This window comes from Microbacterium sp. (assembly GCF_036566905.1).
Lineage (GTDB): Bacteria > Actinomycetota > Actinomycetes > Actinomycetales > Microbacteriaceae > Microbacterium.
Map to the genome: position 1 here is coordinate 1 of NZ_DATCVK010000178.1, position 93,413 is coordinate 93,413.

Below are 93,413 nucleotides of genomic sequence, written 5' to 3' on the forward strand. Positions count from 1 at the left end.
CGGGGCCGGTGCCGCCGGCCTCGCGCTCGGCGCGGGGGCGGGTGCGGCGGCGGGTGTCGCCGTCGGGCGTGCGCGGGAGCAGGATGCCGTGGCGTCCGTCTACGACTACTACGGCGCGCATCAGGCCGGCATCACGACACCCGTCCAGGATCATCTGCATTTCGCGTCGTTCGACATGATGGCGCGCACCGACCGCGACGACCTGGTGACGCTGCTGCAGGATTGGTCGTACGCGGCGGCCCGCATGACGCAAGGGCTCGACGTCAGTGCGACCGGGGCTGTGGGCGGGTCGCCCGAAGCCCCGCCGGACGACACCGGCGAGGCGCTGGGGCTCGCGGCGAGCGGCCTCACGATCACCTTCGGCTTCGGCCCGTCGCTGTTCGAGAACGACGAAGGCGATCGCTACGGGCTCGCGGCGCGACGGCCGGCGCAGCTCGAGAAGCTGCCGGCGTTCCTCGGCGACGACCTCGACCCGGCGCTGTCGGGCGGCGACCTGTGCATCCAGGCCTGCGCCGACGATCCGCAGGTCGCGGTGCACGCGATCCGCAACCTCAGTCGCATCGCCTTCGGGCGCGCGCGGCTGCGGTGGTCGCAGCTCGGTTTCGGGCGCACATCGCGCACGACGGCGGCACAGGCGACGCCGCGCAACCTCTTCGGGTTCAAGGACGGCACCGCGAACATCCTCGCGACCGACGACGCGGCGTTGGCCGACCACGTGTGGGTCGGCGCAGCGGACGAGCCGGCATGGATGGCGGGTGGTTCGTACCTCGTCGCGCGGAAGATCGCGATGCTGATCGAGACGTGGGACCGCGTGCGCCTCTCGGAGCAGGAGTCGATCATCGGCCGCGCCAAGGGCGTCGGGTCGCCGCTGTCGGGTGGCGACGAGTTCACCGAGCCCGACTTCGACGCCACCGGTGCGGGCGGCCAGCCGGCGATCGCGGCGACGAGCCACGTCCGGCTCGCGCATCCCGAGCTGAACGACGGCACCCGGATCCTGCGGCGCGGCTACAACTTCGTCGACGGCAACAACGAACTCGGCCGCCTCGACGCGGGGCTGTTCTTCCTGTCGTACCAGCGTTCGCCCGAGCAGTTCGTGCGGCTGCAGCGGTCGCTGTCGACCGACACGATGAACGAGTACATCCGCCACGTCGGCTCGGGACTCTGGGCGATTCCGGCGGGCGCGCAGCCCGGTTCCTTCGTCGGAGCGGCCCTTTTCGCCTGAGCACCGCCCGATTCCCGTCCGGAGCGATTGCCGGGCCGGCCGCCGTCGGCGCCGCGAACCTTCCGCTCAGCCGTTCTGGCGGGGATCGGGTCGGGGCCCCCGCGGTTGGTCGCGCGGCCTCCGAGAACCCGTGGGGTCGCTGCGGCGGCCCTCGCGTCGTGCCAGCGTGCGGTCGGCGAACAGCCACGCCGGGCGCGGCTCGATGAGCGGGCGGAAGACCCGGCGCACCGGGCGCGTCGCCAGCCCCAGCGCGATGAGCACCGAGCCGACGATGACCAGCGGCAGCCAGAGCCAGGTGGGCTCGGCGTTGCGCAGCAGCCCGTTCTCGCGGAACGGGTACAGCACGAACGAGTGCAGCAGGTAGACGTACATCGTGTACTGGCCGAAGTGCGTCCACCAGTGGGTGTCGCGCGGAAGCAGCGCGAAGAATGCCGTCGACAGCACCACCGCCACCATCATGAGCGCGAGGCGCACGCCGCCGGCCCACCACTGGGTGCCGCCGATGGAGGCGTAGTTCTCGTCGTAGAAGAGCCACTCCCGCAGGTTCATTGCGCGCCAGTCGTCGACGAAGAACCACGCCGCCCAGGCGGCGACGGCGAACAGGCCGATGCCTCCGGCGAACACCCACCACGGTCGGCGGTCCAGCAGCCGCAGCCGTGCGACGACATCGTGCTCGCGCAGCCACCAGCCCAGCGTGAAGAAGGGCAGCAGACCGAGGGTGCGCGACAGCGAGAACGTCGAGTCGATGTTGGGCAGGTATCCGGCGCCGATCGAGATCACGACCGTCCACAGCAGCGGCCAGCGCAGCAGCGCGAGATAGGGGAGCACGACCCGGAAGATGCCCAGGGCCAGCAGGAACCACAGCGTCCACGACGGCTCGGTGAGGTTGGGGTTCGCCTGCCCCTCGACGATCCACTTCGTCAGCGTCCAGAGTCCCTCGAACACGATGTACGGCACCAGGATGTCGGTGATGACGCGCGCCATCTGCGTCCGCGTGGGGGCATCCGACTTGGAGAAGTAGCCCGAGATCACGGCGAACGCCGGCATGTGGAACGCATACACGACGAGGTAGAGGCTCAGCGCGATGTCGGAGTCGTACGTCAGGCGCTGCACGGCGTGGCCGAGCACGACCAGAACGATGCAGGCGAAGCGGGCGTTGTCCCAGAAGGGCGTGCGCCGTCGCGGGCGGGCGATCGACCCCGACGGGGTGGTCGTCGTGGGGGGAACGCTGCTGCCGGTCATCGTCACCTCTCGCCGGGGCGCAGACCAGACTAGCCGGGGATGATCCGCTTCGCGTTCGCTTGACACCGGGTCCCAGGCGGGCTGAGTCTGAGTACGGCTGCGCCGCCGACGTGCGCCAGGAGGAGACCACGATGACGGTGCCCATGCCCTCCGCGCCCGACGCCCGGGCGCTGCAAGACGCCCCCCGGCGCACCGACGCCGCGGCCACCGATCCCTTGGCCGGCGCGCCGGAGGACGTTCGTCCGGTCGTGCGGGTCGGCGGCGGTCTGGTGCGCGGCACCCGCGAGACAGCGCTCGATCGCTTCCTCGGCATCCCGTACGCCGCCGCGCCGGTCGGCGATCTCCGGTTCCGCGAGCCGCAGCCCGCACCGGCATGGGAGGGGGAGCGGGATGCCTCGGCCTTCGGTCCGACGGCTCCGCAGGCGCCCTATGGCGGCGGCCTCGAGAAGTATCTGCCGACCGTCGAGATCGCGGGCGACGACTTCCTCACCGTGAACGTGTGGACGCCGGCCGACCGGCCGGCCGATGCGGCGCTGCCGGTGCTGGTGTTCGTGCACGGCGGCGCACTCACCCGCGGCGCGGCGGCACTGCCGGCCTATGACGGGCAGACGTTCGCACGGCATGGCATCGTGTACGTCTCGATCCAGTACCGGCTCGGGCAGGAGGGCTTCGCGGTGCTCGACGACGTGCCGCAGAACCTCGGTGTGCTCGACCAGCAGGCGGCTCTGCGCTGGGTCCGCCGCGAGATCGCCCCGTTCGGCGGCGACCCCGCGAACGTGACGGTCATGGGCCACTCGGCGGGCGCCAACACCCTGACCGCCCTGCTCGCCCTGCCGCAGGCGAAAGCGCTGTTCGACCGCGCGATCCTCCAGTCCGGGCCGCTCGCCGCGCAGCCTCCGAAGAAGGCCGGACGCATGACGCGCGAGATCGCGAAGCGGCTGAAGATCTCCGCGACGCGCGTCGGTTTCGCCGCGGTGACCGCCGAAGAGCTGGTCGTGCAGCAGCGGGCGATCGCCGCAGGCGGCTCTCCGCTCGGCCGCGGCCCCAGCGTGGCGCTCGCCGCCGGAGGCGACGCCGTGCCCCAGAACCCGCTCGACGCCCTGCTCGCCGGCGCCGGCCGCGGCATCCCCGTGCTGATCGGCTCCACGAGCGAGGAGTACCGGCTCTGGTTCGTGCCCAGCGGAGTGCTCGACCGGATCACCGATCGCACGCTCGCCCTCGCCCGCCTCGCGTCGCGGGTGCCCTCGCGCATCGTGAAGGCGCACCGCGCCCGCCGGCCCGATGCGACACCGGGAGAGGTGCTCGGAGAAGTGGTGACCGACGTCCTCCTGCGCGGGCCGATCGCGCGGTTCGCCGACAGCCGGACAGACGACTCGGCTCGGCCTGATGGGCTCGATCCGACACCCGCGTCGCCGACATGGGTCTACGAGTTCCGGTGGCGCAGCCCCGTCGACCGTCTGGGCGCCGCCCACGGGATGGAGCTCGGCTTCGTCTTCGACCGCATCGACACGCCCGATGCCGCGGCCCTGGGCGGCCACGGCGGTCCGCAGGCGCTCGCCGACGCCATGCACCGCGCCTGGGTGTCGTTCGTCGTCGACGGCGATCCGGGATGGGAGGCCTGGTCGAGCCGCCGGCCGGTGCAGGCGTTCGATGCCGACGGCGGCCACATCGACTACGCGCCGCGTCAGGACGAGCTCGACGGTCTTCCCGAGGGGTAGTCTCACAGTCGCGATGACGACGATCGACGACGCGCTCGAGCGCGACCAGGCCCTCCCCGACCTCGACTGGCACGTGTTCCCCGCCGGCACCGAGCGCGATGTGTTCCGTGCTCCCAGCGGCGGCCTCGCACGCGCTCGCCTCGGCGACCCCGATGCGCCGCGGGTCGTGCTCGTCCCCGGCGTCGCGGGATCGAAGGAGGACTTCATCCTGCTGTTCCCGCTCCTCGTGGCAGCCGGTTACCGGGTCGAGGCATACGACATCGCCGGCCACTACGAGTCGGTGGACGCCGGGCCGCAGCACCTCGATCCGCCGCGCGAGTCCTACGACTACCCGCTGTTCGTCGACGATCTCATCGCGATCCTCGAGGCGGGCGGACCCGCGCACGTGCTCGGCTACAGCTTCGCGGGTCTGGTGACCGAGCTTGCCCTGGTCGCGCGCCCCGATCTCTTCCGCAGCCTCACTCTGATGGCGGCGCCGCCCGCGACCGGCCAGGTGTTCCGCGGCGTGAAGCACATCGGTCCCATCTCCGACATGTCGCCGCACCGCGCGGCGGGGCTCATTCTCTGGGGCATCCGCTACAACCTCAACCGGACGCCCCCCGGGCGCATCGCGTTCGTGCGCGAGCGGCTCGGCGTCACCGGCCGCGCGTGCATCGACGACGTCGTCGGCCTCATGATGACCACCCCCGACTTCGCGGACGACGTCGCCGCGGTCGACGTCCCGAAGCTCATCGCCGTCGGCGAGCAGGACCTGTGGCCGCAGGCGCAGCACGACGCCTACGGGCTGCGCATCGGCGCACGCGTGGCGACGTACCCGACGGGGCATGCGCCCTGCGAGACGGCGCCGCACCAGCTCGTGCGCGACATGCTGCGGCTGTTCGCCGACGCGCAGTGATGGGAGCGGATGCCGCCGCGTGCGGCATCCGCTCCCGACGTCACTTGATCGAGCCGCGCGTGACGCCCGAGATCACCCAGCGCTGGCTGAAGATGTAGACGATCAGCAGCGGTGCCATCGCCATGAGGTAGGACGCGAACGCCACGGTGTAGTCCGTGTTGAACTGCCCTTGGAACACGTACTGCGCAAGGGAGAGCGTCCGTGCGGACGGTTCGGTCAGCACGACGAGCGGCATGATGAAGTCGTTCCACGCCCAGACGCACGTGATGATGCCGACGGTCGCGTTCATCGGCATGAGCAGCGGGAAGATCACCGACCAGAAGATCCGCCAGGTCGAGGCGCCGTCGACGCGCGCCGCCTCCTCGAGTTCGATCGGGATCGAGCGGATGTATGCCGTGTAGATGAAGATGTTCAGCGACAGCCCGTAGATCGTGTACAGGATGATCATGCCGGCCTGGTTGTCGAGCCCGAGGATCGAGGTCTGCTTGACCAGCGGCAGCATGATGATCGGGAACGGGATGAACAGCGCGGCGAGCAGGTAGAAGAACACGCCCTTGAAGAACGGCCGGTGGATGTTCCGGGCCAGGGCGTACGCCACGATCGAGCTTGTCAGCAGCGTGAAGACCACCGAGCCGACGGTGATGATCGCCGTGTTCAGCAGCGCCTGCGGGAAGCTCGTGCGCGCCCACGCGTCGGCGAAGTTCTCCCACCGGATCGGGTTGGGAAGCTCGAACCCGGTGCCCTGCGTCAGCTGCTCCGGGGTCTTGAGGGCGACGACGACCGCCAGGTACAGCGGGATCAGCACGGTGAGCGAGCACACCGCGATCAGGGCGGTCGCCCACCAGTTGGTCTTGCGGGTGTCGTCGTCGGGCTCGCCGCGGCGCTTGCGGCCGGCGTTGGCCGTGACGGCATCCACATCCTGTTCGAGCTGCGATGCGGTGTTGGTCATGGTGGTCATCAGAAATCGGCCTCTCTGCGCTGAAGGACCCGGAATTGGAAGAGCGAGACGACCGTGATCACGATGAAGAAGATCACCGCGTTGGCCGTCTGGTAGGCGAACTCGCCGCCCGAGAAGCCGCCCCGGAAGATGAGCAGCGTCACCGATTCGGTCGATGTTCCCGGTCCGCCGTTGGTGAGCGCGACGATCGGGTCGAAGACCTGCAGGAATCCCTTCAGGCTCAGCACCACATTGATGGTGAAGAAGGCGCCGATGAGCGGGAACGTGATGGAGCGGAACTGCCGCCACGGCGACGCGCCGTCGAGAGACGACGCCTCGTAGAGCTCCGCCGGGATCGTCTGCAGCCCGGACAGATAGATGATGATCGCGAAGGCGCACGCCTGCCACACAGCCAGCGCGACGATGGCGGTCCAGGCCCACGTCTCGTTGGTCAGGATGTTGTCGCGGAAGAGCGGGATGCCCGACAGGATCTTCGGCAGCGAGTTCGAGAAGAAGAACTGGAACACGTAGCCGATCACCAGGATCGCCAGGATGTACGGCACGAAGTACACGCCGCGCCAGAAGTTGCGCGCCTTGATCTTGGCGTTGAGTCCGAGCGCGATGGCCAGCGAGAACGCGTTCGTGAGGATCGTGGCGACGATCGCGAACAGGAACGAGAACCCGTACGCCTGCAGGACGCGATCGTCGCGGAACAGATTGAGGTAGTTCGACAGGCCCACGAAGTTCCAGGCGCCGTAGCCGGCGTAGTTCGTGAAGCTGAAGAAGATGCCGACGACGACCGGGAGGGTGTGGAAGGCTGCGAACGCGATGACCGCCGGCCACACCATCCAGTAGTACGTCGAGGGCGCGCGAGACGAGTCCGTGCGCGTGCGGATGGCACGTCGGCGGGTCGTTCCCGCCGGAGTGGATCGGACGGCTTCGGTGAGGGTAGCCATGTCATTCTCCCGTCACGGGGATCGTGCGGGCGGCCACCTTGGCCCACTCGCTGTCGAGGGTCTGCAGCGCCTTCTCGGCGTCTCCGTCGAAGAGGAACTGCTGATCGGTGGGGATCAGCGGGACCGCCGGCGGGATCTGGTGGTCGATGAAGCCGGTGATCCGCTGGTCTTCGAAGAAGGGCCGCACGGACTGCAGTGCGGGATCGTCGCTGAGCTCGGCGCCCTCGACCGAGGGCACCATGTTCTGCGATTCTGCGAAGCGCTCGATCACGTCGGGCTGGAACACGTAGTCGATGAATCGCATCGCCGCATCGTGCTTGGGGTTGTCCTTGCCGAGCGTGAACACCACATCGACGCCCGAGACGAGCAGGCTCTCGCCAGCCTCGTCGGTGGGGTAGGGGAAGATCCCCATCCGGATGTCGGGGTTCACCTGCTTGATCGGGTTGGTGGCCCAGATGCCCTGCAGCAGCATCGCCGACTCGCCGCGCGCGAACGCCGCGTTGCCGTCGTCGTACGTCTTTCCGCGATAGCCCTCCTGCATGTACGAGTAGAGCTGGTACTGCTGCTCCATCGCCTCGGCGAAGTCCTTCTCGAACGACACCTCGGAATCCGGGCCCACGTCAGCGCCCTCCTCGCGCATCTTGTCGAAGAAGCCGTCCTGCGCGGGGTAGGCGCCGAGGGCGTTCCATGAGGGGATGCCGGTCCACGAGTCGGCCAGGGTTCCGTAGAACGGCTGGATGCCGGCATCCACGAGCGCATCGCAGACCGCGATGAGCTCGTCCCATGTCTGCGGGACCTCGAGACCCTGCTCGTCGAAGATGTCCTGGTTGTAGATGATCCCGTTGGCGTTGTTCACGTAGCCGAGACCGTTCACCTCGTCGCCGTAGGTGCCGAGGTCGGCGAGGATCGCCTGTACGGCCGGGTTGATCGTGTCGAGCACCGGTTCGTCCGAGAAGTCGTAGAAGACTCCGGCTTGGGCCAGCCGGCCGAAGTTGCCGTTGGCGTTGAGGGTGATGACGTCGGGGACGCGATCCTTCACCAGGAGCGTCCGGATCGCGGTGTCCGCGTCCGCCACCTGGTTCTGCACGACGCGGATGTCGGGGTTCTCCGCCTCGAAGTCAGCGATGATCTCGTTGAAGACCTCGAGCGCCTCGCCCTTGAACTGGAAGAAGTTCAGAGTCGTGACGCCGTCGGCCGGCTCTTGTGCGCAGCCGCCGACAGCGGCCGCCGTTGCGGCGATGGCCACGACCGCGAGCGGCCTGATCCATCGTCGGTGAGTTGTTCTCATCGTGCGCCTCCTTGCGCGTGGGGTCGGTGGGGGTGTTCAGTTCTCGGCGGTGAGTTCGACGACCATCGCCTGCTGCGGGCGCTGCACGGGCGCGCGGACGCCCGCCTCGGCGAGCTCGCGACCTGTCAGCAGGGGCGCCGTGTCGGCCCAGGCGAGCGGCGACTGCCCGGCGTCGGCGCCGTCGCGCATCAGCACGCGAAGGCGGTACCTGCGTGCCGGGTCGAGCCCGGGCATGCGGATCCGTCCCGGCGGGTAGGCGGCGCCGGTCGCCGTCTGCACGATCGTGAAGACGGCGGATGCCGCATCCGGCGCGACCATGCCCCGCACATCGATGCCCGGCTCGGTGCCGTCGACGTGGACGACGCGGCCCGATGCGATGAGCGGACGCAGGCGCTTCGCGAGCGCCACCCACTCCGCGATGTCGGCGCGCGTGGCGTCGTCGAGCGTCGTGAGATCCCACTCGATGCCGAAGTGGCCGAACAGTGCGACCGCTCCGCTCAGGCCGAGCGAGACCGTGCGCCCCGACGAGTGGACGACGGGGCTCGTCAGGTGCATGCCCAGCATCTCGGGCGGCACGACGATGCCGGTGTGCCTCTGGTTCTCGAGCCGCTCCAGCGGGTCGAGGCTGTCACTGGTCCAGACGCGGTCGGTGCGATCGAGGATGCCGAGATCCACGCGCGCACCGCCCGACGCGCAGCTCTCGATCTCGAGGCCGGGATGCGCGGCCTTCAGCTCGTCGAGCAGACGGTAGACCGCGAGGGTGTGCTCGTGCACGCGCGCGTTTCCGGCCGGTCCGCTGGCGGCATCCACCAGATCGCGGTTGTGGTCCCATTTGAGATACGCGATCGGGTACTCGTCGAGGAGGGCGTGAAGGCGTGCGGCGATGTGGGCGTAGGCCTCGGGGTGTGAGAGGTCGAGCACCTGCTGCTGCCGCGCGGACGGCGGCAGCGACATCCGTCCCCGCAGGATCCAGTCCGGATGCCGGCGGGCGAGGTCGCTGTCGGGGTTGACCATCTCGGGCTCGACCCAGAGCCCGAACTCCATGCCGAGGGTGCGGACGTGATCGACGAGCGGGTGCAGGCCGTCGGGCCAGACATCCCCGTCCACGGTCCAGTCGCCGAGGCCGGCGGTGTCGTCGCGGCGGCCTTCGAACCAGCCGTCGTCGAGCACGAACCGTTCGACGCCGACGGATGCCGCGGCGTCGGCGAGGGCCGTGAGCCGGGCGAGCGAGTGGTCGAAGTAGACGGCCTCCCACGTGTTGAGCGTGACGGGGCGCGGGCGTCGCGGGTGCTGCGGGCGCGCGCGCCACTCGTCGTGGAAGCGCTGGGAGAGGTCGGTCAGGCCATCGCCCCACGATCCGATGACCCAGGGCGAGCTGTACGCCGCCCCGCTCTGCAGGACGATCTCGCCGGGCAGGAGAAGTTCGCCGCCGGCGAGGAAGGCGTCGCCGCTCACGGTGCGTTCCGCGAGGACGCGGTGGTTTCCACTCCACGCGACGTGGATGCCGTGCACGCGCCCTCGCTCGAAGCCGAAGCCCGGGCGGCCTGCGGCGAGGAGGATCGCGGCGTCCGCACCAGTCCGGCCACGGCGGCTCTCTCGGACGTGGGAGCCGAAAGTGAGCGCTCGCCGCTGCGGCGAGCGCTCGCGCAGGTGATGCCCGGTCGTGTCGAGGATCTCGGTCGCGTCCCAGGGGAGGGGGAAGGTCGGCTGCGTCGTCTGCAGGACGTAGGGGGTGGCGCCGGTGTTGCGCACGGTGAGGCGCTGGTGGAAGAGGCCGCTCGGGCCGATGCGCAGCTCGGCCCGCACCGCGAGACCGGCCTCCGCGTCGGCGAGGGCGATGCTCGCCCGGTGCTCGCCTGCCTGCACGTCGGCGATCGTGAAGACAAGGCTGACCCCCGAGCCGTCGCGGTGCCCCTCGAGAGCGGGTGAGCCGAACCACCCCTCGGCGCCCGTGGGCAGGAGCGTCAGAGCGGGCGTGGCGTCGAGGCCGCCGGAGACGCGCTGGCCGCGCGCCGCGATCGCGAGCCCCGAGAGCGTGGCCGGTGTGGAATCCCCGAGCGCAGCGCCCCAGTGGACGATCGCGGGCGCGGGGGCAGCATCGAGGTCGATGACGACGCTCGTGCCGCCGCGCGTGAGGTGGAGCACGCGCGCGTCCGAGGGAGGAGCGGTGTGCTCGGCGTCGAGCAGCTGGTCGGTCCTGTGCATGGAGTTAGTTCTAGCATGGAAGTAATAACAGGGGCAAGAGTGGTAATCAGCGAGGATTGCGTGCTGAACTCGCCCTATTCGTGCCAAGATGAAACCATTGCCCGCCGGGAGGGGAGCCGCCGACGATGCTGACGGACAGCGAACGTGCGCTTGCGCGAGCGGTGCTCATCCACGGACCCATCGCGCGCAGCGCGCTCACGAACCGCCTGGGCCTGTCGCCGGCGAGCCTGACCCGGCTGGCCAAGCCGTTCCTCGACCGCGGCTACCTCGTCGAGCTCGACGATCTCGCGGACGGGTCGGTCGGGCGGCCCGTTCGGCCGCTCGACGTCGCACCGGGGCTCGGACGTTTCGCCGGCGTCAAGGTCACCGGCGACGCCCTCGAGGTGGTCGTGACCGACGTGCGCGCCGCACTGCTCGCCCACCGCACCGCCGCGCTCGGCACCCATGAGCCGACCGGGGTCGCCTCGCGGATCGCCGAGGTGATCCGGTCGCTCGAGGTCGAGGCGCTGGTCGGCGTCGGCGTCGCGTTGGGCGGTGCCGTCGATGACGGCACCGTGCGCTACGCGCCGTTCCTGGAGTGGGAGGACGTTCCCTTCGCTTCCCTTCTGGAGCAGGAACTGGGTGTTCCGGTCGCGCTCGAGAACGATCTCGTCGCGCTCGCCGAGGCGGAGCGGTGGTTCGGCCTCGGCCGCGGCATCCCCGGTTTCGTCGTCCTGACGATCGGCGCGGGCGTCGGCTACGGTCTCGTCGTGGGCGGCGAGGTCGTGCGCTCGGCCGAGGCGGGCCTCGGGCTGGGCGGACACATCCCGCTGAACGACAACGGTCCGCTGTGCCAAGCAGGGCACCGAGGCTGTTCGCAGGCCATGCTCACATCGGGCTCGATCGCGGCGCAGGTCTCGGCCGCGCTGCAGCGCCCCGTCACGTACGACGAGGCCCTCGAACGAGCCGTGGCCGGCGAGCCGGCGGCAGCCGCGGTCGTGGACTCCGCGGCTGATGCGCTCGGCCGCCTGATCGCGCTGGCGGCGAATCTGACCTTCCAGACCGCCGCGGTGCTCGCCGGCGAGGGCATCGGGCTCTTCGCGATCGCCGAGGACCGCGTGCGCGCGGCCATCGCCGCCGGCCGCGATCCCCGCGCCGAGCAGGTGCGCCTCTACGTCGACGACTCCGGATTCACGGCGTGGGCCCGTGGTGCCGCCGCCGTCTCCATCCAAGCCGCCGTCGATCGGCTTCGGCTCGACTGAATCCTCACCGACCAGGACGCCCTCATGAGCCTCGACCCCATGACCCCATCCGCAGACAGCGCTCCCGCCGACCCGCCCGCCTGGTGGACCGGCTCCGTCGTCTACCAGATCTACCCGCGGTCGTTCCAGGACTCCGACGGCGACGGCATCGGCGACCTGCGCGGTGTGCTGCGGCGCATCGACCACCTCGTGGAACTCGGCGTGGACGTGGTGTGGTTCTCGCCGATCTACCGGAGCCCGCAGGACGACAACGGCTACGACATCAGCGACTACCGCGACGTCGACCCGCTGTTCGGCACACTGGGCGACCTGGACGAGGTCATTGCCGCACTGCACGAGCGCGGCATCCGCGTCGTGATGGATCTGGTGGTCAATCACACGAGCGACGAGCATCCGTGGTTCGTCGAGTCCCGGTCCTCGCGGGACTCTCCCCGCCGCGATTGGTACTGGTGGCGACCCCCGCGCGAGGGCATGGAGGCCGGAACCCCCGGCGCCGAGCCGACGAACTGGGCCTCCGCCTTCTCGGGGCCTGCCTGGGAGCTCGACGAGTCGACGGCGGAGTACTACCTCCACCTGTTCAGCCGCAAGCAGCCCGACCTCAACTGGGAGAACCCGGCCGTCCGCGCGGCGGTCTACGACATGATGCGCTGGTGGCTCGACCGCGGCGTCGACGGCTTCCGCATGGACGTGATCAACCTCGTCTCGAAAGTGGTCGGCGCGGACGGATCGCTCGCCGACGGCGTGGTCGTCGACGGGCGGTTCGGCGACAGCCGCCTGCAGACGGTCAACGGCCCGCGCCTCCACGAGTTCCTGCAGGAGATGCACCGCGAGGTGTTCGAAGGCCGTCGGGAGGGCCTGCTGCTGGTGGGGGAGACGCCCGGCGCCACCGTCGAGGACGGCCGCCTGTTCACGGATCCTTCCCGCCAGGAGCTCGACATGGTGTTCACGTTCGAGCACGTCCACATCGATCACGGCCCCGGTGGGCGTTTCGACCTGCACCCGCTCGACCTGCGCGAGCTGAAGGCGACGATGGCGCGCTGGCAGCACGGGCTGTTCCACGCCGGCTGGAACTCGCTGTACTGGGAGAACCACGACCAGCCCCGCAGCGTCTCGCGGTTCGGCGACGACGGCGCGTATCGGCGGGAGTCCGCGACGATGCTCGCGACCGTGCTGCATCTGCACCGCGGCACGCCGTACGTGTACCAGGGCGAGGAGCTCGGGATGACGAACGCGCACTTCCGCGACCTGTCGGACTATCGCGACATCGAGTCGCTCCGGTTCGCCGCCGAAGCCCGTGCCCACGGGCGGCTCACCGACGAGCAGCTCGTGGCGGCGCTCGGATCGGGCAGCCGCGACAACTCTCGAACCCCGGTGCAGTGGGATGCGACAGCGTCAGCGGGCTTCACGACCGGCACGCCGTGGATCGGGGTGAACCCGAATCACGCGACGGTCAACGCGGAGGCTGAGCGTGCGGATCAGGCATCGGTGTTCCACCACTACCGCCGTCTCATCGCCCTCCGGCACGACGACCCGGTGGTGCGGCTCGGCGACTTCGCCCTGGTCGCGCCCGATCACCCCCGCGTCTACGCGTTCACGCGCTCGGGCGGCGGTCCGACCCTTTTCGTCGCCGGCAACTTCTCGGGGGATCCGCAGGACATCGACGTCGACGGGGTCGATCCGGCGTCCGCGGAACTCGTGATCGGCAACTACGACGACCGGCCGCCGGTGGCGTCGGGCGTGATGACGCTGCGGCCATGGGAGGCCGTCGTGCTGCGTGCAGCGCACGGGCCGATGCGCGGCGAGCCGTGAATCGAGCGGATGTCGGAGGTCACGGCATCCGTTCGGGAATAACCTTTGAGGGCACGCGTTACACGAGATACATTCATTTGCATAGATTCGTCCGCGACGGAGATCCCGCACGGCGAACGGAGCCCTGAGTCAGGGGAGCGGAGAAGCGATCGTGAGCGAGAGCACCACGTGGTCGGGAATGCAGTTCGGCATCTTCACGGTGAGCGACATCACCCAGGACCCGACCGACGGCACCACGCCCAGTGAGGCGGAGAGGATCCGGGCGACGCTCGAGATCGCCAAGCACGCCGAGGAGGTGGGCCTGGACGTCTTCGCCCTCGGCGAGCACCACAACCCGCCGTTCTGGTCCTCGTCACCCACCACGACGCTCGCGTACATCGCCGCGCAGACCGAGCGCCTCATCCTGTCGACCGCGACGACGCTCATCACCACGAACGACCCGGTGAAGATCGCCGAGGACTACGCGATGCTGCAGCACGTGTCGGGCGGACGCACCGACCTCATGATCGGACGCGGCAACACCGGCCCGGTGTACCCGTGGTTCGGCAAGGACATCCGACAGGGGCTGCCGCTCGCGATCGAGAACTACAACCTGCTGCACCGCCTGTGGCGTGAGGACGTTGTCGACTGGGAGGGCCAGTTCCGCACGCCCCTGCAGGGCTTCACGTCGACCCCCCGTCCGCTCGACGGCGTGGCCCCGTTCGTCTGGCACGGCTCGATCCGCACGCCCGAGATCGCGGAGCAGGCCGCCTACTACGGCGACGGATTCTTCGCCAACAACATCTTCTGGCCCAAGGAGCACTACCAGCGCCTGATCGCGCTGTACCGCCAGCGCTACGCGCACTACGGTCACGGCACGCCCGAGCAGGCGATCGTCGGCCTCGGCGGCCAGGTGTTCATGGCCGCGAAGTCGCAGGACGCGGTGACGCAGTTCCGCCCGTACTTCGACAACGCGCCCGTCTACGGCCACGGCCCGTCGCTCGAGGACTTCAGCGAGATGACGCCCCTCACCGTGGGCTCGCCCCAGCAGGTGATCGACCGCTACGCCGCCATGCGCGAGACGTACGGCGACTACCAGCGCCAGCTCTTCCTCATGGACCACGCCGGCCTGCCGCTGAAGACGGTGCTCGAGCAGCTCGACATCCTGGGCGGCGAGGTCGTCCCCGTGCTGCGCAAGGAGCTGCAGAAGAACCGCGCGCCGGAGGTCCCGGATGCCCCGACCCACGCCAACCTCGTGGCCGCGGCCTACGGCGACCAGGCGCCGCGCCAGGCGGTGCCCGGAGCGAACCGCGGTGACAACCTCGTGGGAACCAGCCCGTACCAGGACAGCCCGGCGCCCGCGGGCGCCGCATTCGGCCTCGGCCGGAAGGAGGCGTGACATGACCGCTCGCCGCATCGCCGTGATCTCGGCAGGTCTGTCGAACCCGTCCTCGACCCGCATGCTCGCCGACCGGCTGGCCGCCGCGACGGCGAAGCAGCTCTCCGAGCGCGGCATCGAGATCGAGGTCGACGTGTTCGAGCTGCGCGACTATGCGCACGACATCACGAACAACCTCCTGACGGGGTTCGCGCCGCCCGCCCTCGAGTCGGTCATCAACGCGGTCGTCTCGGCCGACGCGGTCATCGCGGTCACGCCGATCTTCTCCACGAGCTACTCGGGGCTGTTCAAGTCGTTCATCGACGTGCTCGACCCCGATGCCCTCACCGGCAAGCCCGTGCTGATCGGCGCGAACGCGGGCACCGCCCGCCACTCGCTCGCGATCGACTACGCGATCCGGCCGCTGTTCACGTACCTGCACGCCGAGCCGGTCTCGACGGGCGTCTTCGCGGCATCGAGCGACTGGGGCGCGTCGGCCGATAACATCGCGCCCCTCGGCGAGCGGATCGACCGCGGCGCGCGCGAGCTCGCCGACGCGATCGCCCGGCGCGAGCCGGCGACGGACTCCGATCCGTTCGACCCCGACAACTATCTCGGTGAGGGCCGCTCGTTCGGCCACCTGCTCGGCGGCCTCGCGGGGGAGTAGCCCCGCGAACCCTCAGCCGAGATAGACGTCCTCCGGTGCGCGGAGGGGGCGCCATGCGTCCTCTCCGCGCACCGTGGTGTCGCGGGGCCCGACAGGTGGCATGACGTCGGCGTCGACGAGCTCTCCGAGATCGACGGCGGACAGGGTCTCGATGTCGGCGATCGGGACCTGGAAGGTGCGGAAGGCGCCCAGGGAGGGTACCGCGAGAGCTCCCTGGGTCACGTCGATGAGCTCCGACTGGTCGAGCACGAAGCCGGCCGCCGCAAGGCGCGGCGAGGACCCTCCGTCCTCCGTCGCCCACGCGGCGACCTTGAAGAAGCGGCGCGGGATGCGGATGCCTCGATACGGCGGGTCGTCGTCGGCGAGGACCGGGGCAGTGAAGACGCTGAGCCGTTCGTCGGTCGTGTCGGCGAACCGCAGTACATGGTCCTCGAGCCCGAGCCACAGCTCCTTCGACTGGTTGAAGCCGCTGGCCTGCGGCGCCGCGTTGGGATAGACGAAGGTCGCCTCTGTCGCCTCCCGCGCCTGTGCGACCGTGCCCCAACCGGGATCCCTGCGGCGCACCAGATGCCCGCGGTCCAGGTCGTTCGATGCGTAGACGGCCGGGCCTGCCTGTTCCGCCGCGGGCGCCCGGGAGTCGAGCTCCCATTCGCCCGTGCGCGGCAGATCGTGCAGCGAGGAGCCGTCGATGTTCACCGCCGTCACCACCGCGAGGCGCCGCTGCGGCTCGAGCAGGATCGTGAAGCGCGGGTAAGTCAGAAGGCGCACCTCCCGCGCCGCGGAAGGCCGCGGGAGGGGGAGGGGGGTGCCGAGGAAGCGCTCATCGTATGCGTCAAAGGTCTCGTCTGCCACGGGTCCATCCTGGCGGGTCACGCCGACAGTCGCCGGGCGGGAGCTCGCCCACGGCGCGCGTGCCCCGGAGCCGGCGCGCCAGCACCGCATCGATGCCGACGCCGATGCCGACGGCCACGACGATCGACACGACGACGGCGACCACCGGACCGCCGGGCAGCAGCGCCGCCACGGCCGCACCGATGAGCGCCTGGTACAGCGCCCACAGGGACGCCGCCAGCGCATCGACGGCGAGATACCGCACCGCGCCGATCCGGGTCGCCCCCGCAGCGAGGTTGACCGCGAGGCGGGCGAACGGGATGAAGCGCGCGGTGAACAGCACGAGCGCCGTCCGCTGCTCGAGGCGCGCCTGCGCCCACGTCAGCGCGGCACGCACGCGCGGTGCCTGCATCCAGCGCCACCGGTCGAGTCCGATCGTGCGCCCGACCAGATAGCAGGCGGCGTCACCGGCGATCGCGGCGACGGTGGCGACGGCGATGACCGCGCCCAGCGGCGGCTCGCCGCCCGACACCGAGAGGGCACCGAACGCCGTCACCGCCGCCTCGCCCGGGATCACCACGAGGAAGGCGTCGCCCAGCACAAGCGCGAACAGCACGACGAGCGCCCACGGACTTCGCGCGACCTCGGTCAGCAGCTCCTCGACCACGTCTCCTTGGTAGTCCGGCGCGGTGAACGGCGACGGAACGGGGCACGTCCGGTGGCCTGCCGAGGTGCATCGGGTGAACACTTCCGTGCATCCGCCGGTTCGCGGCATGCGCCGCTCTCCGCGCCGTCACCCTGGAGGCGTGAGAGTCGCACTGCTCGCCGAATCGTTCCTGCCCCACATGAACGGGGTGACGGGGTCGGTGCTCCACGTCCTGCGTCATCTCGCCGCCGAAGGCCACGAGACCCTCGTCATCGCGCCGCGCGCCGGCGAGATCACCACCGATCTCCACGGCGCGCGCACCGAGCTGCTGCGGTCGACGCCGCTGCCGTCGTACCCCGAGGTGCGCATCGTCTTCGCGCGGGCCGCGCGCCTGACGGCGATCCTCCGCCAGTTCCGGCCCGACGTCGTGCACCTGGCGTCGCCGTTCGTGCTGGGCTGGCAAGGCCTCGCCGCCGCCGACGCGCTGCGCGTGCCGACGGTCGCGGTGTATCAGACCGACGTCGTCGCGTACGCCGAGAAGTACGGGATGCCGCAGGCCGCGGCGCTCGTCGGACGCCACGTCGCGCGTCTGCACCGGCGCGCCACCCTCACGCTGGCTCCGTCGACGGCGTCTCTGCAGCAGCTCGAGGCCCTCGGCGTCGACAGGCTGCGTCGATGGGGACGCGGCGTCGACACCGCCCGCTTCGGCCCGGAGCGGCGGAGCGAGGCATGGCGAACGCGCGTCGCCCCCGCCAGCACGATCGTGGGCTATGTCGGCCGCCTCGCCCCCGAGAAGCAGGTCGAGGACCTCGCCGCCCTCGCCGGCATCGACGGCACGCGCCTGGTGATCGTCGGCGACGGCCCGGCGCGCCCCGCGCTCGAGCGGGCGCTGCCCGGAGCGGCGTTCACCGGTCACCTCGCCGGCAGCGCGCTCGCCGAGGCGCTCGCGAGCTTCGACGTGTTCGTGCACCCGGGTGAGAGCGAGACGTTCGGCCAGACGATCCAGGAGGCGCTCGCCAGCGGCGTGCCGGTGGTGGCGACGGGCGTCGGCGGGCCCGTCGACCTGGTGCGATCGAGCGTCGACGGCTGGCTCTACCGCCCCGGCGATCTGCGCGACCTCCGCGCCCGCGTCGCCGACCTCACCGGCGACGCGGGCAAGCGCCGCGCTTTCGCAGCGGCTGCCCGCGATTCGGTGCGCGACCGTTCGTGGGATGCCGTGTGCCGCCAGCTCGTCGCCCACTACGAGGACGCACGTGTGCTGCGCCCCCTCGACGACGCGCAGCGCCGGCGTGCCGGCATCCGGCCCTCGTCGCCCTCTGGCGTGCCCGCGGGGCGGCCGCAATGGTCGCGGTACGTGGCGCTCGGCGACTCGCTCACCGAGGGACTCTGCGACACATCCCGGATGCCGGCGGGGCAGTACCGCGGCTGGGCGGATCGTCTGGCGCAGCTGCTCGCGCACGAGGCGACCGGCGCGGCGCCGTTCCACTACGCGAATCTGGCGGTGCGCAGTCGCCGGGTGCGCGACCTCACGACCGAGCAGCTTCCGCAGGCGCTGTCGCTGCGCCCGGACCTCGTGTCGATCCTGATGGGTGCCAACGATCTCGTCGGCCGGCGTGTCGACATCGCCCGGCTCGCGGCGGAGCTCGAGGCGTCCGTCCGCACGCTGCGGGATGCCGGCATCGACGTCCTCCTCGTCACGCCGTTCCTTCCGCATCGACGTGCGGCGGTGATGTTCGAGCGCAGGTTCGCCGCATTCGCCTCCGAGCTCCGGCGGATCGCCGCGGGCACCGGCGCCCTGCTGCTCGACCTCGACGCGATCCCCGCCATCGGAGACCTCGACCTCTGGGCATCCGACCGGGTGCACCTGCGCTCGCGAGGACACCGGTTCCTGGCCTATCGCGCGGCCGAGACCCTCGGTGTCCGCGACGCCGAGGCCCTCGGCGGACTCGACGCCGCGCTGCACGCCGACGACGACCCCATTGCCCAGGGCACGTGGCTGAGCCGCGACGTCCTGCCCTGGGCATGGCGCCGCCTGAGGGGACGCACGGCAGGCGACGGCGTCGCGCCGAAGCACAGCGGGTACGTCGTCATCCGCGGGGGCGGCGAGGTGCGTTCCCGCAGCCGGACCACGTGACGGCCCTCGCTGCAGCGTCAGCGCCGGCACCGCTCCGGCGTCAGGCGCCGTCGCGCCAGGCGTACTCCGACTCGGGCCGGCCCGGGGTGCCGTAGCGCGGCGAACGGCTCACGCGGCCGGCCTCGACCAGGTGCTCGAGGTAGCGGCGTGCGGCGACGCGCGACATCCCGAGCCGCGCGGCGGACTCCCCGGCCGACACCGGTCCGTGCTCCCGCACATCGGCCGTCACCCTCGCGAGGGTGTCTCCTGCCAGTCCCTTGGGGAGGGCCACCGGCAGCGCGGGACGGAACGCGCCGAGCAGTGCGTCGATCTCCGACTGCGTCGGCGAGCCCGCCGCGTCCGCCGCCCGCCGGCGATACTCGCGGTACTGCTCGAGGCGCTCGCGGAAGATCCCGAACGTGAACGGCTTGACCAGGTACTGCGAGACCCCCAGGCTGACCATCTGGCGCACCACCTCGGCGTCGCGGACGCCGGTGACCGCGATGACGTCGACATCGGACGCCCGCGCGCGGATCTGTCGCAGGACGTCGAGTCCGGTGCCGTCGGGCATCGTGATGTCCAGAAGCACGAGATCGATGTCCGCAGCCCGACCGAGGATGGCGGCGACGGCCGCCCGGGCGCCCGCGCACTCCGCAGTTACGCGGAACCCGTCGAGCCGCTCGACGTAGGTGCGATGCAGCTCGAGCGTCAGCGCGTCGTCGTCGACGAGCAGCACCCCGATCACGGCTGCCTCGCGGGGAGCACGGCCGTGAACGTCGTCGGAGCCGAGTCGACCGAGATGCTCCCGCCCGCGTCCTCGACGATCGACCGCACGAGAGCCAGGCCGACGCCGCGCCCGTCCGCGCCCGCCGGCTTGGTCGAGAACCCGTGCTCGAACACCCGCTCGCGCAGATCGTCCGGGATGCCGGACCCGCTGTCGGCCACCACGATCCGGAGCGCGCCGGGCGCGGCCGGCTCGAAGGCGATGCGCACCCAGCGCGGCGGCTCACCCGAGGCCGCGGCATCCAGCGCGTTGTCGATGAGGTTGCCGACCACCGAGACGGCGTCCACGGGCGAGAGCACGCTGCGCGGGGCCGCGGGGTCGATCTCGGCGCTCCACTCGACACCGTGCTCGCGTGCCTGCGCCGCCTTGCCCAGCAGCAGCGCGCCCACCGTCGGGTCGCCGTCGCGGCGCGCGGCGACCTGGTCGACCAGCGCCTGACTCTGGCGCGACGTCTCGGTGAGGATCTCGATCGCCTCCCGTGTGCGGCCGAGCTCGAGCAGCGACACGGCGGTGTGCATGCGGTTGCCGTGCTCGTGCGTCTGCGCCCGCAGCGCCTCGCCCAGGGTGCGCATCGACTCGTACGACGCGACGGCGTCGCGGATGCTGCCGGCCGGCAGGTCTCCCGCCAGCCGGCGTGTGGTGCGCCGGGCGAGGAGAGCGCCCGCGAGGCCGGCCACGAGCACCGCGAGCACGATCACGATGACGAACGGAAGCCGGGGGAGGAGGTCGGACGCGATGCTGCCCACGGTCCGGCCCACCGACACCCAGCCGACGACGACGCCGCCGGCTTCGATCGGCACGATGGTCCGCACCGACGGACCGAGCGTGCCCGCGAACTCCTCGGTCAGCGGCACGGGCTCCGTCGGGATCGTTCCGAGATACGCGCGTCCGATCTCGGCCGGATCGCGGTGGGTGACACGGATGCCGTCGGGCGTCATGATCGTGACGAAGTCCACGCCCGCGCCGGCCATGATGCCCTCGGCGAACGGCTGCAGGACGCCCGTCGCATCGTCAGCGGCGAGAGCGTCCGCCACGGACGGGGCGACGGCGATCGACGTCGCGACCCCGCGCGTCACCTCTTCAGCCTCCGCCCGCGCGGAGCGCTGGGCATCGAGGACGAGGAGCACCGCGAGCAGTGCGACGAGGACGACGACGGCGGCCGCCACGGCGACGAAGACCAGCGATGCCGCGCTGACACGGCGAGCGTCTGCGCGCATGCGACCTCCTCGTGGCTGTGCTCGCTCCATCCTCTCCCGCCGGCGTCCATCGCGGGCCCGCGATTCCGCGACCAATACGACCACAACTCACCGCTCGGACCGGTGGCGCGCACGCTGGGCACAACGACGGACCCGCACCCGGTTCCGGCGGCTCGGACAACGACTGTTCACACAGGAGGCGATGATGGCTCTTTCGACCCGGACGACTTCGTTCACCCTTCCCGGCTTCAACTGGCGCCGTGGCAAGCAGGCATGGGACAAGCACACGTGGCTCTACGTCGCGGTGATCGCCGCGGTGGTGCTGGGCGCGGCGGTCGGCCTTCTCTGGCCCGAGGTGGGACAGGCGATGCGCCCCCTCGGCGTCGCCTTCGTCAGCCTCATCAAGATGATGATCGCGCCGATCATCTTCTGCACGATCGTCGTGGGCGTCGGTTCGATCGCCAAGGCGGCGACAGTGGGCAAGATCGGGGGACTCGCGCTCCTCTACTTCATGGTGATGTCCACGTTCGCGCTCGCGATCGGCCTCGTCGTCGGCAACGTCCTGCATCCCGGCGAGGGCCTCAACATGGCGAACGCGACCTACGAGGCCACCGCCGAGGCCAAGACGACGGAGCAGTTCCTCCTCGGCATCATCCCCACGACCTTCTTCTCCGCGTTCACGGGCGAGAGCGTGCTCCAGGTGCTGTTCATCGCACTGCTCGTCGGCTTCGCGCTGCAGCAGATGGGCGCCAAGGGGCAGCCGATCATGAACGCGGTGAAGCACCTGCAGGCACTGGTGTTCCGCATCCTGGGCATGATCCTGTGGCTGGCGCCGATCGGCGCGTTCGGGGCGATCGCCGCGGTCGTCGGCGACACCGGCATCGCCGCGATCTGGAGCCTCGGCCTGCTCATGGTCGCGTTCTACATCACGTGCATCGTGTTCATCGTCGGGATCCTCGGCACGCTGCTGTACGCGGTGACCCGCGTGAGCATCTTCAGCCTCATCAAGTACCTCGCCCGCGAGTACCTCCTCATCGTGGGGACATCGTCTTCGGAGTCGGCGCTGCCGCGCCTGATCGCGAAGATGGAGCACCTGGGCGTGTCCAAGCCCGTCGTCGGCATCACCGTGCCCACCGGGTACTCGTTCAACCTCGACGGCACGGCGATCTACCTCACGATGGCGTCCCTGTTCATCGCGAGCGGCATGGGTGCGCCGATGTCGATCGGCGAGCAGATCGGCCTGCTGGTGTTCATGATCATCGCGTCGAAGGGCGCCGCCGGCGTCACCGGTGCCGGTCTCGCGACCCTGGCCGGGGGACTGCAGGCCTACCGCCCCGACCTCGTCAACGGCGTCGGCGTCATCGTCGGCATCGACCGCTTCATGTCGGAGGGCCGGGCGCTCACGAACTTCACCGGCAACGCGGTCGCGACGGTGCTGATCGGCTCGTGGACGAAGGAGTTCGACGCCTCGCGCGCCCGGCGGGTGCTCGCCGGCGAGCTGCCGTTCGACGAGACCACGCTGTCGGGCAGCGACCACGACGGGATGTCGGAGTCGCCGGATGCGGTGGGCGTCCAGGGCCTCGAGGAGGCCGCCGTCGTGGAGGCGGAGGCCAAGGAGCAGCGCGCACGGGACCGTGCCGCGCAGCTCACCCGCTGACCTGCACAGCTCCGCGTCCCCGTGCCACGGCATGGGGGCGCGGAGCTCTGCGTCGGCAGGGTCGGCAGCCCTGTGCCGGGTGCGACCGGTTCACACCGCCGGGCGACGCCGAAGGCGCTTGAGGATGTCGCCGTGGTGGATGGTGCGGCGTGACAGCACGGCAGCGGCGAAGAAGCAGAGGGCGCCGATCGCCGTGCCGAGGTTCGTCCACCTCAGGCTGACGAGATCGCCGGTGGCGGGCACCACATAGGCCGCAACGGCCGAGACGGCGAACGCGATCGACCCGAGCATGCCGAGGCCCGTGCCGTGCCAGGTACGGGCGTCTCGATCCCACAGGCGCTCCCGTCCCCGGGTGGCCTCGATCGCCAGGAAGCTCGACACCAGGAACGCGACCGATCCCCAGGCGTCGGGGCGCCATCCCACGCCGACCGCATCGGGGCGGGCGATCGCAGCGAGCAGCGCGACCAGCGTCGAGGCGTTGAACAGGAGCGTCCCGGCGAACTGGATGGCGGCTGACCACCAGTCCGCCCGGTCGGGCCGGTTGGTGTGCTCCCTCGGCGGACGCCGTCCGCTGAGCAGCAGCTGGATCAGCGCCGCCACGGTGAAGAACACGGAGCCGACGAAGAACGTGACGTTCGTCCAGACCGGGCCCGCCCAGTCCGCATACAACGGCAGCGCTCCTGCGAAGAAGCACAGGGAGCCGATCGCGAAGCCCCACGCCTCCCGGCGCAGCCGACGCACCCTGTCGGGCGGGACGCCCGCGGCGTCATCGGCCACGGCTGCGGCGTCCTCCTGATGCAGGGAGCCGCCGTCGCTCACGCGTCAGGATCGATCTCGCCGGACTCGACGGCCGACTCGCGCTCTTCCAGATCGAGCTCGTCGACCTGCTTCTCGACCGATTCCATCGGGTCGAGGGTCGCCGGTGGCAGCTCGAACTCGGCGTCGTCGTCGATCGGCACATCGCGCTCGTCGTCGGGGTTCCGCTCACGGAAGTCGCTCATGCCGGCCTTCGATCGTCAGCCGCTCTTGCGGCGGAACTCGCGCTTGGTCACAGCCCCGTGGGTTCCGTGGACGGCCGAGTCGCCATCGAGGTGGGACTCTCCTTCGCGGTGCTGCGCGTTCTTCTTGTCAAGTGCTTCCTTGAACTTGCGCTTCATCTCATCGGATGCCGCGCCCGCCGGCTTCTCGTCGGTGCTCATGACCCCCACCCTACGCACGCCCGGCGACGATGTCATTCGGTGTTTCCCGGCGGCCCCGCCGACGGTGAGGCCGGGGCGGGCACCACTGATAGGATCGGACAGGCTGCCCTCGGGCATCCGCTCAATTCAATATGAGCTCACGGAGCAGGCCGGCAGCTAGCTGGTCCCCTGTGGTGGTCTCCTCGTCGCGCCGGCGCCGGGTGGATTTCTACTGGTGGCCAGTGCTGGCGCGAATCGCGGCGATCGCCGCGCGCCGAGATCTGCCTGTTCCTGCTCCTTCGCACAAGCTCGTGCGCGAAACGCGCGTGCGAGCCTAAACAAAGAAGGAGAGACCTCTTGGAAGGTCCTGAAATCACCGCCGCGGAAGCCGTTCTCGACAACGGCCGCTTCGGCACCCGTACCGTCCGATTCGAGACCGGACGACTCGCGCAGCAGGCGCAGGGCGCGGTCGCCGCGTACCTCGACGAGGAGACGATGCTCCTCTCGGCCACGAGCGCGAGCAAGCAGCCCCGCGAGGGCTTCGACTTCTTCCCGCTGACCGTCGACGTCGAAGAGCGCTCGTACGCCGCGGGCAAGATCCCCGGTTCGTTCTTCCGTCGCGAGGGTCGCCCCTCGACCGAGGCGATCCTGGTGTGCCGCCTCATCGACCGCCCGCTGCGTCCGTCGTTCGTCGACGGTCTCCGCAACGAGGTGCAGATCGTCGTGACCGTGCTCTCGATCGCGCCGGGCGAGTTCTACGACGCGCTCGCGATCAACGCGGCCTCGCTGTCGACCCAGATCTCGGGTCTGCCGTTCTCGGGCCCGATCGCCGGTGTGCGCCTCGCGCTCGTCCCCGGCCACGGCGAGAACGCCGACCAGTGGATCGCGTTCCCGACCGTGACGCAGCTCGAGGACGCCGTCTTCGACCTCATCGTCGCCGGCCGTGTCATCACCGATGCCGATGGCAACGAGGACGTCGCGATCATGATGGTCGAGGCCGAAGCCACCGAGGGTTCGTGGAACCTCATCAAGGGCGGCGCCACCAAGCCCAACGAGCAGGTCGTGGCCGAGGGTCTCGAGGCCTCGAAGCCCTTCATCAAGCAGCTCGTCGCCGCGCAGAACGTCGTCGCCAACACGGCTGCCAAGGAGATCAAGGAATTCCCGGTCTTCCTGCCCTACAGCCAGGAGACGTACGACTTCGTCGCAGGTCGCGCCTATGACCGTCTCGTGCCGATCTACCAGATCGCCGAGAAGCAGGAGCGTCAGAACGCGGACGACGCGCTCAAGGACGAGGTCAGGGCTCAGCTGCTCGCCGCCGTCGAGGCCGGGGAGCTCCCCGCCGTCGCGACGCTCGAGTTCTCGGCCGCCTACAAGTCAGTGACCAAGAAGATCGTCCGTGGTCGCATCCTCGCAGAGGGCGTCCGCATGGACGGCCGCGGCCTGGCCGACATCCGTCCGCTCGACGCCGAGGTGCAGGTCATCCCGCGCGTCCACGGCTCGGCGATCTTCCAGCGCGGCGAGACCCAGATCCTGGGTGTCACCACGCTGAACATGCTCAAGATGGAGCAGCAGATCGACTCGCTGTCGCCCGTCACGCACAAGCGCTACATGCACCACTACAACTTCCCGCCCTACTCGACCGGTGAGACCGGCCGTGTCGGTTCGCCGAAGCGTCGCGAGATCGGGCACGGCTTCCTCGCCGAGCGCGCGCTCGTGCCGGTGCTGCCCAGCCGCGAGGAGTTCCCGTACGCGATCCGCCAGGTGTCCGAGGCTCTCGGCTCCAACGGCTCGACGTCGATGGGCTCGGTCTGCGCGTCCACGCTGTCGCTGCTGAACGCGGGTGTGCCGCTGCGCGCCCCCGTCGCCGGCATCGCGATGGGTCTCGTGTCGGACGAGGTCGACGGACAGACGCGCTATGCCGCGCTGACCGACATCCTCGGCGCCGAGGACGCCCTCGGCGACATGGACTTCAAGGTCGCCGGCACCAGCGAGTTCGTCACCGCGATCCAGCTCGACACGAAGCTCGACGGCATCCCGTCGTCGGTGCTCACCGCCGCGCTGCAGCAGGCCCGCGAGGCCCGCCTGACGATCCTCGGCGTGCTCAACGCCGCGATCGACGGTCCGGACGAGATGGCGCCCACCGCGCCGCGCGTCATCAGCGTGCAGATCCCGGTCGACAAGATCGGCGAGCTGATCGGCCCGAAGGGCAAGACGATCAACGCGATCCAGGACGAGACCGGCGCGCAGATCTCCATCGAGGAGGACGGCACCGTCTACATCGGCGCGACCGACGGCCCGTCGGCCGAGGCCGCCCGCGCCCAGGTCAACGCGATCGCCAACCCCACCAACCCGGAGGTCGGCGAGCAGTTCCTCGGAACGGTCGTGAAGATCGCGACGTTCGGCGCGTTCATCTCGCTCCTGCCCGGCAAGGACGGCCTGCTGCACGTCAGCGAGGTCCGCAAGCTCGCCGGCGGCAAGCGCGTGGAGAACGTCGAGGACGTGCTCAACGTCGGTCAGAAGCTCCTCGTGAAGATCACGAAGATCGACGACCGCGGCAAGCTCTCGCTCGAGCCGGTGCTCGAAGAGGCGGCCGACCAGGAGGGTCGCGCTGCGGCCAGCGAGGGCCCGGAGGGTCCCGCCGAAGGCTGAATGACAGCCCTGCAGGGCTGTCGCGCCCGCTGAACGCGTTCAGCGGACGTGAAAGCCGCAGTTTCACGGATGCCCGTCCCTCGTTCGAGAGGCGGGCATCCGTCGTCCGGTAGGCAGATCGCTCAATCTGTCCCCCGAAAGGGGGACAGATCCGCAAGGAACGGCGGTTCGTGATGAAAGCGTTATGTAATGTTTATCGACAGTTCGTCTCAGTGACCGGAGTACTGTCCGGACTGTCCTAGCCTGTGAGTACGCGCCGGGGGGCGCGCGCACAGTGATCACGAAGCTCCGAGGGGCATCGTGAGGGGGTGGGACATGGCTTACTTCGGCGTTGACTCGACGCTCCCACCGGCGAGCCCGGATCCGGCCACCGCGGCTGCCGCGCCGGAGAGCGGCAGCGCACGTGGTCCTCACCCGTCCGCGCCGATCCCCGTCCAGGGTCCCGCGGTGGGCAGCAACGTCCGCGTCGCGCTCGGTGAGAGCGGCGCCGATGTCTTCCCGCTGATCCTCGGTGCCGCCGAATTCGGGTGGAACGTCGACCTCGAGTCGAGCCACGCGATCCTCGACGCCTACGTCGAGCTGGGCGGCAATGCCGTGCACACCGCCGACAGCTACTCCAGCGGCCGCAGCGAGCACATCATCGGCCAGTGGCTGCAGTCGCGCGGCCTGCGCGACGACATCGTGCTCGCGGTCCGCGTCGGCGGTCACGCCGACAACCCCGGGCTCGGGCCCGTCAACCTGGTCCGCGCCGTGGAGGCGTCGCTGACGCGGCTGCGGACCGACCGGATCGACGTGCTCTACCTCGATGCGACGACCGACCCCGGATCCTCGCTCGAAGACACGCTCGCGACGGCGGAGTGGCTCGTCGAGGCCGGCAAGGTCCGGGCGCTCGGTGCCATCGGCTACAGCGCCGCGCAGCTCGTCGAGGCGCGCATCTTCGCCTCGGCCGGATATCCGCGCATCACGGTGCTGGACGTCCCCTTCAATGTGCTGCGTCGCCACGAGTTCGACGCCGACCTGCGACTCGTCGCCGGTGCGCAGGGCATGGCAGTGACGCCGTCTCACGCTCTCGAGCACGGGTTCCTCGCGGGCCGGCAGCGCTCGAAGCTGCGAGGGGCGCTGTCGGTGCGCGGTGCGCAGCTGGCAGCGAACCTCAATCGTCGCGGCAGCCGCACGCTCCGTGCGCTCGACGCCGTCGGTGCCGAGCTCGGCGTGCCCGACGCCGCGGTCGCCATGGCGTGGCTGCTCGCGCAGAGGCTCGTCGTCGCCCCGATCGTGAACGCATACGCGCCGCAGCACGTCGAAGAGCTCGTGCAGGGCGTCGGCGTGCGGCTCAGCCGGGCCCAGCTGTCCGACATCGCGCGCGCCTCGGAGTAGGGCCGGACGCGCCCGGAGCCGCGGTCGGCGCGCCCCTCCACAGCCTCGTGGGCACCGTCGACGGGGTGTCGTAGTGTGGAGGAAGTGCCTTCCCCCAGGCATGTGACCCCCGACGGAGTGAGCTGCGTGACGCACTACATCTACCTCGTGCGGCACGGCGAACACCAGGATGCCGAGCACGGACTGCACGACGGGCCACTGTCCCCTCGGGGGCGTCGCCAGGCGGCATTGCTCGCGGATCGACTCTCGGGGGTGCCGTTCGACGCGGTGTGGCATTCGCCGCTCGAGCGGGCGAGCCAGACCGCGCGGGCCGTCGCCGAGCGCATGCCGTCGTTGTCGCCCGAGCCGTCGGCGCTGCTGTTCGACTGCGTGCCCACGGGCATGACCGAGGAGACGCCGGCGGCCTTCGAGCCGTTCTTCGGCTCGGTGACCGAGGCCGAGGTCGAGGCCGGACGCGCCCAGATGTCCGACGCGACGAGCGAGTTCCTCGCCCGCAAGCGCGGCGAGGTGCACGAGCTGCTCATCACGCACAACTTCGTGATCGCGTGGTTCGTGCGCGAGGTGCTGCAGGCGCCGGACTGGCGCTGGATGACACTGAACCAGGCGCACTGCGGACTGACCGTCATCGCGCAGAAGCAGGGCCGTCCGTGGACGCTCCTGTCGCACAACGACATGGCGCATCTGCCGGTCGAGCTGCGCACCGGCCTTCCCGAGGTCTACCCGGTCTGATCCGCCCTGTGGCTCAGAGCGCCTTGCCGTACCAGCGCGAGGCGTTGGGGTTGTCGTTGTAGGGCTCGATCGCCTCGAAGCCGGTGCGCGCGTAGAGGGCGCCGGCCGCCTCGAGGGAGTGGTGCGTGTCGAGCACGAGCTCTGCCGCGCCGAACTCGCGGGCTCGCCGCTCCAGATCCTCGACCAGCAGGCGGCCCCACCCGCGGCCACGCGTGGAGGGGCGGAGGTAGAGGTGCTTGAGCTCGTAGCGGGTGCCGAGCGGTCCGTCCGGGATGAGACGGATGCCGCCGCAGCCCTGTGCGACGCCCTCGTCGTCGTCGTCGAGCACGACGAAGACGCCTGCGGGCGGCACGAACGCGGCCGGGTCGGGGAAGGTCGTGCGATACGAGACGCCTTGGACCGCGAATCCTTCGGTGCGGATCTGGAAGTACTCGGCCAGCAGCGCGTGAGCATCGGGTGCGTCGACGGGGGAGGAGCGCAGTTTCACCACCCCTCCAGGGTAGGCGTCCGCGCGGGCGCGGCCGGCCGGGAGTGGCCTCCGGCCGCCGCCTAGGATGGATCCATGACGACACGCGTGGCCATCGTGGGCGGCACCGGGAAGCTCGGCGCGATCATCCGCGACGCGGTCGACGCCGAGCCGGGTTTCGAGGTCGCCGGCGTCCTCTCTTCGCGGTCCGAGCTGTCAGAGCTCGACGGTGCCGATCTGGTGGTCGACGCGTCGACGCCGGCGGTGTCGATCGACGTCGTGCGTGCGGCGATCGAGCGCGGCATCAACGTGCTCGTGGGCACCTCCGGCTGGTCCGCGGAGCGCATCGCGCTCGTGCGCCCGCTCGTCGAGGCGGCGGGCACCGGCGCCGTCTTCATCCCCAACTTCTCGATCGGCTCGGTGCTGGGCTCCGCCCTCGCGGCGGCCGCGGCGCCCTTCTTTCCCTCGATCGAGATCGTCGAGGCGCATCGCGAGACCAAGATCGACTCGCCGAGCGGCACCGCGGTGCGCACCGCGGAGCTCATCGCGTCCGCCCGTCAGACGGTGGGCCCGGTCGAGTCGCCCCACGTCGACCAGCGCGCGCGCGGACAGCAGGTCGCGAGCGTCCCGATCCACTCGCTGCGTCGCCCCGGAGTCGTCGCCCGCCAGGAGACGATCCTCTCGGGAGCCGGAGAGTCCCTCACGATCGTCCACGACACCGTGGAGCCCGCGCAGGCGTACGGTCCTGGCATCCGTCTCGCCCTCACGGCCGCACGCGACGCGACCGGAGTCATCGTCGGACTCGACAGCCTGATCGACATCGGCATCGGCGGCCGCGTGGCGCCCGCCGATGCGCGACCCGTCGACGAGGGTGGAGTGCCCGGCCAGGTCGCCCGCGCGACCGGCGTATGAGCGCTCGCATCGGCGTCGTCGTCATGGCGGCGCTGCTCGCGCTGTACATCGTGCTCGTCGGGCAGCGTGCGTGGCTGCTGGTCGCGAGCGGCGATCCGATCGGCGTCGCGATGGGCATCGCGCTCGTCGTCCTCCCGGTCATCGCGGCCTGGGCGCTCGGCCGCGAGCTGTGGTTCGGCGTCCGGGCACAGCAGCTGGGTCGACGGTTGGAGGCCGAGGGCGGCCTGCCCTCCGACGAGGTGACGGTGCGTCCGAGCGGCCGCGTCCTGCGCGACGACGGGGATGCCGTGTTCCCCGCGTACCGGGCGGAGGCCGAGGCACATCCCGACGACTGGCGGGCCTGGTACCGGCTCGGCCTGGCCTATGACGCCGCCGGCGACCGGCGGCGTGCGCGTGAGGCGGTGCGCACCGCGATCCGCCTCGAGACCGCCGACCGCGCCCGCTGATCCCGGCTGCCGGCCGATCGCACCGAGCCGGCGCGCGGGATCAGGATGCGGCGGGTACGGCGGCCGCGACCGCGTCCTCGACGGTCGGGTGCGAGAACTCGAAGCCCGACTGCAGGAGCGCGGCAGGCACGACGTGCGCGTCGGAGGTGAGGAGCGCCTCAGTGGCGTCGGGGCCGAGCACGAGTCTCATGCCCCACACCGGCGCGCGCAGCAGGAATGGGCGGTTCATCCGCATGGCGAGGGCGAACCCGAGATCGTTGGCCGTGGCGCGGGTGGGGCCGGCGAGGTTCACCGGGCCGGTGAGCCGGGCGTCGATGACGTGGCGGAGGGCGCGCACCTCGTCGTCGAGCGAGATCCACGGCCACACCTGTGAGCCCCGCCCGATGGGTCCGGCGACGCCGAGCCGCGTGAGGAGCAGCAGCGGATTCAGCACACCGCGCGGATGCACGATCGGCGCCGTGCGGACGACCGTCACCGCGGCGGCGTCGCCGGCGCCGAAGGCCGCGGACTCCCACTCGCCGCAGAGGTCCGCGAGGAACGAGTCGCCGCGGGGCGCGTCCTCGGAGAGCCGCGCGCACGGCCGGGAGCCGTAGTAGCCGACGGCCGATCCCGACACGAAGTGGGGGGCATCCGGCCCGAGTTCCCGCACCGCGCGGGCGAGGGCACGGGTCGGCGCGATCCGCGACCACAGCAGCGTGTTCTTGTAGGTGCCGGTCCAGGGGAACCGGCCGATGCTCGCGCCGTTCAGGCCCACGACGGCGTCGGCGCCAGCGAGCACCTCGGGATCGAGCGGCTCCGCCGTCGTCAGCCATTCGACCTCGTCGGCGGCCTCGGCCGGCCGGCGCACGAGTGTCGTCACGGTGAAGCCGTCGGCGCGGAGGCTCTCGACGAGCGCCTCGCCGATGAGCCCCGACGCGCCGGCGACGACGATCCGCCGACCGCCGCCGGTAGGCGGACGGTCTTCAGGCAAGCGTCGCCTCGAGGGTGATCTCGATCCCGGCGAGCGCCTGCGACACGGGGCATCCGCTCTTCGCGCTCTGCGCGATGCGCTCGAAGTCCTCGGGCTCCAGGCCCGGCACGACGGCGTTGACGTTGAGGTGGCTGCCGGTGATGCCGGTGCCCGGCTTGAAGGTCACCGAGGCGGTGGTGTCGATCGACTCCGGGGGAGTGCCGTTCTCGGCGAGCGCGAGCGAGAGCGCCATGCTGAAGCACGACGAGTGCGCCGCGGCGATGAGCTCCTCGGGGGTCGTGACCGAGGTCGAGCCTTCGCTGCGCGCCTTCCAGGTGACGGGGTAGGTGCCCAGGCCCGACGACACGAGGCTGACCTCCCCGGACCCGTCGAACAGTGCGCCCTTCCAGGCGGTGGTGGCTTCGCTGGTGACGGTCATGTGGGGCCTCCTCGCTCGCTCGGCGCCCGTGCGGTGGGCGTCTCGCGTCAGCCTAACCGCGACGGATGCCGCGCCGCGACGGTTCGGCCGCGACGGGGTCTCGTCAGGCCGAGGCCGGGCGGGCGCGACCGACGATGCCCGCGCGCTGCAGCAGCAGGTACAGCTGGCAGCCCAGGCACAGTCCGAAGACGGCGTTGAGGAAGGCGGCGACGAAGGCGGCCGCGGCGGCGACGGTGAGCCCCCACGGCACGCCGAGCAGGTGCAGCGCGAGCCCGACGACAGAGACGAACAGGCCGACCCCCTGCGCGAAGCGCGGCGGGCGCGGGTCCTCGAGCTCCTTCGGGGGCGCGAGGCGCGGGGCGACGGCGGTGCGGTACAGCGCACCCCACGGCGCCGTGCGGGGCGACAGGACGCCCCAGAGGAACAGGAGCGCGATCACGAGCAGGAGCAGGAAAGCCGGGTCGAGCACCCGATCCGACAGCGAGGCGGACGTGATCGCCCAGTCGGCCGCGGTCTGCGCCGTCGACAGCCCGGTCAGTCCGAGGAAGACGTCGATCAGCAGCAGCACCGCGGTGATGCCCGCGACGAACCGCGGGCCGCGGGGGTCGATACCACGCTGCGGTGGCCGTCCCATCGGGGCATCCGCCCCCTCAGACATTCGCGTCCTCGGCGATCAGCCGGTTGAGCTCCAGCTCGAGCACGTCGCGGCTCGGGGCGCCGCCGAAGCGCGTCTGCACGATGCCATCGCGGTCGAGCACGAGCGTCGTCGGCGTCTGCAGCACGTGGAAGTGCTTGGCGATGTCGGGGCGGTGTGTCAGATCGACATCGAGGTGACGCACGCCCGGGTGGCCGTCCGCGATGTCGGCGAGCGTGCGATGCACGCCCGGGCAGCGCGCGCACATCTCGGTGCTGAACTGCAGCAGCGTCGCGACTTCGCCGAGCCCGTCGGCGCCCAGCCGGGCGGGCTCGATGACCTCGTGCTCGACGTTGTGACGTGCGCGGGGCTGGCGCCAGTTCACGAACACGCCGATCGCCACGGTCACCGCGAGAAGCGCGGCGAGGGCGATGAGGGCTCCGACCAGGGTCACAGCAGATCAGGCTAACCCTTTTCGCCTGCGTGGGGGCCGAAAGCGCCAATGTGTCGCGTTCGCCGTAACACGGACGGTCGCATGAGCGGGCAGCGGCGCGGCCCCGACCCGCGCGGCGCGGGCCGCGGGTATCGTGGCAGCCGTGACGACGCCGATCCCGACCCCGTACGAGGACCTGCTGCGAGACGTGCTCGAGAACGGCACGCACAAGGACGACCGCACCGGCACCGGCACCACCAGTGCCTTCGGGCGCCAGATCCGCTTCGACCTCTCGCAGGGCTTCCCTCTCATCACCACCAAGCGCGTGCACTTCAAGTCGATCGCGTACGAGCTGCTGTGGTTCCTGCGCGGCGAGTCCAACGTGGCCTGGCTGCAGGAGAACGGCGTCACGATCTGGGACGAGTGGGCGGATGCCGAGGGCGAGCTCGGCCCCGTCTACGGCGTGCAGTGGCGGTCGTGGCCGACGCCGTCGGGGGAGCAGATCGATCAGATCGCGCTCGTGCTCGACCAGATCCGCGCGAACCCGGATTCCCGGCGGCTGATCGTCTCGGCCTGGAATCCCGCCGACATCCCGGACATGGCTCTGGCGCCCTGCCACGCGCTGTTCCAGTTCTACGTGGCCGACGGCAAGCTGTCGTGTCAGCTCTACCAGCGCAGTGCCGACCTGTTCCTCGGCGTCCCCTTCAACATCGCCTCCTATGCGCTGCTGACCCTCATGGTTGCCCAGCAGGCGGGCCTCGAGCCCGGCGACTTCGTCTGGACCGGCGGCGACTGCCACATCTATGACAACCACCTCGAGCAGGTGCGCGAGCAGCTGACCCGCGAGCCGTTCCCGTACCCGGCGCTGCGCATCGCCCGCACTCCCGACTCGATCTTCGACTACCGCTACGACGACTTCGTGATCGAGGACTATCAGCACCACCCCGCGATCCGCGGCGCCGTCGCGGTATGACGGCTCCGATCGGCCTCATCTGGGCCGAGGCGCATCACGGCGTCATCGGCGCGCAGGGCGGCATGCCGTGGCACGTCCCCGAAGACCTGGCGCACTTCAAGGCCCTCACACTGGGTGCGCCGGTCGTGATGGGACGCCGCACGTGGGAGTCGTTCCCGGCGCGGTTCCGCCCGCTGCCGGGCCGACGGAACATCGTCATCACCCGCCAGGAGGAGTGGGCTGATGCCGGCGCCGAGCGTGCCGGCTCCCTCGACGCCGCCCTCGCCCTGGCCGCCGAAGGCGAACCGGAGCGGATCTGGGTGATCGGCGGCGGGCAGCTCTTCCGCGACGCGATCGACCTCGCCGATCTCCTGGAGGTCACCGAGCTCGATCTCGAGGTGGCCGGCGACACCCAGGCGCCGGATCGGAGCGGCTGGCGCACGACATCGGTCGACCCTTCCGAGGGGTGGCACACCTCGCGGTCCGGCATCCGCTATCGCTTCCTGCGGCTGGTGCCGGCGCATGAGCAGGCCGAGCGCTCGCGCCAATAGGCTGGCGCGCATGGCGAAGACGGCGCTCATCACCGGCGCGAGCTCTGGGCTCGGCGCGGAGTACGCGAGGCAGCTGGCGGCGAAGGGCGCCGATCTGGTGCTCGTGGCCCGCGACAAGCAGGCGCTCGAGCGGCTCGCGGTGGGGCTGCGCTCGACGTACGGCGTGGAGGTCGACGTCCTCGCCGCCGATCTGCTGAAGCGCCGCCAGCGCGAGAAGGTCGAGGCGCGCGTCGCCGACGAGACACGGCCCATCGAGATCCTCGTGAACAATGCCGGGTTCGGGCTGCCGCTGGCATTCGAGGCGAACGACATCGAGGACGAGGTCGGCCACCTGCACCTGCACGTCGAGGTGCCGATGCGCCTGACGCACGCCGCGCTGGGCGGGATGCTCGCCCGGGGCCACGGACGGATCGTGAACGTCGCGTCCGTCGCGGCGTTCATCCCGCGGTCTACGTACGGCGCCTGCAAGGGCTGGCTCGTGAGCTTCAGCCGCTGGGCGAACGGGCGCTACGGGCCGCGCGGGGTGACGGTGACAGCGGTGTGCCCGGGCTACACGCACACCAACTTCCACGAGCGCCTCGGCCTCGCTCCGGGCGAGGAGGGGGTCTCCGACCTGATGTGGCTGGACGCGCGGGATGTGGTCGCGGAGTCCCTGCGCGACGCCGCCCGCGGCAGAGCGGTGTCGATCCCTTCCCGCCGGTACAGGGTGCTCGTGGCCCTCGCACGCTTCGCCCCGCCGTCGCTGGCGGCCCGCATCGGCGAACGCGGGCGGTAGGGCGCCGGGCCCGGCCGCACGCGACGGGCGCGGCATCCGGATAATCTGAAGTCATGACGCATACGGGCAACCCTTTCGGACAGGTGCTCGTCGCGCTCGTCACTCCCATGACGGCCGACGGCGAAGTCGACTGGCCCGCTGTCGAGAAGCACATCGACGACGTCATCACCGCGGGCGCCGACGGCATCGTCGTCACCGGCACCACCGGTGAGACGTCGACCCTCACCGATGCGGAGAAGATCCGCCTCGTGGAGGTCGGAAAGGATGTCGCGGCCGGCCGGGCGAAGATCATCACGGGCGGTGGGTCGAACGAGACCGCGCACGCGATCGAGCTCTACAAGGCCAGTGAGAAGGTGGGCGCCGACGGCATCATGATCGTCACGCCGTACTACAACAAGCCCACGCAGGCCGGCATCCTCACGCACTTCCGCCTCGTCGCCGACGCGACCGATCTGCCGGTGATCCTGTACGACATCCCGGGCCGCACCGGCGTGCCGATCCGGTACGAGACGATCCTGCGCCTCGCCAAGCATCCGAACATCCTCGCCATCAAAGACGCCAAGGGCGACTTCAGCGAGGTGAGCCGCGTGCTCAACCAGACCGACCTGATGTACTTCTCCGGCGACGACGCCAACGTGCTGCCGCACCTCTCGATCGGCGCCACGGGCCTCATCGGCGTGACGGCGAACATCGCGCCCGCGCCGTACCGTGCCATCGTCGACGCCGTGAACGCCGGCGACCTGAAGACCGCGACGGCCGCGCACATGCAGCTCGAGCCGCTCGTGCGCGCGGTGATGACGCACGTTCCCGGCACCGTCTCGGCGAAGTACATCCTGCACGGCCTCGGCCGCATCGGCAGCCCGCGCGTGCGCCTGCCGCTCGTGGGGCCCGAGGAATGGGAGGCCGCCAAGATCGAGGACGAGCTCGCCCTCGTGACGGACGTGCCCGGCGCAGACTTCTCGAACTTCCGCCCCGACCGCAACGCCGCCGCCGGCGGTGCCCTGCCGAAGGTCTCAGGCACCACGAGATGACGACCGTGCCGTCGCCGATCGGGCGATGGCACGCTGATGAACGGATGCCGCGCATCCGGAGGAGGCTTCACAATGCCCACCACCCCGTACGACCCGCCCGAGCTCGCAGCGGGAACCCTCCGGATCGTCCCCCTCGGGGGCCTCGGCGAGGTCGGCCGCAACATGACCGTCTTCGAATACGGCGGCAAGCTGCTGGTCGTGGACTGCGGCGTCCTGTTCCCCGAGGAGCACCAGCCCGGCGTCGACCTGATCCTGCCGGACTTCGAACCGATCAAGGGGCGCCTCGACGACATCGTCGGCGTCGTGCTCACCCACGGCCACGAGGACCACATCGGTGCGGTGCCGTACCTGCTGAAGCTCAAGAGCGACATCCCGATCGTCGGCTCGGGCCTGACCCTCGCGCTCACCGAGGCGAAGCTCAAGGAGCACCGCATCCGGCCGTACAGCCTCACGGTGACCGAGGGGCAGCGAGAGAACCTCGGTCCGTTCGAGCTCGAGTTCATCGCGGTGAACCACTCGATCCCCGACGCGCTGGCCGTCGCCATCCGCACGCCTGCGGGCACCGTGCTGGCGACCGGCGACTTCAAGATGGACCAGCTCCCGCTCGACGGACGCCTCACCGACCTGCGCGCGTTCGCGCGGCTGGGGGAGGAGGGCGTGGATCTGTTCCTCGTCGACTCCACGAACGCGGACGTGCCGGGTTTCACCCCGCTCGAGCGCTCGATCGGGCCCGTGCTCGACCAGGTCATCGGCAAGGCTCCGCGGCGGGTGATCGTGGCGAGCTTCTCGAGCCACGTCCATCGCGTCCAGCAGGTGCTCGACGCCGCGGCCGCCCATGGCCGGCGCGTGGCGCTCCTCGGCCGCAGCATGCTGCGCAACATGACCATCGCCGAGGACCTCGGCTACCTCCACGTGCCCGAGGGCGTGCTGATCGACTACAAGAAGGCGCGCGACCTCCCCGAGGACCAGATCGTCTACATGTCGACCGGCTCGCAGGGCGAGCCGATGGCCGTGCTCAGCCGCATGGCGAACCTGGACCACGCGATCGAGCCCGGCCCCGGCGACACCGTGATCCTGGCGTCCAGCCTCATCCCGGGCAACGAGAACGCCGTGTACCGCGTCATCGACGGGCTCACCAAGCTCGGGGCGAATGTCGTGCACAAGGGCAACGCCAAGGTGCACGTCTCGGGTCACGCCGCCGCCGGCGAGCTCCTGTACTGCTACAACATCCTGAAGCCGAAGAACGTGCTGCCGGTGCACGGCGAGTACCGCCACCTGATGGCGAACGCGCGCCTCGCGCAGGACACCGGGATCGCGCCAGAGCGCACGCTCCTGGCGGAGAACGGCACCGTCATCGACCTCAAGGACGGTGACGCGCACATGGTCGGCCAGCTCGACCTGGGCTTCGTCTACGTGGACGGATCCACCGTGGGCGAGATCACGGATGCCGACCTCAAGGACCGCCGCATCCTCGGCGAAGAGGGCTTCATCTCAGTGATCGTCGTCGTCGACGCGTCGACCGGCAACGTGATCTCGGGACCGGAGGTGCACGCCCGCGGCTTCGCCGAGGACGACGCCGTCTTCGAGGACGTCAAGCCCAAGATCGCCGCCGCCCTCGCCGAGGCCGCCAAGTCGGGCGTCCGTGATCCGCACGCGCTGTCGCAGATCGTCCGCCGCACGATCGGCCGCTGGGTGAACCAGTCGCTGCGTCGCCGGCCGATGATCGTGCCGCTCGTGATCGAGGCGTAGCGAGATCCGTCTCGCCGAGACCGGGGATCATCGCCGATACGGAGGGCGTCGCCCACGGTCTCGGCGGGAGTCCCCGGTGTCGAGGGCGCAGCGGCGTCACGTAGCGTGTTCGTCCCGGTCGCAAAGCCGGTGCCGGCGAGGAGGGCAGCCGATCGGTCGCCGCTCGTTATCGCGTCGTAACGTGCGCGCCGTACCATCGGCCCCGTGGCCTCCTCATTCCGCGTCCGCCCCGCCGTGCCGGCCGACGGCGCGTTCCTGGGCGACATGGTCGTCGAGGCGGCGAACTGGCGGCAGGGCGGCGCACGGCCGCGGCATGAGGTCATGGACGGTGCGGATCACCGGCGCTACGTGTCCGGCTGGATGCGCCCGGGCGATGCCGGCTTCGTGGCGGAGGACCTGAACGGCGAGCCCGTGGGCGCCGCCTGGTATCGGATGCTTCCCCGCAGCGATCCGGGTTTCGGGTACGTCGGAACGGGCGTCCCGGAGTTGATCATCGGCGTGCGCCCGATCTGGCGGGCCCACGGCGTCGGGCGCGCCCTGCTGCAGCGGCTGTGCGAGCACGCGGGCGCCCAGGGCTTCGCGCGCATCAGCCTGAGCGTCGAGCGCGGCAACTTCGCGTCGACCCTGTACCGCAGCGAGGGCTTCGCCGTGACGCAGAGCAGCTCTGGTCGCGACACGATGGTGAAGCGGCTGCGCTGAGCTCGCGGGCCTCCTGCGGCTCGATCGGCAGCCGTCCACGACGCCGCGCGTCGCATGCCCGGGCGGCGTGGTTGCGCCCGAATGTCGGGCCGCCGCCGTAGCGTGGAGGGATGGCCAGGAGCTCAAGCCCGACCAAGGGTTCGCGCGCGTCTTCGAACGCGTCGACGAGTGCGCGTTCGAACGCGTCGTCGACGGCCCGTAAGCCCGCAGCCTCCAAGCCGGCCCCCGCGCCCAAGCGCTACGTCGATCAGCCGGAACGGCCCCCCGTCATCGTGCGGGCATGGCTGGGCCTCGCCCATGCGACCGGCGGCCTGTTCCGCGCCTTCGGACCCGAGACCCTCGAGAAGGATCAGCGCCGCGACGGCTTCCCGTTCCTGCTGGTGCTGCTGGCGATCGCCGGCGCCGTCAACGAATGGTTCTTCATCGGCAGCGAGGTCGCGAAGACGATCAGCGCCTACACGGTGGGCGCACTGATCGGCCGTGAGGCCTTCGTGCTGCCGGTGCTCCTGCTGATGCTCGCGGGCTGGATGTTCCGGCATCCCTCGTCCGTGCACGACAACGGCCGCGTCGGCATCGGCTTCGGACTGCTGCTGGTCACGATCGCCGGGTTCTGCCACGTCGCCGGGGGTCGTCCCCAGCCGAACGAGGGCCTTCCGGCGCTGAGCGAGGCGGGCGGGCTCTTCGGATGGATGCTGGGCGAGCCGCTTGCGATCGTGCTGACCGATGTCGGCGCGTACATCGTGCTGTCGCTACTGGCCGTGCTCAGCGTCCTGATCATCACCAAGACCCCGCCGAACCGCATCGGCCGCCGTCTCGGCGAGCTGTACGCGTGGATGTTCGGCGCCGAGCCGCGGGAGGAGAAGGCGACGGGTGCCGCCGACGCCGCCGCGGAAGACGACGGCGATCCGTCGATCCCGTTCTGGCGTCGCAACAAGACCGGCCGTGAGAAGGACCCCGAGGATGGGCTCGGATCCCAGGACCTCACCGAGCTGCTGACGGCAGGCTCGACCCAGGGCGGGTTCGAGCAGGCCATCGTGCCGCCCGTCACACCGCCGCCCGCGCCGGCTGCGGAGGCGCTCACCGAGGTCATCGATCCCGCCGTGCTGTCGGCGGCCAAGGCGGCCACCTCGTCGCGCACGTCGCTGCGAGACGACGCCCAGGTCATCGAGGACGACGGCACGCTTCCCGGCCTCGACGGCATCGGCTCGAGCACCGCGGTCGACTCGCCCTCGGCGCCCTACCGGCTGCCATCGGTCAACGCGCTGGCCGCCGGCTCGCCGCACGTGGCCCGCTCGCAGGCGAACGACGACACGGTCCGCGCGATCACCAGCGTGCTCGACCAGTTCTCGGTGGATGCGCGGGTGACGGGGTTCTCGCGTGGTCCGACAGTCACCCAGTACGAGATCGCGCTCGGCCCGGGTGTCAAGGTCGAGCGCATCACCGCCCTCACGAACAACATCGCGTACGCGGTCGCCTCGAACGAGGTGCGCATCCTCGCGCCGATCCCCGGCAAGAGCGCGATCGGCGTCGAGATCCCGAACATCGACCGCGAGATCGTGACGCTCGGCGACGTGCTCCGCTCGACCACCGCGACCAACCAGACGCATCCCATGACCATCGGCGTGGGCAAGGACGTCGGTGGCGGCTACGTGGTCGCCAACCTCGCCAAGATGCCGCACCTCCTCGTGGCCGGCTCGACCGGCTCGGGAAAGTCGAGCTTCGTCAACTCGATGATCACGAGCCTCCTGATGCGCGCCAAGCCCGCCGACGTGCGCATGGTGCTCATCGACCCCAAGCGTGTCGAGCTCACGTCGTACGCCGGCGTGCCGCACCTCATCACCCCCATCATCACGAATCCCAAGAAGGCCGCCGAGGCGCTGCAGTGGGTCGTGAAGGAGATGGACATGAGGTACGACGACCTCGCCTCCTTCGGCTTCCGCCACATCGACGACTTCAACAAGGCGGTCGTCGCCGGCGAGATCACCCTTCCGCCCGGCAGTGAGCGGGTTCTCAAGCCCTACCCGTACCTCCTCGTGGTCGTCGACGAGCTCGCCGACCTGATGATGGTGGCGCCGCGCGACGTCGAGGACTCGATCGTCCGCATCACCCAGCTGGCCCGGGCCAGCGGCATCCATCTCGTCCTCGCGACGCAGCGGCCCTCCGTCGACGTCGTCACGGGCCTCATCAAGGCCAACGTGCCCTCGCGGCTCGCGTTCGCGGTGACGAGCGTCACCGACTCCCGCGTGATCCTCGACCAGCCCGGCGCCGATCGCCTGATCGGCCAGGGCGACGGCCTGTTCCTGCCGATGGGCGCCTCCAAGGCCATCCGCGTGCAGGGCGCGTGGGTGAGCGAGAAGGAGATCGAGTCGGTCGTCAAGCACGTGACGAACCAGGCGCGTCCCGAGTATCGCGCCGACGTGGCTGCGGTGGCCGAGAAGAAGGAGATCGATGCCGACATCGGCGACGATCTCGAGCTCCTGCTGGCTGCCGCCGAGCTGGTGGTCTCGAGCCAGTTCGGGTCGACGTCGATGCTCCAGCGGAAGCTGCGCGTCGGCTTCGCCAAGGCCGGGCGTCTCATGGACCTCCTCGAGTCGCGCGAGGTCGTCGGCCCCTCCGAGGGATCCAAGGCCCGCGACGTGCTCGTGACCGTCGAGCAGCTGCCGTCGGTGCTCGCACGCATGCGCGGCGACGACGTGCCCGCCGCGGCGCCTGCCCCTTCCGCGGCTCCGCCCGCTGCGCCCGCTGACGATCGGTACGGAACGGATGCCGTGGGCTCTCAGTACGACGGCTACCCCGTGGTCGAGGGCGAAGACGGCTCCGAGGACGCGTGGGGACTGACCGGCCGCGACTGATCGGCCCCGCGCTCGGGCGGGCTCGCCCGCGCGGTGTGCGCCGATAGGCTCGGGCCATGGCGATCCCCCGGCAGCTGCCCAACGCGATCACGATCGTGCGCATACTCTGCGCGCCGGTCTTCCTGTGGATGCTCCTGGCCGACGGGGGAGCGGACGGGGCGCTGCGCTGGTGGGCCGCTGCGCTGTTCATCGTGGCGATCGCGACCGACGGGATCGACGGCTACCTCGCGCGCAAGCACGACATCGTGACCGATCTCGGCAAGCTCCTCGACCCGATCGCCGACAAGGTGCTCACGGGTTTCGCGTTCATCGGCCTGTCGATCCTCGGCGAGCTGCCGTGGTGGATCACGATCGTCGTCCTGATCCGCGAGATCGGCATCACGGTGTACCGCCTCATGGTCGTGAGCGACCACGTGCTCGCGGCGGCCTGGATGGGCAAGCTCAAGACCCTGGCGCAGAGCGTCGCCCTGTCGCTCGCGCTCCTTCCGCTGTGGACGCTCGTCGGCGACTGGATCTTCTGGGTCAACGGCGTGCTCATGACGATCGCGGTGATCCTCACGATCGCCAGCGGCATCGACTACATCGTCACCGAGCTGCGCGCCGCGCGCGCGAAGCGGAGGAGTGCGTGACAGACGCCCCCGCAGGCCGGGCAGCGAGTGCCCAAGGGCGCGAGGGGCCGCAGCCCAGCCCTGACGCCGTTGCGGTGCTGGGGCGGCTGAGCGTCCGCGGCTGGTCGATCGCGGCCGCCGAGTCGCTGACCGGCGGACGCGTGACGGCGACGCTCGTCGACGTGCCCGGCGCCTCCGCGCACGTGCGAGGAGGGATCGTCGCGTACGCCACGGAAGTCAAGGCGAGTCAGCTCGGCGTCGATGCTGCGCTGCTGGCCGAGCGCGGCCCCGTGGATCCCGAGGTGGCCGCACAGATGGCGGAGGGGGTGCGACGCGCGCTGCGCGCCGACGTCGGCCTCGCGACGACCGGCGTCGCCGGTCCCGATCCGCAGGACGGCAAGCCGGTCGGCACCGTCCACGTCGCCGTCGCGACGCCCGAGACGGTCGTCGTCTCGACCCTTTCGCTGTCCGGATCGCGCGACGCGATCCGCACGCAGGCCGTGCACGGCGTGCTGGAACTCGCGCTCACCGTTGTCTGAGGCATCCGGGATCCGTCGTTCCGGCTTCGGGAACAGACGGTGTTTCGTCTCGGTTACATTCGGTGATTCCCACCCATTGCCCAGTTGTCGGGATTAGATTGGCATCATCCGGTGCTGTACTGTTGGGCACCCGGAAGACGGTGGAATCAGAAGTGAGGAGGGGCCCTGATGATCCTGGTACGTCAAGAAATCGGTGAAGTGCTTCGTGATTTCCGCCAGCAGAAGGGGCGCACCCTCCGCCAGGTCGCCAGTCGCGCGAGTGTCGCGCTGGGCTATCTGAGCGAGGTCGAGCGCGGCCAGAAGGAGGCCTCGAGCGAGATCCTCGCCTCGGTGGCCGAGGCTTTGGACGTCCCCATCTCGACGATCATGCGCGAAGTCGGCGATCGCATCTCGGTGCTCGAGGGCATCCAGACGTTCCCCGACGTGGTCCCCGACGACCTGGTCGCCTCGGTCGACGCCGAGCTCTCGCTGCGCTGATCCGGCTCCCTCACCTGCAACCGACCTCAGGAACCGACGATCGCCATGCGCCGCAGTGAGTTCGACCGCGCGGTCGCGGACGAATTCGGCGCGCGTGCCAGCGCCGTCGTGAACGATCTCTTCCTGTCGAGGGTCGGCGGGCGCACCGCGGCGCAGGCGATCCCGGCGGGCGTCGACCCGCGCGAAGTCTGGCTTGCGCTGTGCGACGAGCTCGACGTTCCCGCCGAACGCCGCTACGGCGTCGGCCGGCTCGAACCGCGTCGCCGCTGACCCGCTCTGCGCCGTCTTCGGGCGGCCGCTCCGCGCCGTCTTCGGACGCACGCTTCGCGACGTCTTCTGACGCCCGCTTCGCGACGTCTTCTGACGGCGGCCTGCGGCGTGTCATCGCCCGTCGAACACGGCGTGTCATCGAATAAGTGTTCGAGAACGGCGTAGGCTCCTGCACAGCAGGTGTCGAGAGCTTGTTGTCCACGGACCGGTAAGGAGCGAAGACGGATGTCGGAGCCCCTCCCTAACGTGAACAGCGTCGAACGACACCTCACGCCTTGTCGCAGCATCCGTCCCACCGGGCCGGAGCGCGACAGCCTACAGGCGACGGAACGCGAGCATAGAGGAGCACGTCATGCCATCACCCGTTGACCGCGAGAAGGCCCTGGAATCGGCCCTCGCCCAGATCGACCGGCAGTTCGGGAAGGGTTCGGTGATGCGCCTCGGCAGCGACGAGCGCGCTCCTGTCGAGGTCGTGCCCACCGGCTCGATCGCCCTCGATGTCGCCCTCGGCATCGGCGGACTCCCGCGTGGCCGCATCATCGAGATCTACGGCCCGGAGTCGTCGGGTAAGACGACGCTCACCCTGCACGCGATCGCAAATGCGCAGCGCGCCGGCGGCATCGCGGCGTTCATCGACGCCGAGCACGCCCTCGACCCCGACTACGCGCAGAAGCTCGGCGTCGACATCGACGCGCTGCTCGTGTCGCAGCCCGACACCGGTGAGCAGGCGCTCGAGATCGCCGACATGCTGGTGCGTTCCGGCGCCATCGACCTCATCGTGATCGACTCGGTCGCGGCGCTCGTGCCCAAGGCCGAGATCGAGGGCGAGATGGGCGACTCGCACGTGGGTCTGCAGGCGCGCCTCATGTCGCAGGCGCTCCGCAAGCTCACTGGTGGTCTCAACCAGACCAACACCACGATGATCTTCATCAACCAGCTGCGCGAGAAGATCGGCGTGTTCTTCGGCTCGCCCGAGACCACCGCGGGCGGCAAGGCGCTGAAGTTCTACGCATCGGTGCGTCTCGATATCCGTCGCATCGAGACCCTGAAGGACGGCACAGAGGCGGTCGGAAACCGCACACGCGTCAAGGTGGTCAAGAACAAGATGGCGCCGCCGTTCAAGCAGGCCGAGTTCGACATCCTGTACGGCGTCGGCATCTCGCGCGAGGGCAGCCTCATCGACTTCGGTGTGGAGCACGGCATCGTCAAGAAGTCGGGCGCCTGGTACACCTACGAGGGCGAGCAGCTCGGTCAGGGCAAGGAGAACGCGCGCAACTTCCTCATCAAGAACGAAGACGTCGCGGCCGAGATCGAGTCGAAGATCAAGACGAAGCTCGGCATCGGTGTCCCCAAGGGTGCCGTCGAGGGCTCGGTCGAGGACGAGCTCGCAGCGCGCCGCCCGGCCTGATGGTCCGATTCGTCGACAGCGGGGACGAGTCCGACGTCCGGACCGACGACGGACTCGCCCCCGTGACCCCGCTCTTCGGCGGCGGGGGAGCACGTGCGTTCCCGACGACCGCGGCTGAGGTGCAGCAGGCACTCGAGCGTCGCCTTCACACCACCGTCGACGACTCGCCCTTCCCCGGGCCGGCAGCTGCGACGGGGAGCGATCCGATTTCGCAGGACGACCAGAAGCGATCCGAGCTCTGGAATGCGCCGCCGCCGCCGCCGTCGGACGACGTGCCGCCCATCGACCTGGCCGCGGAGCGTGCGGACAGGACACGCTCGCGTGGAAGCAGCAGGTCCCGTGAGGCGGTGGATGGCGACGCCGACCCGGCGGCGACTGCCGAGCGTGGCCTCGTGAAGAAGCTTCGCGGGAGGCAGCTGTCGGTGTCCGAGGCGAAGACGTACCTCGGCCAATACGATCTCGACGGCGAAGCCGTGGGTGCGATCCTCGACGCCTTCGTCGACCGCGGCTACCTCGACGACGCACGCCTGGCCGAGCAGGTCGTGCATGCCGGAGTCGACCGCAAGGGACAGGGACGCCAGGTCATCGCTCAGAGCCTCGCCAAACGAGGCGTGCCGCGCGACGTGGCGGACGCGGCGCTCGCGGAGCTCCCTGATGACGACGCCGAGCGCGCGCTCGAGTTCGCGCGGACGAAAGCCGGCTCGCTGCGCGGGCTCGAACGCGATGTCGCACTGCGTCGTCTGGCGGGCCAGCTCGCACGGCGCGGGTACGGCGGCTCCCTGGCGTTGAACGCCGCGCGTACGGCTCTGGAAGAGGCGACGCGTCCCTCCGGCCGCGTGAGGTTCGAAGAGAGCTGAGCCCGCCCAGTCACCTGCCCGGCGCTGCCACCGCTCGCTGATGCGGATGGCGTGGCATCCGTCCACAGACTCCGTGCCTGCGCACGGCTCGTAGAATGGCGGAATCATGTCTTCGCCTTCCGCTTCCCCGACTCTCATCGCGCCGTCCCCGGCCGCGAACGATGTCGATGGCCGTGCCCGCACCTACGAGGTGCGCACCTTCGGCTGCCAGATGAACGTGCACGACTCCGAGCGCCTCTCCGGTTCGCTCGAGAGCGCCGGCTACGTCCGCGCAGAGGCCGGCGAAGACGCCGACGTCGTCGTCATCAACACGTGCGCCGTGCGCGACAATGCCGCGGGCAAGCTCTACGGCACGCTCGGCCACCTCAAGTCGCGCAAGGACAAGCACGACGGCATGCAGATCGCCGTCGGCGGATGCCTGGCCCAGATGGACAAGGACGTCGTCCAGCAGAAGGCGCCGTGGGTCGATGTCGTCTTCGGCACGCACAACATGGGGTCGCTCCCGAGCCTGCTCGAGCGGGCGCGCCACAACGGCGAGGCCGAGCTCGAGATCCTCGAGTCGCTCGAGATCTTCCCGTCGACCCTGCCCACCAAGCGCGACAGCATCTACAGCGGGTGGGTGTCGATCTCGGTGGGCTGCAACAACACCTGCACGTTCTGCATCGTGCCCAGCCTGCGCGGCAAGGAGAAGGACCGTCGCCCCGGCGACATCCTGAACGAGATCCGCCTTCTCGTCGACGACGGTGCCATGGAGGTCACCCTCCTGGGCCAGAACGTCAACTCGTACGGCGTCGAGTTCGGCGACCGCCAGGCGTTCGGCAAGCTGCTGCGCGCCGCGGGTGAGATCGATGGTCTCGAGCGCATCCGGTTCACGAGTCCGCACCCGGCGGCCTTCACCGACGACGTCATCGACGCGATGGCCGAGACCGCCGCCGTCATGCCGCAGCTGCACATGCCGCTGCAGTCCGGCAGCGACCGCATCCTCAAGGCGATGCGCCGGTCGTATCGCAGCGAGCGGTTCCTCGGCATCCTCGACCGTGTGCGCGCCAAGATGCCGGACGCGGCGATCTCGACCGACATCATCGTCGGCTTCCCCGGCGAGACCGATGAGGACTTCGAAGACACGATGCGGGTGGTCGAACAGGCGCGGTTCGCGAGCGCGTTCACGTTCCAGTACTCGATCCGCGAAGGCACGCCGGCGGCCACGATGCCGGATCAGGTGCCGAAGGAGGTCGTGCAGGAGCGCTACGAGCGGCTGATCGCCCTGCAGGAGCGCATCTCGCTCGAAGAGAACCAGAAGCAGCTCGGTCGCGAGGTGCAGGTGCTGGTCTCGATGGGCGAGGGCAAAAAGGATGCCGAGACGCACCGGCTCACCGGTCGCGCCGAAGACAACCGCCTCGTGCACTTCGAGGTGCCCGCGGGCTCCGACATCCCGCGCCCCGGCGACGTCGTCTCGGTCGTCGTCACGCACGCCGCGCCGTTCCACCTGCTCGCCGACGCACCGGACGGAACCCCGCTGCGCATCCGCCGCACCCGCTCCGGCGACGCGTGGGACCGTTCGCAGGCCGAATCCTGCGCCGTGCCGACGCCGGCAGGGGAGTCTGGCGCTCCGCGCGCAGTGTCTCTCGGACTGCCGACGCTCCGCATCGGCGTCTGACCCGACCGTGAGCAACGGCCCCTCCGCAGACCACGCTGCGGCCTCGCAGCCGCGTCTGTGGGCGGTGGTCGGCGCGACGGGGACCGGCAAGACCGCGCTGTCGCTCGATCTCGCCGAGGCCCTCGCCGCGCGCGACCGAGCGGCGGAGGTCGTCAACGCCGATGCAATGCAGCTCTACCGCGGCATGGACATCGGCACGGCCAAGCTCCCCGAGGCCGAGCGACGCGGCATCCCGCACCACCTCTTCGACGTGCTCGACGTCACCGACGATGCGGCCGTCGCCTGGTACCAGGATGCTGCGCGCACCGCGATCCGCGAGATCCATCGCCGTGGCGCCGATGCGATCCTCGTCGGCGGCTCGGGGCTGTACGTGTCGAGCGTTCTCTTCGATTTCCGCTTCCCGCCCCGCGACGAGCAGCTGCGCGCGCGTCTGGAGCAGGAGCTGGACGATCAAGGCCCCGGTGCCCTCTACGCCCGCCTGCGCGCGATCGACCCTGCCACGGCGGCCAGGGTCGATCCCCGCAACGGGCGCCGCATCGTGCGCGCGCTCGAAGTGCTCGAGCTCGGGGAGCGCACGCACGGTGCGGCCCTGCCTGAAGAGCCGGTGCTGTGGCACGCGGCGACTCGTATCGTCGGCGTCGCGGTGCCCCGCGACGAGCTGGTCGCCCGCCTCGACGCCCGCGTCGAGGCGATGTGGCGCGGCGGGATCCTCGATGAGGTCCGGGCGCTGCGTGACAGGGGACTCGAGCGCGGTGTCACCGCGCGCCGCGCGATCGGCTACGCGCAGGCGCTCGCACAGCTGACGGGCGACATGACCGAAGCCGACGCGATCGCCGAGACCCAGGCCCTGACCCGCCGGTACGCCCGCCGGCAGGTCTCATGGTTCCGCCGCTTCGACGCGCTGCGCTGGGTGGAATCCGGAGCGGATGCCGCTGTCCTGGCAGACTCGTCGGCATGAGCATCGCGATCCGGCCCTTCGAACTGGCCGACACCGAGGCTGTGGTGTCGCTGTGGCAGGCCACGGGCCTCACCCGGCCATGGAACAACCCCTACCAGGACATCAACCGCAAGCTCTCGGTCCAGCCGGAGCTGTTCCTCGTCGCCGTCGGCGCCGGCGCGATCGTCGGGTCCGTCATGGCGGGCTACGACGGGCACCGCGGGTGGCTGTACTACCTCGCGAGCGATCCCGCCCGTCGAGGCGAGGGCATCGGACGCCGCCTCGTCGAGGTCGCCGAGGAGCGGCTGCTGGAGCTCGGCTGCCCCAAGGTGCAGCTGATGGTCCGGCCCGAGAACAACTCGGCGCACGGCTTCTACGGCGCGCTCGGCTACGAGACGTTCGAGACCTGGGCCACCGGAAAGCGTCTCATCGCCGACTGAGAGGCGGGGCGAGCGCCGGGGTGCCGTCGCGCGGCCCGTGCTCGGCGGGCTCGGTGTCGATGCGGCCCCCCTGGTAGTACCTGCGCATCCCCAGGCGCAGCCGATGCCTGAGCGCATCGGCCTCGCCTTCGATCGGGTCGAGAGCTCCTCCCGTCGTCTCGTCCGGCATCCCGAGGCGAGCCCGCTCGGTCTCATCGAGCGGCTGGTGGATCTCGACGTACTCGCCGCCCGGAAGGCGGACGATCCGCCCGGTCTCGTAGCCGTGCCGGAGCAGGTCTGCGTCTCTCCGCTGCAGGCCGAAGCAGATGCGGCGCGCGATCGTGAACGCCACGAACGGCCCCACGACGAGTGCCACCTGCAGCGTGATGATCACGTGCTCGATGCTCACCGAGAATGCGGTGGCGATGATGTCGGCACCGCCCGCCGCCCACAGGACCCCCACGAACACGAGTCCGGCGACGCCGAGGCCGGTGCGCGTCGGCGCGAGGCGCGGCCGATCGAGGAGATGCTGGTCCCGACGGTCGCCCGTGACCCACTCCTCGAGGAACGGGTATACGGCGACGATCGCGAAGAAAAGGCCGACGACGGCGAGAGGTGCCAGGATCGCCATCGTCCACGTGCGGCCGAGCCACACGATCTCCCAGCCCGGCGGCACCAGGCGCAAGGCGCCGTCGAGGAACCCGGTGTACCAGTCCGGCTGGCTTCCCGCACCGGCGTTGCCGGGGTCGGCGGGGCCGTAGAGCCAGATCGGGCTCACCGTGACGGTCGCCGAGATCAGCAGCAGCAGTCCGATCACGACGAGGAACAGCCCGCCCGCCCGGGTGGCCGCTGTCGGGACGAGAGCCACCCCCACCACGTTCTCGGACGTACGGCCGCGACCGGGGAACTGCAGCGGGCCGTGCCGCCACGCCGCGGCGGCGCGCAGTGCGACGAGCACGAGGAGCGCCCCGGGGAAGACCACGATGTGGAGTGGATACAGGTTCTCGATGATCCCACCCGGAAACGGCCCACCGAAGAGCGCGGACGCGAACCAGGTGCCGATGACCGGGATGCCGAGGAGGATGCCCTCGACGATGCGCAGCCCTGTGCCTGAGAGCATGTCGTCGGGCAGCGCGTAGCCGCTCCATCCGCTCGCCAGGGCGGCGATCAGGGCCAGGAGCAGCAGCACCCACATGGCACGGCGTGGCCGTCGGAAGGCGCCGGTGAAGTAGGTCGTCACCAGCTGCACGGTGATCGCCGCGGGCAGGATCAGCGCTGACCAGTGATGCGCCTGTCGCAGGATCACGCCGCCGGGAACGTCGAACGTGATCTGCATCGTGGAGGCGAACGCCTTCGACACCGTGGCGCCATGGAGCGGGGCGTACGACCCGGCGTACACCGTGCTCTCGCTCGACGGCGTGTACAAGAACATGAGCAGGACGCCCGTCACCGTCACGACGACGAGGGATGCCACGGTGACGACGCCGAACAGGCTGGTCCAGTGGGTGGGCGCGCGGCGACGTCGGAGGTCCGCCCAGGCGTCGTCGATGCGGTGGCCGAACACGGTGATGCTCCCGAGGCGCTGGGCGACGCGGTCCGTCACCGATCGGCGGCGCCCGTCCTCGCCGCGAGCCCGGTCGGTCTCGATCGCGATGCCGCGCATGCTGTCTCCTCCTGATGGTCCTACCCACAAGACACCGCGGTGCGCCGTGATGTGACAGCGACAGCGACAGCGACAGCGACAGCAGCCGCCGCCGCGGAGGAGCGAGCGCCGGCGACCGTAGACTGTGACGATGCCGCAGACGATCGCGTTCACCAAGGGCCACGGCACCGGCAACGACTTCGTGATCGTCCCCGACCCCGACGGCGCGCTGGATCTCACCGACGACCAGGTCGCCGTGCTGTGCGACCGGCGCTTCGGCATCGGCGGCGACGGCATCCTGCGGGTGGTCCGGGCGAGCGCGATCGCCGAGGGAGCCGACGCGGCCGCCTCCGGAGCCGAATGGTTCATGGACTATCGCAACGCCGACGGCTCGAAGGCCGAGATGTGCGGCAACGGCATCCGGGTGTTCGTGCGCTACCTCGCGGATGTCGGCTGGGCCGATGTCGACGCGGCACCCCTCGCCATCGGCACCAGGGCCGGCGTCAAGACCGTCACCCGCAGCGATCGCGGCTTCGAGGTCGACCTCGGCCGGTTCGCGGTCGACGAGTCGGGCGTGCTGGTCCGCACTCGCGGCGGAGGTGCGCCGCGTCCCGGCATCGGGATCGACGTCGGCAACCCGCATGTGGTCGTGGCGCTCCCCGACGACGCGGAGCTGGAGGGCCTCGACCTCGCGGCGCAGCCGCAGCTGCATCCGGAGCCCGCGCACGGCGCGAACGTCGAGTTCGTCGTGCCCAGCGACCCGCTCGTGCGCGACGGCGTCGGGGCGATCCGCATGCGCGTGTTCGAGCGCGGAGTCGGCGAGACGCTGAGCTGCGGCACGGGCGTCGCGGCGGCGGCGCTGGCAGTGCGCCACTGGGCGGGTCCGGCCGCGCCCGACCACTGGGTCGTGGACGTTCCCGGCGGCACTCTGGGCGTGCGGATGCCGGAGCTCGACGGCGAGCGGCACGTCCTGCTGTCGGGACCGGCGACCCTGGTCTACACCGGCGACGTCACGCTGGCGTAGCGGCCCTCAGAGCTCGGGCAGCACGATCGGCTCGCTCTGGGGCGAGCCATGGCGCCGCACCTTGAGCACCCGGAATCCGCGCGCCGTCGCGGCGCGGTACACACTGAAGCGACGATCGAGCGTGGACGCGAGCCATCGCTGCAGCGAGTCCGACCCGAGATTGCGCTGGACAACCAGCCAGGCGTCCGCGCGCTCGTCGAGACGGGGGATCCACCGCTCCAGCAGACCGTGCAGTTCGTTCTTGCCGACGCGGATGGGTGGATTCGAGCGGATGGTGCGGAACACGACGTCGTCGGGAACATCGTCGGGCAGTGCGGCGTTGACGTTCGTGAGCCCGAGATCCGCCGCATTGCGGCGCACGAGGTCCAGAGCTCGTTCGTTCACGTCGACGGCCCACACGGTCGCGTGCGGGGCGTCGAGTGCGAGGCTGAGCGCGATCGGTCCCCACCCGCAGCCGAGGTCGAGGAAGTTCCCTCCAGCCGGTGGCGGGGGAGTGTTCGACAGCAGCACCGCGGTTCCCGAGTCCACATGGTCGGGGCTGAAGACACCCCCGGCAGTGGTGACCTCGAGATCGCGTCCGGCAAGCGAGACGCGGATGCGGCGCAGATTCTCGGGGCTGGCGGGCGTCGCACTGAAATAGTGGTCGCTCCCCATGGCTGACGAGCCTAGCGGAGGTGCTCGCTGGGAGGGGAGCGTAGAATTCACGGATGCCGCGAACCGGCCGATGAACGTCGGAAAAGGCATCCCGAAAGGAACACATGACGGATACGACGACACCCCAAAGCACGGACGAGACACCGGTCGACCCGGTGGATCGCGTGCTGGCGCGCGCCGAAGCGCGCTCGGGGGTGCACGTCTTCGGAGCCGCCCAGGCGCTCCAGGACGAGACCACGATCGGGCGCGCAGACACCGACGGCGAGCAGTGGGACCGCGAGGAGCGTGCCGCGCTGCGCCGCGTTCCGGGGCTGTCCACCGAGCTCGAGGACGTCACCGAGGTCGAGTACCGCCAGCTGCGACTCGAGAACGTCGTGCTGGTCGGCGTGCACGCGCAGGGCGAGACGGAGGATGCCGAGAACTCGCTGCGCGAGCTGTCGGCGCTCGCCGAGACCGCCGGCGCCGTCGTGCTCGACGGCGTGCTGCAGCGGCGCCCGCACCCGGACCCCGCGACCTACGTGGGACGCGGCAAGGCGGAGGAGCTGCGCGACATCGTGGCCGCCGTCGGCGCGGACACCGTGATCGCCGACACCGAACTCGCACCGAGCCAGCGGCGCGCGCTCGAGGACGTGGTGAAGGTCAAAGTGATCGATCGCACCACGGTGATCCTCGACATCTTCAGCCAGCACGCCAAGAGCCGCGAGGGCAAGGCTCAGGTCGAGCTCGCACAGCTCGAGTATCTGCTTCCTCGCCTGCGCGGCTGGGGTGACTCGATGAGCCGTCAGGCCGGTGGCCAGGTGGGCGCGGGCGGCGCGGGCATGGGCTCGCGCGGACCCGGTGAGACGAAGATCGAGCTCGACCGTCGTCGCATCCGGACGCGCATGGCCATGCTGCGCCGGCAGATCCGCGAGTTCGCCCCGGCGCGCGACGCGAAGCGCGCCGAGCGCAAGCGGAACACGATCCCCTCGGTCGCGATCGCCGGCTATACGAACGCCGGCAAGTCGTCGCTGCTGAACCGACTGACGAGTGCGGGAGTGCTGGTCGAGAACGCCCTGTTCGCGACGCTGGACGCCACCGTCCGGCGCAGCGAGACGAGTGACGGCCGCGTCTATACGCTCACCGACACCGTCGGGTTCGTGCGCAACCTGCCGCACCAGCTGGTGGAGGCGTTCCGCTCGACCCTCGAGGAGGTCGGCGACGCCGACGTCATCGTGCACGTGGTCGACGGGTCGCACCCGGATCCCGCCGCGCAGCTCGCGACGGTACGCGACGTGATCGGCGACGTCGGGGCGCGAGACATCCCCGAGCTGATCGTGTTCAACAAGGCCGATCTCGTCGACGGCGACACCCGCCTGCTGCTGCGCGGTCTCGAGCCGAAGGCGATCTTCGCGTCGTCGCGCACCGGCGAGGGCATCGACGAGCTGCGGACCGCGATCGAGGAGGCCCTGCCGCTTCCCGCGGTCGAGGTGCGCGCGCTCGTGCCGTACGACCGCGGCGACCTGGTGTCGGCCATCCACGAGCAGGGCATGATCCTGTCGCAGGAGCACGAGGAGGGCGGTACGGCCGTCCACGCCCGCGTCGGCGAGCATCTCGCCGCGCGTCTCGCGCCGTTCGAGGTCTGACGCGCGTCGTCCCGCTCCTGCCGTGCGCAGGAGCGGGACGACACACGCGTGTTCAGGCGAGATCGAGCCGCGGCACGTCGGGCGTCTCGAAGCCGAGCACCTGGCCGAGGAACGACAGCTCGGCCTCCAGGGTGCGCACCAGCGTGTCGGCGCTGCGGAACCCGTGCCCTTCGCCCTCGAAGGCCAGGTAGGCGTGCGGGACGCCGTTCGCGGCAAGGGCATCGCGCACGGTCTCCGACTGCGAGGGCGGGACGACCCGGTCCTCGAGCCCCTGCTCGATCAGCAGCGGCGTCCGCATCCGGTCGAGGTGCGTCAGCGGCGACCGCTCGACGTAGAGCTTCTCGGCCTGGGGGAGCGGGCCGACCATACCGTCGAGATAGCGCGCCTCGAAATCGTGGGTGTCTTCGGCGAGGCGGCGCAGGTCTGCGACGCCGTAGCGGCTGATGCCGGCGGCGAAGGCGTCCGAGTTCGCGAGCGCGCACAGCACCGTCCACCCGCCGGCGGAGCCTCCTGCGATCGCGAGACGACTCCCGTCGGCATCCCCCGACGCGGCGAGGCCGCGCGCAGCAGCGACCACGTCGTCGACGTCGACGACGCCCCACTGTCCGAGCAGGCGCTCCCGGTAGGCGCGTCCGTAGCCGCTCGAGCCGCCGTAGTTGACGTCGAGCACGCCGATGCCGCGGCTCGTCAGGTAGGCGATCTTGCCGGATGCCGCGCCGCCGACGTGGTCGGTCGGCCCGCCGTGGACGAAGACCACATACGGCGGCTTCTCGTCGTCCGGCCCGACGACGCCCGGGTTGGTCGGCGGGTAGTCGAACGCGTGCACGGGTCCATGCGGTCCGGGCTCGGTGACGGCGCGGGGCTGCGGCATCCATTCCTCGCCCCAGGGTGAGGCGCCCCCGATGATCAGCCGTCCCGCTCCGGGGCCGTCGACGTCCAGTTCCCAGAGCCCGGCACCGCCGGAGCCGGCGCCGGACACGAGAACACGTCCGCCGCGGGTGTCCTCGATCGAGAGTCGCGTGACGGCGTCGAGCGGCAGCACGCGCTCCGTTCCGTGGGCGTCGATCAGCACGAGCGCGTCGGCCCCGTCCGTCCGCACCGCGATGACGCGGCCGTCGGCCAGGGCCGCGAACCAGCGGGTGCCGAGCACCCACAGCGGGCCGCCGGTGTCGGCGTCCGCCGGCGCGACCTGCTCGTGGTGAAGGTCGGCCGTGAGCCGAAGGCGCCACAGGTTCCACCTGCCGGTCGGATCGTCGGCGTAGAGCAGGTCGTCGTCGCCGATCCACACCGGCTGCAGCGGCGAGTGCGCCTCGCCGGGGGATGCCTCGCCGCCCGCCACGGTCGTCCACTCCACGACCTCGCCGCCGTCGAGTCGCCCGACGCGCAGCTCGGCGCGGTCCCAGGCCATGTTCGGGTGGTTCCAGGCGATCCACGCCAGATGCGTGCCGTCGGGCGACAGCGCGGGATGGGCGACGAAGTCGCTGCCGCGGGCGAGCGACGCGAGACGTGCAGGGTGCCGCACCGCGGAGCCGTCGACGGGGACGCCGACGATGTCGCGCACCGGGGCGGCACCCGCCGTGTGGTCCTCGCGCACGGCCAGCAGCCGACCGTGTTGCAGCGTCAATCCGCCGTACCGGACGTCGCCGGCATCGGGGGTGAGCGGGCCCGGCTCCTCGCCGGGGGCGAGTCGCCAGATGCGCTGGTCGGCCTTCTCCACGAAGTACAGCACGCCGTCGTCGTCGGCGGTCCACGATCCGCCGCCGTACTCGTGCACGCGCGAACGCGCGCTCCACGGCGCCGGGAGCACGTCGACGACGGCTCCGGATGCCGACCGCCGGCGCACGGCGGAACGGCCGCCCTCCCCGGCGACGGACTCGCCCCACCAGACCTCGGGCTGCCCGCTGGGGTCGCCGACGAAGCGGGCGCCCTCGAGACGGGGAGATGCGGCCGACACCTCCGCTGCGGCGATCGGAGAGGGCCAGCTGCCGTACGGGAGAACGTCGGGTGTCGTCACGCAGACCACGGTACGACCAACGATGCGCATCGCGCGATCGAAACAGAAGGTCACAGGAGGCCGGGCGCGGGACTGCTCCGCTACCGTGGACGCATCGACGCCCGGTCGTCCGTGAGGACGCCCCCCGAACCTGGGGGTTCCGGGTAGGAGCGACAGCCGAGCCCGGCACCCGCCCGCGATGACACCCCTTCCGCCGTACGGCGGAGGCGAGGTGCCGCGGCCGCCCGGGTCTTCCCGTTCGGCTGAGCCCGAGTCCGATCCCTGAGAAGCAGGCCCATGTCCATCGACCTGAGCACTCCTCCCGTGCCGATCTCGTTCGAGGTGTACCCGCCCCGATCCGATGCCGGCGTCGCCGCCCTCCACGAGACCATCCGCCATCTGGCGTCCGTCGACCCCCGGTTCATCTCGGTGACCTACGGCGCGGGCGGCTCCACCGGCGGCCGCTCCCTCGAGCTGCTGACCCACATCCTCCGCGAGACGCATGTCGAGCCCCTGGCGCATCTGACGTGCGTGGGAAACACCTACGCGGGCGCCAACACGCTGATCCGGGAATTCCTGGATGCCGGCATCACGAGCTTCCTCGCCCTGCGCGGCGACCCGCCGGCCGGCGCAACCGAGGACGACGCCTTCCTGGGCGACCTCGCAAGCGCCGCCGAGCTCGTGCAGCTGATCGACCGGGTGCAGGCCGAGCGCGAGCCGTACACCGAGGCGCTGATCCCGGGGGTGCCCGGAGCCGTGCGCGTCGAGAAGCGGGCCCGGGTCGACATCGCCGTCGCGGCGTTTCCGAACGGCCACCCCCGCTCTCGACACGCGTTCGAGGACATCGATGCGCTCCTCGCCAAGCAGGCGGCAGGCGCCACGCTCGCGATCACCCAGCTGTTCTTCCACGCCGACGACTACCTCGCGTTCGTGGCGCGTTCCCGCGAGGCCGGCGTCACGATCCCGATCCTCCCCGGCATCATGCCGATCACCTCGGGCTCCCGGCTGCGTCGCGTGCTCGAACTCACCGGAGAGGCGCTCCCCGCCGACCTGGCGATCGCGCTCGACGTCGAGCCCACCGTCGAAGGGCAGCGCGACATCGGCATCGCGCACGCCGCCCGTTTGGCCAGCGAGGTCGTCGACGGCGGCGCGCCCGGCATCCACCTGTACGCCTTCAACAACCACGACACGGTCCTCGCGGTGCTCCGCGAGGCCGGCGTGCTCGCCTCGGCGACGCGAATGCCCGACGCCGTCCACTGACCCGGACGCCGCGATCCGTCGGATGCCCCGACGGTCTCTTCGGCGACCCCGCAGACCCCCAATCCGAGATGAACGAAGCGAAAGAGAGAGCACGATGACCGAACCCCGTATCACCTTCCCCCACGGCACGATCCTGGGATATCCCCGGATCGGGCGCCGCCGCGAGCTGAAGCGCGCGGTCGAGGCGTACTGGTCCGGCAAGGCCGACGCCGAGGCACTCGAGCAGACGGCGGCCGGACTGCGCCGCGCGACGCGCGAGCGCCTCGCCTCGCTCGGCCTCGGCCGTGACGACTCATCGATCCCGGAGTCCTTCTCGTTCTACGACCAGGTGCACGACGCGGCGGTCACCGTCGGCGTGCTGCCTGATCGGTTCGCGGCGCTCCGCGGTGCGGACGGGTCCATCGGGCTCGACGCGTACTTCACCGCCGCGCGCGGTGCGGGCGAGGCTGCGCCCCTCGAGATGACCAAGTGGTTCGACACGAACTACCACTACCTCGTCCCCGAGATCGGCCCCGAGACGACCTTCGCGCTCTCGAGCGACCGGTTCGTGCGACAGGTCGCCGAGGCGAAGGCCGACGGCTTCACCGTGCGGCCCGTGGTCGTCGGCCCGGTCACGCTCCTCGCCCTCGCCAAGGGGACCGATGCCGCTCCTTCCGGGTTCGATCCGCTCGTGCGGCTCGAAGACCTGCTGCCGGTCTACGTCGAGCTGCTCGCGAGCCTTCGGGCCGCCGGCGCCGAGTGGGTGCAGCTGGACGAGCCTGCCCTGGTGAGCGAGAGCCTGTCGGCGAGTCCGGCTGCGCTGGCGGACGCCGCTGCTCGCGCCTACGCGGTGCTCGGAGGGGCGGCCGACCGGCCCGCGATCCTCGTCGCCGCCGGCTATGCGCAGCTGTCCGACGAGGCGTGGACGACGCTCGGGGCGGCGCCCATCGAGGCCATCGCCGTCGACCTCACGCGGGGCGCCGTCCCCGCCCCGGTCGGCGGGCTTGCGGGCAAGACCCTCGTGGGAGGTGCTGTCGACGGGCGCAACGTGTGGCGAGGTGATCTGGAGGCAGCGTGGGCGAAGCTCGAGGCGCTTGGGGCTCTGGGCTCCGCCGCCGTCAGCGCGGGCACCTCGACCTCGCTGCAGCATGTGCCGCACGACGTGGTGGACGAGGCGACCCTCGACCCGCGTCTGGCGTCGTGGCTGGCGTTCGCCGACCAGAAGGTCGCGCAGGTGGGGACCCTCGCGCGCGGACTGGTCGGCGGCCGTCCGGCCATCGCGGACGCGCTGGCCGAGGCATCCGCTGCCCTCGCGGATCGGCGCAGTGCGCCCGGCGTGCGCGACGGAGCGGTGCGGGAGCGGGCGTCGGCGCTCGGTGCGGACGACTTCGCCCGCGGCGACTACGACGACCGCGTCGCCGCGCAGGAGGTCGAGCTCGCGCTCCCGGTCCTGCCGACGACCACGATCGGATCGTTCCCCCAGACCGGCGACATCCGGCGCGCGCGTGCGCGGTACGGCCGCGGTGAGCTCAGCGCCGACGAGTACGAGAGCTTCCTGCGCGATGAGATCGCGCAGGTGGTGACGCTGCAGGAGGACATCGGGCTCGATGTGCTCGTGCACGGCGAGGCCGAGCGCAACGACATGGTGCAGTACTTCGCCGAGAACCTCGAGGGCTTCGCGGTCACCGAGAACGGCTGGGTGCAGTCCTACGGCTCGCGTGCGACCCGGCCGTCGATCCTGTGGGGCGACGTCGCGCGTCCCGAGGCGATCACGGTCGCGTGGTCGGCTTTCGCGCAGTCGCTCACGGACAAGCCCATGAAGGGGATGCTGACCGGTCCGGTGACGATCCTGGCGTGGTCGTTCGTCCGCGACGACCAGCCGCTGGGGGAGACGGCGAACCAGGTGGCGCTCGCCCTGCGCGACGAGATCGCCGATCTCGAGGGCGCGGGCATCCGCGTCATCCAGGTCGACGAGCCGGCGCTGCGTGAACTGCTGCCGCTCAAGCGCGCCGACCAGCCCGCCTACCTGGAGTGGTCGGTCGGCTCGTTCCGCCTCGCGACCGCCGGCGCCGCGCCGGCCACGCAGGTGCACACGCACCTCTGCTACTCGGAGTTCGACGTCGTGATCGACGCGATCGCGGCGTTGGATGCCGACGTGACCTCGATCGAGGCCGCGCGCAGCCGCGGCGAGGTCATCGGAGACATCGCGACGTCCGGCTTCGCCGCCGGCATCGGACCGGGCGTCTACGACATCCACTCGCCGCGCGTCCCGTCGGTGGACGAGATCACGGAGCTTCTCGACCGCACGGTCGCCGAGCTGCCGTTGCGCCGCGTCTGGGTCAACCCGGACTGCGGCCTGAAGACCCGTGGGTACGACGAGACCGTGGCGTCGCTGAAGAACCTCGTGGCGGCGACGCAGGCGGTGCGGGCGACCGTTCCGGCCTAGCGGCCCTTCTTCGATTCGGGTGCCGCGGCCGCGTTCGTCGCGGCATCCGTCTCGATCACGAGCGTGTCGGCGTCGGGGTCGGCCGGGTCGCCGTCGATGATCACGACGGTGTCGGCCTCGGTGTCGACAGCAGGCGCGGACTCGGCGACGGCTGCCGCCGCTGCGGCTTCCTCCGCGAGCAGGGCGGCGGCCGCGGCCTCTTCGGGGCGTCGCTGCAGCAGCTCGAACACCCACCAGACGACGAGCCACACGACGAGCACGAGGAACACCTCGCCGACCGAGAGCGGACGCAGGAGCATCAGCCACACGATGGCCAGGCCGCCGAGCACGATCCGCACGAGGATGCGCTGCGCGTAGAGCCACGCGCCGAAGCGCCCCGTGTCCACGCCGCGCTTGAGCAGGGCGCCCCGCACGCCGGCGTTGACGGATGCGACGCCCCCGCGCGCGGCGCGCGCGCCGCGCCAGCGGCCCGACATCCACGCGATGACGGCGATCACGATACCGAGCAGGGTGAGGACCACCGCGGTGTCGCGCATCGCGGCGGTGATCTGCTCGTACATCGATGCCAGGGCGCCCGCCGGAACACCGAGGTTCGGAGCGCTGAGGGCGAGGATCGACCCGCCGATGCCGAGGCCCACGGCCAGCACGCCGGCACCGAGCGCGATGCCGACGCCGGTGCCCAGCACGGCGGTGGACCGGCGCCGCGCGATGAGGATGCCGGCGAGGAAGAGCACCAGGGCGATGATCGGCGTCCACCAGCCTGCGGCGACCGCGAGGTTGTAGACGGTCCCCACGACGGTGAGCGCGTCGCTCTGCGCGACGACGATGGTCTTGTCGATGACGGGGATCGACTCGGCGAACCCGATCCCGCGGTCCACGAGCCGCTTCTTGACCTCTTCGATGATCGGGGCGAGCTGGATGCCGACCTCGCCGTTCTCGCCGATCACCACCGCGCCGGAGGACGTGCCGCCGGCGGCGACCGCCTCGAGCGATCTGTGGCTCGCGCGCAGTGCCGTGTCCCACACGTCGGCGAAGGCGTCGGACTCCACCAGCCGGGTGACCGTGGTGTCGACGAGGTTCTGGAGTCCCTGGGCGGCGGGCGCGCGGAGCAGGTCGAGCGCGGCGAGGGCGCGCGGCGGCAGGTCGAGCTGCTGGATGCCGTCGAACAGATCGTTCGTGAGGCCTTCGAGGTCGAGGGAGTCCTCGATGGCGACCGTCACCTGGTCGGCGACCATCGCCTGCACCTGCGGGTCGTCGGCGAGCGGTGCGAACGTCTCGACGAACCGGGTCTCGTCGACGAGTTCGACGCGCGCCCAGGCGGCGACGATGGAGACCGGCACGAGGATCGTCGCCACGACGATGCACAGTGCCGACAGGAACGCCCGCCAGCGGTTGCCGGAGGCCCTCTGCGTGGACGCCGGCGGGGGCGGCGGCGTCTCGGCGCGCAGACGGGCGTTCTCGGCTTCGAGGGCGTCGAGGCGCGCGCGCAGCGCGGCGGCCTCGTCTGCAGCGGTGAGGTCGGTCATTCCCCCCTTATAGCGCCTGCCGGTGACGCACCGCCACCCACCTCACGGCACGGCGCCGAACTCCGGCTGTCCCGTCTGGGACACCGAGCACCATCGGCGCGAGGTTCAGACGGCGCGCAGCACCGCCACGACCTTGCCGAGCACCGTGGCCTCGTCGCCCAGGATCGGCTCGAATGCGGAGTTGCGGGGGAGCAGCCACGTGTGGCCGTCGCGCTGGCGGAACGTCTTGACCGTCGCCTCGCCGTCGAGCATCGCGGCGACGATCTCGCCGTTGTCTGCGGTCGCCTGCGAACGCACGACGACCCAGTCGCCGTCGCAGATGGCCGCGTCGATCATCGACTCGCCCGAGACCTTCAGCATGAACAGGTCGCCCTTGCCGACGAGCTGGCGGGGAAGCGGGAAGATCTCCTCCACCTGCTGCTCGGCCGTGATGGGCACGCCGGCGGCGATGCGGCCGACGAGGGGGACCAGCGCAGCGTCACCCACCGACGGCGAGGTGTCGGCGGGGCTCTCGGTCGCGGTGCCCGGCAGGTCGATCAGCACCTCCATCGCGCGCGTCTTGCCCGCGTCGCGGCGCAGGTAGCCGCTCAGTTCGAGCTGGTTGAGCTGGTGGGTGACGCTGGAGAGCGACTTCAGACCCACGGCGTCGCCGATCTCGCGCATGCTCGGCGGGTAGCCGTGCCGAGCGATCGACCGCTGGATCACCTCGAGGATCGCCAGCTGCTTGTCGCTGAGGCTCTTGCGCCGACGAGTCTGGGGCTTCTCTCGCCCGGCCGCGTCGCTCATCTTCCGGCTCCGTCCTGCGCTCGGCGGTGGAGCGCTGTTTCTTCGAATGTCGGAGGCCCGTGGTGGGGTTCTCGTATCGAAACCGTATCCGGATCGCGGGCTTGTGGGGAACAACCTGGCCGCGTGTCGCGTTCGAGAGATCGCCGTCCGGATCCGGTATTGACATCCTACAGACTCGAAGATAGCTTCGGAAGAGAGGTTCGCATTCCCCACTCCCGGCCGAGTGGAGAATGCGAATCTCTCCCCATCAGGAGGAGCCCAGCATGACCGCGATCGACTTCACGACATCCGTCCCGTCGCCGACGCGCGCCGCGCGTGTCGCGGCGCAGCGCGTGCAGGGGACGGCACGGCAGTTCGCCGCGAGCGCGTCGTCGCAGACTGCCGCGGGATCAGCCGCCGGTCCGTCGACGCGTCTGCGGCTCACGATCCGCGGTCGGAGGGTTCTCGCCGTCCTCGCCGCTCTTCCCGCCGTGCTCGCGCTGAGTGCCGCCGTGATCGGTGGCGGCGCGGCTCTCGCGTCCCGCGACGCCGGTGCGCCTGCGGGTTCGTTCACCACCGTGACCGTGGCCGTCGGCGACTCGCTGTGGAGCATCGCGGAAGACATCGCCCCCGAGCGCGACCCGCGCGACGTCGTCGATGAGATCGTGCGGCTGAACGCTCTCGACAGCGTGGTCGTGCAAGCCGGCCAGAGCATCGCGATCCCGGTGGCGTACGGCAGCGATCGCTGAGCCGTCGCTCCGGGCGGTCGACTGTCTCCCGACGTCACGCGGCGATCGACCGGCGACGCACGCGCCTACCATGGGAGAGGTGAGTGCACGTCTCGAAGACCTTCCTTTACGCGCCGATCTCCGCGGGCAGAAGCCGTACGGCGCCCCGCAGGCGCCGCTTCCGGTAGCCCTCAACGTCAACGAGAACACGCATCCCGTTCCGCCGGAGGTGGCCGACGACATCCTGGACTCGATCGCGCGGGCGCTCAGCGATGTGAACCGGTATCCCGACCGCGAGTTCACGGCTCTGCGCGAGGGCTTCGCCGACTATCTCGGCCACGGTCTCACCCGCGACGAGATCTGGGCGGCCAACGGCTCGAACGAGGTGCTGCAGCACATCCTGCAGGCGTTCGCCGGACCGGGCCGCACGGCGTTCGGCTTCGCACCCACCTACTCGATGTATCCGCTGCTCACCCGCGGGACCGGAGCCGAGTGGATCTCGGGCACCCGTGCGGCCGACTATTCGGTCGCGGCGGACGATGCGGCGGCGCAGGTGTCGGATGCCTCGCCCGACGTGGTGTTCCTGTGCTCGCCGAACAACCCCACCGGCACCCCGCTCGGACTCGACGTGGTGGAGGCCGTGTACGAGGCCACGAACGGCGTGGTCATCGTCGACGAGGCCTACTTCGAGTTCGCGCCGCACGACGAGCGGTCCGCCCTGACCCTGCTTCCCGGTCGCGAGCGGCTCGTGGTGTCGCGCACGATGAGCAAGGCGTTCGCCTTCGCGGGCGCGCGCGTCGGCTACATGGCGGCCGACCCGGCGCTCATCGACGCGCTGCGGCTGGTGCGGCTGCCGTATCACCTCAGCGCGCTCACGCAGGCGGCGGCGACCGCAGCGCTGCGGCACGCGCCCACGATGCTGGGCATGGTCGACGAGATCGTGGCGCAGCGCGACCGCATCTCGGCGACGGTCGAGGCGCTCGGCTACACGCCGCACGAGTCGTGGACGAACTTCGTGCTGTTCGGGGGAGTGGCCGACCCCGACGCCACGTGGCGCGCGCTCTACGACGAAGGGGTGCTCATCCGCGACGTCGGCATCCCCGCACACCTGCGCGTCACGGCGGGCACGGCGGAAGAGACCACCGCGTTCCTGGACGCCCTCGCCTCGGTAGGATCGGCGGCATGAGCGCCGCACCACGAACCGCCTCGCTGCGACGGGCGACGAGCGAGTCGACCGTCGAGCTCGAGCTCGATCTCGACGGCACCGGCCGCAGCCGCATCGACACGACGGTGCCGTTCTTCGACCACCTGCTCACGGCGTTCGCCAAGCACTCGCTCACCGATCTGACGGTGCGCGCCTCGGGCGACACCGAGATCGACGCCCACCACACCGTGGAGGACATCGCGATCGTGCTGGGCCAGGCGATCCGCGAGGCCCTCGGCGACAAGTCCGGCATCTCGCGGTACGGCGACGCCCTCGTGCCCCTCGACGAGGCGCTCGCACAGGCCGTCGTCGACATCAGCGGCCGCCCCTACCTCGTGCACACCGGCGAGCCAGCGGGCTTCGAGCACCACCTCATCGGCGGTCACTTCACAGGCTCCCTCGTGCGCCACACGTTCGAGGCCATCGCGTACAACGCCGCGCTCACGGTCCACGTGCGGGTGCTGTCGGGCCGCGACCCGCACCACATCGCCGAGGCCGAGTACAAGGCCTTCGCGCGCGCTTTGCGCCAGGCGAAGGCACTCGACCCGCTGGTCGACGGCATCCCGAGTACGAAGGGCGCCCTGTGAGCGAGAGCACGCCCTCCAGCGGCGAGCGGCCCCTCGTCGCCGTCCTCGATTACGGGTCGGGCAATGTGCACTCTGCCGTCAAGGCGCTGGTCGCGGCGGGCGCGGATGCGCGACTGACGTCCGATCGTGGCCTGATCCGCGACGCCGACGGCCTCTTCGTGCCGGGTGTCGGCGCGTTCCGTGCCGTGGCAGAGGCCCTCCGAGCCAGCCGCGGGGATGAGCTCATCGAACGCCGCCTCGCTGGCGGACGCCCGGTGCTCGGAGTCTGCGTCGGCATGCAGATCTTCTTCGAGCGCGGCGTCGAGCGTGGCGTCGACACCGAAGGGCTCGGCGAATGGCCGGGTGTCGTGACCGAGCTCGATGCACCCGTCCTGCCGCACATGGGCTGGAACACCGTCGAGCCGGGCGAGGGCACGCGCCTCTTCCGCGGCATCGAGCACGAGCGGTTCTACTTCGTGCATTCGTTCGGCGCCCAGAAATGGCTGCTCGACGTCCAGCCGCCCTTCCCGCAGCCGGTCCTGACATGGTGCGACTACGGCGCACCGTTCCTCGCAGCGGTCGAGAACGGTCCGTTGTCGGCCACCCAGTTCCACCCCGAGAAGTCGGGGGAGGCCGGCATCCGTCTGCTGGCGAATTGGATCGACGGGCTCCGCAGGGCTACCCTCTGAGACCGTGCCGTCTGCGGGAGCGCGTGCTTCCCGGATCGGCCCCCCACAGCTTTCGATGCCTGAACCAGGAGCCATGAACGATTTCGCGTCCACACCCAAGCTCGTCCTCCTGCCCGCCGTCGACGTCGCCGACGGCAAGGCCGTCCGCCTGACGCAGGGCGAGGCGGGCACCGAGACGAATTACGGCGATCCCGTCGACGCCGCGCTCGACTTCGCGCGACAGGGCGCCGAGTGGATCCACCTCGTCGACCTCGACGCCGCCTTCGGTCGCGGCAGCAATGTCGGCGTGCTCCGCAAGGTGATCAAGCAGGTCAAGGGCGTGCAGGTCGAGCTGTCGGGCGGCATCCGCGACGATCGCACGCTCGAGGCTGCGCTCGAGAGCGGCGCGTCGCGCATCAACCTGGGCACGGCCGCGCTCGAGAACCCCGAGTGGGCCGCCGACGTCATCGGCCGCTACGGCGACGCGATCGCGGTGGGCCTCGATGTGCGCGGCACGACCCTCGCCGCCCGCGGGTGGACCCGTGAGGGCGGTGACCTGTGGACCGTCCTCGACCGTCTCGAGTCGGCCGGCTGCAGCCGGTACGTCGTCACCGACGTCACCAAGGACGGCACTCTCCAGGGCCCGAACCTCGATCTGCTGCGTGAGCTCACATCGCGCACTCCGAAGCCGATCGTCGCCTCGGGCGGTGTGTCGAGCCTCGACGACATCGCGGCATTGCGCGACCTCGTCCCGCTCGGCGTCGAAGGTGTGATCGTGGGCAAGGCGCTGTACGCCGGTGCGTTCACGCTCGCCGAGGCGCTGGATGTCGCCGGATACTGATCCTCCCGCCGCTGCCCCGGGTCACGGACCCGGCGGCGACTCCGCGGGCGTGCCCTGGGAGGGGCGCAGCTTCCAGGCGAACCCGCATGCCTCCGACGACGGCTCCGCCGATCCGGCGCTGCTGGCCGCACTCACCGCGTTCCGCGCGGGTTCGGGCGGGCAGCGCGAGGTGATCGACGCCTACCGGGCGGCGCGCCTCCTGATCCCGCTCGTCGCGGAGAAGGGCGACCACGGCATCGGCGCGCACGGCCTGGAGGTCGACAAGACGCAGGAGCTGTCGATCGTCACCGTGGCCGCGCCCGATGGCCGTCGGGTGCTGCCGGTGTTCTCGTCGGTCGATGCGATGAAGCGATGGGATGCCGCGGCCCGGCCGGTCCCCGCCGACGGCGTCCGCACCGCGCTGTCGGCCGCTGCCGATGACACCGATCTGATCGTGCTCAACCCGGGTTCGGACACCGAGTTCGTCATCCGTCGCCCGGCGGTGTGGGCGATCGGCCAAGGGCTGCCGTGGGAGCCGAGCTTCCTGTCGCCGGAGGTCTTCGCCGGACTGCACGACAGCATCGGCGGTGAGCTCTCCATCATCGATCTGTCCGTCGAGCCCGGCGACCCCGACGCCCGCCTCCGCGGGCCGGAACTCGTGGTGCGCCTTCATCTGATGGACGGCCTCGAGAAGGCCGAGCTCGACGCCGTACTGGCGCGGCTCGCGTCGCGGTGGGCCGCCGACGACCGCATCGCGGTGCTCGTCGACTCGCTCACGGTCAAGCTCGTCCGCGCCTGAGCAGACCTCACCGACCCCCGTGCGGCCAGGCCGATCGGCTCTGCCCGGGCGCAACCGTTCGCCTCGGCTCTTGTGGCCGGGACCGCGCGCGGCGGATGATCGGGTCGGCGAAGGGGGCCCCGCATGGAAGACGGCGCGACCGTGGAGCAGTACCGGGAGGCGCTCGAGGCCGCCCATCGACACGCGCTGAGCTGGCTGGAGTCGCTGGCCGATCGCCCGATCCGTCCAGAGACCGACGCCGACGGGATTCTGGCGAGGCTGCCCGACGTCCTGCTCGATGAGGGGATTCCGCCGACGGCGGTGGTCGAGGAGCTCGCGGACGCAGCCGGGCCGGGTCTCATCGCGCTCGGCTCGCCGCGCTTCTACGGCCTGGTCATCGGCGGGACGTACCCCGCTGCGCTCGCCTCCGATTGGCTGGTTTCGGCGTGGGATCAGAACGCCGGGGCGCGGCAGCTGACCCCGGCGGCCGCCGCGGTCGAGGAGGTCGCCGCCTCCTGGCTCCTCGAACTGCTCCACCTGCCCGCCGGGAGCGGCGTGGGGTTCGTGACGGGTGGGACGATGGCGAACTTCACGTGCCTCGTCGCGGCACGTGACGCCGTTCTGCGCGGCGCCGGCGCGGACCCCGCGGCCGGGATCCAGCAGGCGCCCGTCATCCGCTTCCTCGCGGGCGACGCCGTCCACGTGTCGATGGTGCTGGCCGGTCGGCTCGCGGGTCTCGGAGCGCCGACCACCGTCGGCGCAGATGATCAGGGGCGGATCGACGTCGGCGGCCTCGAGCGCGCGCTCGCCGAGGGAACGGGGCCGGCCATCGTCGCGCTGCAGGCGGGCGACGTGCACTCGGGTGCCTTCGACGACTTCGCGGCGGCGGTCGAGGTCGCCCACAGAGGCGGCGCCTGGGTGCACGTCGACGGGGCGTTCGGCCTCTGGGCGGCTGCGAGCCCGCGCCTGCAGCACCTCGTCGACGGACTTTCCGGCGCCGACTCGTGGGCGACCGACGCGCACAAGACGCTCAATGTGCCGTACGACTGCGGCGTCGCGATCGTGCGTGACGAGGCCGCCATGACAGGGGCGCTCGGGGCGCACGCCGCCTATCTGCCCGCGATCATGAGCGTGTCCGATCCGTACGATCGCGTCCCCGAGTTCTCGCGCCGCGCGCGAGGCGTGCCGGTCTGGGCGGCGCTGCGCTCCCTCGGCAGGGACGGCGTCGCGGCATTGATCGACGGGTTGGCGGATGCCGCGGCGACGCTCGCCGCGGGGTTCGGCGAGATCCCCGGCCTCGAGGTGCTCAACGACGTCGTGTTCACGCAGGTGAGCCTCGCCGCACCGGACGATGCGGCAACCGCGGCGCTGGGGGAGTGGCTCCGCGACGAGGGCACCGTATGGGCCTCGTCGTCCACGTGGCGCGACCGCACGGTCGTGCGCTTCGCCGTGAGCAACCACGGCACCGATGCCGAGGCGGTCCGCCGCACGGTGGACGCCGTGGCGCGCGGCGCCGCCGCGCTGGGCATCGAGGGCTGAGCGCGCTCGCGCCCGTCGTCACGGCCTCGCGGTCAGGTGACCGGGCCGGTCCACTTCTCGCCCGGACCCTTGCCGATCGGGTCGGGGATCACGGATGCCTCGCGGAACGCCAGCTGCACCGAGCGCAGGCCGTCGCGCAGCGAACGGGCGTGCATGTCGCTGATCTCGGGCGCGCCCGCGGTGATGAGGCCGGCCAGGGCGTTGATGAGCTTGCGCGCCTCGTCGAGGTCGGTCTGCGCCGCGGGGTCGTCGGCCAGGCCGACCTTGACCGCGGCGGCGCTCAGCAGGTGCACGGCGGCGGTCGTGATGATCTCGACGGCCGGCACCTCTGCGATGTCGCGCGAGGCGGAGGCCGCCGCGCGCTCCTGCTCTTCCCAGCGGGCCTGACGCTCGGCATCCACAGCCGTCGTGCTCGTCGTATCGCCGTCCTGGTCTCGAATCGTGTCCACGCCGTTCTCTCTGATAGACTGCTGCGGTCTCCGGTGCGTTCTGTACCGGATCGGAAAGTGGATCACATCCCACCCGCGCTTGCCGTTCCAGGCTACCGGGTCATGCACTCCGCCCCGACCGTCCTGCGGCCACGCAGAAACGGGAGGGGTAGCCGCCAGGGCAACCGCGCGGGAGCTCCGTCACAGGAGAGGGTGCAGGAAGTCGGCGCTCGAAGCGTCTGACGGGTGGAGTGGATCTTCCTCCGCCCGCGACATGAACATGTGTCGCGGTGGTCCAGCCCATAAACCCAAGGAGTTCCGCATCAGCGATCCCCGCACCAACGACCGCATCCGCGTCCCCGAGGTCCGCCTCGTCGGACCCGCGGGTGAGCAGGTCGGCGTCGTCCGCATCGAGGTGGCACTGCGCCTGGCCCAGGAGGCCGACCTCGATCTCGTCGAGGTGGCCCCGAACTCGAAGCCGCCCGTGGTCAAGATCATGGACTACGGCAAGTTCAAGTACGAGGCTGCGCAGAAGGCCAAGGAAGCGCGTCGCAATCAGGCGAACACCGTCCTCAAGGAGGTCCGGTTCCGTCTGAAGATCGAGGCCCACGACTACATAACCAAGCTCAAGCGCGCCGAGGGCTTCCTGCAGGCGGGTGACAAGGTCAAGGCGATGATCCTGTTCCGTGGCCGCGAGCAGTCGCGCCCCGAGCAGGGTGTGCGTCTCCTCCGCAAGTTCGCGGAGGACGTCGCCGAGTTCGGCACGGTCGAGTCCAACCCGACGATCGACGGCCGCAACATGGTGATGGTGGTCGCCCCGCACAAGAACAAGTCCGAGGTGAAGACCGAGCAGAACGCGCAGCGCGCCGCCAACAAGGAGGCAGCGCGTTCCGCGCGCAACGGCAGTGGCCCGCAGGGCGACGCCGACTCGGAGAGCTCCGACACCGCAGCCGAGACAGCTCCGGCCGCCGAGTCCGAGACCGCCACGGCCGAATAGGCCCCACAGACTCCCGCACCGCGGGATACCGACTCCCGCCTGGGCGGGAAGTGAAACGAAGGAAGAAGAGATGCCGAAGCAGAAGACCCACTCGGGCGCCAAGAAGCGCTTCAAGGTCACGGGCAGCGGGAAGCTCATGAAGCAGCAGGCGAACCTTCGCCACAACTTCGAGGGCAAGCCCAGCCGCCGTACCCGCCGCCTGTCGCAGGACCAGGTCCTCGCGAAGGGCGACGCCAAGGTCGCCAAGAAGCTCCTCGGTCTCTGAGCGCCGACGCAGGAATAGGAATCAATCGAAATGGCTAGAGTCAAGCGGGCCGTCAACGCCCACAAGAAGCGTCGCGTCATCCTCGAGCGCGCCTCCGGTTACCGGGGCCAGCGCTCGCGTCTGTACCGCAAGGCGAAGGAGCAGGTCACCCACTCGCTCGTCTACGCGTACCGCGACCGTCGCAAGCGCAAGGGCGACTTCCGCCGTCTGTGGATCCAGCGCATCAACGCCGCTGCCCGCCAGAACGGCATCACGTACAACCGCTTCATCCAGGGCCTCGGCCTCGCGGGTGTGCAGGTCGACCGTCGCATGCTCGCCGAGCTCGCGGTGAACGAGCCGAAGACCTTCGCGTCGCTCGTCCAGACCGCCAAGACGGCGCTGCCCGAGAACGTCAACGCTCCGAAGAGCGCCTGACGCCGGTTCGCTGTCTCGAAAGGGGCGTCCTCCTCACGGAGGGCGCCCCTCTTCGCGTCGGCGGGGGAGCCCCGCCCGCGCGGAAAGCGTGCCGGCGAGAGGATGCCGCGACCCTAGACTGATGCCGTGCTCGAGAACCCTCGCTCTCCGCGTGTCCGCGCCGTCGCGAAGCTGACCAAGCGGAGCGCCCGTCAGGAGACGGGGCTGTTCCTGCTCGAAGGTCCGCAGGCGGCCCGCGAGGCGCTGGCGTACCGGCCGGAGACGCTCGTGGAGATCTTCGCGACGCCGTCCGCATTCGAGAAGCACGCCGACCTGCGCGACGCCGCGACGGATGCCGGTCTGGAGGTCGTCTACACGACCGAGGCGGTGCTCGACGCGATGGCAGACACCGTCACGCCCCAGGGGATCGTCGCCGTCGCCCGGCAGTCGCCGACCTCGGTCCGCGACGTGTTCGCGGCGTCGCCGCGTCTCGTCGCGATCTGCGAGGAGGTCCGTGATCCGGGCAACCTCGGCACCATCATCCGAGCGGCCGACGCCGCCGGCGCGGATGCCGTCATCCTCACCGGGCGCACGGTCGACCCCTACAACCCCAAGGTCGTCCGAGCTACCACCGGCTCGCTGTTCCACGTGCCCGTCGCCGTCGGAGTCGACCTCGCGACGGCGGTCCAGAAGGCCCGTGCGGCCGGCGTCCGGGTCATCGCGGCGGACGTCGCCGGAGGGGACTTCCTCGCCGCCCGCGACCTGCTCGCCGAGCCGACCGCGTGGCTGTTCGGCAACGAGGCGCGCGGTCTCGACGAAGACGCTCTGGCCCTGGCAGACCTCTCGCTGCGGCTGCCGATCTTCGGCGCCGCCGAGTCGCTGAATCTCGCCACGGCGGCCAGCGTCTGCCTCTACGAGACCGCCTTCGCCCAGCGCGCCGCCGGCTGACCCGCTCTCGTTCCGACCCTGTTACGGATCGGTAAAGGCTCGGGGGTCCTACTGGCCGAGTGTCCTCGCTCGCCCCTAGGGTGAACGCTATGACGCCCGACGACAGTGCGCCGGCACCAGATGCAGCCGGACAGGCGACGCCGACGAGCAACATCTCGGTCCGCCGTGGTGATCCCCTCGTCCAGATCTCGAACGTGCAGAAGCACTACGGAGAGTTCCAAGCCCTCAAAGACATCGATCTGACCGTCAACCGCGGCGAGGTGGTCGTGGTCATCGGCCCGTCCGGCTCGGGCAAGTCGACGCTGTGCCGCACGATCAACCGCCTCGAGACGATCACGAGCGGCACCATCGCGATCGACGGCAAGGAGCTCCCGAAAGAGGGCAAAGGCCTCGCGGGGCTCCGAGCGGATGTCGGCATGGTCTTCCAGTCGTTCAACCTCTTCTCGCACCTGACGATCCTCGAGAACGTCACGCTGGGGCCCATCAAGGTCAGGAAGATGAAGAAGGCGGATGCCGAGGCCGTCGCCCGGCAGCTGCTGGACCGGGTCGGCGTCGCGCAGCAGGCATCCAAGCTCCCCGCGCAGCTGTCGGGCGGCCAGCAGCAGCGCGTCGCGATCGCCCGCGCACTGGCCATGCAGCCGAAGGTGATGCTCTTCGACGAGCCGACGAGCGCGCTCGACCCCGAGATGATCAACGAGGTGCTCGACGTGATGGTCGGGCTCGCCCAGGACGGCATGACGATGATCGTCGTGACGCACGAGATGGGATTCGCCCGCAAGGCGGCCGACCGCGTCGTGTTCATGGCCGACGGTCAGATCGTCGAAGAGGCGACTCCCGAGGAGTTCTTCACGAACGCGCAGAGCCCCCGGGCCAAGGACTTCCTCTCGAAGCTCCTCACCCACTGACCCGAGACCGCCGCCGGGCGGACGCTCCGAGCACGCTCCAGACTCGACCTGCACCGACATACGGAACCCGTGGAAACACATGCAACAGGAGGAACCCATGCGCAAGACCAAGATGATCGCGGGACTCGGCCTGGCAGCCGCAGCCCTGCTCGCCCTCACCGCGTGCAACAGCGGCACGCCGGGGGCATCGCCGTCGGAGACCACCGGCGGAGGTGAAGAGGAGACCTCCGGCACGCCTTGGGAGGTCGCCACCGATGTCACCCTCGAAGGCAGCCCCACGTTCGACGCGATGACGGAGCGCGGCTCGGTCAAGGTCGGCGTCAAGGAGGACCAGCCCGGTCTCGGCTACCTGGACCCCACCACCGGTGAGCGGACCGGCTTCGACATCGACATCGCCCGGTGGATCGCCGCATCGCTCGGCTTCGACGAGGATCAGATCGAGTTCACGCCCATCCCGTCCGCGAACCGCGAGCAGGCGATCGTGAACGGCGACATCGACTACTACGTCGGCACATACTCGATCACCGACAAGCGCAAGGAGCAGATCTCCTTCGCGGGTCCGTACTTCATCACCGGTCAGGGCCTGCTGGTCGCCGCCGACAATGACACCATCGACGGCCCCGACTCGCTCACGTCCGACATGGTCGTCTGCTCGGCGACGGGCTCGACCTCGATCCAGCGGATCAAGGACCTCGGCACGGCGCAGACGAAGGAGTACGACACGTACTCGGCCTGCGTCGAAGACCTGAAGAACGGCCAGGTGGACGCCGTGACGACCGACGAGGCGATCCTCATCGGCTACGCCGCGCAGGACCCCGACAACCTCAAGGTCGTCGGCGACGTCTTCAGCGAGGAGCGCTACGGCGTCGGCCTCGCCAAGGACGACACCGCCCTGCAGGAGTACATCAACACGATGTTCACCGACGGCGGCGACGTGTGGCAGCAGATCTTCGACAACAACCTCGGCGACGCCGGCGTCGAAGGCGAGCAGCCCGAGGTCGACTCGGCCATGTGACCGAGATCCCGTGGCGGCGCCCTCGGCGCCGCCACGGGATGTCCCTGACCATGTTCGGATGAGGAAGGCGGAGCGGTGGGAGCCATCACAGACAACCTCGACCTGTGGGGCGAGGCCATCGTCGGCACGTTGGTGCTGTTCTTCGGCGGCGGCCTGATCGCGCTCGTGCTCGGCTTCATCGTCGGAGCGATGCGGGTCTCGCCGGTGCCGATCGCGCGGGCCGTGGGCGGCATATACGTCAACTGGATCCGCAACACGCCATTGACGCTCGTCATGTTCTTCTTCGCGTTCTGCCTGCCGATCCTGCTGCAGCAGCGGGTGTCGCCGATCGCGCTGGCGACTGCGGCGCTCGGCATCTACACCGCCACCTACGTCGCCGAGACCCTCCGCTCCGGCGTCAACACCGTCCCGGTCGGGCAGGCGGAGGCGGCACGGGCGCTGGGCCTCACCTTCGGGCAGGTCATGTCGCTGGTGGTGCTCCCGCAGGCGACGCGCTCCGTCATCCCGCCCATGATGAGCGTCTTCATCGCGCTGCTGAAGAACACGACCGTGGCCGCCGGGTTCTCGGTGCTCAACCTCGGCTCGGTGCGCACCTGGCTGAGCGAGCGCGGCGAGAATCAGCTCGTGGTGCTGCTGTGGGTGATGGTGGTCTTCGTCATCCTGGTGCTGCTCCTGGCATGGCTCCAGCGAACCCTCGAGGTCAAGTGGAGGATCGCGCGATGAGCGGCTCCGTCCTGTACGACGTCCCCGGACCTCGGGCGGTCGTCCGCAATCGCATCATCGGCGCCGTCACCATCCTGGTGGTCCTGCTGTTCCTGGGCTGGGTGGTCTGGCGCTTCTACGACACCGGTCAGCTCAGCCCCGAGAAGTGGGAGCTCTTCAGCTATTCGGCGATCTGGATGCTGTTCCTCGAAGCCACCTGGAACACCCTGGCCGCGTTCGGCGTGGCAGCGGTCGGCGCGATCATCCTGGGCTTCATCCTCGCTCTCGGCCGCATGTCCGAGCACGCGTGGCTACGCGTGCCGGTCGGCTGGATCGTCGAGATCCTGCGCGCCATCCCGGTGCTCGTCTTCATGATGCTGCTGTACTACGGCCTGCCCGTGATCGACATCAAGATGACTCCCTACTGGGCCGTCGTCATCGCGCTCATCGCCTACAACGGCTCGGTGCTGGCCGAGGTGATCCGCGCGGGCGTCGAATCGCTGCCGCGCGGGCAGAGCGAGGCCGGCTACGCGATCGGTCTGCGCAAGGCCGGCGTCATGCGGCTCGTCCTGCTGCCGCAGGCGATCCGCGCGATGCTTCCCGTCATCATCTCGCAGCTCGTGGTCACACTGAAGGACACGGCACTCGGCTTCATCATCACGTACCCCGAGTTGCTGTACCTCGTGAAGCTACTGGGGTCGCAGGCGCTGTACAACTCGCCGCTCATCCCGTCGGCGATCATCGGCGGCTCCATCTACGTGGCGCTCTGCCTCGCGCTGTCGTACATCGCCTACCTCGTCGAGCGGCGCACGCGCCGGTCGCCGAAGGTGACGGCCGTCGCCGCGGCGAATCAGCCCGGCCAGGGCGGCACCGACACCGAGCTGATCGTCGCGCAGTCCGATGCGCGCACCGGCGGCGGCGCCTGACGCCGATCCGATCAGGCGTGCGCGAGCACGGCTGGGCGGCAGCCGTCGGTAGACTCGTCTCTCGTGTCAGACGCTGCTGAGAACACCGAGATCACGCCTGAGGCGGTGAACGCCGCCGTCGACGCCGCCCTCGCAGCGATCGCCGCCTCGGCCGACACCGCGGCGTTGAAGGCCGCACGGTCCGCGCACGCTGCTGAGGGCTCGCCGCTGGCGAAGCTCAACGCGCGACTGCGCGAGGTGCCGAACGACAAGAAGGCCGAGTTCGGCAAGCTCGTCGGCCAGGCCCGCGGTCGGGTGACGCAGGCGTTCGCGGCCCGCGAGGAAGAGCTCGCCGCGGCCGAGACGGCCGCGAAGCTCGAGGCGGAGCGCGTCGACATCACCGCGCTGGCGACGCGCGCGCGCGTCGGCGCACGGCATCCGATCTCCCTCCTCCAGGAGCAGATCGCCGACATCTTCGTGGGCATGGGCTGGGAGATCGCGGAGGGTCCCGAGCTCGAGCACGAGTGGTTCAACTTCGACGCGCTGAACTTCGACGTCGACCACCCGGCGCGTCAGATGCAGGACACGTTCTTCGTCGACCCGGTCGAACGGCACCTCGTGATGCGCACGCACACGAGCCCCGTCCAGGTGCGCTCGATGCTCGAGCGCGACCTGCCGCTGTACGTGCTGTGCCCGGGGCGCGTCTACCGCACCGACGAGTTCGACGCGACGCACCTGCCTGTCTTCACGCAGTTCGAGGGCATCGTCGTCGACAAGGGCATCACGATGGCCCATCTCCGCGGCACGCTCGACCACGCCGCCAAGGTGCTGTTCGGCGCGGAGGCGAAGACCCGCTTCCGCGCGAACTTCTTTCCCTTCACCGAGCCGTCGGCCGAGCTCGACCTCTGGCACCCGACCTTCAAGGGCGGCGCGCGATGGATCGAGTGGGGCGGCTGCGGCATGATCAACCCCAACGTGCTGCGAGCGGCCGGGATCGACCCCGAGGAGTACTCGGGCTTCGCATTCGGCATGGGCGTCGAGCGCACGCTCATGTTCCGCAGCGACGTCCAGGACATGCGCGACATGGCCGAGGGCGATGTCCGCTTCAGCGAGCAGTTCGGAATGGTGGTCTGATGCGCGTCCCGCTCTCATGGTTGCGTGAGTACGTCGACGTTCCGGCGGATGCCTCACCCGAGGATGTCCTCGCAGCCCTCGTGCGCGTCGGCTTCGAGGAGGAGGACGTCCACCGCTTCGAGCTGCAGGGCCCCATCGTCGTCGGCGAGGTGGTCGAGTTCGTCGAGGAGCCGCAGTCCAACGGCAAGACGATCCGCTGGTGCCAGGTGCGCGTCGCGCCGGACGGCGAGACCGCCGCCGACGGCGGCGACGCGGTGCACGGCATCGTGTGCGGTGCCCGCAACTTCTTCGCGGGCGACAAGGTCGTGGTGACGCTCCCGGGCGCCGTGCTTCCCGGCCCGTTCCCGATCGCGGCGCGGAAGACGTACGGACACGTGTCGGACGGCATGATCGCCTCCGCGCGCGAACTCGGCCTCGGCGAGGAGCACAACGGAATCCTCCGTCTCGTCGAGCTGGGCATCGACGCGCCCGTGGGCACCGACGCGATCTCGCTGCTGGGCCTCGACGACGTCGCCGTCGAGATCAACGTGACTCCCGACCGCGGGTACGCGCTCTCGATCCGCGGAGTGGCCCGCGAGTACTCGCACTCGACCGGTGCCGCATTCCGCGACCCCGCCGAGCGCGCGTGGGACGAGATCGCACCCGGTCAGGGGTTCGCCGTGACCGCCGACGACGCCGCACCCATCCGCGGCCGCGCGGGCGTGACCGAGTTCGTCGCGCGTGTCGTGCGGGGCGTCGACCCCACCAAGCCCACGCCGGCGTGGATGATCGCGCGCCTGTCGCTCGCCGGCATCCGTTCGCTCGGCATCCTGATCGACATCACGAACTACGTGATGCTCGAGCTCGGTCAGCCCATCCACGGCTATGACCTCGACAAGCTGCAGGGCGGGATCACGGTGCGCCGCGCCACAGCGGGCGAGAAGCTCGAGACGCTCGACGGCAAGGTCCGCACGCTCGACCCCGAAGACCTCCTCATCACGGACGACTCCGGCCCGATCGGCCTCGCGGGCGTCATGGGCGGCGGCGCCACCGAGATGAGCGACGCGACGCGCAATGTGCTCATCGAGGCCGCGACGTTCGACACCGTCTCGATCGCGCGCACGGCGCGCCGGCACAAGCTGCCCAGCGAGGCCTCTCGTCGCTTCGAGCGCGGCGTCGACCCGCTCGTGCCGTTCGTGGCCGCCCGCCGGGTCGCCGACCTGATGGAGGAGTACGCCGGAGGCACGAGCGACGACGCCTACGGCGCGGCGCTCTTCGCCGAGGTGTTCATGCCGGGCATCGAGCTTCCGCCGCTGTTCGTGCAGCACCTCATCGGGGTCGACTACACCCCCGGACAGATCGAGGCGGCACTCCGCCTCATCGGCTGCGAGGTCGTGCCGGCCGAGGACGACGCCGCCGGCTGGCAGGTCATCCCGCCGTCGTGGCGCCCCGACCTCACCGACAAGTGGACGCTGGCCGAGGAGGTCGCCCGAATCGAGGGCTACGACCGCATCCCGTCGGTGCTGCCCCTGCCGCCGTCGGGCCGCGGCCTCACCCCTGCCCAGCAGGGCCGCAGTCGCGTCGCGAACGCGCTCGCGGCCGCCGGGTACGTCGAGACGCCTTCGTTCGGATTCACGACCGAGGAGCAGAACGACCTGCACGGCTCGCCATCGGGCGAGCACCTGCCGAGTGTCAAGCTCGCGAACCCGCTCGACGGCCAGTCGCCGTTCCTGCGCCGCTCGCTCGTGCCCGGACTGCTGCAGGTCGCGCACCGCAACGTGGCGCGCGGACTGACAGACCTGTCGCTGTTCGAGACCGGTGTCGTGTTCCTCCCCGAGCCCGGGGTGCAGTACGGCACGTCGCACGTGCCCCCGCTGGCCGTACGCCCGGATGCGGCGACGCTGACCGAGCTCGACGCCTCCATCCCGCCGCAGCACCGGCACATCGCCGTGCTGCTCACGGGCAACCTCGTGGCCAAGCAGCCCGGCGTCGCGCCGGTCGCGGCGGAGCTCGCCGACGCCCTGGACGCCGTGCGCACCATCGCCGCGGCTGCGGGCGTCACGATCGACGTAGCACAGGGGGAGCGCGCCGCGCTGCACCCCGGCCGCACGGGCGTGCTGTCGGTCGCCTCGACGAGCGCCGGCGATCGCGTGGACGTGGGCTACGTCGGCGAACTGCTGCCGGCGGTGGCTGAGGCATCCGACCTTCCCGGTCGTGTGATCGTCGCCGAGCTCGATCTCGATCTCGTGCTGTCGCTGGCGGGCGAGAAGGTCGTCGCCGCGTCACTGTCGGGCTTCCCGGCCGCGACCCAGGACGTGTCGCTCGTGCTGCGTGCCGACGTGCCGGCTGCCGAGGTGCAGGCCGCGCTCGCCGAGGGCGCGGGCGAACTGCTGGAGTCGCTGCGGCTCGTCGACGACTACCGCGGCCAGGGTGTGCCCGAGGGCGCGAAGAGCCTGACGTTCGCGCTGCGCTTCCGCGCTCCCGACCGCACGCTCACGGCCGCCGAGGCCACCGAGGCGAAGCTGGCGGGCGTCGCCGCGGCATCCGATCGCTTCGGCGCGACCCTGCGCGAGTAGCCTGCCGACTGCCTCGTCGAGAGCCCGTGCTGTCACCGACAGCCCATGCCGCGACCGGTGCACGACGCGGGCTCTCGACGGCGGCGCGGGCTGTGGGCACCCGGTGAAAGCCGGGGCCCTGGCCACCCGGTGAGCGCGTCTGGTTGGGTGGTGGCATGACCGACGTACTGGTGCTGGGCGGGACGGGCTGGCTGAGCGGGCGCATCGCCGAGCGGTGGACGGATGCCGGTGCCGCCGTCACGTGCTTCGCTCGAGGCGGACGGGAGGCACCGTACGGCGCCACTCTCGTCATCGGCGACCGGGACGCGGCCGACGCCTACGCCCCCGTGGCGAGCCGGGACTGGGACGAGATCGTCGACGTCTCGTCGAACCCGGCGCACGTCGCATCCGCCCTCGAGGCGCTGGCGGACCGGGCGCGGCACTGGACGTACATCTCGACGGTGTCGGTCTACGCCGCGAACGACGAACCCGGCGCCGACGAATCGGCCGACCTGCTCCCGCTCGGCGACCCCGGCGCGGACGAGGACTACGGTCGCGCGAAGGTGCGGGCCGAGGGATCCGTCCGCGAGTCGCTCGGTTTCCGCGCGGCGATCGTGCGTCCTGGCCTCATCGTGGGTCCGGGGGACCCGACCGACCGGTTCGGCTACTGGGTCGGGCGGTTCGCCCTCGCCGCCGACGAGGATGTGCTCACGCCGGAGGCGACGGACCGCGGCGCGCAGGTGATCGACGTCGACGACCTCGCCGAGTTCGTGCAGGCGATCGGGCGCGAGCGGTGGACCGGCATCGTGAACGCGGTGGGTGATCCCGTCGGCCTGGACCGGCTGCTCGCGGACGCACGTGAGGCGGCCGACCACACGGGATCCGTCGTGTCGGCGGACGATGCGTGGCTCGATGCTCACGGGGTGGCGTACTGGATGGGTCCGCGCTCGCTGCCGCTGTGGCTGCCCGCCGGCATGCCGGGCTTCTGGACCCGCTCGAACACCGCGTACCGGCTGCTCGGAGGCCGGCTGCGGCCTCTGCGCGAGACGCTCGCGCGCACGCTGGCGGACGAACGCGAGCGCGGGCTGGACCGCGACCGCCGCGCCGGCCTCACGCGCGACGAAGAGCTCGCACTGCTGCGCGCCCTCCTCGTGTGACCCATTCGGCGAGATGGTGCGCTCTCGCCGAAGACGCATGAACGGCGCGCGCGAGGATCTCGGCGAGGGCACGTGACGCCGGCGGTCGCGTTCGATTTGCGGATCCCGCGACCGGGCGGCTATCGTCGGCGCATGCCTTCGGCGACCCAGGGACTTCCGACGCTCCTTCCGAGCGCCGCTCCCGCGCGCCGACGCCGTCTGGGCGAGCGCCGACTCTAGGCGACCCCGCACCGCCGTCCTCGTCATGGACGTCTGCGAGCGGGCGTCGCCGTCTCCGGCCCGCAGCCCCAGACTCTAAGGTGGAATCCATGACATATTCGGTCGCCGTTTCCGGCGCATCCGGCTATGCGGGCGGCGAGATCCTGCGGATCCTCGCCGCGCATCCCGACGTCGAGATCCGCACCGTGACCGCGCACTCCAACGCGGGACAGCCGCTCATCCAGCACCAGCCGCACCTGCGGTCGCTCGCTCACCTCACCCTCGAGCAGACCACGCCGGAGGTGCTCGCCGGGCACGACATCGTCTTCCTGGCGCTCCCGCACGGGCAGTCGGGGCAGTACACCGACGCGCTCGGCGACACGCCTCTCGTGGTCGATGCGGGCGCCGACCACCGCCTCGAGTCGGTCGCCGACTGGGATCGCTTCTACGGCGGCGATTTCCACGACCCCTGGGTGTACGGCGTTCCCGAGCTCCCCGTCGCCGGCTCGAAGCAGCGGAACCGGCTCGTCGGTGCGACCCGGATCGCCGCACCGGGCTGCAACGCCTCGACCGTGAGCCTGAGCCTCGCTCCCGGTGTCGCTGCCGGAGTCATCGACCCTTCTGACATCGTGACGGTGCTGGCGGTCGGACCGTCCGGCGCCGGCAAGAGCCTCAAGACCAACCTCCTGGCCAGTGAGGTCCTCGGCACGGCGAATCCGTACGCCGTCGGCGGCACGCACCGGCACATCCCCGAGATCCGTCAGGCCCTGGCCGCCGCCCGCCCCTCGACGGGTTCGGAGGCGGGCTCGGTGGCGCCCGACCAGGGCATCCGGATCTCGTTCACCCCCGTTCTGGTGCCCATGTCGCGCGGCATCCTCGCGACCTCGACGGCGCCCATCGCGCCCGGCGCGACCGACGACGAGATCCGCGCCGCGTGGGAGGCCGCCTACGGCGACGAGACGTTCGTGCAGCTGCTGCCGGCGGGGGAGTTCCCACGCACGGCCGACGTGCTGGGCGCGAACACCGCGCTCATGGGCCTGGCGATCGACCGGGCTGCGAACCGGGTGGTCGTCGTGACGGCCGTCGACAACCTCGTCAAGGGCACGGCCGGAGCCGCCGTGCAGTCCATGAACATCGCGCTGGGTCTGGCCGAGGGCACCGCGCTCACCGTGAACGGAGTTGCCCCGTGAGCGTCACCGCGCCCCAGGGATTCGAAGCGGCGGGCGTCGCCGTCGGGCTCAAGTCGACCGGCAAGCCCGACGTGGCCGTGGTCGTCAACCGCGGGCCGCTCAAGATCGGCGCGGCGGTCTTCACGAGCAACCGCGCGAAGGCGAACCCGATCCTCTGGTCGCAGGAGGCCGTCCGCGACGGCGTGGTCGAGGCCGTCGTGCTCAACTCCGGTGGCGCGAACTGCTTCACCGGGCCGTTCGGCTTCCAGACGACGCACCAGACCGCCGAGAAGGCCGGGGAGCTGCTGGGCGTGAGCGCCGGCGACATCCTGATCTGCTCGACGGGCCTGATCGGCACCGGCGATGAGGTCTTCCGCAGCAAGGTCCTCGCCGGCACCGAGAAGGGCATCGCCGAGCTCTCCGCCGACGGCGGGGAGGCGGCATCCCTCGCCATCATGACCACCGACTCGCGGCCCAAGCGCTCGGCCGTGACGCGGGACGGCTGGTCCATCGGGGGTATGGCGAAGGGCGCCGGGATGCTGGCGCCCGGCCTCGCGACCATGCTCGTGGTGATCACGACCGACGCCGTGCTCGACGCCGCCCAGGCCGACGCCGCTCTGCGTCAGGCGACCGGCCGCACGTTCGACCGGCTCGACTCCGACGGCTGCATGTCGACCAACGACCAGGTCACCCTCATGGTGAGCGGCGCGTCGGGCGTGACGCCCGACCCGGACGCCTTCGCCGCGGCGCTCGCCGAGCTCTGTCAGGACCTCGCGCAGCAGCTGCAGGGCGACGCCGAGGGCGCGAGCCACGACATCACCATCAAGGTCATCAACGCCGCGTCCGAGCAGGAGGCCGTCGAGGTGGGCCGCTCGGTCGCCCGCAACAACCTGTTCAAGGCCGCGATCTTCGGCAACGACCCGAACTGGGGCCGCGTGCTCGCCGCCATCGGCACCACGCAGGCCGAGTTCGACCCGTACGACGTGGACGTGTGGATGAACGGCGTCCGCGTGTGCTCCCAGGGCGGCCCCGACGCGCCGCGAGAGGACGTCGACCTGACGCCTCGCGCGACCGATCTCGTCATCGACCTGAAGGTCGGGGCGGCGGAGGCGACGATCCTCACCAACGACCTCACTCACGACTACGTCCACGAGAACAGCGCCTACTCCTCATGACAGACCTGCAAGAGACCGATCCCGGCGAAGCCAGCGCTCGCGCCGTGACCCTCATCGAGTCGCTGCCCTGGCTCCGGCGCTTCCGCGACCAGATCGTCGTGGTGAAGTACGGCGGCAACGCGATGGTGAGCGAGGAGCTGCAGGATGCCTTCGCCGCCGACATCGCCTACCTCCGCTACGTCGGGGTGAAGCCGGTCGTGGTGCACGGCGGCGGTCCGCAGATCTCGTCGATGCTCGATCGCCTGGCGATCCCGAGCGAGTTCAAGGGCGGCTACCGCGTCACCTCCACGGAGGCGATCTCGGTGGTGCGGATGGTGCTCACCGGGCAGATCAATCCGCAGCTCGTGTCGAAGATCAATGCGCACGGCCCGGTCGCCACCGGGCTCAGCGGTGAGGATGCGGGCCTGTTCGGCGGTCGCCGCCGCGGCGTGGTCATCGAGGGCGTCGAGCACGACCTCGGCCGGGTCGGCGATGTCGTCCAGGTCGATCCGCAGCCGGTGCTCGACCAGCTCACGGCGGGTCGGATCCCCGTGGTGTCGAGCATCGCACCCGACCTCGACCACCCCGGGCACTCGCTGAACGTCAACGCGGATGCCGCGGCATCCGCCCTCGCCGTCGCGCTGGGCGCCGCGAAGCTCGTCGTGCTCACCGACGTGGCCGGGCTCTACGCCGACTGGCCCAACCGCGACTCTCTCGTGTCGCACCTGACCTCGACCGAGCTGCAGGCGATGCTGCCCACGCTCGAGTCGGGCATGATCCCGAAGATGGCGGCGTGCCTGGAGGCCGTCGAGGGCGGCGTGGAGACCGCGGCCATCATCGACGGGCGGGTGCCGCACTCGGTGCTCGTGGAGATCTTCACCAGCAAGGGAATCGGAACAGAGGTGGTGCTCGGATGACGTGGCAGGACGATGCGGGGCGCGACCTCGTGAAGAGCTTCGGCGCTCGCATGCAGATGTTCGTGCGCGGTGAGGGCTCGTACCTCTGGGACGCGGACGGCAAGCGGTACCTCGACTTCCTCGCCGGAATCGCGGTGGACTCGCTCGGCCACGCGCACCCGGTGTTCGTCGACGCGATCGCGACCCAGGCGGCGACGCTCGCACACGTGTCGAACTACTTCGCGACGCCGCCGCAGCTCGCGCTCGCCGCGACGCTCAAGCGCCTCGCCGGCACCGGCGACGACGGCCGCGTGTACTTCGGCAACTCCGGCGCCGAGGCGAACGAGGCCGCGTTCAAGCTCGCCCGCCTGCACGGCGGTGCCGAGCGTCCGCGGATCCTCGCGCTGAACGACGCCTTCCACGGCCGGACGATGGGCACACTCGCCCTCACCGGCAAGCCGTACATGCAGGAGCCCTTCCTGCCGATGACTCCGGGCGTCGAATTCATCGACTCGACCGTCGAGGCGCTCGAGGCGGCGATCGACGACCGCGTCGCCGCGCTGTTCGTCGAGCCCGTCAAGGGCGAGGCGGGCGTGCTGCCGCTGCCGGAGGGCTACCTCGCCGCGGCCCGCGAGATCACCGAGCGGCACGGCGCGCTGCTCATCATCGACGAGATCCAGACCGGCGCCGGGCGGACGGGGGAGTGGTTCGCCTTCCAGCACGAGGGCATCACCCCTGACGCGATCACGGTCGCCAAGGGCATCGGCGGCGGCTTCCCGATCGGCGCGCTCATCACCTTCGGCCGCGCGAGCGAGCTGTTCTATCCCGGCACCCACGGCTCGACGTTCGGCGGCAACGCGCTCGGCACCGCCGTCGCGCAGGCCGTGCTGGGCGAGATCGAGCGTGCCGACCTGGTCCGCAACGCCGCCGAGCGCGGCGTGCAGCTGCGGACGGCGATCGAGGGCATCGACTCCGAGCTGATCGACGGATGCCGCGGAACCGGGCTCCTGATCGGCGTGGGGCTGCGGCATCCCGTCGCCAAGGCGCTCGTGGCTGCGGCGCAGGAGCACGGGCTGGTCATCAATGCGCCGAACGACGAGACCATCCGGCTCGTCCCGGCGCTCACGATCGGCGACGTCGAGATCGACGAGTTCGTCGAGCTCTTCACGGCATCGCTGCGCACGGTGGAGGACGCCCTGGTTCTCGAGTCCCCGACGGAGGTTCCCGCATGACCCGCCACCTGCTGCGCGACGACGACCTGACCCAGGCCGAGCAGGACGAGATCCTCGATCTCGCCGTCGCGCTGAAGAAGGACCGCTGGAAGCTCAAGTCCCTCGAGGGCCCGCAGACGGTCGCGGTCATCTTCGACAAGTCCTCCACCCGCACGCGGGTGTCGTTCGCGGTCGGCATCGCCGACCTCGGCGGGTCGCCCCTCATCATCTCGACCGCCAACAGCCAGCTCGGCGGCAAGGAGACACCGGCCGACACGGCCCGCGTGCTCGAGCGCCAGGTCGCGGCGATCGTGTGGCGCACGTACGCGCAGGCCGGCCTCGAGCAGATGGCCGAAGGCACGCGCGTGCCGGTCATCAACGCGCTCAGCGACGACTTCCATCCCTGCCAGCTGCTGGCCGACCTGCTCACGATCAAGGAGCACAAGGGCGAGCTGAAGGGTCTCACGCTGGCGTTCTTCGGCGACGGCAAGTCGAACATGGCGCACTCCTACGTGCTCGCCGGCGTCACGGCGGGCATGCACGTGCGGGTCGCATCGCCGGAGACGTACGCCCCGCGCGACGACGTGATCGCCGACGCGGACCGGCGTGCGGCCGAGACGGGCGGATCCGTCACCCTCTACACCGACGCGAACGAGGCGGCGGCCGGTGCCGACGTGATCGTCACCGACACGTGGGTGTCGATGGGCAAAGAGGAGGAGAAGCTCGAGCGGCTGCGCGACCTGGGCGGGTACAAAGTGACCCAGGAGCTCATGGCCCTCGCGCAGGACGACGCGATCTTCATCCACTGCCTTCCCGCCGACCGCGGGTACGAGGTCGACGCCGAAGTGATCGACGGGCCGCAGAGCGTGGTCTGGGACGAAGCCGAGAACCGGCTCCATGCCCAGAAGGCCCTGCTCGTCTGGCTCCTCCGTCAGGGCTGAGCGGGACCGGCGCGGAAGGGTTCCCGGTCGTTGAGCGAGCGAAGCCGGACGGAACGCACCGTGCCGCGTGAGGACGGCTGGCTCGGGTCGCGCTGGAACCGCCTCAGCGGTCCCGGCCGCATCGGCGGTGTGGATCTGGCGCGCGGGCTGGCCGTGCTCGGCATGTTCGCGGCGCACCTGCTGTGGATCACCGGGTCGTTCGACTGGACTCGGCCCGACACCTGGATCACGGTGGTCGAGGGCCGGTCGTCGATCCTGTTCGCCACACTCGCCGGCGTCTCCATCGGCCTCATGACGGGCGGACGGATGCCGCTGCACGCCGCACGGATGACCACGGCGCGCGCGCGGCTCGCCGTGCGGGCGGGTCTGCTGTGGGTGCTCGGCATCCTGCTCATCGCCACAGGGGTGCCGGTGTACGTGATCCTCCCCGCGTACGCCCTCATGTTCCTGCTCGCCCTTCCGCTGACATCGCTGCCGGCCGGCGTGCTGCTGCCGCTGGCCGGCGCCCTGGCCGTGGTCATGCCCTTCGTGCAGGTCTTCCTCGACGCGCTGCCGCTGTGGACGTCGGCCGCCGGGTATCCGGTGTCGATGGCCCTCGGCTGGCACTATCCGTTCACGACGTGGATCGCGTTCGTCGTCGCGGGACTCGGCGTCGCCCGAGCGGGCGTGACCCGCCCGCGGGTGCAGGTGTGGCTGGTCGTCGCCGGCGCGCTCCTCGCCGCGGTCGCCTACGGGGCGGATGCCGCCTCCGGTACACGCCCCGAGACGGAGGCGGCCTCGTTCCTCGGGGCGCTCTGGACGGCGCGACCGCACTCCACCGGCCTGCTCGAGGTCATCGGGTCCGGAGGCTTCGCCCTCGCCGTCCTCGGGGCGTGCCTGCTCCTGTGCCGCACCGCGGTGAGATGGGTGGTGCTGCCGCTGCGCGCCGTCGGCGCGATGCCGCTCAGCGCGTACACGCTGCAGCTCGTCGTGTGGGCGGCGATCGCGGCCGCGACTCTGGACCGCGTCGGCGACCTCGCCGGATTCCGCGAGCTGAGGCCCTTCTGGCCACTCACCATCGCGACCGTCCTCCTCTGTACCGCGTGGGCGCTTCTCATCGGACGCGGCCCGCTGGAGACCGTCCTGGATGCCGCCTCGCGCTTCGCCGTCCCCGGGGATCGCCGGGCCGGCGGCCAGGCGGACGAGCGAGGGCGCACGGACCCTGCGGATAGGCTTGTCGAGTGAGTGAATCGAAGGTCGACGGCACCAACGAAGGCGCACTGTGGGGAGCCCGCTTCGCCACGGGGCCGTCCCCGGAGCTGGCGGAGCTCAGCAGATCCACCCATTTCGACTGGGACCTCGCGCTCTACGACATCGCAGGCTCGCACGCGCACGCCAAGGCGCTCGCCGCCGCGGGGTACCTCACTCCTGACGAGGAGCTCGCCATGCACGACGGGCTCGACGTGCTCGCGCGAGGCCTGACCGAGGGCACGCTGCTGCCCGCGGCATCCGATGAAGACGTGCACGGCGCCCTCGAACAGGCGCTGATCGGTGTCGTCGGCGCGGAGCTGGGCGGCAAGCTGCGCGCCGGCCGCAGCCGCAACGATCAGATCGCGACGCTCGTGCGGATGTACCTGCTCGACCACTCGCGCACCGTCGCGCGCGAGATCCTGCGTCTCATCGACGCCCTCGTCGCGCAGGCGGAAGCGCACCCCGACGCCGTCATGCCCGGTCGCACCCATCTCCAGCATGCGCAGCCGGTGCTGCTTGCCCATCATCTGCAGGCGCACGCATGGCCGCTGCTGCGCGACCTGGAGCGCCTGCGCGACTGGTCCGCCCGCGCCGCGGTGTCGCCGTACGGCGGCGGCGCGCTCGCCGGCTCGACGCTCGGGCTGGATCCGCAGCTCGTCGCGCGCGAGCTCGGTCTCGACCGGCCCGCCGAGAACTCGCTCGACGGCACCTCGTCGCGTGACGTGGTCGCCGAGTTCGCGTTCATCGCGGCGATGATCGGCATCGACGTCTCTCGCTTCGCCGAGGAGATCATCCTCTGGAACACCCGCGAGTTCGGCTTCGTGACGCTCGACGACGGGTATTCGACGGGTTCGAGCATCATGCCGCAGAAGAAGAACCCCGATATCGCCGAGCTCGCCCGCGGCAAGGCGGGCCGTCTCATCGGCAACCTCACCGGGCTGCTGGCGACCCTCAAGGCGCTCCCGCTCGCGTACAACCGCGACCTGCAGGAAGACAAGGAGCCGGTCTTCGACTCGGTGCGCACGCTCGAGACCGTCCTGCCGGCGTTCGCCGGCATGGTGGCGACGATGCGCTTCCACACCGACCGCATGGCGGCGCTCGCGCCCCAGGGCTTCTCGCTCGCGACCGACGTCGCCGAGTGGCTCGTCAAGCGCGGTGTGCCCTTCCGCGACGCGCACGAGATCTCGGGTCACCTGGTGCGCGTCTGCGAGGAGAACGGGATCGAGCTGCACGAGGTCACCGACGAGCAGCTCGCATCGGTGTCGGCGCACCTGTCGCCCGAGGTGCGTGAGGTGCTGAGCGTCGAGGGGTCCGTCGCGAGCCGCACCGGTGTCGGCGGGACGGCGCCGGTCAGAGTGGCCGAGCAGCGGGCCGAGCTGATCCAGCGCGTGCAGGCGACCGCCCACGCCCTCGGGCTCTAGCTCTCTGGGTCCCGGCAGCGATCACCAGATCGCGAGCCGCACGAGCGCGCCGACGACGCACGCCCACACCAGGCTCGCGAGTGTTCCGATGATGAACCGCTCCCGCGCCTCGGCGCTGGCGAGCTCCGAGAAGCGGCCGATGCCTTTGAGGGCCACCACCACGGCGATCGCCTCGGGGAACCCGGCGATGATCCCGAGCGTCACCGCGACGCGTTCGAGGTAGCCGATGGTGGTGCCCCCGCGCATCACCTCGCGGACGGCACCGGCGCCTTCGCCGGCGACGGCTCCCGGCAGGGACGGGGCACGCAGGAGGATGCCGCCGTTGTCGCCCTCTTCCACACGGCCGTGGCTCGCGACGTCGAGAATGCGCCGGGTGATGGGATTGCCGCCGAGGACGGCCAGGGCGGTGCCGAGCAGTGCGATGCCCAGGCCGAGCAGGAGCGGCACGTTGACGGGCGACACCGTCACCGCCAGCAGGCACAGCACGACGAGGACGCCCGCGACGATGAGCGGGACGTCCGTCGGCTTGCGAAGACTGACGACCACCAGCACGAGCGCCGCGCACAGAGCGACGAACAGGAAGATCGAGAGCGCGGCGGTCAGCACGACGTCGGGGAGGACCATGGCGTCAGTCTGGCACGAGCCCTCGACGGCGCCGGCGTACGGCATCCCGTACGCACGAAGCCGGTCGTCGCCGGCGCGCTCACCCGCGTTCGGGCGGCGAGACGGTGCGCGTCCCGTCATCCAAGCGCGCCAGCACGCGTTCCAGTGCGGGGACGGCGGACTCCTCGACACGCAGCGCCGCTGCCTTGGCGCGCAGGCTGATCGCGCCCTCCGACACGCCCAGGCGTGCGGCGGCGTCGCGCTGGGTGAGCCCGTCGGCGAGCAGGTCGTAGACCTCCCAGCCCTCCGGGGTGCGGCGGTCGCGCAGCTCGACGAGCAGGCGGACGAGCGCTTCGGCGTCCTCTCCGCCCGCGGGTGCGGTGACGGCCAGCCGGGTCGGTGTCTTCTTGGCGCGATCGACTGCGTCCCTCGCGTTGATGAAGGCCTCCCCGCGTGCCGCCCGGACGCTCTGCGGGAGCGGCGACTCGACCGCGCCCACCCCCACGCCGACGGCCCATTCGCCGGCCCTCGTCAGCTCGAGAATGATGGACAGAGCCGCCGAGGGGTCGGCGACCGCGACCTGCAGCTCGTCACCTGCCGTGCGCTCGGGCGGCAGGGCGAGCCCTCCCGCGCCGCGGCGGGTGACGACGGCGAGAGCGGACGGAACGGCGTCGGCGTTCACGCGGCTGGCGCGCTGATCGGCTGTGAGGACGTACATCGCTTTCCTTTAGTCCAGGAGATCGAGTAGTGCACAGTTTAGCAGTGAAGCTTTATCTGAGCGAGCCTGTAGGCTAAAGCATCGCTAACTTAAGTCAGGTGACTATAGCGCCGATGGTGCGGCAACCGTCGCAGGACTGACCCGACCGCGGTACCAGTCCAGCTTCTCGGTGAGCTTGTCCTGCTGGGACCGCAGGTCGGCGATCGCCGCTTCGACGGCAGCGGCATGCTCCTCGAGCAGCGCGATCCGCTCGGGAACCGTGGACTCGTCGCGGCACAGAGCGCCATAGCGCCGCAGCCGTTCGATCGGCATGCCCGTCTCTCGGAGGCACTTGAGGAAGCCGAGCGTGCCGAGATCGGCATCCGAGTACTGGCGGTGTCCGCCGGCGCTCCGGGAGACCCGCGGGAGGATGCCTTCGCGCTCGTAGTAGCGGAGCGTGTCGAGCGAGAAGCCGGAGAGGGCAGCGGCTTCCGCCGGCGTGTACGTCGTCATGTCCGCCAGAATAGAGCTTGACCTGGAGCGAACTCCAGATTGCACAGTAGGGACATGACGAACTCCGTACCTCCCACGTCCCCCCTCGTGCTCGGCGCCATGATGTTCGGCACGGCCATCGACGAGCCGACGTCCTTCGCGCTGCTCGACCGCTTCGTCGAGCGCGGCGGCGTCTGGATCGACACAGCCGACTGCTACAGCTTCTGGGCGAGCGCCGACGGGCAGGGCGGCGACAGCGAACGCGTCCTGGGTCGCTGGCTCGCAGCCCGCCCCGGTGTGCGCGACCGCGTCCGCATCGCGACCAAGCTCGGCGCCGAACCGTTGTGGTCGGGCTCGTGGCCCACCGGTCGCGCGGGCCTGTCGCGACGCGCGGTCCTCGATGCGTTCGCGGGCAGCCTCGACCGGCTCGGCGTCGAGGCGGTCGACCTGCTGTGGCTCCATCAGGAGGATCGCCGCACGCCGATCGAGGAGACCGTCGAGGCCCTCGCCGAGCTCACCGGAGCCGGCCTGACACGCCGGGTCGGGGCATCCAACCACCCCGCCTGGCGGGTCGAGCGGGCCCGTGCGCATGCGCGCGCGATCGGATCTCTCCCGCTCGACGCCCTGCAGCTCAACGCCACGTACCTGCGTGTGCGACCGGGGACCCGGCCTCCGGGCGTGGAGCACCGCTTCGGCGTGCTGAGCGACGAGCAGCGCGACTACGCGGATGCCCACGGGCTCGAGGTCTGGGCTTACACGCCGCTGCTGTCGGGCGCGTACGACAACCCCGCCAAGCAGATCCCGGAGCCGTACGATCACGTCGGCAATGAGCGACGCCTCGCGGCGCTCGACGAGGTCTCGGCCGAGATCGGCGCGACGCGCGGACAGACCGTGCTGGCGTGGCACGTGGCGCACGGCGTGCGACCGATGCTCGGCGGCAGCAAGCTCGACCAGCTCGACGCTGCGATGGAGGCCGTGCGCCTTCCGCTCACGAGCGACCAGCTTGCGCTGCTCGACGCAGCGGCCTGATCCGGATGCCTCGACTCGGCCGTCGTCGTCGCGTCGAGGCATCCTGCGCCGGCGACGCGCAAGCCTCCGCATCCGCGCTGATAGCCTGGCTCGCGTGTCTGAAACCCTCGTGAGCGCGACCGCGCCTGCGATCGACCCGGCGTTCGAGAACGTGTGGGACGAGATCGTATGGCGTGGGCTCGTGCATGTGTCCACCGATCAGGAGGCGCTGCGCGCCCTTCTCGCCGGGGACCCGATCACGTATTACTGCGGCTTCGACCCGACTGCGCCGAGTCTGCACCTCGGCAACCTCGTGCAGCTTCTGACGATGCGCCGCCTGCAGCTCGCGGGTCACAAGCCGCTGGGCCTCGTGGGCGGATCGACCGGCCTCATCGGCGACCCGCGCCCCTCGGCCGAGCGCACGCTCAACACCAAGGAGACGGTGAACGAGTGGGTCGGGTACCTGCAGTCGCAGGTCGAGCGATTCCTGAGCTTCGAAGGTGACAACGCCGCCCGCATCGTCAACAACCTCGACTGGACGGCGCCCATGAGCGCCATCGATTTCCTGCGCGATATCGGCAAGCACTACCGCGTCGGCACGATGCTCAAGAAGGACGCCGTCGCCGCGCGACTGAACTCCGAGGCGGGCATCAGCTACACCGAGTTCAGCTACCAGATCCTGCAGGGCATGGACTACCTGGAGCTCTACCGCCAGTTCGGGTGCGTCCTGCAGACCGGCGGCAGCGATCAGTGGGGCAACCTCACCAGCGGCACCGACCTCATCCACCGCGTAGAGGGTGCCTCGGTGCACGCCATCGGCACCCCGTTGATCACCAACAGCGACGGCACGAAGTTCGGCAAGAGCGAGGGCAATGCCATCTGGCTCGATGCCGCGATGTGCAGCCCGTACCGCATGTACCAGTTCTGGCTCAACACCGACGACGCCGACGTGGTGCAGCGCCTGAAGATCTTCACGTTCCTCACGCGGGCCGAGATCGAGGAGTACGAGCGCCTCGTCGCCGAGGAGCCGTTCCGTCGCGCCGCGCAGAAGCGCCTGGCACTGGAGGTCACCAGCCTCGTGCACGGGACGGATGCCGCGGCGGCGGTGATCGCCGCATCCGAGGCTCTCTTCGGCCAGGGCGACCTCGCCGCCCTCGATGCGACGACGCTGCGCCACGCGCTCGAGGAGCTGCCGAACGCCGCTGTGCCCGCAGGGACCACTGTGGTGCAGGCGCTCGTCGACACCGGGCTGGTCTCGAGTCTGTCGGAGGGCCGCCGGGCGATCGCGCAGGGCGGGGTCTCGCTCGACGGCGTGAAGGTCGACGACGACGCGGCGACGGTGTCGGGCGCGCTGCCCGGTGGGGTCTCCGTGCTCCGGCGCGGCAAGAAGACGCTCGCGGGCCTCTTCGTCGGCTGACGCGGCGCGGTGAGCAGCGCGACGCCGGCGACAGGGTGACGGATGCCGTTCACTCCGAGCCACGCCGTCGTCGCGCTGCCGTTCCTCCGCACGCCGCTGGTGCCCGCCGCGATCGCGATCGGCGCGATGACGCCGGATCTGCCGCTGTTCGTCCGAGGACTCCCGCTGCACTACGGCCGCACGCACGCGTTCGGGTGGCTGCCGGTGACGGTTCTGCTCGCGCTCATCCTGCTGCTCGCATGGCGATGCGTGCTGCGGCCCGCCGCGCGTGAGCTGTCGCCGCGGTGGCTGGCCGCGCGGCTGCCGGGGGAGTGGGACGCCGGCGCCGGCGCCGCGTGGCGAGAGACGTTCGCGATCGCTCCGACCGGAGGTCGGCGTGCGCCGTGGACCGGAATGCTGCTGCTCGTCGTCTCGCTGCTCATCGGTGTCGTGAGCCACATCGTGTGGGATCTGTTCACGCACGAGGGGCGTTGGGGCTCGGCCGCGATCCCCGTGCTGGCGGCGGAGTGGGGACCGCGGCCCGGCTACAAGTGGCTGCAGCACGGATCGAGCGCGATCGGTCTCGCGATCATCGGTGTGTGGATGCTGGTGTGGCTGCGTCGACGGCCGGCGGCGGCATCCGTTGCGCGCGTCCTGCCCGATGCCATGCGCTGGGTGTGGTGGGTCTCGCTCCCCGTCGTGCTCGCGGTGGCCTGGGTGTGGGGGCTCGCGGCGCACGGTCCGCTCGACGCCGAGTTCACCGCAGCGCATCTGGCGTACCGCGTGCTTCCGCCCGCGTGCGCGGTGTGGGGAGCGGCGACGGTGGTCGTCTGCCTCGTGATCCAGGCGCTGCGCGCGCGATCCTCCTCGCAGGCCTGACCCGGCACGACGGGAGGACGATACCCCCGACGGCGTGGTTCGGCCAGGGGAGGGCCGCGGCTCGACGCCGAGGTCGCCGCAGTGGATCCGGACGTCGTGGTCTGCCCCGGCGCCTCGGCCGCCCGTGCGGTCCTCGACCGGGTCGTCAAGATGGGTGCCGAGCGCGGTACGCCCGTCGAGTGCGGGGGACGCACGACGGTCATCACGATTCACCTCTCGGCGGTGCTGCGGCTGCGCGATTCGGGGGAGCGCAGCGAGGCGATCGCGGGACCGGCCGCTGATCTCCGGCTCGCCGCGCAGGTGACTCGGGCGGGGGGAATCCGCGTGTTTCCGCGGGTGTGGGGGTGCGACACGCCCGGGGTGCGGGCTGGATTCGACGGGTGGGCCGGTCGCACGTAAAGTATTACTTGTTCGCCCCAAAGGGTAGAGCGGAAGGCCGGAAGGCCTGGCTCCCCTCAAGCAGTGAACAACCTCCACTCCTGAAGATCCGCCTCGCGGATCATCCGCTTGCGGGCAGGTTGGAGCCTCGTACGAGGAGCTCCGGTCGATTTGACGGGATCGCTTCGGCGAGATAAGATAGTGAAGTTGCCCAGCCGGGGCAGCGGGTCGAGAGATTCGCGCTGGCTGGTGCGTCCGATCTTTGAGAACTCAACAGCGTGCACTTGTCAAATGCCAATTTTTGTATCCTCGCTGACCATTTGTTTGGTTGGTGGGGGTCCTTTTTGGATCAATTCATGGATGTCAGTTTGATATTCGTTTTTGGT

The 93,413-nt window shown here is 70.6% G+C and carries 89 protein-coding genes; 63 read left to right on the forward strand and 26 right to left on the reverse strand.

What is annotated here, in order from left to right; translation table 11 throughout:
• The coding region (gene efeB / locus VIP82_RS14390) for an iron uptake transporter deferrochelatase/peroxidase subunit (RefSeq protein WP_331909774.1) at nucleotides 1–1,222 on the forward strand (1,222 nt) is incomplete at its 5' end.
• A gap of 66 nt (nucleotides 1,223–1,288) precedes the next feature.
• Here efeB and VIP82_RS14395 read toward each other — a convergent pair.
• Nucleotides 1,289–2,464: an acyltransferase family protein gene (locus VIP82_RS14395; RefSeq protein WP_331909776.1), complete on the reverse strand. Its 1,176-nt coding sequence runs from the start codon at nucleotides 2,462–2,464 to the stop codon at nucleotides 1,289–1,291.
• Nucleotides 2,465–2,595: 131 nt separating this feature from the next.
• On the opposite strand from VIP82_RS14395, the gene VIP82_RS14400 reads away from it, so the two are divergent.
• Both VIP82_RS14400 and VIP82_RS14405 read left to right on the forward strand, forming a co-directional pair.
• A complete protein-coding gene (locus VIP82_RS14400) occupies nucleotides 2,596–4,182 on the forward strand; it encodes a carboxylesterase/lipase family protein (RefSeq protein WP_331909778.1) in 1,587 nt (528 codons plus the stop codon).
• A 13-nt stretch (nucleotides 4,183–4,195) separates the two neighbouring features.
• On the forward strand, nucleotides 4,196–5,077 hold the full coding sequence (locus VIP82_RS14405) for an alpha/beta fold hydrolase (RefSeq protein ID WP_331909780.1): 882 nt from the start codon (nucleotides 4,196–4,198) through the stop codon (nucleotides 5,075–5,077).
• Between the two features lie 40 nt (nucleotides 5,078–5,117).
• Here the strand turns inward: VIP82_RS14405 and VIP82_RS14410 are convergent, their stop codons facing one another.
• From VIP82_RS14410 to VIP82_RS14425, 4 genes are read right to left on the reverse strand one after another with little or no spacing between them, the layout of a single operon-like run.
• Nucleotides 5,118–6,035: a carbohydrate ABC transporter permease gene (locus tag VIP82_RS14410; RefSeq protein WP_414684680.1), complete on the reverse strand. Its 918-nt coding sequence runs from the start codon at nucleotides 6,033–6,035 to the stop codon at nucleotides 5,118–5,120.
• A complete protein-coding gene (locus tag VIP82_RS14415; RefSeq protein ID WP_331909784.1) occupies nucleotides 6,035–6,970 on the reverse strand; it encodes a carbohydrate ABC transporter permease in 936 nt (311 codons plus the stop codon). The genes VIP82_RS14410 and VIP82_RS14415 overlap by 1 nt, the downstream gene beginning before the upstream one ends.
• Before the next feature lies 1 nt (nucleotide 6,971).
• Nucleotides 6,972–8,258: an ABC transporter substrate-binding protein gene (locus tag VIP82_RS14420; protein WP_331909786.1), complete on the reverse strand. Its 1,287-nt coding sequence runs from the start codon at nucleotides 8,256–8,258 to the stop codon at nucleotides 6,972–6,974.
• A 36-nt stretch (nucleotides 8,259–8,294) separates the two neighbouring features.
• Nucleotides 8,295–10,463 carry an alpha-galactosidase gene (locus tag VIP82_RS14425; protein WP_331909788.1) on the reverse strand — a complete coding sequence of 723 codons (2,169 nt, stop codon included), beginning with the start codon at nucleotides 10,461–10,463 and terminating at the stop codon, nucleotides 8,295–8,297.
• A 125-nt stretch (nucleotides 10,464–10,588) separates the two neighbouring features.
• Between VIP82_RS14425 and VIP82_RS14430 the strand changes: the two genes are divergently transcribed.
• From VIP82_RS14430 to VIP82_RS14445, 4 genes are all read left to right on the forward strand, one after another.
• Nucleotides 10,589–11,704: an ROK family protein gene (locus tag VIP82_RS14430; protein ID WP_331909790.1), complete on the forward strand. Its 1,116-nt coding sequence runs from the start codon at nucleotides 10,589–10,591 to the stop codon at nucleotides 11,702–11,704.
• 39 nt (nucleotides 11,705–11,743) lie between these two features.
• Nucleotides 11,744–13,513, forward strand: a complete 1,770-nt coding sequence (locus tag VIP82_RS14435; RefSeq protein ID WP_331909792.1) for a glycoside hydrolase family 13 protein — start codon at nucleotides 11,744–11,746, stop codon at nucleotides 13,511–13,513.
• A gap of 178 nt (nucleotides 13,514–13,691) precedes the next feature.
• Nucleotides 13,692–14,891: an LLM class flavin-dependent oxidoreductase gene (locus VIP82_RS14440; RefSeq protein WP_331909927.1), complete on the forward strand. Its 1,200-nt coding sequence runs from the start codon at nucleotides 13,692–13,694 to the stop codon at nucleotides 14,889–14,891.
• 1 nt (nucleotide 14,892) lies between these two features.
• A complete protein-coding gene (locus VIP82_RS14445) occupies nucleotides 14,893–15,537 on the forward strand; it encodes an FMN reductase (protein ID WP_331909794.1) in 645 nt (214 codons plus the stop codon).
• A 12-nt stretch (nucleotides 15,538–15,549) separates the two neighbouring features.
• On the opposite strand, the gene VIP82_RS14450 is transcribed toward VIP82_RS14445, so the two are convergent.
• Both VIP82_RS14450 and VIP82_RS14455 read right to left on the reverse strand, forming a co-directional pair.
• The gene (locus tag VIP82_RS14450; RefSeq protein ID WP_331909796.1) at nucleotides 15,550–16,389 is read right to left on the reverse strand and encodes a DNA/RNA non-specific endonuclease; all 840 of its coding nucleotides are present in this window, start codon (nucleotides 16,387–16,389) and stop codon (nucleotides 15,550–15,552) included.
• Nucleotides 16,370–17,035 (reverse strand): DedA family protein, encoded by a 666-nt coding sequence (locus tag VIP82_RS14455; RefSeq protein ID WP_331909798.1) that lies wholly within the window; start codon nucleotides 17,033–17,035, stop codon nucleotides 16,370–16,372. The genes VIP82_RS14450 and VIP82_RS14455 overlap by 20 nt, the downstream gene beginning before the upstream one ends.
• 139 nt (nucleotides 17,036–17,174) lie before the next feature.
• Here VIP82_RS14455 and VIP82_RS14460 point away from each other — a divergent pair, with 139 nt between their 5' ends.
• A complete protein-coding gene (locus VIP82_RS14460; RefSeq protein ID WP_331909800.1) occupies nucleotides 17,175–19,148 on the forward strand; it encodes a glycosyltransferase in 1,974 nt (657 codons plus the stop codon).
• A 40-nt stretch (nucleotides 19,149–19,188) separates the two neighbouring features.
• On the opposite strand, the gene VIP82_RS14465 is transcribed toward VIP82_RS14460, so the two are convergent.
• Together VIP82_RS14465 and VIP82_RS14470 are read right to left on the reverse strand one after the other, a co-directional pair.
• The gene (locus tag VIP82_RS14465) at nucleotides 19,189–19,872 is read right to left on the reverse strand and encodes a response regulator (RefSeq protein ID WP_331909802.1); all 684 of its coding nucleotides are present in this window, start codon (nucleotides 19,870–19,872) and stop codon (nucleotides 19,189–19,191) included.
• Nucleotides 19,869–21,128, reverse strand: a complete 1,260-nt coding sequence (locus VIP82_RS14470) for a sensor histidine kinase (protein WP_331909804.1) — start codon at nucleotides 21,126–21,128, stop codon at nucleotides 19,869–19,871. Before VIP82_RS14470 ends, VIP82_RS14465 begins: the two co-directional genes overlap by 4 nt.
• Before the next feature lie 184 nt (nucleotides 21,129–21,312).
• Here VIP82_RS14470 and VIP82_RS14475 point away from each other — a divergent pair, with 184 nt between their 5' ends.
• On the forward strand, nucleotides 21,313–22,764 hold the full coding sequence (locus VIP82_RS14475) for a cation:dicarboxylate symporter family transporter (RefSeq protein WP_331909806.1): 1,452 nt from the start codon (nucleotides 21,313–21,315) through the stop codon (nucleotides 22,762–22,764).
• 90 nt (nucleotides 22,765–22,854) lie between these two features.
• On the opposite strand, the gene VIP82_RS14480 is transcribed toward VIP82_RS14475, so the two are convergent.
• Genes VIP82_RS14480 through VIP82_RS14490 form a run of 3 tightly spaced genes read right to left on the reverse strand, consistent with a single transcriptional unit; the run spans nucleotide 22,855 to nucleotide 23,963 of the window.
• A complete protein-coding gene (locus VIP82_RS14480; RefSeq protein WP_331909808.1) occupies nucleotides 22,855–23,583 on the reverse strand; it encodes a YrhK family protein in 729 nt (242 codons plus the stop codon).
• Nucleotides 23,580–23,765, reverse strand: coding sequence for a hypothetical protein (locus tag VIP82_RS14485; protein ID WP_331909810.1), 186 nt, complete (start codon nucleotides 23,763–23,765; stop codon nucleotides 23,580–23,582). Before VIP82_RS14485 ends, VIP82_RS14480 begins: the two co-directional genes overlap by 4 nt.
• A 15-nt stretch (nucleotides 23,766–23,780) precedes the next feature.
• Nucleotides 23,781–23,963, reverse strand: a complete 183-nt coding sequence (locus VIP82_RS14490) for a DUF5302 domain-containing protein (protein WP_308869768.1) — start codon at nucleotides 23,961–23,963, stop codon at nucleotides 23,781–23,783.
• Between the two features lie 336 nt (nucleotides 23,964–24,299).
• Between VIP82_RS14490 and VIP82_RS14495 the strand changes: the two genes are divergently transcribed.
• The 3 genes from VIP82_RS14495 (at nucleotide 24,300) to VIP82_RS14505 (ending at nucleotide 28,697) form a co-directional block, all read left to right on the forward strand.
• Nucleotides 24,300–26,591: a polyribonucleotide nucleotidyltransferase gene (locus VIP82_RS14495; protein ID WP_331909812.1), complete on the forward strand. Its 2,292-nt coding sequence runs from the start codon at nucleotides 24,300–24,302 to the stop codon at nucleotides 26,589–26,591.
• A 315-nt stretch (nucleotides 26,592–26,906) separates the two neighbouring features.
• A complete protein-coding gene (locus tag VIP82_RS14500) occupies nucleotides 26,907–27,968 on the forward strand; it encodes an aldo/keto reductase (RefSeq protein WP_414684681.1) in 1,062 nt (353 codons plus the stop codon).
• A 126-nt stretch (nucleotides 27,969–28,094) separates the two neighbouring features.
• Nucleotides 28,095–28,697, forward strand: a complete 603-nt coding sequence (locus VIP82_RS14505) for a histidine phosphatase family protein (protein ID WP_308869840.1) — start codon at nucleotides 28,095–28,097, stop codon at nucleotides 28,695–28,697.
• A 13-nt stretch (nucleotides 28,698–28,710) separates the two neighbouring features.
• Here VIP82_RS14505 and VIP82_RS14510 read toward each other — a convergent pair whose 3' ends face one another.
• Nucleotides 28,711–29,187 carry a GNAT family N-acetyltransferase gene (locus VIP82_RS14510; RefSeq protein ID WP_331909816.1) on the reverse strand — a complete coding sequence of 159 codons (477 nt, stop codon included), beginning with the start codon at nucleotides 29,185–29,187 and terminating at the stop codon, nucleotides 28,711–28,713.
• Nucleotides 29,188–29,259: 72 nt separating this feature from the next.
• Here VIP82_RS14510 and dapB point away from each other — a divergent pair, with 72 nt between their 5' ends.
• Both dapB and VIP82_RS14520 read left to right on the forward strand, forming a co-directional pair.
• Nucleotides 29,260–30,075 carry a 4-hydroxy-tetrahydrodipicolinate reductase gene (gene dapB / locus VIP82_RS14515; RefSeq protein WP_331909818.1) on the forward strand — a complete coding sequence of 272 codons (816 nt, stop codon included), beginning with the start codon at nucleotides 29,260–29,262 and terminating at the stop codon, nucleotides 30,073–30,075.
• Entirely contained in the window at nucleotides 30,072–30,521 is a 450-nt protein-coding gene (locus VIP82_RS14520) for a tetratricopeptide repeat protein (RefSeq protein ID WP_331909820.1), read from the forward strand. The genes dapB and VIP82_RS14520 overlap by 4 nt, the downstream gene beginning before the upstream one ends.
• A 40-nt stretch (nucleotides 30,522–30,561) precedes the next feature.
• Here the strand turns inward: VIP82_RS14520 and VIP82_RS14525 are convergent, their stop codons facing one another.
• The 4 genes from VIP82_RS14525 to VIP82_RS14540 all read right to left on the reverse strand — a co-directional run bounded on the left by VIP82_RS14525 (nucleotide 30,562) and on the right by VIP82_RS14540 (nucleotide 32,997).
• Nucleotides 30,562–31,491 (reverse strand): TIGR01777 family oxidoreductase, encoded by a 930-nt coding sequence (locus VIP82_RS14525; RefSeq protein ID WP_331909822.1) that lies wholly within the window; start codon nucleotides 31,489–31,491, stop codon nucleotides 30,562–30,564.
• Complete coding sequence (locus tag VIP82_RS14530; protein ID WP_331909824.1) at nucleotides 31,484–31,909, reverse strand: OsmC family protein; 426 nt, start codon at nucleotides 31,907–31,909, stop codon at nucleotides 31,484–31,486. The genes VIP82_RS14525 and VIP82_RS14530 overlap by 8 nt, the downstream gene beginning before the upstream one ends.
• A gap of 103 nt (nucleotides 31,910–32,012) precedes the next feature.
• A complete protein-coding gene (locus VIP82_RS14535; protein ID WP_331909826.1) occupies nucleotides 32,013–32,543 on the reverse strand; it encodes a DUF4395 domain-containing protein in 531 nt (176 codons plus the stop codon).
• Nucleotides 32,544–32,559: 16 nt separating this feature from the next.
• Nucleotides 32,560–32,997 (reverse strand): TlpA family protein disulfide reductase, encoded by a 438-nt coding sequence (locus tag VIP82_RS14540; RefSeq protein ID WP_331909828.1) that lies wholly within the window; start codon nucleotides 32,995–32,997, stop codon nucleotides 32,560–32,562.
• Between the two features lie 142 nt (nucleotides 32,998–33,139).
• On the opposite strand from VIP82_RS14540, the gene VIP82_RS14545 reads away from it, so the two are divergent.
• The 16 genes from VIP82_RS14545 (at nucleotide 33,140) to VIP82_RS14620 (ending at nucleotide 48,778) form a co-directional block, all read left to right on the forward strand.
• Complete coding sequence (locus VIP82_RS14545) at nucleotides 33,140–33,949, forward strand: thymidylate synthase (RefSeq protein WP_331909830.1); 810 nt, start codon at nucleotides 33,140–33,142, stop codon at nucleotides 33,947–33,949.
• The gene (locus tag VIP82_RS14550; RefSeq protein WP_331909832.1) at nucleotides 33,946–34,479 is read left to right on the forward strand and encodes a dihydrofolate reductase; all 534 of its coding nucleotides are present in this window, start codon (nucleotides 33,946–33,948) and stop codon (nucleotides 34,477–34,479) included. Before VIP82_RS14545 ends, VIP82_RS14550 begins: the two co-directional genes overlap by 4 nt.
• 10 nt (nucleotides 34,480–34,489) lie before the next feature.
• Nucleotides 34,490–35,254, forward strand: a complete 765-nt coding sequence (locus VIP82_RS14555; RefSeq protein ID WP_331909834.1) for an SDR family NAD(P)-dependent oxidoreductase — start codon at nucleotides 34,490–34,492, stop codon at nucleotides 35,252–35,254.
• 53 nt (nucleotides 35,255–35,307) lie between these two features.
• A complete protein-coding gene (gene dapA, locus VIP82_RS14560) occupies nucleotides 35,308–36,285 on the forward strand; it encodes a 4-hydroxy-tetrahydrodipicolinate synthase (protein ID WP_308869785.1) in 978 nt (325 codons plus the stop codon).
• A 72-nt stretch (nucleotides 36,286–36,357) separates the two neighbouring features.
• Nucleotides 36,358–38,034, forward strand: coding sequence for a ribonuclease J (locus VIP82_RS14565; RefSeq protein ID WP_331909836.1), 1,677 nt, complete (start codon nucleotides 36,358–36,360; stop codon nucleotides 38,032–38,034).
• A 204-nt stretch (nucleotides 38,035–38,238) separates the two neighbouring features.
• Nucleotides 38,239–38,733 carry a GNAT family N-acetyltransferase gene (locus VIP82_RS14570; protein WP_331909838.1) on the forward strand — a complete coding sequence of 165 codons (495 nt, stop codon included), beginning with the start codon at nucleotides 38,239–38,241 and terminating at the stop codon, nucleotides 38,731–38,733.
• Nucleotides 38,734–38,843: 110 nt separating this feature from the next.
• On the forward strand, nucleotides 38,844–41,585 hold the full coding sequence (locus tag VIP82_RS14575) for an FtsK/SpoIIIE family DNA translocase (protein ID WP_331909840.1): 2,742 nt from the start codon (nucleotides 38,844–38,846) through the stop codon (nucleotides 41,583–41,585).
• Between the two features lie 56 nt (nucleotides 41,586–41,641).
• Nucleotides 41,642–42,214 carry a CDP-diacylglycerol--glycerol-3-phosphate 3-phosphatidyltransferase gene (gene pgsA / locus VIP82_RS14580; protein WP_331909842.1) on the forward strand — a complete coding sequence of 191 codons (573 nt, stop codon included), beginning with the start codon at nucleotides 41,642–41,644 and terminating at the stop codon, nucleotides 42,212–42,214.
• Nucleotides 42,211–42,732: a CinA family protein gene (locus VIP82_RS14585; protein ID WP_414684682.1), complete on the forward strand. Its 522-nt coding sequence runs from the start codon at nucleotides 42,211–42,213 to the stop codon at nucleotides 42,730–42,732. The genes pgsA and VIP82_RS14585 overlap by 4 nt, the downstream gene beginning before the upstream one ends.
• A gap of 168 nt (nucleotides 42,733–42,900) precedes the next feature.
• On the forward strand, nucleotides 42,901–43,209 hold the full coding sequence (locus VIP82_RS14590; RefSeq protein ID WP_308869790.1) for a helix-turn-helix domain-containing protein: 309 nt from the start codon (nucleotides 42,901–42,903) through the stop codon (nucleotides 43,207–43,209).
• A 45-nt stretch (nucleotides 43,210–43,254) separates the two neighbouring features.
• On the forward strand, nucleotides 43,255–43,479 hold the full coding sequence (locus tag VIP82_RS14595; protein WP_331909844.1) for a DUF3046 domain-containing protein: 225 nt from the start codon (nucleotides 43,255–43,257) through the stop codon (nucleotides 43,477–43,479).
• Between the two features lie 352 nt (nucleotides 43,480–43,831).
• Complete coding sequence (gene recA / locus VIP82_RS14600; protein WP_308869792.1) at nucleotides 43,832–44,887, forward strand: recombinase RecA; 1,056 nt, start codon at nucleotides 43,832–43,834, stop codon at nucleotides 44,885–44,887.
• Nucleotides 44,887–45,744: a regulatory protein RecX gene (locus VIP82_RS14605; protein WP_331909846.1), complete on the forward strand. Its 858-nt coding sequence runs from the start codon at nucleotides 44,887–44,889 to the stop codon at nucleotides 45,742–45,744. Before recA ends, VIP82_RS14605 begins: the two co-directional genes overlap by 1 nt.
• A gap of 106 nt (nucleotides 45,745–45,850) precedes the next feature.
• The gene (gene miaB, locus VIP82_RS14610; RefSeq protein ID WP_331909848.1) at nucleotides 45,851–47,401 is read left to right on the forward strand and encodes a tRNA (N6-isopentenyl adenosine(37)-C2)-methylthiotransferase MiaB; all 1,551 of its coding nucleotides are present in this window, start codon (nucleotides 45,851–45,853) and stop codon (nucleotides 47,399–47,401) included.
• A gap of 7 nt (nucleotides 47,402–47,408) precedes the next feature.
• Nucleotides 47,409–48,359 carry a tRNA (adenosine(37)-N6)-dimethylallyltransferase MiaA gene (gene miaA, locus VIP82_RS14615; protein WP_331909850.1) on the forward strand — a complete coding sequence of 317 codons (951 nt, stop codon included), beginning with the start codon at nucleotides 47,409–47,411 and terminating at the stop codon, nucleotides 48,357–48,359.
• The gene (locus VIP82_RS14620; protein ID WP_331909852.1) at nucleotides 48,356–48,778 is read left to right on the forward strand and encodes a GNAT family acetyltransferase; all 423 of its coding nucleotides are present in this window, start codon (nucleotides 48,356–48,358) and stop codon (nucleotides 48,776–48,778) included. The genes miaA and VIP82_RS14620 overlap by 4 nt, the downstream gene beginning before the upstream one ends.
• Here the strand turns inward: VIP82_RS14620 and qcrB are convergent.
• A complete protein-coding gene (gene qcrB, locus VIP82_RS14625; protein WP_331909854.1) occupies nucleotides 48,765–50,420 on the reverse strand; it encodes a cytochrome bc1 complex cytochrome b subunit in 1,656 nt (551 codons plus the stop codon). The two genes, VIP82_RS14620 and qcrB, sit on opposite strands and share 14 nt — an antisense overlap.
• Before the next feature lie 130 nt (nucleotides 50,421–50,550).
• Here qcrB and dapF point away from each other — a divergent pair, with 130 nt between their 5' ends.
• The gene (dapF, locus tag VIP82_RS14630; protein WP_331909856.1) at nucleotides 50,551–51,423 is read left to right on the forward strand and encodes a diaminopimelate epimerase; all 873 of its coding nucleotides are present in this window, start codon (nucleotides 50,551–50,553) and stop codon (nucleotides 51,421–51,423) included.
• 6 nt (nucleotides 51,424–51,429) lie between these two features.
• Here the strand turns inward: dapF and VIP82_RS14635 are convergent, their stop codons facing one another.
• Nucleotides 51,430–52,077, reverse strand: coding sequence for a class I SAM-dependent methyltransferase (locus VIP82_RS14635; RefSeq protein WP_331909858.1), 648 nt, complete (start codon nucleotides 52,075–52,077; stop codon nucleotides 51,430–51,432).
• A gap of 104 nt (nucleotides 52,078–52,181) precedes the next feature.
• Between VIP82_RS14635 and hflX the strand changes: the two genes are divergently transcribed.
• Nucleotides 52,182–53,699, forward strand: coding sequence for a GTPase HflX (hflX, locus tag VIP82_RS14640; protein WP_331909860.1), 1,518 nt, complete (start codon nucleotides 52,182–52,184; stop codon nucleotides 53,697–53,699).
• A gap of 52 nt (nucleotides 53,700–53,751) precedes the next feature.
• Here the strand turns inward: hflX and VIP82_RS14645 are convergent, their stop codons facing one another.
• Complete coding sequence (locus VIP82_RS14645; protein ID WP_331909862.1) at nucleotides 53,752–55,743, reverse strand: S9 family peptidase; 1,992 nt, start codon at nucleotides 55,741–55,743, stop codon at nucleotides 53,752–53,754.
• A gap of 246 nt (nucleotides 55,744–55,989) precedes the next feature.
• Between VIP82_RS14645 and VIP82_RS14650 the strand changes: the two genes are divergently transcribed.
• Together VIP82_RS14650 and metE are read left to right on the forward strand one after the other, a co-directional pair.
• Nucleotides 55,990–56,952, forward strand: a complete 963-nt coding sequence (locus VIP82_RS14650) for a methylenetetrahydrofolate reductase (protein WP_331909864.1) — start codon at nucleotides 55,990–55,992, stop codon at nucleotides 56,950–56,952.
• Nucleotides 56,953–57,046: 94 nt separating this feature from the next.
• Nucleotides 57,047–59,377: a 5-methyltetrahydropteroyltriglutamate--homocysteine S-methyltransferase gene (metE, locus tag VIP82_RS14655; protein WP_331909866.1), complete on the forward strand. Its 2,331-nt coding sequence runs from the start codon at nucleotides 57,047–57,049 to the stop codon at nucleotides 59,375–59,377.
• Here the strand turns inward: metE and VIP82_RS14660 are convergent.
• Together VIP82_RS14660 and lexA are read right to left on the reverse strand one after the other, a co-directional pair.
• Nucleotides 59,374–60,903: a hypothetical protein gene (locus VIP82_RS14660; protein WP_331909868.1), complete on the reverse strand. Its 1,530-nt coding sequence runs from the start codon at nucleotides 60,901–60,903 to the stop codon at nucleotides 59,374–59,376. The two genes, metE and VIP82_RS14660, sit on opposite strands and share 4 nt — an antisense overlap.
• Nucleotides 60,904–61,008: 105 nt before the next feature.
• Nucleotides 61,009–61,689 (reverse strand): transcriptional repressor LexA, encoded by a 681-nt coding sequence (gene lexA, locus VIP82_RS14665; RefSeq protein WP_331909870.1) that lies wholly within the window; start codon nucleotides 61,687–61,689, stop codon nucleotides 61,009–61,011.
• Nucleotides 61,690–61,952: 263 nt separating this feature from the next.
• On the opposite strand from lexA, the gene VIP82_RS14670 reads away from it, so the two are divergent.
• The 7 genes from VIP82_RS14670 (at nucleotide 61,953) to VIP82_RS14700 (ending at nucleotide 67,971) form a co-directional block, all read left to right on the forward strand.
• Nucleotides 61,953–62,417 (forward strand): LysM peptidoglycan-binding domain-containing protein, encoded by a 465-nt coding sequence (locus VIP82_RS14670; RefSeq protein WP_414684683.1) that lies wholly within the window; start codon nucleotides 61,953–61,955, stop codon nucleotides 62,415–62,417.
• A gap of 70 nt (nucleotides 62,418–62,487) precedes the next feature.
• The gene (locus tag VIP82_RS14675; protein ID WP_331909872.1) at nucleotides 62,488–63,582 is read left to right on the forward strand and encodes a histidinol-phosphate transaminase; all 1,095 of its coding nucleotides are present in this window, start codon (nucleotides 62,488–62,490) and stop codon (nucleotides 63,580–63,582) included.
• Nucleotides 63,579–64,187, forward strand: a complete 609-nt coding sequence (gene hisB, locus VIP82_RS14680; RefSeq protein WP_331909874.1) for an imidazoleglycerol-phosphate dehydratase HisB — start codon at nucleotides 63,579–63,581, stop codon at nucleotides 64,185–64,187. Before VIP82_RS14675 ends, hisB begins: the two co-directional genes overlap by 4 nt.
• Nucleotides 64,184–64,855 (forward strand): imidazole glycerol phosphate synthase subunit HisH, encoded by a 672-nt coding sequence (gene hisH, locus VIP82_RS14685; RefSeq protein WP_331909876.1) that lies wholly within the window; start codon nucleotides 64,184–64,186, stop codon nucleotides 64,853–64,855. The genes hisB and hisH overlap by 4 nt, the downstream gene beginning before the upstream one ends.
• Nucleotides 64,856–64,928: 73 nt before the next feature.
• The gene (gene priA, locus VIP82_RS14690; RefSeq protein WP_331909879.1) at nucleotides 64,929–65,675 is read left to right on the forward strand and encodes a bifunctional 1-(5-phosphoribosyl)-5-((5-phosphoribosylamino)methylideneamino)imidazole-4-carboxamide isomerase/phosphoribosylanthranilate isomerase PriA; all 747 of its coding nucleotides are present in this window, start codon (nucleotides 64,929–64,931) and stop codon (nucleotides 65,673–65,675) included.
• The gene (locus VIP82_RS14695) at nucleotides 65,659–66,453 is read left to right on the forward strand and encodes an SseB family protein (protein ID WP_331909881.1); all 795 of its coding nucleotides are present in this window, start codon (nucleotides 65,659–65,661) and stop codon (nucleotides 66,451–66,453) included. The genes priA and VIP82_RS14695 overlap by 17 nt, the downstream gene beginning before the upstream one ends.
• Before the next feature lie 123 nt (nucleotides 66,454–66,576).
• On the forward strand, nucleotides 66,577–67,971 hold the full coding sequence (locus tag VIP82_RS14700) for a pyridoxal phosphate-dependent decarboxylase family protein (RefSeq protein WP_331909883.1): 1,395 nt from the start codon (nucleotides 66,577–66,579) through the stop codon (nucleotides 67,969–67,971).
• Between the two features lie 32 nt (nucleotides 67,972–68,003).
• Here VIP82_RS14700 and VIP82_RS14705 read toward each other — a convergent pair whose 3' ends face one another.
• The gene (locus VIP82_RS14705) at nucleotides 68,004–68,420 is read right to left on the reverse strand and encodes a DUF1844 domain-containing protein (RefSeq protein ID WP_414684684.1); all 417 of its coding nucleotides are present in this window, start codon (nucleotides 68,418–68,420) and stop codon (nucleotides 68,004–68,006) included.
• Nucleotides 68,421–68,673: 253 nt separating this feature from the next.
• On the opposite strand from VIP82_RS14705, the gene infC reads away from it, so the two are divergent.
• The 18 genes from infC to argH all read left to right on the forward strand — a co-directional run bounded on the left by infC (nucleotide 68,674) and on the right by argH (nucleotide 87,574).
• Nucleotides 68,674–69,396, forward strand: coding sequence for a translation initiation factor IF-3 (infC, locus tag VIP82_RS14710; protein WP_331909885.1), 723 nt, complete (start codon nucleotides 68,674–68,676; stop codon nucleotides 69,394–69,396).
• Between the two features lie 70 nt (nucleotides 69,397–69,466).
• Nucleotides 69,467–69,661: a 50S ribosomal protein L35 gene (gene rpmI / locus VIP82_RS14715; RefSeq protein ID WP_194413854.1), complete on the forward strand. Its 195-nt coding sequence runs from the start codon at nucleotides 69,467–69,469 to the stop codon at nucleotides 69,659–69,661.
• A gap of 30 nt (nucleotides 69,662–69,691) precedes the next feature.
• The gene (gene rplT, locus VIP82_RS14720; RefSeq protein ID WP_331909887.1) at nucleotides 69,692–70,075 is read left to right on the forward strand and encodes a 50S ribosomal protein L20; all 384 of its coding nucleotides are present in this window, start codon (nucleotides 69,692–69,694) and stop codon (nucleotides 70,073–70,075) included.
• A gap of 126 nt (nucleotides 70,076–70,201) precedes the next feature.
• On the forward strand, nucleotides 70,202–71,002 hold the full coding sequence (locus tag VIP82_RS14725; RefSeq protein WP_331909889.1) for a TrmH family RNA methyltransferase: 801 nt from the start codon (nucleotides 70,202–70,204) through the stop codon (nucleotides 71,000–71,002).
• 89 nt (nucleotides 71,003–71,091) lie between these two features.
• The gene (locus VIP82_RS14730; protein ID WP_308869815.1) at nucleotides 71,092–71,907 is read left to right on the forward strand and encodes an amino acid ABC transporter ATP-binding protein; all 816 of its coding nucleotides are present in this window, start codon (nucleotides 71,092–71,094) and stop codon (nucleotides 71,905–71,907) included.
• A gap of 97 nt (nucleotides 71,908–72,004) precedes the next feature.
• Nucleotides 72,005–72,922, forward strand: coding sequence for a glutamate ABC transporter substrate-binding protein (locus VIP82_RS14735; protein WP_331909891.1), 918 nt, complete (start codon nucleotides 72,005–72,007; stop codon nucleotides 72,920–72,922).
• A gap of 75 nt (nucleotides 72,923–72,997) precedes the next feature.
• Nucleotides 72,998–73,645, forward strand: a complete 648-nt coding sequence (locus tag VIP82_RS14740) for an amino acid ABC transporter permease (RefSeq protein WP_331909893.1) — start codon at nucleotides 72,998–73,000, stop codon at nucleotides 73,643–73,645.
• Nucleotides 73,642–74,550, forward strand: coding sequence for an amino acid ABC transporter permease (locus VIP82_RS14745; RefSeq protein ID WP_308869818.1), 909 nt, complete (start codon nucleotides 73,642–73,644; stop codon nucleotides 74,548–74,550). The genes VIP82_RS14740 and VIP82_RS14745 overlap by 4 nt, the downstream gene beginning before the upstream one ends.
• A gap of 63 nt (nucleotides 74,551–74,613) precedes the next feature.
• Complete coding sequence (gene pheS, locus VIP82_RS14750; RefSeq protein ID WP_331909895.1) at nucleotides 74,614–75,663, forward strand: phenylalanine--tRNA ligase subunit alpha; 1,050 nt, start codon at nucleotides 74,614–74,616, stop codon at nucleotides 75,661–75,663.
• A complete protein-coding gene (gene pheT, locus VIP82_RS14755; RefSeq protein ID WP_331909897.1) occupies nucleotides 75,663–78,218 on the forward strand; it encodes a phenylalanine--tRNA ligase subunit beta in 2,556 nt (851 codons plus the stop codon). The genes pheS and pheT overlap by 1 nt, the downstream gene beginning before the upstream one ends.
• 155 nt (nucleotides 78,219–78,373) lie before the next feature.
• A complete protein-coding gene (locus tag VIP82_RS14760) occupies nucleotides 78,374–79,354 on the forward strand; it encodes an NAD-dependent epimerase/dehydratase family protein (protein WP_331909899.1) in 981 nt (326 codons plus the stop codon).
• A gap of 308 nt (nucleotides 79,355–79,662) precedes the next feature.
• The gene (gene argC / locus VIP82_RS14765) at nucleotides 79,663–80,742 is read left to right on the forward strand and encodes an N-acetyl-gamma-glutamyl-phosphate reductase (protein ID WP_331909901.1); all 1,080 of its coding nucleotides are present in this window, start codon (nucleotides 79,663–79,665) and stop codon (nucleotides 80,740–80,742) included.
• Nucleotides 80,739–81,896, forward strand: coding sequence for a bifunctional glutamate N-acetyltransferase/amino-acid acetyltransferase ArgJ (gene argJ, locus VIP82_RS14770; RefSeq protein WP_331909903.1), 1,158 nt, complete (start codon nucleotides 80,739–80,741; stop codon nucleotides 81,894–81,896). The genes argC and argJ overlap by 4 nt, the downstream gene beginning before the upstream one ends.
• Nucleotides 81,893–82,792 (forward strand): acetylglutamate kinase, encoded by a 900-nt coding sequence (gene argB / locus VIP82_RS14775; RefSeq protein ID WP_331909905.1) that lies wholly within the window; start codon nucleotides 81,893–81,895, stop codon nucleotides 82,790–82,792. Before argJ ends, argB begins: the two co-directional genes overlap by 4 nt.
• Complete coding sequence (locus tag VIP82_RS14780) at nucleotides 82,789–84,003, forward strand: acetylornithine transaminase (RefSeq protein ID WP_331909907.1); 1,215 nt, start codon at nucleotides 82,789–82,791, stop codon at nucleotides 84,001–84,003. The genes argB and VIP82_RS14780 overlap by 4 nt, the downstream gene beginning before the upstream one ends.
• Entirely contained in the window at nucleotides 84,000–84,923 is a 924-nt protein-coding gene (argF, locus tag VIP82_RS14785; RefSeq protein WP_308869828.1) for an ornithine carbamoyltransferase, read from the forward strand. The genes VIP82_RS14780 and argF overlap by 4 nt, the downstream gene beginning before the upstream one ends.
• A 60-nt stretch (nucleotides 84,924–84,983) precedes the next feature.
• Nucleotides 84,984–86,147, forward strand: coding sequence for a heparan-alpha-glucosaminide N-acetyltransferase domain-containing protein (locus VIP82_RS14790; RefSeq protein WP_331909909.1), 1,164 nt, complete (start codon nucleotides 84,984–84,986; stop codon nucleotides 86,145–86,147).
• Complete coding sequence (gene argH / locus VIP82_RS14795) at nucleotides 86,144–87,574, forward strand: argininosuccinate lyase (RefSeq protein WP_331909911.1); 1,431 nt, start codon at nucleotides 86,144–86,146, stop codon at nucleotides 87,572–87,574. Before VIP82_RS14790 ends, argH begins: the two co-directional genes overlap by 4 nt.
• A 21-nt stretch (nucleotides 87,575–87,595) precedes the next feature.
• On the opposite strand, the gene VIP82_RS14800 is transcribed toward argH, so the two are convergent.
• From VIP82_RS14800 to VIP82_RS14810, 3 genes are all read right to left on the reverse strand, one after another.
• Complete coding sequence (locus VIP82_RS14800; protein WP_331909913.1) at nucleotides 87,596–88,198, reverse strand: hypothetical protein; 603 nt, start codon at nucleotides 88,196–88,198, stop codon at nucleotides 87,596–87,598.
• A 79-nt stretch (nucleotides 88,199–88,277) separates the two neighbouring features.
• Nucleotides 88,278–88,895 (reverse strand): DNA-binding protein, encoded by a 618-nt coding sequence (locus tag VIP82_RS14805; protein ID WP_331909915.1) that lies wholly within the window; start codon nucleotides 88,893–88,895, stop codon nucleotides 88,278–88,280.
• Between the two features lie 102 nt (nucleotides 88,896–88,997).
• A complete protein-coding gene (locus VIP82_RS14810) occupies nucleotides 88,998–89,387 on the reverse strand; it encodes a MerR family transcriptional regulator (RefSeq protein WP_331909917.1) in 390 nt (129 codons plus the stop codon).
• Nucleotides 89,388–89,441: 54 nt separating this feature from the next.
• Between VIP82_RS14810 and VIP82_RS14815 the strand changes: the two genes are divergently transcribed.
• From VIP82_RS14815 to VIP82_RS14830, 4 genes are all read left to right on the forward strand, one after another.
• Complete coding sequence (locus VIP82_RS14815; protein WP_331909919.1) at nucleotides 89,442–90,395, forward strand: aldo/keto reductase; 954 nt, start codon at nucleotides 89,442–89,444, stop codon at nucleotides 90,393–90,395.
• Nucleotides 90,396–90,504: 109 nt separating this feature from the next.
• Nucleotides 90,505–91,791: a tyrosine--tRNA ligase gene (gene tyrS / locus VIP82_RS14820; protein ID WP_414684685.1), complete on the forward strand. Its 1,287-nt coding sequence runs from the start codon at nucleotides 90,505–90,507 to the stop codon at nucleotides 91,789–91,791.
• A 42-nt stretch (nucleotides 91,792–91,833) separates the two neighbouring features.
• The gene (locus tag VIP82_RS14825; protein WP_331909923.1) at nucleotides 91,834–92,649 is read left to right on the forward strand and encodes a DUF4184 family protein; all 816 of its coding nucleotides are present in this window, start codon (nucleotides 91,834–91,836) and stop codon (nucleotides 92,647–92,649) included.
• An 81-nt stretch (nucleotides 92,650–92,730) separates the two neighbouring features.
• Nucleotides 92,731–93,048, forward strand: coding sequence for a hypothetical protein (locus VIP82_RS14830; RefSeq protein ID WP_331909925.1), 318 nt, complete (start codon nucleotides 92,731–92,733; stop codon nucleotides 93,046–93,048).
• Nucleotides 93,049–93,413 lie beyond the last annotated feature (365 nt).

Bases quoted from the DNA above. Each gene is read 5' to 3' on its own strand.
- VIP82_RS14395 (WP_331909776.1), bottom strand. From the start codon at position 2,464: ATGACCGGCAGCAGCGTTCCCCCCACGACGACCACCCCGTCGGGGTCG.
- VIP82_RS14400 (WP_331909778.1), top strand. From the start codon at position 2,596: ATGACGGTGCCCATGCCCTCCGCGCCCGACGCCCGGGCGCTGCAAGAC.
- VIP82_RS14405 (WP_331909780.1), top strand. From the start codon at position 4,196: ATGACGACGATCGACGACGCGCTCGAGCGCGACCAGGCCCTCCCCGAC.
- VIP82_RS14410 (WP_414684680.1), bottom strand. From the start codon at position 6,035: ATGACCACCATGACCAACACCGCATCGCAGCTCGAACAGGATGTGGAT.
- VIP82_RS14415 (WP_331909784.1), bottom strand. From the start codon at position 6,970: ATGGCTACCCTCACCGAAGCCGTCCGATCCACTCCGGCGGGAACGACC.
- VIP82_RS14420 (WP_331909786.1), bottom strand. From the start codon at position 8,258: ATGAGAACAACTCACCGACGATGGATCAGGCCGCTCGCGGTCGTGGCC.
- VIP82_RS14425 (WP_331909788.1), bottom strand. From the start codon at position 10,463: ATGCACAGGACCGACCAGCTGCTCGACGCCGAGCACACCGCTCCTCCC.
- VIP82_RS14430 (WP_331909790.1), top strand. From the start codon at position 10,589: ATGCTGACGGACAGCGAACGTGCGCTTGCGCGAGCGGTGCTCATCCAC.
- VIP82_RS14435 (WP_331909792.1), top strand. From the start codon at position 11,744: ATGACCCCATCCGCAGACAGCGCTCCCGCCGACCCGCCCGCCTGGTGG.
- VIP82_RS14440 (WP_331909927.1), top strand. From the start codon at position 13,692: ATGCAGTTCGGCATCTTCACGGTGAGCGACATCACCCAGGACCCGACC.
- VIP82_RS14445 (WP_331909794.1), top strand. From the start codon at position 14,893: ATGACCGCTCGCCGCATCGCCGTGATCTCGGCAGGTCTGTCGAACCCG.
- VIP82_RS14470 (WP_331909804.1), bottom strand. From the start codon at position 21,128: ATGCGCGCAGACGCTCGCCGTGTCAGCGCGGCATCGCTGGTCTTCGTC.
- VIP82_RS14475 (WP_331909806.1), top strand. From the start codon at position 21,313: ATGGCTCTTTCGACCCGGACGACTTCGTTCACCCTTCCCGGCTTCAAC.
- VIP82_RS14485 (WP_331909810.1), bottom strand. From the start codon at position 23,765: ATGAGCGACTTCCGTGAGCGGAACCCCGACGACGAGCGCGATGTGCCG.
- VIP82_RS14490 (WP_308869768.1), bottom strand. From the start codon at position 23,963: ATGAGCACCGACGAGAAGCCGGCGGGCGCGGCATCCGATGAGATGAAG.
- VIP82_RS14500 (WP_414684681.1), top strand. From the start codon at position 26,907: ATGGCTTACTTCGGCGTTGACTCGACGCTCCCACCGGCGAGCCCGGAT.
- dapB (WP_331909818.1), top strand. From the start codon at position 29,260: ATGACGACACGCGTGGCCATCGTGGGCGGCACCGGGAAGCTCGGCGCG.
- VIP82_RS14520 (WP_331909820.1), top strand. From the start codon at position 30,072: ATGAGCGCTCGCATCGGCGTCGTCGTCATGGCGGCGCTGCTCGCGCTG.
- VIP82_RS14530 (WP_331909824.1), bottom strand. From the start codon at position 31,909: ATGACCGTCACCAGCGAAGCCACCACCGCCTGGAAGGGCGCACTGTTC.
- VIP82_RS14535 (WP_331909826.1), bottom strand. From the start codon at position 32,543: ATGGGACGGCCACCGCAGCGTGGTATCGACCCCCGCGGCCCGCGGTTC.
- VIP82_RS14550 (WP_331909832.1), top strand. From the start codon at position 33,946: ATGACGGCTCCGATCGGCCTCATCTGGGCCGAGGCGCATCACGGCGTC.
- VIP82_RS14555 (WP_331909834.1), top strand. From the start codon at position 34,490: ATGGCGAAGACGGCGCTCATCACCGGCGCGAGCTCTGGGCTCGGCGCG.
- dapA (WP_308869785.1), top strand. From the start codon at position 35,308: ATGACGCATACGGGCAACCCTTTCGGACAGGTGCTCGTCGCGCTCGTC.
- VIP82_RS14565 (WP_331909836.1), top strand. From the start codon at position 36,358: ATGCCCACCACCCCGTACGACCCGCCCGAGCTCGCAGCGGGAACCCTC.
- VIP82_RS14575 (WP_331909840.1), top strand. From the start codon at position 38,844: ATGGCCAGGAGCTCAAGCCCGACCAAGGGTTCGCGCGCGTCTTCGAAC.
- pgsA (WP_331909842.1), top strand. From the start codon at position 41,642: ATGGCGATCCCCCGGCAGCTGCCCAACGCGATCACGATCGTGCGCATA.
- VIP82_RS14590 (WP_308869790.1), top strand. From the start codon at position 42,901: ATGATCCTGGTACGTCAAGAAATCGGTGAAGTGCTTCGTGATTTCCGC.
- VIP82_RS14595 (WP_331909844.1), top strand. From the start codon at position 43,255: ATGCGCCGCAGTGAGTTCGACCGCGCGGTCGCGGACGAATTCGGCGCG.
- recA (WP_308869792.1), top strand. From the start codon at position 43,832: ATGCCATCACCCGTTGACCGCGAGAAGGCCCTGGAATCGGCCCTCGCC.
- VIP82_RS14605 (WP_331909846.1), top strand. From the start codon at position 44,887: ATGGTCCGATTCGTCGACAGCGGGGACGAGTCCGACGTCCGGACCGAC.
- miaB (WP_331909848.1), top strand. From the start codon at position 45,851: ATGTCTTCGCCTTCCGCTTCCCCGACTCTCATCGCGCCGTCCCCGGCC.
- VIP82_RS14620 (WP_331909852.1), top strand. From the start codon at position 48,356: ATGAGCATCGCGATCCGGCCCTTCGAACTGGCCGACACCGAGGCTGTG.
- qcrB (WP_331909854.1), bottom strand. From the start codon at position 50,420: ATGCGCGGCATCGCGATCGAGACCGACCGGGCTCGCGGCGAGGACGGG.
- dapF (WP_331909856.1), top strand. From the start codon at position 50,551: ATGCCGCAGACGATCGCGTTCACCAAGGGCCACGGCACCGGCAACGAC.
- VIP82_RS14635 (WP_331909858.1), bottom strand. From the start codon at position 52,077: ATGGGGAGCGACCACTATTTCAGTGCGACGCCCGCCAGCCCCGAGAAT.
- hflX (WP_331909860.1), top strand. From the start codon at position 52,182: ATGACGGATACGACGACACCCCAAAGCACGGACGAGACACCGGTCGAC.
- VIP82_RS14645 (WP_331909862.1), bottom strand. From the start codon at position 55,743: ATGCGCATCGTTGGTCGTACCGTGGTCTGCGTGACGACACCCGACGTT.
- VIP82_RS14650 (WP_331909864.1), top strand. From the start codon at position 55,990: ATGTCCATCGACCTGAGCACTCCTCCCGTGCCGATCTCGTTCGAGGTG.
- metE (WP_331909866.1), top strand. From the start codon at position 57,047: ATGACCGAACCCCGTATCACCTTCCCCCACGGCACGATCCTGGGATAT.
- VIP82_RS14660 (WP_331909868.1), bottom strand. From the start codon at position 60,903: ATGACCGACCTCACCGCTGCAGACGAGGCCGCCGCGCTGCGCGCGCGC.
- lexA (WP_331909870.1), bottom strand. From the start codon at position 61,689: ATGAGCGACGCGGCCGGGCGAGAGAAGCCCCAGACTCGTCGGCGCAAG.
- VIP82_RS14670 (WP_414684683.1), top strand. From the start codon at position 61,953: ATGACCGCGATCGACTTCACGACATCCGTCCCGTCGCCGACGCGCGCC.
- VIP82_RS14675 (WP_331909872.1), top strand. From the start codon at position 62,488: ATGGGAGAGGTGAGTGCACGTCTCGAAGACCTTCCTTTACGCGCCGAT.
- hisB (WP_331909874.1), top strand. From the start codon at position 63,579: ATGAGCGCCGCACCACGAACCGCCTCGCTGCGACGGGCGACGAGCGAG.
- priA (WP_331909879.1), top strand. From the start codon at position 64,929: ATGAACGATTTCGCGTCCACACCCAAGCTCGTCCTCCTGCCCGCCGTC.
- VIP82_RS14695 (WP_331909881.1), top strand. From the start codon at position 65,659: ATGTCGCCGGATACTGATCCTCCCGCCGCTGCCCCGGGTCACGGACCC.
- VIP82_RS14700 (WP_331909883.1), top strand. From the start codon at position 66,577: ATGGAAGACGGCGCGACCGTGGAGCAGTACCGGGAGGCGCTCGAGGCC.
- infC (WP_331909885.1), top strand. From the start codon at position 68,674: ATGAACATGTGTCGCGGTGGTCCAGCCCATAAACCCAAGGAGTTCCGC.
- rpmI (WP_194413854.1), top strand. From the start codon at position 69,467: ATGCCGAAGCAGAAGACCCACTCGGGCGCCAAGAAGCGCTTCAAGGTC.
- rplT (WP_331909887.1), top strand. From the start codon at position 69,692: ATGGCTAGAGTCAAGCGGGCCGTCAACGCCCACAAGAAGCGTCGCGTC.
- VIP82_RS14730 (WP_308869815.1), top strand. From the start codon at position 71,092: ATGACGCCCGACGACAGTGCGCCGGCACCAGATGCAGCCGGACAGGCG.
- VIP82_RS14735 (WP_331909891.1), top strand. From the start codon at position 72,005: ATGCGCAAGACCAAGATGATCGCGGGACTCGGCCTGGCAGCCGCAGCC.
- VIP82_RS14745 (WP_308869818.1), top strand. From the start codon at position 73,642: ATGAGCGGCTCCGTCCTGTACGACGTCCCCGGACCTCGGGCGGTCGTC.
- pheT (WP_331909897.1), top strand. From the start codon at position 75,663: ATGCGCGTCCCGCTCTCATGGTTGCGTGAGTACGTCGACGTTCCGGCG.
- VIP82_RS14760 (WP_331909899.1), top strand. From the start codon at position 78,374: ATGACCGACGTACTGGTGCTGGGCGGGACGGGCTGGCTGAGCGGGCGC.
- argC (WP_331909901.1), top strand. From the start codon at position 79,663: ATGACATATTCGGTCGCCGTTTCCGGCGCATCCGGCTATGCGGGCGGC.
- argB (WP_331909905.1), top strand. From the start codon at position 81,893: ATGACAGACCTGCAAGAGACCGATCCCGGCGAAGCCAGCGCTCGCGCC.
- VIP82_RS14780 (WP_331909907.1), top strand. From the start codon at position 82,789: ATGACGTGGCAGGACGATGCGGGGCGCGACCTCGTGAAGAGCTTCGGC.
- argF (WP_308869828.1), top strand. From the start codon at position 84,000: ATGACCCGCCACCTGCTGCGCGACGACGACCTGACCCAGGCCGAGCAG.
- VIP82_RS14800 (WP_331909913.1), bottom strand. From the start codon at position 88,198: ATGGTCCTCCCCGACGTCGTGCTGACCGCCGCGCTCTCGATCTTCCTG.
- VIP82_RS14805 (WP_331909915.1), bottom strand. From the start codon at position 88,895: ATGTACGTCCTCACAGCCGATCAGCGCGCCAGCCGCGTGAACGCCGAC.
- VIP82_RS14810 (WP_331909917.1), bottom strand. From the start codon at position 89,387: ATGACGACGTACACGCCGGCGGAAGCCGCTGCCCTCTCCGGCTTCTCG.
- VIP82_RS14815 (WP_331909919.1), top strand. From the start codon at position 89,442: ATGACGAACTCCGTACCTCCCACGTCCCCCCTCGTGCTCGGCGCCATG.
- VIP82_RS14825 (WP_331909923.1), top strand. From the start codon at position 91,834: ATGCCGTTCACTCCGAGCCACGCCGTCGTCGCGCTGCCGTTCCTCCGC.